Annotated in this window: 109 protein-coding genes and 1 pseudogene (2 of these 110 cut by a window edge); 63 read left to right on the top strand and 47 right to left on the bottom strand. The window is 56.0% G+C overall.

Translation table 11 applies throughout. The features are described from left to right. The 17 genes from KDX30_RS01060 to KDX30_RS01140 all read left to right on the top strand — a co-directional run. Positions 1-366, top strand: the 3' portion of a protein-coding gene (locus KDX30_RS01060; protein WP_231674715.1) for a hypothetical protein. Its footprint begins 303 nt before the window's first position; 366 of the gene's 669 nt are visible here — the last part of the coding sequence; its start codon lies beyond the left edge, outside the window; the stop codon is at positions 364-366. A gap of 14 nt (positions 367-380) precedes the next feature. Then, positions 381-1,076 carry a TIGR03759 family integrating conjugative element protein gene (locus KDX30_RS01065; protein ID WP_231674716.1) on the top strand — a complete coding sequence of 232 codons (696 nt, stop codon included), beginning with the start codon at positions 381-383 and terminating at the stop codon, positions 1,074-1,076. Then, on the top strand, positions 1,073-1,603 hold the full coding sequence (locus KDX30_RS01070) for a lysozyme family protein (RefSeq protein ID WP_231674717.1): 531 nt from the start codon (positions 1,073-1,075) through the stop codon (positions 1,601-1,603). Before KDX30_RS01065 ends, KDX30_RS01070 begins: the two co-directional genes overlap by 4 nt. Beyond that, the gene (locus tag KDX30_RS01075) at positions 1,600-2,106 is read left to right on the top strand and encodes an integrating conjugative element protein (protein WP_231674718.1); all 507 of its coding nucleotides are present in this window, start codon (positions 1,600-1,602) and stop codon (positions 2,104-2,106) included. The genes KDX30_RS01070 and KDX30_RS01075 overlap by 4 nt, the downstream gene beginning before the upstream one ends. A gap of 3 nt (positions 2,107-2,109) precedes the next feature. Continuing rightward, positions 2,110-4,266 carry a type IV conjugative transfer system coupling protein TraD gene (traD, locus tag KDX30_RS01080; protein WP_231674719.1) on the top strand — a complete coding sequence of 719 codons (2,157 nt, stop codon included), beginning with the start codon at positions 2,110-2,112 and terminating at the stop codon, positions 4,264-4,266. Between the two features lie 43 nt (positions 4,267-4,309). Next, on the top strand, positions 4,310-5,062 hold the full coding sequence (locus KDX30_RS01085) for a TIGR03747 family integrating conjugative element membrane protein (protein ID WP_231674720.1): 753 nt from the start codon (positions 4,310-4,312) through the stop codon (positions 5,060-5,062). Positions 5,063-5,380: 318 nt separating this feature from the next. Beyond that, the gene (locus KDX30_RS01090; protein WP_231674826.1) at positions 5,381-6,121 is read left to right on the top strand and encodes an FRG domain-containing protein; all 741 of its coding nucleotides are present in this window, start codon (positions 5,381-5,383) and stop codon (positions 6,119-6,121) included. 2 nt (positions 6,122-6,123) lie between these two features. Beyond that, a complete protein-coding gene (locus tag KDX30_RS01095) occupies positions 6,124-7,575 on the top strand; it encodes a GmrSD restriction endonuclease domain-containing protein (protein WP_231674721.1) in 1,452 nt (483 codons plus the stop codon). A 332-nt stretch (positions 7,576-7,907) separates the two neighbouring features. Then, positions 7,908-8,240 (top strand): integrative conjugative element protein, RAQPRD family, encoded by a 333-nt coding sequence (locus KDX30_RS01100; RefSeq protein WP_231674722.1) that lies wholly within the window; start codon positions 7,908-7,910, stop codon positions 8,238-8,240. Continuing rightward, complete coding sequence (locus tag KDX30_RS01105) at positions 8,237-8,476, top strand: TIGR03758 family integrating conjugative element protein (protein WP_231674723.1); 240 nt, start codon at positions 8,237-8,239, stop codon at positions 8,474-8,476. Before KDX30_RS01100 ends, KDX30_RS01105 begins: the two co-directional genes overlap by 4 nt. 35 nt (positions 8,477-8,511) lie before the next feature. Beyond that, positions 8,512-8,859, top strand: a complete 348-nt coding sequence (locus KDX30_RS01110; RefSeq protein ID WP_264760161.1) for a TIGR03745 family integrating conjugative element membrane protein — start codon at positions 8,512-8,514, stop codon at positions 8,857-8,859. 16 nt (positions 8,860-8,875) lie between these two features. Next, the gene (locus KDX30_RS01115) at positions 8,876-9,277 is read left to right on the top strand and encodes a TIGR03750 family conjugal transfer protein (protein WP_231674724.1); all 402 of its coding nucleotides are present in this window, start codon (positions 8,876-8,878) and stop codon (positions 9,275-9,277) included. Further along, the gene (locus tag KDX30_RS01120) at positions 9,274-9,960 is read left to right on the top strand and encodes a PFL_4703 family integrating conjugative element protein (RefSeq protein WP_231674725.1); all 687 of its coding nucleotides are present in this window, start codon (positions 9,274-9,276) and stop codon (positions 9,958-9,960) included. Before KDX30_RS01115 ends, KDX30_RS01120 begins: the two co-directional genes overlap by 4 nt. After that, positions 9,957-10,817, top strand: a complete 861-nt coding sequence (locus KDX30_RS01125; protein ID WP_264760162.1) for a TIGR03749 family integrating conjugative element protein — start codon at positions 9,957-9,959, stop codon at positions 10,815-10,817. The genes KDX30_RS01120 and KDX30_RS01125 overlap by 4 nt, the downstream gene beginning before the upstream one ends. After that, complete coding sequence (locus tag KDX30_RS01130; RefSeq protein WP_231674726.1) at positions 10,807-12,294, top strand: TIGR03752 family integrating conjugative element protein; 1,488 nt, start codon at positions 10,807-10,809, stop codon at positions 12,292-12,294. The genes KDX30_RS01125 and KDX30_RS01130 overlap by 11 nt, the downstream gene beginning before the upstream one ends. After that, positions 12,275-12,691: a TIGR03751 family conjugal transfer lipoprotein gene (locus KDX30_RS01135; protein WP_231674727.1), complete on the top strand. Its 417-nt coding sequence runs from the start codon at positions 12,275-12,277 to the stop codon at positions 12,689-12,691. Before KDX30_RS01130 ends, KDX30_RS01135 begins: the two co-directional genes overlap by 20 nt. Next, positions 12,691-15,474, top strand: coding sequence for a conjugative transfer ATPase (locus KDX30_RS01140; RefSeq protein ID WP_231674728.1), 2,784 nt, complete (start codon positions 12,691-12,693; stop codon positions 15,472-15,474). Before KDX30_RS01135 ends, KDX30_RS01140 begins: the two co-directional genes overlap by 1 nt. A gap of 233 nt (positions 15,475-15,707) precedes the next feature. Here the strand turns inward: KDX30_RS01140 and KDX30_RS01145 are convergent, their stop codons facing one another. Both KDX30_RS01145 and KDX30_RS01150 read right to left on the bottom strand, forming a co-directional pair. Then, a complete protein-coding gene (locus tag KDX30_RS01145) occupies positions 15,708-16,061 on the bottom strand; it encodes a hypothetical protein (protein ID WP_231674729.1) in 354 nt (117 codons plus the stop codon). Positions 16,062-16,268: 207 nt separating this feature from the next. Next, positions 16,269-16,754 carry a hypothetical protein gene (locus KDX30_RS01150; RefSeq protein WP_231674730.1) on the bottom strand — a complete coding sequence of 162 codons (486 nt, stop codon included), beginning with the start codon at positions 16,752-16,754 and terminating at the stop codon, positions 16,269-16,271. Between the two features lie 223 nt (positions 16,755-16,977). Between KDX30_RS01150 and KDX30_RS01155 the strand changes: the two genes are divergently transcribed. Genes KDX30_RS01155 through KDX30_RS01175 form a run of 5 tightly spaced genes read left to right on the top strand, consistent with a single transcriptional unit; the run spans position 16,978 to position 21,613 of the window. Further along, the gene (locus KDX30_RS01155; RefSeq protein WP_231674731.1) at positions 16,978-17,400 is read left to right on the top strand and encodes a TIGR03757 family integrating conjugative element protein; all 423 of its coding nucleotides are present in this window, start codon (positions 16,978-16,980) and stop codon (positions 17,398-17,400) included. Next, on the top strand, positions 17,397-18,338 hold the full coding sequence (locus KDX30_RS01160) for a TIGR03756 family integrating conjugative element protein (protein ID WP_231674732.1): 942 nt from the start codon (positions 17,397-17,399) through the stop codon (positions 18,336-18,338). The genes KDX30_RS01155 and KDX30_RS01160 overlap by 4 nt, the downstream gene beginning before the upstream one ends. 12 nt (positions 18,339-18,350) lie before the next feature. Then, positions 18,351-19,748, top strand: coding sequence for an integrating conjugative element protein (locus KDX30_RS01165; protein ID WP_231674733.1), 1,398 nt, complete (start codon positions 18,351-18,353; stop codon positions 19,746-19,748). Positions 19,749-19,757: 9 nt separating this feature from the next. After that, entirely contained in the window at positions 19,758-20,108 is a 351-nt protein-coding gene (locus tag KDX30_RS01170) for a hypothetical protein (protein ID WP_231674734.1), read from the top strand. Next, positions 20,105-21,613 (top strand): conjugal transfer protein TraG N-terminal domain-containing protein, encoded by a 1,509-nt coding sequence (locus tag KDX30_RS01175; protein WP_231674735.1) that lies wholly within the window; start codon positions 20,105-20,107, stop codon positions 21,611-21,613. Before KDX30_RS01170 ends, KDX30_RS01175 begins: the two co-directional genes overlap by 4 nt. A 35-nt stretch (positions 21,614-21,648) precedes the next feature. Here KDX30_RS01175 and KDX30_RS01180 read toward each other — a convergent pair whose 3' ends face one another. The 3 genes from KDX30_RS01180 to KDX30_RS01190 form a co-directional block, all read right to left on the bottom strand. Further along, complete coding sequence (locus KDX30_RS01180; RefSeq protein WP_231674736.1) at positions 21,649-22,014, bottom strand: DUF3742 family protein; 366 nt, start codon at positions 22,012-22,014, stop codon at positions 21,649-21,651. A gap of 188 nt (positions 22,015-22,202) precedes the next feature. Then, positions 22,203-22,958 carry a hypothetical protein gene (locus KDX30_RS01185; RefSeq protein WP_231674737.1) on the bottom strand — a complete coding sequence of 252 codons (756 nt, stop codon included), beginning with the start codon at positions 22,956-22,958 and terminating at the stop codon, positions 22,203-22,205. A 55-nt stretch (positions 22,959-23,013) separates the two neighbouring features. Further along, entirely contained in the window at positions 23,014-23,199 is a 186-nt protein-coding gene (locus tag KDX30_RS01190) for a hypothetical protein (protein ID WP_231674738.1), read from the bottom strand. Between the two features lie 427 nt (positions 23,200-23,626). Between KDX30_RS01190 and KDX30_RS01195 the strand changes: the two genes are divergently transcribed. The 3 genes from KDX30_RS01195 (at position 23,627) to KDX30_RS01205 (ending at position 26,999) form a co-directional block, all read left to right on the top strand. Further along, positions 23,627-23,866: an exodeoxyribonuclease VII small subunit gene (locus KDX30_RS01195; RefSeq protein ID WP_231674739.1), complete on the top strand. Its 240-nt coding sequence runs from the start codon at positions 23,627-23,629 to the stop codon at positions 23,864-23,866. 1 nt (position 23,867) lies between these two features. Then, positions 23,868-25,607, top strand: coding sequence for an exodeoxyribonuclease VII large subunit (gene xseA / locus KDX30_RS01200; protein WP_264760163.1), 1,740 nt, complete (start codon positions 23,868-23,870; stop codon positions 25,605-25,607). Positions 25,608-25,688: 81 nt separating this feature from the next. After that, positions 25,689-26,999, top strand: coding sequence for a hypothetical protein (locus KDX30_RS01205; protein ID WP_231674741.1), 1,311 nt, complete (start codon positions 25,689-25,691; stop codon positions 26,997-26,999). A gap of 84 nt (positions 27,000-27,083) precedes the next feature. On the opposite strand, the gene KDX30_RS01210 is transcribed toward KDX30_RS01205, so the two are convergent. After that, the gene (locus KDX30_RS01210) at positions 27,084-27,686 is read right to left on the bottom strand and encodes a hypothetical protein (protein WP_231674742.1); all 603 of its coding nucleotides are present in this window, start codon (positions 27,684-27,686) and stop codon (positions 27,084-27,086) included. A gap of 10 nt (positions 27,687-27,696) precedes the next feature. Further along, a complete protein-coding gene (locus tag KDX30_RS01215) occupies positions 27,697-28,320 on the bottom strand; it encodes a hypothetical protein (RefSeq protein ID WP_231674743.1) in 624 nt (207 codons plus the stop codon). 283 nt (positions 28,321-28,603) lie between these two features. Here KDX30_RS01215 and mobH point away from each other — a divergent pair, with 283 nt between their 5' ends. The 4 genes from mobH to KDX30_RS01235 all read left to right on the top strand — a co-directional run bounded on the left by mobH (position 28,604) and on the right by KDX30_RS01235 (position 33,033). Further along, complete coding sequence (gene mobH / locus KDX30_RS01220; RefSeq protein ID WP_231674744.1) at positions 28,604-30,424, top strand: MobH family relaxase; 1,821 nt, start codon at positions 28,604-28,606, stop codon at positions 30,422-30,424. An 11-nt stretch (positions 30,425-30,435) separates the two neighbouring features. Then, a complete protein-coding gene (locus KDX30_RS01225) occupies positions 30,436-31,368 on the top strand; it encodes a tyrosine-type recombinase/integrase (protein WP_231674745.1) in 933 nt (310 codons plus the stop codon). A 592-nt stretch (positions 31,369-31,960) separates the two neighbouring features. Next, on the top strand, positions 31,961-32,449 hold the full coding sequence (locus KDX30_RS01230) for an antitoxin Xre/MbcA/ParS toxin-binding domain-containing protein (protein ID WP_231674746.1): 489 nt from the start codon (positions 31,961-31,963) through the stop codon (positions 32,447-32,449). Between the two features lie 92 nt (positions 32,450-32,541). After that, positions 32,542-33,033, top strand: a complete 492-nt coding sequence (locus KDX30_RS01235) for a hypothetical protein (RefSeq protein ID WP_099268788.1) — start codon at positions 32,542-32,544, stop codon at positions 33,031-33,033. A 161-nt stretch (positions 33,034-33,194) separates the two neighbouring features. On the opposite strand, the gene KDX30_RS01240 is transcribed toward KDX30_RS01235, so the two are convergent. Then, positions 33,195-33,593 carry a hypothetical protein gene (locus KDX30_RS01240; RefSeq protein ID WP_231674747.1) on the bottom strand — a complete coding sequence of 133 codons (399 nt, stop codon included), beginning with the start codon at positions 33,591-33,593 and terminating at the stop codon, positions 33,195-33,197. A 42-nt stretch (positions 33,594-33,635) separates the two neighbouring features. Continuing rightward, entirely contained in the window at positions 33,636-34,067 is a 432-nt protein-coding gene (locus tag KDX30_RS01245) for a LexA family protein (RefSeq protein ID WP_231674748.1), read from the bottom strand. A gap of 357 nt (positions 34,068-34,424) precedes the next feature. Between KDX30_RS01245 and KDX30_RS01250 the strand changes: the two genes are divergently transcribed. Together KDX30_RS01250 and KDX30_RS01260 are read left to right on the top strand one after the other, a co-directional pair. Then, positions 34,425-35,003 (top strand): hypothetical protein, encoded by a 579-nt coding sequence (locus KDX30_RS01250; protein WP_231674749.1) that lies wholly within the window; start codon positions 34,425-34,427, stop codon positions 35,001-35,003. A gap of 723 nt (positions 35,004-35,726) precedes the next feature. After that, complete coding sequence (locus KDX30_RS01260) at positions 35,727-36,200, top strand: T6SS immunity protein Tdi1 domain-containing protein (RefSeq protein WP_231674751.1); 474 nt, start codon at positions 35,727-35,729, stop codon at positions 36,198-36,200. Between the two features lie 155 nt (positions 36,201-36,355). Here the strand turns inward: KDX30_RS01260 and KDX30_RS01265 are convergent, their stop codons facing one another. The 3 genes from KDX30_RS01265 to KDX30_RS01275 all read right to left on the bottom strand — a co-directional run bounded on the left by KDX30_RS01265 (position 36,356) and on the right by KDX30_RS01275 (position 40,464). Beyond that, positions 36,356-37,285 (bottom strand): DUF3829 domain-containing protein, encoded by a 930-nt coding sequence (locus KDX30_RS01265; protein WP_231674752.1) that lies wholly within the window; start codon positions 37,283-37,285, stop codon positions 36,356-36,358. A gap of 230 nt (positions 37,286-37,515) precedes the next feature. Continuing rightward, entirely contained in the window at positions 37,516-38,784 is a 1,269-nt protein-coding gene (locus tag KDX30_RS01270; protein WP_231674753.1) for a hypothetical protein, read from the bottom strand. Between the two features lie 687 nt (positions 38,785-39,471). Next, the gene (locus KDX30_RS01275) at positions 39,472-40,464 is read right to left on the bottom strand and encodes a hypothetical protein (protein WP_122396231.1); all 993 of its coding nucleotides are present in this window, start codon (positions 40,462-40,464) and stop codon (positions 39,472-39,474) included. 292 nt (positions 40,465-40,756) lie between these two features. On the opposite strand from KDX30_RS01275, the gene KDX30_RS01280 reads away from it, so the two are divergent. The 3 genes from KDX30_RS01280 to KDX30_RS01290 all read left to right on the top strand — a co-directional run bounded on the left by KDX30_RS01280 (position 40,757) and on the right by KDX30_RS01290 (position 44,634). Then, positions 40,757-42,649, top strand: a complete 1,893-nt coding sequence (locus tag KDX30_RS01280) for a WD40 repeat domain-containing protein (RefSeq protein ID WP_231674754.1) — start codon at positions 40,757-40,759, stop codon at positions 42,647-42,649. A gap of 209 nt (positions 42,650-42,858) precedes the next feature. Further along, positions 42,859-44,046: an MFS transporter gene (locus KDX30_RS01285; RefSeq protein WP_231674755.1), complete on the top strand. Its 1,188-nt coding sequence runs from the start codon at positions 42,859-42,861 to the stop codon at positions 44,044-44,046. Between the two features lie 33 nt (positions 44,047-44,079). Next, positions 44,080-44,634, top strand: a complete 555-nt coding sequence (locus tag KDX30_RS01290) for a nucleotidyltransferase family protein (protein ID WP_231674756.1) — start codon at positions 44,080-44,082, stop codon at positions 44,632-44,634. Between the two features lie 27 nt (positions 44,635-44,661). On the opposite strand, the gene KDX30_RS01295 is transcribed toward KDX30_RS01290, so the two are convergent. Then, positions 44,662-45,000: a nuclear transport factor 2 family protein gene (locus KDX30_RS01295; protein WP_231674757.1), complete on the bottom strand. Its 339-nt coding sequence runs from the start codon at positions 44,998-45,000 to the stop codon at positions 44,662-44,664. A gap of 363 nt (positions 45,001-45,363) precedes the next feature. Here KDX30_RS01295 and KDX30_RS01300 point away from each other — a divergent pair, with 363 nt between their 5' ends. Genes KDX30_RS01300 through KDX30_RS01310 form a run of 3 tightly spaced genes read left to right on the top strand, consistent with a single transcriptional unit; the run spans position 45,364 to position 50,513 of the window. Then, a complete protein-coding gene (locus KDX30_RS01300; RefSeq protein WP_231674758.1) occupies positions 45,364-47,640 on the top strand; it encodes an ATP-binding protein in 2,277 nt (758 codons plus the stop codon). Further along, positions 47,640-48,101: a response regulator gene (locus KDX30_RS01305; protein ID WP_027898985.1), complete on the top strand. Its 462-nt coding sequence runs from the start codon at positions 47,640-47,642 to the stop codon at positions 48,099-48,101. Before KDX30_RS01300 ends, KDX30_RS01305 begins: the two co-directional genes overlap by 1 nt. 30 nt (positions 48,102-48,131) lie before the next feature. Next, positions 48,132-50,513 (top strand): hybrid sensor histidine kinase/response regulator, encoded by a 2,382-nt coding sequence (locus tag KDX30_RS01310; protein WP_122703739.1) that lies wholly within the window; start codon positions 48,132-48,134, stop codon positions 50,511-50,513. Between the two features lie 20 nt (positions 50,514-50,533). Here the strand turns inward: KDX30_RS01310 and KDX30_RS01315 are convergent, their stop codons facing one another. Continuing rightward, the gene (locus KDX30_RS01315; RefSeq protein ID WP_231674759.1) at positions 50,534-50,851 is read right to left on the bottom strand and encodes a hypothetical protein; all 318 of its coding nucleotides are present in this window, start codon (positions 50,849-50,851) and stop codon (positions 50,534-50,536) included. A 604-nt stretch (positions 50,852-51,455) separates the two neighbouring features. Between KDX30_RS01315 and KDX30_RS01320 the strand changes: the two genes are divergently transcribed. Continuing rightward, complete coding sequence (locus KDX30_RS01320; protein WP_122703741.1) at positions 51,456-51,698, top strand: hypothetical protein; 243 nt, start codon at positions 51,456-51,458, stop codon at positions 51,696-51,698. After that, positions 51,695-54,439 (top strand): beta-glucosidase, encoded by a 2,745-nt coding sequence (locus KDX30_RS01325; protein ID WP_231674760.1) that lies wholly within the window; start codon positions 51,695-51,697, stop codon positions 54,437-54,439. The genes KDX30_RS01320 and KDX30_RS01325 overlap by 4 nt, the downstream gene beginning before the upstream one ends. A gap of 16 nt (positions 54,440-54,455) precedes the next feature. Here the strand turns inward: KDX30_RS01325 and KDX30_RS01330 are convergent, their stop codons facing one another. The 3 genes from KDX30_RS01330 to KDX30_RS01340 form a co-directional block, all read right to left on the bottom strand. Next, positions 54,456-55,106, bottom strand: a complete 651-nt coding sequence (locus KDX30_RS01330) for a TetR/AcrR family transcriptional regulator (protein ID WP_122396239.1) — start codon at positions 55,104-55,106, stop codon at positions 54,456-54,458. A 22-nt stretch (positions 55,107-55,128) separates the two neighbouring features. Then, complete coding sequence (locus KDX30_RS01335; protein WP_122396240.1) at positions 55,129-56,490, bottom strand: MATE family efflux transporter; 1,362 nt, start codon at positions 56,488-56,490, stop codon at positions 55,129-55,131. A 145-nt stretch (positions 56,491-56,635) separates the two neighbouring features. After that, positions 56,636-57,793, bottom strand: a complete 1,158-nt coding sequence (locus KDX30_RS01340; protein WP_027898978.1) for an MFS transporter — start codon at positions 57,791-57,793, stop codon at positions 56,636-56,638. Between the two features lie 584 nt (positions 57,794-58,377). On the opposite strand from KDX30_RS01340, the gene KDX30_RS01345 reads away from it, so the two are divergent. Further along, the gene (locus tag KDX30_RS01345) at positions 58,378-59,268 is read left to right on the top strand and encodes a DMT family transporter (protein WP_231674761.1); all 891 of its coding nucleotides are present in this window, start codon (positions 58,378-58,380) and stop codon (positions 59,266-59,268) included. Here the strand turns inward: KDX30_RS01345 and KDX30_RS01350 are convergent, their stop codons facing one another. Further along, positions 59,269-60,519: an acyl-CoA thioesterase/bile acid-CoA:amino acid N-acyltransferase family protein gene (locus tag KDX30_RS01350; RefSeq protein ID WP_231674762.1), complete on the bottom strand. Its 1,251-nt coding sequence runs from the start codon at positions 60,517-60,519 to the stop codon at positions 59,269-59,271. It abuts the gene before it with no gap. 289 nt (positions 60,520-60,808) lie between these two features. Between KDX30_RS01350 and KDX30_RS01355 the strand changes: the two genes are divergently transcribed. From KDX30_RS01355 to KDX30_RS01380, 6 genes are all read left to right on the top strand, one after another. After that, a complete protein-coding gene (locus tag KDX30_RS01355) occupies positions 60,809-61,447 on the top strand; it encodes a hypothetical protein (RefSeq protein WP_027898975.1) in 639 nt (212 codons plus the stop codon). Positions 61,448-61,620: 173 nt separating this feature from the next. Continuing rightward, positions 61,621-62,559 (top strand): fatty acid desaturase, encoded by a 939-nt coding sequence (locus tag KDX30_RS01360; RefSeq protein WP_122703845.1) that lies wholly within the window; start codon positions 61,621-61,623, stop codon positions 62,557-62,559. Between the two features lie 288 nt (positions 62,560-62,847). Then, positions 62,848-63,471: a helix-turn-helix transcriptional regulator gene (locus KDX30_RS01365; RefSeq protein ID WP_231674763.1), complete on the top strand. Its 624-nt coding sequence runs from the start codon at positions 62,848-62,850 to the stop codon at positions 63,469-63,471. 44 nt (positions 63,472-63,515) lie between these two features. Then, positions 63,516-63,905: a RidA family protein gene (locus tag KDX30_RS01370; RefSeq protein WP_099268768.1), complete on the top strand. Its 390-nt coding sequence runs from the start codon at positions 63,516-63,518 to the stop codon at positions 63,903-63,905. Positions 63,906-63,949: 44 nt separating this feature from the next. Further along, a complete protein-coding gene (locus KDX30_RS01375) occupies positions 63,950-64,909 on the top strand; it encodes a threo-3-hydroxy-L-aspartate ammonia-lyase (protein WP_231674829.1) in 960 nt (319 codons plus the stop codon). A gap of 358 nt (positions 64,910-65,267) precedes the next feature. Continuing rightward, positions 65,268-65,555 carry a hypothetical protein gene (locus KDX30_RS01380; protein WP_099268766.1) on the top strand — a complete coding sequence of 96 codons (288 nt, stop codon included), beginning with the start codon at positions 65,268-65,270 and terminating at the stop codon, positions 65,553-65,555. Between the two features lie 9 nt (positions 65,556-65,564). On the opposite strand, the gene KDX30_RS01385 is transcribed toward KDX30_RS01380, so the two are convergent. Continuing rightward, a complete protein-coding gene (locus KDX30_RS01385) occupies positions 65,565-66,329 on the bottom strand; it encodes an SDR family oxidoreductase (RefSeq protein WP_231674764.1) in 765 nt (254 codons plus the stop codon). Positions 66,330-66,629: 300 nt separating this feature from the next. On the opposite strand from KDX30_RS01385, the gene KDX30_RS01390 reads away from it, so the two are divergent. The 4 genes from KDX30_RS01390 (at position 66,630) to ppk2 (ending at position 69,473) form a co-directional block, all read left to right on the top strand. After that, complete coding sequence (locus tag KDX30_RS01390) at positions 66,630-66,971, top strand: FKBP-type peptidyl-prolyl cis-trans isomerase (RefSeq protein ID WP_231674765.1); 342 nt, start codon at positions 66,630-66,632, stop codon at positions 66,969-66,971. 524 nt (positions 66,972-67,495) lie between these two features. Continuing rightward, positions 67,496-67,723: a hypothetical protein gene (locus KDX30_RS01395; RefSeq protein ID WP_027900182.1), complete on the top strand. Its 228-nt coding sequence runs from the start codon at positions 67,496-67,498 to the stop codon at positions 67,721-67,723. Between the two features lie 52 nt (positions 67,724-67,775). Beyond that, positions 67,776-68,480, top strand: coding sequence for a YoaK family protein (locus KDX30_RS01400; RefSeq protein ID WP_231674766.1), 705 nt, complete (start codon positions 67,776-67,778; stop codon positions 68,478-68,480). A gap of 75 nt (positions 68,481-68,555) precedes the next feature. Beyond that, a complete protein-coding gene (gene ppk2 / locus KDX30_RS01405) occupies positions 68,556-69,473 on the top strand; it encodes a polyphosphate kinase 2 (RefSeq protein ID WP_027900184.1) in 918 nt (305 codons plus the stop codon). Positions 69,474-69,520: 47 nt separating this feature from the next. Here ppk2 and KDX30_RS01410 read toward each other — a convergent pair whose 3' ends face one another. After that, complete coding sequence (locus KDX30_RS01410) at positions 69,521-71,377, bottom strand: pyruvate kinase (protein ID WP_231674767.1); 1,857 nt, start codon at positions 71,375-71,377, stop codon at positions 69,521-69,523. Positions 71,378-71,596: 219 nt separating this feature from the next. Here KDX30_RS01410 and KDX30_RS01415 point away from each other — a divergent pair, with 219 nt between their 5' ends. The 4 genes from KDX30_RS01415 (at position 71,597) to KDX30_RS01430 (ending at position 76,763) form a co-directional block, all read left to right on the top strand. After that, positions 71,597-72,532 (top strand): AEC family transporter, encoded by a 936-nt coding sequence (locus tag KDX30_RS01415; protein ID WP_231674768.1) that lies wholly within the window; start codon positions 71,597-71,599, stop codon positions 72,530-72,532. A 65-nt stretch (positions 72,533-72,597) separates the two neighbouring features. Continuing rightward, a complete protein-coding gene (locus KDX30_RS01420; protein WP_231674769.1) occupies positions 72,598-73,554 on the top strand; it encodes a class I SAM-dependent methyltransferase in 957 nt (318 codons plus the stop codon). Between the two features lie 277 nt (positions 73,555-73,831). Next, on the top strand, positions 73,832-75,454 hold the full coding sequence (locus KDX30_RS01425) for a methyl-accepting chemotaxis protein (RefSeq protein WP_122395199.1): 1,623 nt from the start codon (positions 73,832-73,834) through the stop codon (positions 75,452-75,454). A gap of 76 nt (positions 75,455-75,530) precedes the next feature. Further along, positions 75,531-76,763: an HD-GYP domain-containing protein gene (locus tag KDX30_RS01430; RefSeq protein WP_231674770.1), complete on the top strand. Its 1,233-nt coding sequence runs from the start codon at positions 75,531-75,533 to the stop codon at positions 76,761-76,763. A 173-nt stretch (positions 76,764-76,936) separates the two neighbouring features. Here the strand turns inward: KDX30_RS01430 and KDX30_RS01435 are convergent, their stop codons facing one another. The 3 genes from KDX30_RS01435 to KDX30_RS01445 form a co-directional block, all read right to left on the bottom strand. Continuing rightward, positions 76,937-77,371: a nuclear transport factor 2 family protein gene (locus KDX30_RS01435; protein ID WP_049826922.1), complete on the bottom strand. Its 435-nt coding sequence runs from the start codon at positions 77,369-77,371 to the stop codon at positions 76,937-76,939. 297 nt (positions 77,372-77,668) lie between these two features. Beyond that, positions 77,669-79,321, bottom strand: a complete 1,653-nt coding sequence (gene mqo, locus KDX30_RS01440; RefSeq protein WP_027900191.1) for a malate dehydrogenase (quinone) — start codon at positions 79,319-79,321, stop codon at positions 77,669-77,671. Positions 79,322-79,746: 425 nt separating this feature from the next. After that, positions 79,747-80,451, bottom strand: coding sequence for a GNAT family N-acetyltransferase (locus KDX30_RS01445; protein ID WP_231674771.1), 705 nt, complete (start codon positions 80,449-80,451; stop codon positions 79,747-79,749). A 151-nt stretch (positions 80,452-80,602) separates the two neighbouring features. On the opposite strand from KDX30_RS01445, the gene yghX reads away from it, so the two are divergent. The 4 genes from yghX (at position 80,603) to KDX30_RS01465 (ending at position 84,590) form a co-directional block, all read left to right on the top strand. Then, on the top strand, positions 80,603-81,490 hold the full coding sequence (yghX, locus tag KDX30_RS01450; protein ID WP_231671828.1) for a YghX family hydrolase: 888 nt from the start codon (positions 80,603-80,605) through the stop codon (positions 81,488-81,490). Positions 81,491-81,791: 301 nt separating this feature from the next. Then, a complete protein-coding gene (gene epsC / locus KDX30_RS01455) occupies positions 81,792-82,568 on the top strand; it encodes a serine O-acetyltransferase EpsC (protein ID WP_231674772.1) in 777 nt (258 codons plus the stop codon). A gap of 2 nt (positions 82,569-82,570) precedes the next feature. Continuing rightward, positions 82,571-83,461: a VOC family protein gene (locus tag KDX30_RS01460; protein WP_231674773.1), complete on the top strand. Its 891-nt coding sequence runs from the start codon at positions 82,571-82,573 to the stop codon at positions 83,459-83,461. 466 nt (positions 83,462-83,927) lie between these two features. Next, positions 83,928-84,590 carry a polysaccharide lyase family 7 protein gene (locus tag KDX30_RS01465; protein WP_231671832.1) on the top strand — a complete coding sequence of 221 codons (663 nt, stop codon included), beginning with the start codon at positions 83,928-83,930 and terminating at the stop codon, positions 84,588-84,590. 68 nt (positions 84,591-84,658) lie between these two features. Here KDX30_RS01465 and KDX30_RS01470 read toward each other — a convergent pair whose 3' ends face one another. The 3 genes and pseudogenes from KDX30_RS01470 to KDX30_RS01480 form a co-directional block, all read right to left on the bottom strand. Continuing rightward, positions 84,659-85,246 (bottom strand): flavin reductase family protein, encoded by a 588-nt coding sequence (locus tag KDX30_RS01470; protein ID WP_231674774.1) that lies wholly within the window; start codon positions 85,244-85,246, stop codon positions 84,659-84,661. A gap of 23 nt (positions 85,247-85,269) precedes the next feature. Beyond that, a pseudogene (locus KDX30_RS01475) lies at positions 85,270-86,436 on the bottom strand (pyridoxal phosphate-dependent aminotransferase); the annotation flags it as partial. A 279-nt stretch (positions 86,437-86,715) separates the two neighbouring features. Then, complete coding sequence (locus tag KDX30_RS01480) at positions 86,716-87,114, bottom strand: nuclear transport factor 2 family protein (protein WP_231674775.1); 399 nt, start codon at positions 87,112-87,114, stop codon at positions 86,716-86,718. Positions 87,115-87,300: 186 nt separating this feature from the next. Between KDX30_RS01480 and KDX30_RS01485 the strand changes: the two genes are divergently transcribed. The 4 genes from KDX30_RS01485 to KDX30_RS01500 all read left to right on the top strand — a co-directional run bounded on the left by KDX30_RS01485 (position 87,301) and on the right by KDX30_RS01500 (position 93,115). Then, positions 87,301-88,488, top strand: a complete 1,188-nt coding sequence (locus tag KDX30_RS01485) for an ABC transporter substrate-binding protein (protein WP_122703793.1) — start codon at positions 87,301-87,303, stop codon at positions 88,486-88,488. A 9-nt stretch (positions 88,489-88,497) separates the two neighbouring features. After that, positions 88,498-89,367: a branched-chain amino acid ABC transporter permease gene (locus KDX30_RS01490; protein ID WP_231674776.1), complete on the top strand. Its 870-nt coding sequence runs from the start codon at positions 88,498-88,500 to the stop codon at positions 89,365-89,367. A gap of 62 nt (positions 89,368-89,429) precedes the next feature. After that, on the top strand, positions 89,430-91,889 hold the full coding sequence (locus tag KDX30_RS01495; RefSeq protein WP_406643667.1) for a branched-chain amino acid ABC transporter ATP-binding protein/permease: 2,460 nt from the start codon (positions 89,430-89,432) through the stop codon (positions 91,887-91,889). Beyond that, the gene (locus tag KDX30_RS01500) at positions 91,886-93,115 is read left to right on the top strand and encodes an amidohydrolase family protein (protein ID WP_231674778.1); all 1,230 of its coding nucleotides are present in this window, start codon (positions 91,886-91,888) and stop codon (positions 93,113-93,115) included. Before KDX30_RS01495 ends, KDX30_RS01500 begins: the two co-directional genes overlap by 4 nt. 357 nt (positions 93,116-93,472) lie before the next feature. On the opposite strand, the gene KDX30_RS01505 is transcribed toward KDX30_RS01500, so the two are convergent. Continuing rightward, complete coding sequence (locus KDX30_RS01505) at positions 93,473-94,165, bottom strand: GntR family transcriptional regulator (protein ID WP_122703801.1); 693 nt, start codon at positions 94,163-94,165, stop codon at positions 93,473-93,475. Between the two features lie 121 nt (positions 94,166-94,286). Beyond that, positions 94,287-95,858: a gamma-glutamyltransferase family protein gene (locus KDX30_RS01510; RefSeq protein ID WP_231674779.1), complete on the bottom strand. Its 1,572-nt coding sequence runs from the start codon at positions 95,856-95,858 to the stop codon at positions 94,287-94,289. On the opposite strand from KDX30_RS01510, the gene KDX30_RS01515 reads away from it, so the two are divergent. Then, a complete protein-coding gene (locus KDX30_RS01515) occupies positions 95,857-96,012 on the top strand; it encodes a hypothetical protein (RefSeq protein WP_164705996.1) in 156 nt (51 codons plus the stop codon). The genes KDX30_RS01510 and KDX30_RS01515 overlap by 2 nt on opposite strands. A gap of 57 nt (positions 96,013-96,069) precedes the next feature. Here the strand turns inward: KDX30_RS01515 and KDX30_RS01520 are convergent, their stop codons facing one another. From KDX30_RS01520 to KDX30_RS01610, 19 genes are all read right to left on the bottom strand, one after another. Then, on the bottom strand, positions 96,070-97,257 hold the full coding sequence (locus tag KDX30_RS01520) for an MFS transporter (protein ID WP_231674780.1): 1,188 nt from the start codon (positions 97,255-97,257) through the stop codon (positions 96,070-96,072). A 344-nt stretch (positions 97,258-97,601) separates the two neighbouring features. Then, positions 97,602-98,123 carry a DUF3833 domain-containing protein gene (locus KDX30_RS01525; RefSeq protein ID WP_027900971.1) on the bottom strand — a complete coding sequence of 174 codons (522 nt, stop codon included), beginning with the start codon at positions 98,121-98,123 and terminating at the stop codon, positions 97,602-97,604. 26 nt (positions 98,124-98,149) lie between these two features. Continuing rightward, positions 98,150-98,677 carry a chalcone isomerase family protein gene (locus tag KDX30_RS01530; protein WP_122808660.1) on the bottom strand — a complete coding sequence of 176 codons (528 nt, stop codon included), beginning with the start codon at positions 98,675-98,677 and terminating at the stop codon, positions 98,150-98,152. Between the two features lie 186 nt (positions 98,678-98,863). Beyond that, complete coding sequence (locus KDX30_RS01535; RefSeq protein ID WP_099268743.1) at positions 98,864-99,451, bottom strand: peroxidase-related enzyme; 588 nt, start codon at positions 99,449-99,451, stop codon at positions 98,864-98,866. Further along, positions 99,451-99,972 (bottom strand): CMD domain-containing protein, encoded by a 522-nt coding sequence (locus KDX30_RS01540; protein ID WP_406643659.1) that lies wholly within the window; start codon positions 99,970-99,972, stop codon positions 99,451-99,453. Before KDX30_RS01540 ends, KDX30_RS01535 begins: the two co-directional genes overlap by 1 nt. A gap of 67 nt (positions 99,973-100,039) precedes the next feature. Beyond that, positions 100,040-101,605, bottom strand: coding sequence for an ABC transporter substrate-binding protein (locus tag KDX30_RS01545; protein ID WP_099268741.1), 1,566 nt, complete (start codon positions 101,603-101,605; stop codon positions 100,040-100,042). A 55-nt stretch (positions 101,606-101,660) separates the two neighbouring features. Continuing rightward, entirely contained in the window at positions 101,661-102,674 is a 1,014-nt protein-coding gene (locus tag KDX30_RS01550) for an ABC transporter ATP-binding protein (RefSeq protein ID WP_027900966.1), read from the bottom strand. After that, positions 102,664-103,677 carry an ABC transporter ATP-binding protein gene (locus tag KDX30_RS01555; protein ID WP_231671854.1) on the bottom strand — a complete coding sequence of 338 codons (1,014 nt, stop codon included), beginning with the start codon at positions 103,675-103,677 and terminating at the stop codon, positions 102,664-102,666. The genes KDX30_RS01550 and KDX30_RS01555 overlap by 11 nt, the downstream gene beginning before the upstream one ends. Beyond that, positions 103,674-104,579 (bottom strand): ABC transporter permease, encoded by a 906-nt coding sequence (locus tag KDX30_RS01560; protein WP_122395179.1) that lies wholly within the window; start codon positions 104,577-104,579, stop codon positions 103,674-103,676. Before KDX30_RS01560 ends, KDX30_RS01555 begins: the two co-directional genes overlap by 4 nt. Next, positions 104,576-105,550, bottom strand: coding sequence for an ABC transporter permease (locus tag KDX30_RS01565; protein WP_027900963.1), 975 nt, complete (start codon positions 105,548-105,550; stop codon positions 104,576-104,578). The genes KDX30_RS01560 and KDX30_RS01565 overlap by 4 nt, the downstream gene beginning before the upstream one ends. Beyond that, positions 105,547-107,007 (bottom strand): SidA/IucD/PvdA family monooxygenase, encoded by a 1,461-nt coding sequence (locus KDX30_RS01570; protein WP_231674782.1) that lies wholly within the window; start codon positions 107,005-107,007, stop codon positions 105,547-105,549. Before KDX30_RS01570 ends, KDX30_RS01565 begins: the two co-directional genes overlap by 4 nt. Positions 107,008-107,346: 339 nt before the next feature. Next, positions 107,347-108,297, bottom strand: a complete 951-nt coding sequence (locus KDX30_RS01575) for a LysR family transcriptional regulator (RefSeq protein WP_099268737.1) — start codon at positions 108,295-108,297, stop codon at positions 107,347-107,349. A gap of 400 nt (positions 108,298-108,697) precedes the next feature. After that, positions 108,698-109,015 (bottom strand): hypothetical protein, encoded by a 318-nt coding sequence (locus KDX30_RS01580; RefSeq protein ID WP_231674783.1) that lies wholly within the window; start codon positions 109,013-109,015, stop codon positions 108,698-108,700. Positions 109,016-109,530: 515 nt separating this feature from the next. After that, positions 109,531-111,486, bottom strand: a complete 1,956-nt coding sequence (locus KDX30_RS01585) for a response regulator (protein ID WP_099268735.1) — start codon at positions 111,484-111,486, stop codon at positions 109,531-109,533. After that, positions 111,476-112,342, bottom strand: coding sequence for a sensor histidine kinase (locus KDX30_RS01590; protein ID WP_027900454.1), 867 nt, complete (start codon positions 112,340-112,342; stop codon positions 111,476-111,478). The genes KDX30_RS01585 and KDX30_RS01590 overlap by 11 nt, the downstream gene beginning before the upstream one ends. After that, the gene (locus tag KDX30_RS01595; RefSeq protein ID WP_231674784.1) at positions 112,335-113,351 is read right to left on the bottom strand and encodes an ATP-binding protein; all 1,017 of its coding nucleotides are present in this window, start codon (positions 113,349-113,351) and stop codon (positions 112,335-112,337) included. The genes KDX30_RS01590 and KDX30_RS01595 overlap by 8 nt, the downstream gene beginning before the upstream one ends. Continuing rightward, a complete protein-coding gene (locus tag KDX30_RS01600) occupies positions 113,342-113,746 on the bottom strand; it encodes an anti-sigma regulatory factor (protein ID WP_099268734.1) in 405 nt (134 codons plus the stop codon). Before KDX30_RS01600 ends, KDX30_RS01595 begins: the two co-directional genes overlap by 10 nt. Then, positions 113,743-114,105 (bottom strand): STAS domain-containing protein, encoded by a 363-nt coding sequence (locus tag KDX30_RS01605; RefSeq protein WP_027900457.1) that lies wholly within the window; start codon positions 114,103-114,105, stop codon positions 113,743-113,745. The genes KDX30_RS01600 and KDX30_RS01605 overlap by 4 nt, the downstream gene beginning before the upstream one ends. 4 nt (positions 114,106-114,109) lie before the next feature. Then, positions 114,110-114,734 carry the 3' portion of an STAS domain-containing protein gene (locus tag KDX30_RS01610; protein ID WP_231666017.1) on the bottom strand. 227 nt of this gene lie beyond the right edge of the window, so 625 of the gene's 852 nt are visible here — the last part of the coding sequence; its start codon lies beyond the right edge, outside the window; it ends in the stop codon at positions 114,110-114,112.

Below are 114,734 nucleotides of genomic sequence, written 5' to 3' on the forward strand. Positions count from 1 at the left end.
ACCGAGCTCATATCGCTCAGCTCCAACGTTGAGGTGATGCAGAAAGAGCTCGAAGAAGTAAAGCGCCTAGCGGCTCAACAGCCTATATCAGTAGCGAAACCAGCGGCACCAGCCCCCAAGAAAGTAAGGCTGAAAAAGCCTTTAACTCCCCCTTTCACCCTCATAGGCCTTGAACACCGGGGTGGTGAATCCTTCTTGGCGGTATCGCCCCTCCAGAATGCTCAACTGCAGGATATCCAACTGCTCCGGCCAAACGAATCGCATGATGGATGGTTGCTCAAAGCACTGACGCCGGGCAGCGCCAGTTTCACGCTACCGGATGGGCGAAATCATGATGTGAAGCTGACCCAGGGGGTGAGCCCATGAGGTTTCTAGCCCTTATGAATTTGCTATTTGCCTTCGTCACACCCGCTCATGCCGAGGATGCTCACTCCGGCATTTCTCTTTCGCAGAACACAGCTAACCAGTCGGACCAATCTGCTCAATCCAAAGCGACCCAATGGGGTTTGCAGGTCGATGAATGGGATCGATTCAAGCAGCTTATGAGGGGGCCTCTCGGCGTCTACTCGCCGAATCTGGATCCCTTGTCTGCCCTAGGCATCGAAGCGAAAACCGAAGAGGAACGTACACGTTACGCCGAGCTACAGGTGCAGATGGAGAGCACGAGAGTCATCAAGCTTCTCGCCTATCAAAATGCTTACGACCAAGCCTACAAGCGACTCTATCCGGACATCCTGCCGGTGGTTCTGGTGAAACAGGACCAGACCTCCAAACCTGTGAAGTCATCGAGCAGCGGGCGACTAGCGGTGTTCGTAGAGCTGAGCTGTCCAGCCTGTGAGGCTCAAGTAAAACGCCTGCAGCGCGACGCCCAGCGCTTCGATATCTATCTGCTGGGCAGTAAAGGCAACGACGATGCCTTACGGGCCTGGGCACTGAAAGCAGGCATTGAACCTGACAGAGTCCGTAGCCGACAGATCACCCTAAATCACGACGGCGGACGCTGGATCACCATTGGGGGCAGCGGTAAATTTCCGGCCGTACTGCGTCAAGACAATGGGCGATGGGTTCGGCAATGAAACGCCGCGCACAGTTGCTGCTTGTGCTCGGTCTGCTGACCCGGCCCGCCAGTGCGGAACTGCCACCACCGGCGTATCAGCTTGCTACTCATGGTACCGGCGTCCCCAGCGAAGTGCTTTATGCCATCGCACTGCAGGAGAGCGGTACGCGACTGCGCGGCAGGCTGGTGCCTTGGCCATGGACATTGAACGTGGCCAAGGTCGGCTACCGCTACTCCTCTCGCGAGTCCGCCTGTGCGGCGTTGATGACCGCCATAGCACAGGTCGGGGCCAAGAGCGTCGACGCGGGCCTTGGCCAGATCAATATCGGCTGGCAACGGCAGCGTTTCGCCCAGCCGTGCGACGTACTGGATCCCTACCTGAACCTCGCGTTAACCACGCAAGTCCTGCTCGAACAAAAAGCCCGCAACGGAACCTGGGTCGACGCCGCGGGGCGATACCACCGCCCCGCTGGCGGCGCACCTGCAGCCCGTTATCGCGAAAGCTTTGCCCGCCATCTAAAACGCGTCACCGGAGTGACTCCATGAAAAAAATCTTCCTGTTTGTGCTGGTCTTCCCCGCGCTTGCTCATGCTGAGCTAATTGTCGTCGAGGATCTCGGCGGAACGTCTGCGCTTCCGTACTACCGAGCGCTTAACCTGATTCCTGAAGACAAGCCCTCACAGTTGGCTTTCCTCGAGCCGGTACCGCTTAAGCAATATGGCGAGGCCGACATGTTGCCCGTTAAGTCGACACGGCTAAGCCCCGGTAAAGTCGAAACACGCGTACTGAATGCGCCGGGTTTACAGCCAATGTTCCTTATTGGTGACGACGAGCTCTCACGCGATTGGCTGGCGGCACGAGTAGATGCCCTGCGCGAACTCAACGCCGTAGGTTTGGTAGTCAACGTTGAAAAATATGAATCGCTGCAGGACCTGCGGCGTCTTGCCAATGGACTCGAACTCGCACCCGCCTCGGCAGATCAACTCGCCGAGATGCTGAACCTTGATCACTACCCTGCGCTGATTACTTCAACCGGTCTGGAGCAGTAGCGGGTGGCACAGGATCATGTGATCGAGGCGCTGCTGCGTCCAGCGGTCGAGCTGTACACCGTCGGCGTTTGCCTGATCGGTGCTTGCCTCTCGCTATTCGCACCTTGGGCGCTCGCGTTGTCACCTTTGTTCGGTCTTGCCGCAGCGCTGTTCTTTCTTTCGTTCGGTTGGATACGTTTGCGTCAGGCGCTGGTGGTCCTGCGCTACCGACGCAATATTCGTCGACTGCCGCGCTACGTCATGACCAGCAAAGAGGTGCCCGTCAGCAATCGGCGCCTGTTTATTGGCAAAGGCTTCAAATGGGAACAGCGCCACACCCAGCGACTGATGCAAACCTACCGCCCGGAGTTCAGGGCTTATGTGGAACCTCCGCATTTGTTTCAGCTTGCAAGGAGACTTGAGGAGCGCATGGAATACGCGCCCTTCCCACTCAGTCTGATTCCGAAAGCAACCGCTTGGGACAGCCCGCTAAATCCGGTGAAACCTCTACCGCCTGTTGGCGGTGCTCCGCGCATTCACGGCGTTGAACCTGATGAGGTAGAGGTTTCCTTGCCCTTGGGCGAGCGCGTCGGCCACAGCCTGATCCTCGGGACTACACGGGTGGGCAAGACGCGGCTGGCTGAGCTGTTCATCACTCAGGACATACGCCGCGTAAAGCAGGTCAACGGTGTCGATGAGTTTGAGCCGGTCATTGTCTTTGATCCCAAAGGCGACGCGGATCTGCTCAAGCGTATGTACGTCGAAGCCAAGCGTGCCGGCCGCGAAGGTGAGTTCTATATCTTCCATTTGGGTTGGCCAGACATCTCCTCCAGGTACAACGCCGTGGGCCGGTTCGGGCGTATATCCGAGGTAGCCAGCAGGATTTCCGGGCAGTTATCCGGCGAAGGCAACAGCGCCGCTTTTCGGGAATTCGCCTGGCGTTTCGTCAACATCATCGCCCGCGCACTGGTGGAACTTGGCATTCGTCCCGATTACATGAAGATCCAGATGCACGTGATCAACATTGACGCGTTGTTCATCGAGTACAGCGGTCACTACTTCGCACGGCATGACAGCAAAGCCTGGGAAGTCATTGTGCAGATCGAGGCGGGGCTGAACGACAAGAACATCCCCTTCAACATGAAGGGCCGGCAAAAACGGGTCATTGCGATTGATCAGTACTTGTCACAGACCCGCGTGGCCGACCCGGTGATGGACGGGCTGCGCTCCGCGGTCCGCTACGACAAGACCTACTTCGACAAGATCGTCGCGTCATTACTGCCGCTGCTGGAAAAGCTCACCACTGGACGCATGGCGGAGCTGATCTCGCCGGACTACACAGACCTCAACGACCCAAGACCGATCTTCGACTGGATGCAGATCATCCGTAAGCGCGCGGTGGTATACGTCGGCCTGGATGCTTTATCTGATCCAGAAGTCGCTGCCGCAGTCGGCAACTCGATGTTCTCCGACCTGGTCTCGGTCGCAGGTCATATCTACAAGTTCGGAATCGACGACGGTCTACCCGGGGCAAACTCCGAGCAGAAGATCCCGATCAACCTGCACGCCGACGAATTCAACGAGCTGATGGGCGATGAATTCATCCCAATGATCAACAAGGGCGGCGGCGCCGGCATTCAGGTGAGCGCCTATACCCAGACCGCCAGTGATATCGAAGCCAAGATTGGCAACAAGGCGAAGGCCGGCCAAGTGATCGGTAACTTCAACAACCTGTTCATGCTGCGCGTCCGGGAAACCGCCACAGCGGAGCTGCTGACCAAGCAACTGCCCAAGGTCGACGTGTACACCACCACGCTGGTCAGCGGCGCCACCGACAGCTCTGATCCCTCCGCAAAAACCGACTTCACTAGCAACACCCAGGACAGGGTCAGCTCCACCAGCGTGCCGCTGATAGAGCCTGCGCACATCGTCAGCCTGCCCAAAGGCCAGGCCTTCGCCCTGATCGAGGGAGGCAATCTATGGAAAGTGCGCATGCCCCTGCCCGCGCCAGATCCGGATGAAGTCATGCCCAAAGACCTGCAGACCCTCGCCGAGAACATGCGCAAAAGCTACATCGACGGCGGTGGCGAATGGTGGACCAGCAGCGGCACTCGTGGACTGCAGGAAGACCTACCCGCCGACCTGCTAGACAACCCCGTCGATCCCGAGCCGACGCCGTGAATCTGTGACGCCCTTTACCTGATCATCCAACCGAGCAACGCACATGGCCACAGCGTCCCAAAGCGCACAGACCCAGCAACAACAAGTACGTGAAAAGGGCCTGATCGCCCGGACACTGTCCCTGCCCTTCGCCTTCATCGGCATCATGCTCGGCTCGCTGCTGATCAGCATCTTCATGGAGTGGATCGGACTCTACTTCTACTGGCCCGAACAAGGCTGGCACCACGCACAAGGCATGCTCAACAGTGAGCTGCAGTGGCTGGCCGACGGATATTCTCGAAGCCTGCTGATCGACCAACCTGGGCTAACAGCAAAAGACCTGGTCAACACGGCGTACATCTGGACGTTCGAAAAGACTGGCTTCGTTGAGTGGATTAACCACTCCGCTGCGCAGTCGCGCCTCAATGGCGACCAAGGTGAAGGAATAACCCGGGCGCTGGGAGTGATGTACGTCTACGTCGAGGATTACGGATTGGCGGCGATGTACACCGTCCTCACTTTCCTGACACGACTGATCATCCTCGTGCTGACCACCCCGCTGTTCTTGATGGCGGCGTTTACAGGCGTCGTTGATGGTCTCGTGCGCAGGGATCTGCGGCGGTTTGGGGCTGGTCGGGAGTCAGGGTTCGTCTATCATCGAGCGAAGATGATGATCGTGCCGTTGGCAGTTGCGCCCTGGATCATTTACTTGGCGTTGCCGGTGAGCTTGAGTCCGGTTTTGGTGTTGCTGCCTTGTGCGGCTGCGTTGGGGGTTGTGGTGAGTGTTACGGTGGGGAGTTTTAAGAAGTATTTGTGACCGTGTGGCCTGCGTAAAAGGGGCAGCGATTCAAGACCCAATGTCCTGCAGCCAGAGTGTAGGCCACCACCGCGAGGCCTTTAGCTATGCAATTGACATCATAAAATGCGAGTATGGCTTCGGAAGCATAAAACTCTGATTTTTCGTGCAACCAACATGCGCCGAATGATAAAAATTTAGATCCGTTATCAGGATATCGCATAGGACAGACGGAACAGATCAAAAGCCTGCTGGGAGCATTTTGTGGCTAAAGTCAAAGAAAAGAAAATTGTCAAATTTTCCGAATACATTAGCTTCATAGAGACACTTCAAGAATCTATGACTAGCGCGCTTTGGTACCGAGGATCCAACAACGCGACTCACCACCTAGTTCCAGGGTTGTATCGACACAAAAAAAGAGTTGGCATGACCGACTTGAGTAAGCTAGAAGGTGAACTAATCACACGTTTCCAACAGCGGAGTATGCCATTTACCAACCGTTCATTTTCCGACCCTTGGGAGGTGATTTTTTATATGCAGCATTACAGGCTGCCCACTAGGCTACTCGACTGGACAGAAAATCCATTTATCGCTTTTTATTTTGCCATTGGAAACTCAGCGTATGGAATGGATGCCGCTGGCGAATTAACATTTACGACTGATGCTACAGTTTGGATTTTGGATCCAGTTCAGTGGAACAGGCACGCACTGGCACATCAGACATATGACCGCGGGATACTCCTGACTATTGACGAGGAAATGAAAGGCTACGTACCGTCATCAGCAATTTCAAAAATGAACAATCATCCTGTGGCACTATATGGCACACATAATAGCCCACGGATTGTAGCTCAAAGAGGAGTATTCACGGTGTTTGGGCAAAGCGCTTGCGGGATGGACGAATTGTATGCGAGTTCCAAATTCCCAAAGGACTCGTTAATTAAAATAGTGATACCAAAAGAGAATATAAAATCTTTAAGAAACGCTCTATTTTCTTACGGCTTCACCGAGTCTGTGGTTTATCCAGACTTAGATGGCCTTGCATTAGAGATCAAGCGTTTTTTTGAATTTGAGGTGTAGCTATGTCAGACGTAGATACCACATTTTTCATCCGTACTATGGATCCCAAACCCTTGACCTGGTGGCGAGCTAGGCAGAACAAAATTGACATGGAACCTCCTTATCAAAGACGAGGTCGCCTATGGTCCCAAACCGATAAAGCATACCTTATTGACTCCATTTTAAATGGGTTCGACATACCAAAACTTTATATGGCAGATTTTACCGTTGGCGAAAAATCCTCATTAAATAGAAGCAAGCTACCCTATGCTATCATCGACGGAAAGCAGAGACTTGAAGCTATATTTGATTTCTTCCAAAACAAAGTGGTACTAAATCCAGACTTTGTTTACCTACCAAATCCAAGTCTCAAACTCGGGGGTCTCTCATACAAAGATCTCTCGGCCAGTCACTACGAAGTAGCAGAAGCTTTTGAGGTATTTCCTCTTACAATCATGTCTGTGCATGCCTCGACAGAGGAGCCTATCAATGAGCTCTTTGTCCGTCTTAACAGAAATAAACCCTTAACTGGTGCTGAAATTCGGAATGCAATGTCTGGTCCGGCGCCCGCAATTATTCGAACTATAAGAGATCACGAGTTTTTTATAAACAACGTTGCATTTCCGTTTACAAGGGGTGCAGATCTTAACGCTGCCGCCAAGATACTTCAATTTGAATTCGAAGGCAAACCTGTAGACACGAAGAAAAAAATATTAGACACTTTTGTATCAAGTATAAAACTTGCCGAAAGGCGCGATCATCTTGAGCTTGCTGCGAGACGAGTTAACGAAAACTTGGGAGTCATGGCGGAGATATTTCTCCCTAGAGACAAACTTCTTTCAAGTGGCGGACTTCTACCTGTTTATTATTGGTTTTGCCGAAACCAATCCGAGGAGCACTATTACCTCGTGAGAGAGTTTTTAGTGCAATTCGAAGAAGAGCGTAAAAGTTACAGATCAGCGCTACCAGACAGCACAGACAAGGATTTTTCCACATTTGTAAAATTCGACAACTATAATCGCAGCACAAACGACTTAGTGAGCCACGTAGGGAGATATGAAATACTCCGCGACTTTTTTTACAACTGGCTATCTGAGCGTGGCGTTATAAACCAGAACGCTCAGGGATCTTCAGCGGCAAGCCAAACTGAAATATTAAAAAACATTCCGCCTTCGCTACAATTTGAAGTGGATTGCATTATAAATGAAATAAATGCTCACGGCACCACATTGATTACACATTACGGTAATAGCATAGCAAAATGGTGCATAAGCACAGGTTCACTAATCAGCAGAATTGAAGCAGGAAAAGAAGCATACTATGTAGTAGATAAAACCTCAAAAACCAAGTCTTACCTTGGAGTAATCAAAGAAAAAAATAGAAAGCCTTACTTAAAGACGTACGCCAACGGCAAATGGAATGAAGTAATAGACAAACTGACTACAACTACAATCCCGCTCAAAATATTAGGATGAATTAAATCGAGCAGACAAATGAGAGTCATACTCAATGACTCTCAAGCCAAAATTATAATTTAAGACCCAAAAGAATCTGTAAATGCCCCCAACAGACACCCCGCGCAAATAAAACTCACCACAAAAAACCACCAAACATAAATGTTAAGACCTATGAGCATCCATAACAATCAATAGCATGCGGAAAGGCCTTGTATATTACAACTCAAATTAACATATCGCTCAAGCAACAGTGATGCATAAAATACCAAAAACCAAATCTAGTTTTTTTACTGCACTTCTCTCCTTGGCTTGGGAAGCTTGTCCTATCCGCAATATTTAGGACAGCCCAGATGCGAGCCTCGATTTCCCAACACCTAGCTCCTTTCATGCTGGCTTTTCTCTTCAGCGTATCAAATACCCAAGCCGACTCCCAAATATCCGAACAAACCAACCTAAACCTCATCCTCCGCCAACTCGACACCATCGACCGCATCACCCGCTCCAGCGAGTCTCTCCCCGCGGAAGACGGCAGCCGCTACACATTCGACTACCCGCGTCTGTCCGCCGAGATCGAGCTGATCCGCCAAGGCATCAAAGCCTACCAATCCCCTGCACGCGCACAACCACGTCACCCGGCTGAGTTGACGGGCCATTACCTGCGCGAGGCAGAGCACAAGCCATGAGCATGACACCTGAGCAATCCAGTGCCTTTCAAGCCGGAGGTGGATTTACCGCGCAGGACACCATGACGTTGTTTGTCGGGTTCGCGCTGACGCTGATTCTGGTGTTTTCGGCCTGGGCGCTCGGCAGTGGGTATCGCGGCTGGAGCAAGGGGAAACTCAGCAACGAACAGTTCGGCACGTTGGCGCTGAAGATCACGCTGCTTTACGTGCTGCTCGGCTATCTGCTTTTGCACTGATTCAGATTCACAACCATGCCCAGGGAGGCAATCACATGCGCAATCACCTAACTCAAAAACTCATACATGCCTGGTTATGGGCAACCGCGTTCATGTCTTCATTTGTTCATGCGGCGCTCCCAGAGATGGAAGCGCCAAGTCGTGGTGAAGGGACGAACATCATCCAGACGATGCAGAACTATGCCTTCGACGGCGCCGCGCTAATCGGGCTGCTGATTTCAGCGGCTGCATTTTGCGGTGTTGCTTACCACGCATATGGCACGTTTGCTGAAGTGCAAAGTGGCAAGAAGACCTGGGGCCAGTTCGGGCTTACCTGCACTGTTGGTGCCCTGCTCTTGGTGCTCACCATCTGGCTGTTGACTAAAGCCGCCGGCATTCTCTAAGCGCGGGAGCATGGTCATGACTACTACGCCCGAGCAGTTACCAGACGGCACGCTGCGCTTCCTGCCGAACCGGCTTAATCGGCAACCGGTGATCGTGCTGGGAATGACGGCTGATGAGCTTTGGTTGTCAGTGGGTTTATCAGCACTTGTAGGCTTGGTGATTGGTGTTGCTCTGGCGATCGTGACTAAGAGCATCGCCATGACACCCACGACAATGGTCGCTGCAGTGGCTGCTGGAATCTTCTTTGGCGGGAAATTCCTGCGCAGACTCAAACGCGGCAAACCTCAAACCTGGCTTTACCGCGAGATGCGCTGGCAGATCAGTACTCGGTGGCCGGCCTTGAAAGCATGGGCAGGCGGTGCAGATCTGCTGACACGTAACGGTGTCTGGTCGACTCGCCGGAGCCAGCGCCGATGAGCCGCTTTAAAAACGAAGTCTCCCGACTGGAGGCTCACGTAATGACGCTGCGCATCGGTGTTGGCCTGTTCTTTGTGGTCGCGGTACTGATGGGGTTGGGTTGGTGGTCTGCACCTCGGGACATGACTGTTCATGTCCCGCCTGACCTACGCTCCGGGAGTACTCGCAAGTGGTGGGAGGTTCCTCCGGAGACGGTCTACACCTTCGGCTTTTACATCTTCCAGCAGTTGAACCGGTGGCCTACCAACGGTGAAGAGGACTATCCACGCAACCTGCGTCAGCTCGCGCCATTTTTAACGCCTGGCTGCAAGACCCAGCTCGAAGCCGAGTTTGAAGAGCGTCGCGCCGGGGGCGAGTTACGCAAACGGACCCGCGGCGTGTACGAGATCCCCGAGCGAGGTTACAGCGACAACCCGACGTTGCGAGTGAAGACGCTCGGCAACGATGCCTGGATGGTCAACCTCGACCTTACCGCAGACGAGTATTACGGCTCCGAGAAGGTCAAGCGTGCTCTGGTCAGGTATCCGCTGCACGTGATTCGAATGGACACCGATCCGGAGCGCAATCCTTTTGGCTTGTTGCTCAACTGCTACAGCGGCAAACCACAACGCCTCTCTTCTTCGGCCGTTACTCAATCACCTGACACAAGCCTGGATGTACCCGGGCAAGGAGTCGTGCAATGAAGCTCGCGCTTACATCATTGCTCTTACTGACGCTGACTGGAATGGCCACATCGGCCTTGGCCGTGGAAATCCTGAAGTGGCAGCGGTTGCCGCTGGCTGTTCCGCTTCACGTGGGTCAGGAGCGCATCATCTTCGTCGACCAGAACGTGCGCGTCGGTATTCCCCGATCGCTGAAGGACAAGCTACGGATTCAGAGCACCGGCGGAACATTGTATCTGCGAGCGAATGAGGTGATCGAGCCGACCCGCTTGCAACTGCAGAACGTCACCACCGGTGAGTTGATCCTGATCGATATCGCGGCAACTGATGTGACTGACTCTTCAGAACTGGAGCCCGTCAGGATCGTCAGGGCTGAGTCAGAAAACGCTGAGAAACCATCTTCGGATATTGCTGCAGAGCTCCCTGCCAAACCTCGACAAACACCGATTCCAGTCGTACTGACCCGTTACGCCGCGCAAAGCCTTTATTCGCCGCTACGCACTGTTGAGCGCTTGGAGGGAGTAAGCCAAGTGCGCGTCAACCGTGCGTTGAGCCTTGAAGGATTACTCCCAGTTCTTCCGGTCAGCGCCATCGCGTTGGGTGCCTGGCAACTTGAGGACTTCTGGGTTACAGCGGTGCAACTGCGTAATCAATCAACCGCAGATCTGCAGCTCGACCCTCGAGAACTCCAAGGCGATTTCGTAGCGGCGACGTTCCAGCATCGGCACCTGGGCAAACATGGCAAAGCAGAGGACACCACGGTGCTGTACCTGGTCACTCGTGGACATGGGTTGGCACAGTCAATCCTGCCCAACCAAAGCCGGATAGATGCATCCAGCAATCTCCCATACGCGAGGGAGACAGCGCATGAAAAGTAACGGATTGATCAAGTGGCTGGTGCTGCCGGCACTGCTCCTGCTGTTGTTCTTTATGGTCAGGTCCTGCTCCAGCGACAAATCTCCGAACGCCGAATCAAGCTCGACAGTTGGCCAGCTTTCACCAGAAGAATTGAAGCGTCTGGGCATCCATGGCGATACGCCAATGGACACGGTGGCCACGCTCGTTGGCCAGACCAAAGCCATGCGTGAAGAACTGCAAACCCTGCTCTCGGAGAACAAAACGCAGAAGGATGAAAACGACCGTCTTCGCTCACGCGAATCGGATGTCGATCAACGTATCCGCAGCGCATTGAATGGCGAGATCGAGCAACTACGCAGTGATCGCACTCAATTCGATCAGGAAAAACAGACCACGCGAAACCTGTTGAGCGACTTGAAAGAGCAATTCAATACGCGCGGCCTTGCCCCCAACAACAGCGACTTACCGGTGGGTCTGGGTTTGCAGCAAGGTGACGGCGACGGCTTCAGAGGTGGTGAGGACAATCTGATCTGGATTGATCCCCAGGACGGAACGGCACTTGATGCCCAAGGCAAGCCGATTGGGGCAGGCACTAGCAAACCCGCAGTTGGATTCAACTTCCCGAATGCATTTGCCGACCAGATCAACATGGGCCAGCGTGAGCTCAAAGCCAAGTCAGGTGCCGTTGGGCGGAACATCAAAACCGATGACGATAAGCCCCCGCCGCGTCCTGTCTACACGCTGCCCGAGAACTCCACATTGATGGGCTCTGTAGCCATGACTGCGCTGATCGGTCGAGTACCCGTGGATGGAACAGTCAACGACCCCTTCCCCTTCAAGATCCTGATCGGCCCGGACAACCTGACCGCAAACGGTATTGATCTGCCAGACGTTGCCGGTGCCGTCATCAGCGGCACGGCTGCTGGCGACTGGACCCTGTCCTGTGTGCGTGGGCAAATCACCAGCATGACCTTTGTTTTCAATGACGGTCGCGTGCGCACAGTGCCACAACCGCAGCCGTTGACCACGAAGCAAAACAACGGCGGCCAGTCCAGCGGGCAGATGGATAAAATCCAGGGAGGGATTGGCTGGATCAGTGACCCTAACGGCATCCCGTGTATTTCCGGTCTACGTCGCTCCAATGCCGAGCAATACATCGGCAGTAAAAGCCTGGTCACAGCAGCCGGCGCGGGCGTTGCGAAATTGCTTGAGGCCGACCAGGCCAACACCGGCACTGTGATCAGTAGCAACGGCACCACCGTGGGCACCATGGGCGGTGCAGGCAGCTCCGCGCTTAGCAGCATCCTCTCTGCAGGGGTCAAGGACATTGGTGACTGGGTTAACAAACTCTACGGCCAAGCGTTCGCTGCGATTTACGTACAGCCGGGCGCGCAAGTCGCGGTGCACCTCGATCGCCAGCTTGAAATTGACTATGAACCCGACGGCCGCAAGGTGAAATACCCCTCAGGAGGTGCGCATGCTTCTGCACTGGATTAAAGCTTTATCAGGGCTGCTTGCTCTGGCGCTGCTCTCAGGTTGTACGACCGACAAGGACAAACTCATGCCGCATGGTCCGCAGAACATGCTCGATCTCTGGAACCAGTCATCAGGGGTAAGCGGCGGCAGCTCAACTAGCCGACAGCTTATGGACGCCAGGCTTCAACTGCGCCGGCCTTTGAGTGATGGCGACACCACTCACACTAGCTACACGCGAACTGCACAGAACGAGATCTATAGCCAATTCAAGCGGCTGCCCAACCCTGATCTGGTGATGTACGTCTTCCCGCATTTAGCTGGAACTGACCCTGCGCCCATTCCCGGGTACAGCACCGTATTCCCGCTGTATCAGCGTGTTCAATACGCCATGCCCGGCGAGCGGACGGAGGACTATTAATGGGGTGCGATGAACAGCCTGAGGCCTGGGAACGACATGTCGCCAAACTCAAAGCACAGGGCATTCCTGAGCCAGGCAACAAAGCAGGTAAAGCCACCGCGGCTGACGAACAAAAACTTTACGAATCAGAGCCCAGCTTTGTCGATCTTTTACCGTGGGTCGAATACCTCCCAGAGTCCCAGTGCATGCTGTTGGATGACGGTGAGTCTGTGGCGGCATTCTTTGAGCTGACGCAGATTGGCACCGAGGGCCGCGAGCCTGACTGGCTTCGAGGCGTACGTGACGCACTTGAGAATGCGCTACAGGACAGCTTCGATGAACTGGAAGATCAGCCATGGGTTGTTCAGCTCTACGCTCAGGATGAAACCGACTGGGATCCGTACCTCAAACGGCTACGCAACTACGTCCAGCCGCGGGCACAAGGCTCGGCGTTCACTGATTACTACTTGGATATGTTCGAACAGCACCTGCTGGCGATTTCGAAGCCTGGGGGATTGTTCGACGACAACACCGTCACTCGCCTGCCATGGCGCGGCCAGAGTCGACGGGTTCGGCTGGTCGTCTATCGACGCAGCAAAGGACAGCCCGGCAGACGCGCGCAAACTGCAGAGCACGCCCTGAACACGATCTGCGATCGGCTACTCGGTGGCTTGGGCAACGTCGGCGTGAAATGCTTCCGCATGGACGGCGCTCAGATCCATGACTGGCTCCTGCGCTGGTTCAACCCTCATCCGCGAATGCTGGGACCCACCGCAGAGGATCGTAAGCGCTTCTACGAAGCGACGGCATACCCAGCCGCTATCGAACCTGGTGAGCTGGAGCTGGCCAGCGGCACGGACTTCGCTCAGCGCCTGTTCTTCGAGCAGCCCGTATCGGATGTTGAAAATGGCGTGTGGTGCTTCGACCAAATGCCCCACCGGGTGGTAACGCTGGATCGCCTGCGCTCGCCGCCCATGACCGGTCACTTGACCGGCGAAACCAACAAAGGCGGCGACGCCATCAATGCCCTCTTCGACCAGATGCCCGAGGACACGGTGCTTTGCATCACGTTGTTGATCACGCCACAGGACATGCTTGAAGCGCACCTTAACCTGCTGGCCAAGAAGTCGGTCGGCGACACCGTCGACTCGGAGCAAACCCGCCATGACGTACAGGAAGCACGCTCGCTGATCGGTAGTTCGCACAAGCTCTACCGCTCAAGCGTCGCGTTCTATCTGCGCGGCGAGGATCTCGCCCAGCTCGACAGCCGCACCCTGCAGTTGAACAACGTCATGCTCAATGCAGGCTTGCAACCGGTGCGAGACGAACATGAAGTAGCGCCGCTGAACAGCTACCTGCGTTGGTTGCCTTGCGTATTCAACCCGGGCATGAAAAACGCAGACTGGTACACGCAACTGATGTTCGCCCAGCACGTGGCTAACCTGGCCCCCGTGTGGGGACGCAGCCAAGGCACCGGCAACCCGGGCATCACATTCTTCAACCGGGGTGGCGGGCCCATCACTGTTGATCCGCTCAACCGCCTCGATCGGCAGATGAACGCCCATCTGTTCCTGTTTGGTCCGACCGGCGCAGGCAAGTCAGCCACGCTAAACAACATCCTCAATCAGGTGACAGCGGTATACCGCCCTCGCCTGTTCATCGCCGAAGCGGGTAATAGCTTTGGATTATTCGCTGACTTCGCGAAGCGCCTCGGACTGACCGTCAACCGCATCAAATTGGCTCCCGGCTCCGGCGTCAGCCTTGCGCCCTACGCCGATGCACATCGACTCATCAATACCCCCGCTCGCGTAAAAACCCTGGATGCCGACGAGCTCGACGAGCAGGAAACTGACGAAGAAGACGAACGCGACGTGCTCGGCGAACTGGAGATCACCGCACGCTTGATGATCACCGGCGGTGAAGACAAAGAAGAAGCACGCCTGACCCGCGCCGACCGCAGCCTGATTCGGCAATGCATCATCGATGCAGCCCGGGTCTGCGTCGAAGCAAAACGTACCGTATTGACTCAAGACGTCCGCGACGCCCTGCGCCGCGCAGGCCAAGACAACGCCCTCCCCGAAGCCCGTCGCGCACGCCTGCTGGAAATGGCCGACGCCATGGACATGTTTTGCCAAGGCGCCGACGGCGACCTGTTCAACAGCGACGGCAGCCCTTGGCCCGAGGTCGACATCACCATCGTCGACCTGGCGACCTACGCCCGCGAGGGCTACAACGCCCAGCTCTCGATCGCGTACATCTCGCTGATCAACACCGTCAATAACATCGCCGAACGCGACCAGATGCTCGGCAGACCGATCATCAATGTCACCGACGAAGGCCACATCATCACCAAAAACCCCCTGCTCTCGCCCTACGTAGTCAAGATCACCAAGATGTGGCGAAAGCTCGGCGCCTGGTTCTGGCTCGCGACCCAAAACATCGACGACCTGCCCAAAGCTGCCGAGCCAATGCTGAACATGATCGAATGGTGGATCTGCCTCAACATGCCCCCGGACGAAGTCGCCAAGATTTCGCGGTTTCGCGAGCTGAATGACGCGCAGAAAAAGCTGATGCTTTCGGCCAGGAAGGAGTCGGGGAAATTTACCGAGGGGGTGATTTTTTCGAAGTCGACAGAGGTGCTGTTTCGGGCTGTGCCGCCGAGTCTGTACCTGGCTATGGCGATGACTGAGCCGGAGGAGAAGGCTGAGCGGTTTAAGGTGATGGGTGAGCTGGGGGTTAGTGAGCTGGATGCGGCGATTGAGATTGCACGGCGGATTGATGGTAAGCGTGGGATTACTAGTTAATGAGACAATAAAAAAATCCCCCCCTTAGTTCGCAGTGGTAGATGATCCCTAGTGCGGCATCAGATCTTCCAGAGAAAACGTGTGATTATCACTCCCATTTCTACCACTGCATTTCCGCTGCTGCACCCTTTGATTTGGCGGACCTCTCAAACGATGCAGAAAGTGTCTTCTAAACTTCAACGAAAGTCCTTTTTAGATGCGGATGGTCCGACGGACAGATCATGGCAAAGCTTTTAAGTTCGTCGCTCGACTTCCCGCTTCAGTTGAGAGGTGCACTTCCTTAGTTCAGAACTCAAATTTAGATCAGAACCAACACCATCGACAAGAGTAATTGGTGCAGGAGCATCATCTTGGTTAGTGCCAACTGCGTTAACGTCAGCGACATGCACCCCGCTAGTCTCGTTCAAAAAAACTTTAGCCCGTTCCAAGGAGTCAGGCATGCGAGCTCTAATATCAACGCAAGTTTTGAGACTACTGATTGCTGACACCCCTCCAACAGCAAGGGCAGTACCGGTTGGCAAATAAAATACATAATAGGCTAACCCAAGCACCACGGCAGCCACGATTGAAAATATTGAGTTTTTCATCTAAAAATCTCTCACTGCAATGGGATTGCAACCCAGACCAGCTAAGAGCCGTGTCAAAAGGCAATATGAAATAACGTACAAAGGTCTGAAGAATGAAATTTACAAAGTAAAAACTAACCGCATCTTATACAAACGCCCCTGGCCACTCGGCTTAAATTACGAATTTTCAATATATTTTTCCGCAACCGAGTAGCGTAGAAACCATTTTCATATAGAAACCTTCCCCCTGATCACTTCATGCTTAAACTTGAGCAGCATGTATTCAATAACCAAGGCCATGACAACGAGCAGGGGAACCATTACTTCTTGAAGACTAATCGGCTGCACAAAATCAATACACCTTGAACCAAAAGACCAAGCAAGGAAAAGGCCCGACCAAAAATAAAGATTTCGCGAAACGAAGGTCCCTACTAGATTAAAGGCTTTTGCAAATTTATTTAGATTATGGCGCTGCATTGATTTCACCTTAACCAATACGGTCACTGCAAAACAAATCAAGAGCCCCCCAATGAAAACAGAGGAAAATCCGCGCGCCGAATATCGCCAGTTTATGATCAACTCCAACCAATTCGGAACCTCTGTTTCAGAGGTAACACCGTACATTTTCGTTACTACGTACAAAATAGCCATTAACACAGGCGTGACAAGAAAACACAAAGCACCTTGTCTAATATTGCGAAGCAAAAATTTCATTAAGACACCTACCGATCATTTTGGGCTATCTGCCATGCTGTATATATGAACAGCGTTCGCGAAATCTGTCAATCGGTTCAGCAGGACTTTTTCAGATGCGCGGACTCAGCGGCAGAACCATTCACCGCCCTCAAATCTATTGATGCCTAAATCAGTTTTCCAGCAGCGCCCTCCCTTCCCGACGTAGTTGACTGTTTCCCGATCACAAATCCGGACACAGCTCATGTCACTTCGACGCCAATACTCAGCGACCAAATGCCAGGCCCTTACCGCATGCCTCATGACCTTGCTGACCAGCACCGCAGCCAGTGGTGAAATCATCCTGATCACCACCAACGAATACCCACTCGCCGCAACCAAAAACATCCGCACAATCAACCTTGATCTGCCTGCAACGCTGAAAGCCGATCTATCTCGCGCCCTACCCGCAAACCCAGCCGAAGCCCAGGCAATAGCCACCCAACGCATCACTCCAGACCTCGCAGCCCAACTCACCCAAGCCCACCAAAACGTCACTGACGCCTGGAACATGGGCGTTACCAAAGTCCCAGCCGTGGTAGTCGATCGTAAATACGTTGTCTACGGCGAAACCAATGTCCATCGAGCACTCAATCGCATTGAGGAATACCGGAGGAAGGAGCCATGAGCCTTCTTGCCCTTCATCCAATAGCAAGGCGTGCCCTTCCCGCTCTGTTGCTGGTTACAACTCCCGCTTTTGCGCTGACGACCGCTGTGATCGTGCCGTCAGTAGCCTCGCCGACCTGCATGGACTACCGAGTAGTCGGTGTCTGCTACTGGCTGTACTGCACCACCTTCGGCTGCGAAGTAAAGACCTCTTCCAAGGTAGGCCACTACGTTCCGGACGCGGTTGTCTCCAGCTACAGCAACACCGGCCAAAACCCATGGTTAGAAGTCGCAACCATGAGCTCCCCCACGTCTGCTGCTCAGGGCGGCGGCAGCGGTACGACCAACAATGTGCACGAGAACAATCTCGCGACGTTCAAGAATGTTGATGTGATCGGCCATCCCGGGCTATTGGCTTTCAACAGTTTCGCTAGTGGTTCGGGTTACGCCTGCGCAGGCGCGGGCACTTCCTATGTGCCAAACATGATCAGCACGCTGGACACCATCGCTTGGCGTTACGGCGTTCCTGAGAGTGTGTTCCCGCAGGCGCTGACGCCTGGGGTGCGTGAGATTGGCAGTCGTACTGCAGCAAGCCTGTGGGGAAGCGTCTATCCGCGCAGTGGTTTTCTGCATCAGCCGGATGACTACAAAGCGGCAGCGGTTATGGCGCAGCGCGCCGGAGATGTGGTTACCCGTTCTGGGCAGGTCCATGTTTATCAGCCGCTGCTTGCTCAGGTGCAGCCAGGTTACTGGCCTGCGGGCGAATTGCGTGAGGGTGAGATCCGAACCGGAAAGTGGCAACAGCTTGCTCCGGTCGTGAGCCAAACCTGCGGGGTATTTCCCGATCAGTCGTCAGCGATGCAATCCCAGGATGGCGGTTATGCCTGGGCCTTATGGCGCCCCTACAGCTGCTGCAAACGAGAAGGTCAAACCTTCCTCGGCAGTACTGGAGCTTACTAAAAATCCAAGCTCATGAGGCCCGATATGGTTCGGTTTTCTTCTGCGTCTCTGACTGTAATCCGTTGCTTTGCACTAACGATTGCGCTCTTGGCGGCGAAAACAGTGCAAGCAGATCCGATTAATGCTGGGAGCTCAGGCAGCGTCATTGGTGACGACGTGTTGTACAGCGTTGGCGGAGGCAGCGCGGTGTCGATGGGACGCGCAGGCAGCATGCAAAGCATTGGTGTCGGGGTCGGCTGGAACACCAATTTGATGTGCGGAAACATGGACCTTTCCACGACGCTGCAGAACCAGTTGAGCGGTGCCACGGATGGTTTTCAGAACATCATGAGCAGCGTGATTCAGGGCGCAACCGGTGCGGTTGCTTCGTTGCCCGCGCTTATCATTCAGCGAGCAGATCCTGGGCTGTACAACCTGCTGACTAACGGGATCCTGCAAGCGCGCGTGGATTTCGATCGCTCCAAAGCCAGCTGCGCAGCGATGGCAGCGAAGATGGCTGACATCGCAGGTAATCAGACCGGCTGGAACACCCTCGCCCAAGGCCAGGCCATGAAGGAGGCCGTCGCCCAAAACGGCGATGCTGTGGCAGCAACCAAGACGGCTGAAGCCTCCAAAGGTAACAGCGGCGTGCCTTGGGTTGGCGGTACCAAGGCAGGAGGCAAGAATCAGCAACCTATCAAAGTCATTAGCGAGGTCACCAAAGCGGGATACAACCTGCTCAATGGCCGTAGCGCCACTGATAACTCGGCCATCAGTCCAAGCACTTGCAACAGCGGCATGACGTGCGGCACTTGGAAGTCTCCTGATGAGGCCGCGCAGTTTGCCAATCGTGTACTCGGCGAGGTGCAACAGCAAACATGTGAAGACTGCACCAAGTCCACCACCACCGCAGGCGTCGGACTTACTCCGCTGATCCAGGAGGAATACGACGTCAAGCTGCAGGCCCTGCAAGAGCTGATCACCGGCAGCAAAGAGACCACGCCGGAAAACCTTGCCGCTGCGAGCAGCAACTCTTTGCCCATCTCCCGGGGTGTTGTCACAGCGCTGCGTGATGAACCGGATCAAGAGCTGCTGGCTCAACGTCTGGCATCTGAGATCGCCGTGTCCAGCGTACTGGAAAAAGCCTTGCTGCTGCAGCGCACCCTCCTCGCTGGCAACAAGGAGCCCAACGTCTCCGCAAATGACGTGGCCACCGGCGCGATCAATAGCGAAAGCCAGAATCTCAAGCTCGAAATCGACAACCTCAAGACCGAGTTGGAGCTGCGGAGAACCCTGGCCAGCAACTCGCCAATGGCAATCATCGCTCGCCATAAAGAGCGCAAAGAGAACTCGCGCTCGATCTACCAAGGCGACACAGAGATGAACCGCCTGGATGACGCCCAACAACCTACCAGTCAGGACAACCTGTAGGAGCACGACATGGATTTCAAAAACAACCGCGTATTCAAATTCAAGTACTGGCGCGTGATCGGCCTGCTGATGGTGCTCATAACCGTCGCCACACTCATCAACCTCTACGGCATTTACATTCTGGGTAGTTTGGAAAATTGGCGAGCCTGGCGTGCTGAGTCTTACGAATACCTATTGGCGTGGCGACTCGCTGTATATGCCCTGCTCATCTGGGCATGGTTAGCGGTACGTCCACGTGTACTAAATCCGGCACCTCAAATGAAGCGCCGAATCCGGCGCGCCGAATTCGCGGCCGCGATGACCTGCATCCTCTTCGAGATCGCCCGCGCGAACGCCCACGGACTGTGGGGTGACGCATGACGCTTTATACCAACGACTATCTGGAGTACTACCTGACACTGGTGGGCTGGCTGGTCGGTAACGGGATTTGGGAAGTGCTGATGGACTCCGGGGTCTACGCCCTGGCGTTTGCAGCGATCATCGTTCAGGAGTGGATCAAGGCGCGTGGAGAGGGTGCTGACGAAGGCAACAAAGGCGCGCTGTCGGTGATACGCATCGAGAACCGAGTGTGGGTCGCCACCGTCGTGATTATGTTCGCTGGCCTGCCACTCATTAACGTCGACCTAGCCACTCTAAAGTTCGACGAAAGCCGATCACAGCAATGCCAATACCAGGTTGCGCAACCTCAGGAAACTCGCTGGGGCAAGTCCTTCACTACGCTGAACGACCAGAGCGCAAAGATCCCGGCATGGTGGTTCTTCGTGCATGCGATTTCCAAAGCGATTACCAACGCGGCTGTCGCATCTATTCCCTGTGGGTCAGATCTACGCCAGATGCGCATGGAGATCAGCACAACCCGAATCCACGACCCTCTGCTCGCTCAAGAGGTCGCCGACTTCACCAACGACTGCTACGGCTACTCCCGGGCCAAGCTGTTCATGAAGCGTCCGAAGCTCGATGACAAGCTCATGAACGACGTGAACTGGATCGGTTCAAACTACTTCAGCTATCAGCCAGGCTATTACGACAATTACTACTCGCGATCGCCGAGGCAGGAGTGGCCATGGGACCCGGTCCGGGATGCTGCCATGCCGAAGGTCAAAAACGGCGGAGGTTTCCCGATGTGCAATCAGTGGTGGAGCGATGCAGACAAAGGTCTCAGAGACCGCTTGCTGAGCCAGGTGAACCCTACCCTGACGGAGCGATTCATCAGTTGGGCGAGCTTCATGTCACCTCAGGAGGTCAGTGACGCGCTCATTCGTGAGATCGCCTCGCCCAGGGCACAGCGTATGACCCAAGGGCAGGTCTACTCCGATTACGGCGGCCAGATTGGCGGTTCAATGTTCAACGATGCAAGTCGAGTGACAGGCGCAGTGGGGCTGGGTGTTGGCTCGATGGCGTACTTCCCCGCGATGGACGTGGTCCGCCAGGCATTACCGATGGTAATGGCGTTTCTGAAGATGACATTGATCATCTGTATACCGCTGGTGATCACGTTTGGGACCTTTGATTTCAAGTCGACCATGACCCTGTCCATCGTCCAGTTCTCGATGATCTTCGTGGACTTCTGGTTCCAGCTAGCGCGCTGGCTGGATACGACGATTCTGGATGCGATGTACGGCGGAGGTTCGCCGCATGGGACGCTGAACCCGCTGCTGGGGATGAACAATACGCAGGCGGATATGTTGCTGAATTATGTGATGGCGGCGATGTTTATCGTGCTGCCAATGCTCTGGATGACAGCACTTGGATATGCAGGAATTAGCACAGGCAAGGCGATTGACGGCCTCGTTGGCGGCACAAAAGGAAGTCAAGCAGCTGGAGGAGAAGGCGCGAATATCGTCACATCTAAACTGAAAAAATAACCCCCTAAAGGTAAGTGGCTCATGAGCCACTTACCTCAGTCATCCTCATCATTACCTGAATCAACTCTGTATCCGTTGATGTAGTACCCGAAACCGGAGTGGCCATAATCCCAGCCTTCCTCAGGAGCAGTCCCTTCTGGAACCAAACCCAATTCAGCCATCCCCCGAAAAACCCACAGTCCAAAAAAAACTGCGGCAATCCAGAACGATACATACAGAGCTAGCGCAATCAGACCAAGCTTCAAAATACGAAGAGCCCAGCGGCACAGCTCGGGATGCATGCCCCAGCTGACACACCGAATAATCAGACGCCTCTCGATTGCCGAATACCCACGCAGCCCCACTCCGAATAGCTGACCTGCACGGAACGCAATACTGGGTTTATCAGTTGACCTGTCCATTGGCGCTATCCTCTCGTAATGCCACGGGTTTCCATGGCGAGAGCAAACCAAACTCAGCTGCAGCTTGAAAAGCATCCCTTTCTGAAAAATGCGTGGGATTTTTCTGAAAGCTTGCAAAGCGGAGGATAGTCTCCTGCGGTTACGAGATCTGGCGAGCACGAAATTTCTAAGACTTGCTGCACCAGCCTTCAATCCCTCCAATCGACATTGGCACGGGTGGTTTTCTCAAAAGCTGCACGTATGTCCTGATTGTAAAGAGTTAACGAAACGACGTTCTCTTGCTTCAAGAACAAAGAGTTATTAAGGATACCCTCAGACTCATACTCGGTCGTGTATCTGACCTCAAGCGTATCCTTGTCCCGATACCCGCTCAGCGTGGGGACGAGCTCGAAGTCCTTATCAAAACCTGTTACCTCTGTGGAATCACCCATGGATTTGATATATCCGACATAAACCTTACGATCATTCATGGTGATCATGACAGGCGAGCGTTTTGCGAAGGCCAACACAAGCGTGTTCAGCAGGGGGCTATGCTTTACAGACTCACGCAGTAGGAACCCTTGGATAACTGTGTGATCCCAGCTTCCGAGTAGCGCCTTCACGGCCAGAAAAACTAGATGCGCTCCTGGAGCGGGGATTACGATGGTGACAACTGCGACGTAAGTCAGAAACGCCCAGACCTGAGCTGACTGCAGAACGGGTACCAACTGAAGAGTTGTAAGACTGTCCGCAACGGGGCCAAGAATGTCGTACGAAGCACCCCAGATACAAAAACTGGAACCATTTAGGCCAAAGCAGGAGCCTAACAACCGAAACCCATAGACAGCCGCCCCAACGAGCATCATTGCAGTCACGAAGCAATAGAGGCCGTACCGTGCAGCCTGCAAATAAAGAAGCTGTCCTTCGTAGCGGTGGAGCCTTGAGTAGATGAGATGGTTGCTCAAACACACTTGGAATCCGCTAACCAAAAGAGGTAGCAAGAGTAGCAAAGCCACAGAGCTAGCTTCGCTGGACTAGCTTTTTGGCTTGTAGTCGCGAGGTGCGAACCTTTTCTTCAAGATCGGAAAAATCCATCGAAATCCGGCCATCCTTCACGACCAGAGTATTGATCTGCTTTAGGGCATCAAGGAACTCCTTGTCCTTAGCCTTTTCCGCCGCGCTTTTGCCGATCAGGTCAAAAAACATTGAAGATCCTTGTTGGTGAACCGGTAAGAAGAATATAGCACATTGACCGCTGCAGAATTTTACCCTAAGGGCCAGAATCCCCCAGAGTATTGATGTCCCATTGTACAAGCAATGCGTTGGTATCGGTGGCGAAGCATCCCGTCAGATTATCCCTCCGGACATGTAGGCTCCTTCGAACGCTTACAAATATGTCTTAAACCACAATAACCCTGCTATGAAACTGTAACTCATTGATTACAAATATTATTCCTCCCGAGCATGGTCATGATCCAGTGGCAGACATCCCGCGAGCCTGAGCTCGCGGTCTCCCCCTTAAAGCGCGGACACCTGGGATTGCCTACAAAGGCCTTTTGACATCGACCCCTCATCGCCACAGTCTGTGCAACCTGTCAGCAACAATTTGACTCATTAGCCAATAAGGAACGACATGCAGGATCGAACTACATATGAAGCCAATGCTGCTTTTATCCGGGACACAGTCAGCAGACTGGAAGCAGGCGAAGTTACTATCGATGAGCTTGAAAGCCTTACGGCCGAGATGGCTAAGGCGATGAAATTCTGTCAAGAACGCCTGACCCGCACACGCCAGAGCGTGGCAGATACGATGAAGCAGCAGACGCCACCATCACCGCAGTCCGCACCCGAATCAGCGGACGACCGTCGCTGATATGTCCGGGTCAGACAAGGATGTTCACTTATCGCTCCAAAGTTACCTCCTGCAAGTGCAAAGCGTGGTCAAGCAGCATTTCGCGCAGCCGACCTGGGTGATTGCCGAGCTTAGCGACTTTCAAGTGCGGGCAAATGGTTACTGCTACCTGTCCCTCATTGAATCATCTGCCGGGAAGGAAGTTGCAAAATGCTCTGCATCAATGGTCCCGGGCGTAGCCAACGTACAGCTCAAGGCTTTTCGATCAATCACCGGCTCTGATCCATCTGCCGGAATGAAGCTACTGCTCAACGTAGCGGCCAGCGTTCATCCTCAGTACGGCTTCCAGCTTCAGATCCAAATGGTGGATGGCACCTACACCGCTGGAGATATGAAAGCCAAGGTCGAAAAAATAATTGAGCGTCTGAAATCTGAGGGGTACTACGACCTACAGAAACAACTGCCGGCTCCTGACGGCTACTGGCGGGTTGCTGTGGTATCTCCCGAACAGGCGGCCGGATTGGGAGACTTTCGCCGTGATGCTGACCGACTGGAAAGCCACGAGCTCGTTCAGTTCGTTTACTACGACGCGGTCTTTCAAGGTGAGCGAGCCGCCAAGACGATTAAAGATGCATTGCGACAGGTGTTTGCTGATCACGAAACCCAACCATACGACGTTGTGTGCTTGATTCGAGGCGGCGGTGCAAAGGCTGATTTAGGGTGGCTAAATGACCATAAGCTAGCTATCTGGATCTGCAAGATCCCGATCCCTGTTTACACAGGCATCGGGCATGAGCGCGATGAAACTCTCCTGGATCTGGTGGCGCACACACGGTTCGATACACCTTCAAAAGTGGTGGGGGCAATCATGCGTCGACTGCAGAGTGATGCGGAAGCATTGCAGGGTGTGATTTACCGCGGCACGGCAGAAGTAGAGCGGCTAGTTAGCACCGCAGAGGCAGGCCTCCAGAACCTCAACTCAAATTATCGTCAAGTTGTTAGTCAGCTGTTGTCCGAGAGCACCCAAAACTTCATCAGGGACTCTGGTTACTTTCACGCAGGTGTTCAACAGCTGCTACATGATCAGCAACTGATGCTCCAGCAGACGACGTCTAGAACCGAAAGGATGCTGACAGAATATCTGGCTGAAAACGCAGCAGAACTCTCGGACCTGTATCAGCGCTGTAAGTTAGCTGTAGGGATCGCCGAAAGAACGGAGTCTGAGCGACTGCAGCAGTTTTGGAACAGCGCAGACGGCTTGATCCGCTGGCTCGTTCAACAAGAAATCAATGCCTACAAGCAACAACACGCTGCATATCATCGGCTGATACCCTCATTGATGGACAGTGAGGAGACCAGACTCGGAAGTGCTAAAGAGCAAATACTGCAGTGCTCAATGCAGATTGTGGAATATCACCTCAGAGTTCTGCAGCTTAACGGTCAGAAAGCGTCAGCCTTGGCCGATGCACTTCTGACCACCGAGCGGTCAACACTCAGCATCCTCAGGCAGCGCTACGCCAGTGTAGTTCTATCGGTGCTTCAAGCAGAAGAACACAAGCTGGATAACCTCTCCTCGTTGTTTGCCGCCCTCGATCCGCGCTCGATCATGGCTAAAGGTTTTGCGATGGTGAAAACCAAAGGCGGCAGAACGCACCGCGGTGCTACCACAATTGCGGCAGGGATGGACTTGATCATACAGTTTCATGACGGCGAGGTGCTCGCAGTGGCAGGAGAAACGAAAATCCGACATTCTAGTGAGTAAAGGTGCAAAGAGACCCCACCGGCGAGCAATCCATCACTCCCTGCTGCTCTCGCAATCACTATGCTTTTGAAGGCTTCATTGATGCTTACTTTCGCTATTCCATTTTTTGAGCCATATCAACAATTTATCTACGGCGCCGCTTACAGCCTTCATCAGATACTGGAAGGACTAGGCATCACGTCATCTACCTTCGTGGGTGATGGGTCAGATGGGCAGATAGCAGGAACCTACTGGTCATCAGATAAGGGGGTTATACCGGTTAGTAAGCTACTGGCTTTACTGGCGCCTTTGCTGATTACGATCGTAGGAGCAGCGGCCTATACACTAGGCTATCGCAAAGGCTTACTGATTTTCAGCGCCTTCTTGATTCTGCCGGGAGTTTTAAATTGCATAAGTCTATTTCCTACCATTCAATACCTCCCAGTTAGCTATACCATTAATGGGACCGGATTGCTTGGCAGCGAAATAGGTATGATCCCTCTCTTGCTAATGAGCTTAGCGTCGGGATGGGCGACAGTAATTCTCGTTTACGATAACTTAGTACTAACCGACAGATTTGGACAGATTTACGACCACTTTTGGCTCCCAACTGCGCTGTTCGCCGCTGTTTTTTTTGTCGCTGATAACGGAGCCAACGGGAATCATGCCAATCTGGCAAACGTCACCCGGGACATACAGCAATCAAATCACTATCTGCTCCAGCAGACCAGGCGCTATCAAGATTACTGCACGAATAACGGACTGAATGATACGAAATCATGTGAGTGGAGTAACTATGTGCAGTGGTATCTTACCAACACATCTAGAAATGACATCTCATATTTTATGGATTTCACACCCAACACTTCAGATGGTTATTATGCAGCACCATCGACAACCATATCTATCAGTGATACTTATGAGATTAGAAGTGAAATCGCCAAATATAACAATATACAATGCCCTATCAAATACTACTCGAAACACCTAACTAGTTCCGCCCAACCCTCAAATACCTGCGAAACAGTTCCAACTCAATATTCCGCGGCCCACCCAGATTTCCCTCTCAGCAAAGTGGCTAACGACCTGTGCAGTCGAACCGTTGCGCTTGCCAGTGAATGCATAATCCCGCACCTGATTTCCAGCAAGCCGTACATCGAAGAACTATTGAACTTGGAATCGAGGCATAACAGATCAAAAAACTATCGATGGTTTTATTTCCTCGCTATAGCATTTTTCGTAGGCGGCAAAATCGCCCTCTCGAGTGCAAAGCTATCGACATTAGACGATCGCCACCCCTCAGATCGTCGGATTATTTATGCCGCTGGCAAGCATTGGCTCTTTAGAAGTGTCGCGCGGATACGGCATTACTGGAGCGTTGCATACTTGAGGGTTCGAGCCCGGATTCGATAGCCACTCTCATAACAGCTAGCTAAGCATTTAAGCCAGATAAGAGGGTGATGTATACAGAAGCTGCATACTGAGGCGTTTTCGAGATCATCTGCGTACTCCCACACAATGGAGAAACATCTCGACAATCTTGGCCTTCAGCAACTCGGATGGTTCAACACTCCTCCATTTTGCATCCAAATGCTGCTGCACTTGCGTAATTCGAGTATTCGTCGCTTGCTCGTGATCACAACGTGCAGCCCTAATGATCGCTACAATTCCGCCGAAACGCTCGACCCTTCGAGAAGCAAAAGATGCCCCACTGCCGATCGCTGCGCTCTCATCCGTTACGCAAGTGCTTGAAAAAAATCCGGCCTTCCAATCCACCTGCCAGCATTTTTCAGTCGTGAGGATCAGCAGCGACTGGGTAGCTGGAGTGCTCGTGGTCGTGGATAGGACCAAAGACTTAAGGCTGGCAATGGTGCGTGGCGCAGCAAAGAGGAAATCCTTCCAGCTATCAACCAATGGGCCATGCCCTGCTGTTCCTACAGCAATGATTGGACTGGATTCATAGATTACAGGAGTGTCCGGGGTGAAAATTTTAGTATCCAGGGACTCGTCATCGTAAACCCTTAAGATCATATTCCCGGTCAAACGTGTATCGCCGGACATAACCTTTCTCTTTTTTCCATCCCATACGACGGTAGTCAATATACTGCTCCTATGTCATCTCTGCGCCAAGAGTACCAGACTTGAAATTAATAAAGAAAACCAAAGAGAGCCCAACAGCCAATCCAGCCAGATCAGCAATTATTTGGGGCCATTCAATAAAACCTCTGGGAGGCCCTGCATATACGCTCACGTAGGGCTGAATCCATAGCTCCCACACACCCGACAGACAGACGCAACCAAAGACTGCGGCTGCACTTGGAGACAAATGCTTAACCCTTCGCAGGCAAGGTTCAAGAACTGCTGCTCCAGCGACGACCACAATGAGCGCCAAGATCAATGAGTATTGATAGCCTTCAAATTTATCAAAGTGCTGTAACGTCGTTGTTGTCGACAAAGCCACCATCAAACCTAACGCAACCTTCGGAAGGCTCAACACCTGACATAGGCAGTGACGACTTTCAATGGCAAAGGTCACCCCCAGTACTATTCCAGAGAAACCTATAAAATGCCCCAACTCCTGAACGCCATATTCACCTGCAACAACTATATTGAGCTGTGAAACTCCAGTGGCGGAGATAACTAAAAAGCCAGTCAACAACAATATAATTCGACGCTCAGACTGAGGAAGCTTTCTGAAAATTAGACCTAACAGTGCCTTCGATTTTTTTTGCATTAGCAGCCTTCTTATTTCTGAAAATTCGCAGCAGGATATCGGCAGTTTTCTAAGGGCGCACGTCAGATCCACTGTACGAAATCCAGCTCGGATGCTGGGTATTGCATTACCGGCAAAACCAGTTTCCCCATTGATCCCCTCCCACCCAAAAGGCCATAACCCCACCAGCCAAAAGGAATGGCAAAGCAAGGGAATGGAAGCCAAGGGTAAGAGCCCTACCCGCAAAGGGCTGGGTTTGAGGTGAAGAGCAAAAGGCTCTTCCGAGGCTGTCGCCGAGGGTGGAATGGATTGGTTACTCAAATGGAGAAAAGCAAAAGGCTCGCCTGCTCCGGAGGCTGCTGCAGATCCGGCGATCGGCTGCCTTCGTGCCGAGTCGGCCAAGGACTTGATGGCCACTCCTCGCCGAACGAAGCTCATCGAGCATATCTGGCAACGCACCTCCCTCTCCCGCCAGCAATTTGATCGTTTGTACCTTGAGCCACTGCATCGCTTTGCCGAGCTGGTACAGCATCTCCCTGCGTCCAGGAATCACCACCATGCGTATCACGGAGGGATGCTCGATCACGGGCTGGAGATTGTCGCCTACGCATTGAAGATGCGGCAGTCGTATCTGCTTCCACTCGGTACTAATCCTGAGACTCAGGCCGCGCAGACTGAAGCGTGGACTGCAGGCATTGCCTATGCCGCCCTGCTTCACGACATCGGCAAGATTGCCGTAGACGTTGAAGTCGATCTTGCGTCGGGCAAGCGCTGGCACCCGTGGCAGGGTTCGATCAAAGGCGATTACCGTTTTCGCTTCGTCGAAGGCAGGGATTACAAGTTGCATGCTGCAGCAGCCGGGTTGATTTATAACCAGGTGCTCAGCGCAAGGATCATGGACTGGCTCAGTGGTTTTCCAGAGCTGTGGTCTGCGCTTGTTTATGTGCTTGCTGGTCAATACGAGCACGCGGGTATTTTGGGTGAGCTGGTCATCCAGGCAGATCGAGCATCAGTTGCTCAAGAGTTGGGTGGCAACCCTATCCGTGCCGTAGATGCGCCGAAGCAGTCGCTGCAGCGTCAACTGGTCGATGGTCTGCGGCATCTGGTGACCGATCAGCTCAGGCTGAACCAGCCCGAAGCCTCAGATGGATGGCTGACGCAGAATGGTCTGTGGTTGGTGAGCAAGACTGTTGCCGACAAGCTCAGGGCCTATTTACTGGCTCAGGGTATTGAGGGCATTCCCAGTTCGAACTCTACGTTTTTCAACATCCTTCAGGACCACGGGATCATCCAGCCGAATGCCGAAGGCAAGGCGATCTGGAAAGCCGATGTCGACAGCGGTCACTGGCAGATGACGCTGACCTTTCTGAAGCTGTCGCCGGCACTGATCTGGTCTGGGGATGAGCGCCCCGCAGCCTTCGTGGGCACCGTTACTGAGCACGCACCGGCTACTGACAAGAATAATGAAGAGCCTGTCATTACTGACCAGCCGGCATTGGTTGATTCCCAAACAATAACGTTGAACCTATCTCCGGCTCCTCTTGCAGTACCTGATCCCGGCGACGGTGTGGACGACCTTCTTACGCTTTTAGGTATGCAGGAAACTTCCGAGCAGACTGTAAGAACACTTCCAGAAGAAGAAAATATAATTCACCACGTGCCTACAACAACATCCGAACATGACGTACGAATCGTCTCTCTCGACACTAACCCACTACACATTTCGAATAATAGGAATAAACTCGGCGACGAATTCATTAGATGGGTTAGACAAGGAGTCGTCGAACACAGAATCATCATCAACGATGCGAAAGCAAAAATACACTCAGTAGCTGATACAGCTTTCATAGTGACGCCAGAAACATTCCAGCGTTATGCTCAAGAACACCCAGAGCTTATGCAACTCGCCAAGGCAGAGTCGCTTAGCGACTGGCGATTAGTGCAGCGCGCCTTTGAAAAACTGGGCATACATAAAAAGCGCGACGACGGTTTGAACATATGGACATGCGAGGTTAAAGGCCCCAGAAAGACCCGCAGTGTCAAAGGCTACCTGCTACAGGACTACTCGGTGATATTCGCCGAAAAGCCCTACAACAATCCTTACTTAACGATCATCAATTCATAAAGAAGATAAAAATGTATTCGATATCTGATCTTTTAACAGCCTACCTTGACGATAAAGACCTTAAGCCCAGCAGCAAACAATCCTATGGCGTAGCTTGCCGGGCTCTGATCCGTTACATCGGCGATTGCATCGTGGAGGAGATCGACAGGAAGACCATCAACAAGTGGCGTGACCAGGTGCTGCGGGTCACGATAAAAGAGGTCAGCTGGAACACCTACATCCGCCACCTGCGCAGCCTGTACCAGTTTGCGATCGATTTTGGCCTTATCGGTCTGACCAAGAATCCCTTCGACAATTGCAGTGTGAAATGCCCGAAACGTCCCAAAAAAACCGTTGATTCAGAAGTCATTGATCGTGGTCAGAGATACCTAGCTAGCGCGGTGCGCGAAGAGACTACCCCATTTCATCGAAGCTACTTTTATCCAGCCTGGTTCTGGTCAACCGTTTTCGAAACCCTGCTTTACACGGGCATACGCGCGGGCGAACTGTTAAGCATAAAAAGAGAAGATATCGATCTCCGAAAAGGTATTGTCCTGATATCAGCGGACACGTCAAAGGGGTTTAGTGAGCGACGGATACCCCTACATGAATCGCTGCTGCCATCACTATGGCAACTAGTACACGAAGCCACGCAGAAGAAAGTTGCGAAAGACGAGCAGCTGTTTAACATTAATAAATTCTCAGTAAGACACCGTCGACTAACAATGAACATGAATCAACTCGAAGCTTTTTATAAACGAATGTCTGATCGATTAAACGTAAAGGTGAGTCCTCACAGGTTCCGGCACACTCTCGCATCTAGCCTAATGAAAGAGCCTGACAGGGACATTCACACCGTTAAAGATTTGATGGGTCACAAAAATCTTTCAACAACCTTGGGATACATTGAAGTTGGGATGGATCAGATGCGTAGCCTGGTGAACGGATTCAGATGCCCCTGCTGAACGATTCAATCGACGCACATTTGACATCACTGAAATAAAGCTCTACTTTTCGGCTTGTGACGGCGACTACGTCTCACAACTGAAAAAGATGCAGAAGTGGTATTGACTTCAGACGCTGATGTTCCGATTACCAGCGGTTGACCAGGACACGATCTGGACTTGAGACAAATCTCGAATTTCCCATGGGATGACTGTTAATCACTGGGTCCCTGGTTCGAGTCCAGGTCGTGGAGCCATATAGATACAAGCGATTGGGCGGTTTTTGTAGGGCTTTGTGAATTCGATGATTTAGTCATTGAGAAGCAGAACTCTGGAAAAACCGCCCTTTTTCTTGCCTGCTGAACTTTGAAGCGCAGCCTTTATAGCTCGTTGCGCAGTCTAAGTGCTGCCTCTAGAGTCAAGCATGATGAAAATTCCCTCCTCCGTTCAGCCCAAGGGCGGCCTTCGCGAGACTGCAGCAATCACAGATTTCTGATCATTGCCCAGTGCCCTCTCCCCCTATATCGACATCTATCTTCGCATTCCTGTTTTTGTCGCCTGACGGCATTCAACGTCGAACTGGCTCGGTAGCTCGCAATAACGGAACGACAGCATGATTCCAGTGGAATCATCCATTTCCCCACGCCAGACATCTTGCCCTATCATCACAGCCAAATTGCCGAATAGTGGAGACAGGCATGATCACCCATCCGGACTTTCAGGTACTGGAGCTCATGGCGGGCATTCCCGGGCAACCGATGGAATTGCTCATTCGCAGCGGCGTATCGCTGGAAGCAATCGACAATCTGTCGCAACACGGTGTCAACGCAGTGAGCGTCGGCATCATCAACGCACCTTACGCCATCGCCGAAACAAGGGCGAACGACTCTCCCCCGAGGAAGGCGATCGCCTGTATCGCGTGAGCAAACTGGTGGTACTTGCCGAGCAAGTGTTCGGCGACAAGGACAAGGCAACCCACTGGCTGAACAAAGCTCAAAAGGCATTCGGAGGCCTGACCGCACTGGAGGCGGCCGGCACAACACCTGGTTATGTCGCTACTGAAGAAACACTGGACCGCATTAACCACGGACTTTTTGCATGACCGAACGTGCTCTATAGCGCATATCGAATTACAAAAAACTTGAGCGGAGTTGGCGGCACCAAAGTATCGAGCCGCTGGCGAGAGATGTTTTGATGAATAAATTCTTTTTAATGAGTTGTGCCGCCCTGCTCGCTGGCTGCGTTGGTCACTACCCGCAACCGGCGCTGACAGCACCTCACGCCACCCTTGATGCCAAGTGGGGCAACAACAACCTTATGTCCGGTGGCTTCCAGGCATACTGGGCTTATCACGACGGCCATTGCCAGGACACAAAAAATACCGGTGTGTTGGGCCGTGTTTCACAGTCAGAGAGCGAAAAGAATCAATTTTTGGTAGAGCCTGACAGGCGTATCTACCTCAACGCTCTCAGTAGCGGTACCAAGCAGCGCGAAGCTACCGACCCGTCGCTTATTCAAAGGAGTTGCATGAACATCAGTAGCTTCATCCCTGAAGCTGGAGCGACCTATCAGATTACCCACTCGGCGCCCAAGTCTGGATGCTATTTGGAAGTGGTAGACATCAAGACCGGAAAGGCGCCTGCTTCTCTCGTCATAGAGCCTGTTACCAAGGAGTGCGGGCTGTAAGGAATCGAGTTAGTAACCGGCCTCACATCCTTCGTCGGGTAAGGCAACTCAAACAGCGCGGCCACGCCCAAGAATGCCCAATAGTGAACTGCAGTGGCTGGCCGATGGATATTCGCCTAAGCAAAAAAGGTAGGTCGTACACCAAGTGATTTGAAGGCAGCCTATTTGAGGCTCACTGCAAAATAGCGATTTATTAGCAGAACATCTTCTTCCGTCCATCCAAGGTCAGGATTGGTCGCGGCTCGATGCAGGCGATCCTCAAAGTTCCGGCGAACCGTACTGGCTCGCAGAGACGCGGGCTTTACTTCCATAAAATATAACGCAGCAGAACGGATAGTTGATGTCAGTGAGTCACAGAGGCTGATCAACAGAACCGCATCGGCGCTGCCTTCTAACGCCTCAACAATCGAATCGCCTAGTCGTCCCAGGCCCGAGACAACATACAAATCCTGACGATCCCCAGCCACGATTATTTGAGTTACATCAATAGAATCAGGCCAGTGAGAGAGCACGCGGTCGAGCAATACGTCAAATTTCAGATCAGACTCTGCTTCACTCATTTTCTAATCCTTCCGTGAGCATTCGATCAGCGAAACACAGACTCACAATTTGCCATGAACGCGCACGCTGTGCTTCACCACCCCCCAGATCACCAGGTCGTCGCATTCCATCACGTGCCGTGGTGGATATTTGCTGTTTTCCGAGGTGAGCATGCATGTGTTCTCACGCATGTGCAGCCGTTTGCAGACGGGTTCAGCATTGAGGGCTGCGATGACGATGTCGCCATGTTCCGCGTAAAGGCTGCGATCTACGATCAGAAGATCCCCGGAGAAAATCCCCACCCCCTGCATGCTGTCCTCCTCAATTTTCACCATGTACAGATCGGGTGTTGGGATGTCGAACAATTCATCCAGCGAGATGTGCTTTTCGATGTGATCGGCAGCCAGCGGCGGCAAGCCTGCAGATGCCTGAAAAGAATAAAGCGGGAGCTTTTCGCCCCCGGCTGATATCGGACCAAGGATAGTAATGCTCATGAGACTGACCCTGCGAAGAATGACTGTACATGCATACAGTTAACGATCTTGGCGACGTGCAGTCAATCTAATGTGCAGGAAATTGCGACGAGTGACACCATGAGTGGAGGCTACTCGGTCTGCGACTCCCTGGATCATTACCTCAGGAAGCCTGCACCACAGCAGGTTATGATCAGTGAATGCGATCTCCGGGTGATTGCGCCCAACCACGCCCCAACCACAACCACAACCAGGCTCCACATCATCTGACCGGTGGACTCAGCGTAGAAAAGGTTAGATGAGAGCAATGAAAGAAACAGACTCGCCAATACCTGGCTAATTTTCATTAGCGCGCCGTGACGTTAAGGATACCTACACATGCAATATATGTTTTCCGAAGTTCTCAATGACCTGATTGACTACTTCCTGCTGAGTGACTTGCAACTGCTCAAACGTTTCAAGAAAGAGCATCAACTTCCCGATGACCTGGCTAGCGAGTTTGTTTCCAATGAAAGCGGCGACGCGGCCGTTCTTGAAGGTGTCCTCATCCCGCTCATCGGAGTGGAAAACCATCCGTACACTATTGTCTTCACGTTAGCAGGTACCGAACCAGAAATGCCACGGTACGAAGACCGCATCCAGCATCGGCGCGGCGGTTATTCGTTGCGTGTGGAGCACGGCCGCATCCATCTGTATACGTGGCGCATTCTGCAGGCGTTCACGGAGGACAACCTCCATGAGTTGCTCGAGCGTTATCAGCAACCCAACAGACCGACGATTGAAGTCGAGAATGGCTGGTATGAAGTCGAGATACTGGCGGGCGAAATCCTGCGCGATGGATACTTCGAGCCAGCCTTCGAGTTTGTGCTGACCAAGACCGAGCTGCCGGTAGATGCCAGTAAGGTGGATGTCAACTATCGCTTTGAGGTGGAATGGCGTCAGGGCACGGCTGAATAATTGTCTTAAACTGCCGGAGCACCGCACATGGCTGTACTACCAGGAGTGACAGGTCGGTATGCACCCGCTTGATGATTTGTATGGGGACTGCAAATCCGCCTATCTATCAGGCGGGCATACCGATCACCAATAAACAGCAACCACAACCGCAAGCAATACAACAGTCATTGCGGCTTCTTTCCTGGAACAGCTCACATAAATCAAAAACTGAGTGAATAAGGCAATTGCCACCGCTAGAAATCTTATAGGCCCCCTGTCATTCGAATTATCCTCTATAACGTAATCGGGCCCCATCCAGTCATACTCTGACCCTTGCATAAACGTATAGGTGAGTAGGCAAAAGACAAAAATTCCATACAGAAAAACTCGTATCAACACCCTGACTGCCTTCATGCACACCTCATCAGCCTACTGAAAGAACTCCACCCTCTCATCATTGGGTAGGGGCCGCGACCGTATTCAACACGTCACCACACATTGATTCCACTGCCCTACACACTATGGTAACTTCGTCTGGCATATACTTGGTATAGGCGGTCAGCATATTAAGGACTGTCTTTTATCATTGAACGGTTCCGGCTCCGACTGGAACGGTGTGAAAGTCATCACGCGAGACATGAGATCTGAAGTAATCCGCTAAATCGAGTGTGGCTCTCAATAGTGACGACCACAAAAATTCACAGGCGCGTTCTTGAGATGATCCGCCCGACTTGAGGTTTCCACTTGGGACTTTTCTCTAAAATATTCGGAAAGCCATCCGGACCAGTTCTCTACACACTCTTTTCGGCTCGCCCCTCAAGCGATCTGGGTGCATGGGCACCCAGCTTCCCGGACCACACTGAGGTTGTCGGTTACTCAAGCCTCGGTCATTTCTTCCTTCGCAGCCCGGACGACCAGGACTATATCGTCCTGCACCCTTTCAAGCGCGCAGCAAAGTCGTATGGAAGTTTTGAGTCAGTCGAAGAGTTTGAAACCGAGATACTGAAAGAACCGGGGTTCGATCTGCACGTCCTGAGGTCGGATCACGTCGCCGAATTATTTCAGCATCTGGGCCCTCTAGCTGAAGATCAGGTCTACATCCCGAAGCCCTACCCGTTTCTCGGCGGCACCGAAGCGCTGGAGACCTACGAAAAAGGTGATGCCTGGGTCTTTATGCAGGTTGTTGCTCATATGCATGGCCTCGACGGCAGCGCCTGAAATGCATAAGTTGGATGAACTGCGCTGAAGAGACTCTTCAGCGCAGTTCTATTATGAGAATACCGAAGCTGAGCTGAGGGCACCCCGCCCAGCCCATTATTCAGAAGCGCCACTCCAAAAATCAAAGCGCGCCCTCCTGCTGCCGTGGACTGGAACTATCGCAGATTGTTTGCCGCCCCCACTGCTGCGTTGTAGGAGTCCATCATCGCTTTGATAGAAGAGTCATGTTTAAGCTCTTTATATTGCCGCATGAAACCGATGGAGTTGGTCAACGCACTTTGCACAATGCTCATACTGCTCTTGGTCACAGGATCCTTGTAGTCGATCAGCGACTTGCGCAATTCTTCCAGTGAAGCCTCAAGATTCGGCACGATGGTGTCGGCCTTCGCCACGTCCTTCTGGCTCATAGCATTTACCATATCGGTCCCGAGCATCAGGCTGTTGAGCGTGTAGTAAGCCGGCATGTTGCCTTCTTTGCGAAGAGCTTCAGCCTCTTCTGCCTGGGCTCGCCGTTGATGACTCGACAGCGCTTGATCCATCTGTCCCAGGCTTTCCATGGCGTCCTCGAACGCTGCGCGAGTTGCCGGGTCCTGGGCTCTCCCCTTTGCCAGCTTATCCTCTCGATAGGCGCCACCGTTAAAGTAAGGCGCGATCTCGTTGATGCGTGAAACGACAACAGGCAATGTTTTCAGTAAAGCGTCAGCGGCCGCGTCCGCATCTTCCGATCCTGTGGCAGAAAGATCACGGCCCTGCTTCAGGTCATTGATGGCATCAGTGTAATAGCTGCCGGCCGACGGAGCATGGAACATATCAGTCGGCTTGGCGCGATCAAGTTTCATCTCACCGTATAACCTGATAGTTCCAAGCAGTCCAAAGGTGTCGTCCAGCAAGCGGTTATAAGCTTTCACATACAGGTTGAATTTTTGCTGTTCTACAGCTTGAGCCGATTCCACCTGAGTGGTTGCAGGAGTCTGAGAGTTGCCGGTCGAGTTGGAATTATCACAGCCTGGGAGAGCCAGTATTGCGCCAAGCAGAACACACACAGCAGCAAGTTTATTGAAACGATCAAAAGCCGAGAGAGGCATAACGGGGGTCGTCCTTGAAGTCAGAGAGTTACAGATCTGGCAGTCAGACTGGAATATATCGGCAAGGTTCCACCGGAGAATGACAAAAAGCCATCATCGCTTTAAATGTGATCGTCACAGCCTGCATTAGGCCGATGATTACATTCGTGAATGTTGGAATGAAGCTATTTGCAGCGCGTTGATACAGCTGCAGAAAATATATTTTTCACCCCTGTCAATGGGTAATCAGTTCACTGCTGAGTACGTTGCTCTAATTCCAGCAACTTAAGGAGTTCTTTGTCATCCAGATGAAAGGCGAGTTCTTTAGGAAGCGGGCGCTCGAAGTCCCTGAGCCCACTCAGTTCGTAGAAGAGATTGTGCTCGTAGAATGCGTTAATTGCTGCGAGCTCCGGAACCAAATCCAGCATCGGCGCTGCATACGTATAGCCCGGTCGTACCCGTCCAATGTACTCAAGTCTCTCGCTGCACTCCGCACATCCCTCATTGATGCCTTTTTCCCATAACCGATAGGCATCCAGACGACGGCCTTCCATCCAGGCTAGCTTGCCCAGACTCATGTAGGCCGGGGCAAAACCTTGTTCTACCGCACACTCAAGCATTTGTTTGCCGATTGGATGAAGTTCTTTCGCCTGCGGGACAATATTCCCCCCGACTGACGCCATCGCCTGCGGGCTGCCGCGATCAACGGCGTCAGAAAGCAGCTTGTACATCGCGTCGTAGTCCCGGCCATACAGGGAGGCTCCATAGGCAGAGACTACAATTGGTACACCCTGTTGAACAAATTCGTTGATTGTATCTGACGCTGCGGCAGCTTTTTCGGGGCTGGCCGGATAACGAAGCGTCCAGACACTGTCGAGATATTTGGCTTTCCAACTCCCCTCTTTTATGGCGACAGCGAGCAAATCCTCACGCTTTTTTTTATGCTCTTTGTCCCTCCAGAAGTTTTCAGTTTGATCCCCTTCCGAGGCGTACTCCACGAATTGCTTGAAAGCCTGCGCAGCCGCGGGGGATTCCTTCGGCAAAAAATCCGTCTCACTGCGGCAAACAAAATTCTTATCTTTAAACTCCGCCATTAACTGTTTATTAACTGACAACTGGTCTGAACTGCCATACGAGGCAGGAAGGTGGTTAAAGTCTTCTAATTTTTTGTCACAGCCTGAAAGGATCGCCACCATAACCAGCGTAAAAACCGATAAAGATTTCATATTTTCCCTGATGACTTTCTGATTATCGTGAAGGGTATTCTTTAGCGACGTGATCCCTGGATCAGAAACATCAATATCAATCCCCGTCGCACGACGCTGTGTTTCTTGACTGCTAATCGCCCGAGCCGGAGTGAAACCGGTCAGCCGAATAAATAATTCGGATACCTCAGTGCAAGAAACCCGGCTACCGTTAGCCCTGCTTGAATCAGCAGCGTCACCGAGAGCCCTTTCGGCCCTCGGCGGACAAACCAGTAAGTAGCGTTCATCGCCATTGAAATCAGGTTGGTGAGCCACATGACGGCGAACGATAAGAGAGACGACGGGACGAAGGCAGAGCTAGGCAATTGCAGTACATAGAGTGCGAATATCGTACCCAGAATCACAGTAGTGATCGAGAGGCAGCTCATCCAGCGGGTAACACGTAAAGCTTCATCGGGCATCATACTGGTGGACTTCCTTTCAGCACTTTGCCCGAATGGGTGAGCTATCGCTGCTGGCAATGGCTTGCTTGAGTAGGTGATAGATCCTTATTGGATCCAAAAAACGCAATCTTACTGAATTCGCCTGAAAAGCCAAGCGCCAATGTTTTTTGGCGCCAGCCACTCTCAGCCTGGTTGACCTCGCCCGGAAGCTTTAACCGATGTTCCTTCCCGCCAGTCCCGACAATTGATTGTTTTAAAACACCCTGCTGCCATCAAGGCACAGCCCGGTATCCATAACAGACTGTGTGAAAACTACTGCGCTCGGCAATACGGCGTTAAAAACAGCCAAAAAATGCTCATTTAGAACACCTAGACTCCGCTTTTTCGGCTGTTTTTGCCTTGTCTTGCCGTCGCTCGCTACGTTTTCACACAGTCTGATAAGCCGGGATTTCCAGTGCCCAAACCTACTGCGAATAGCGCAATGCCTGTCGCGAACATTATGCGTTTTCCATAACCGATCCGAACTTGATAGAGCCTTCGACGGCCATGCTCCCCTGAATCAAGGAACCACAATCTCGTCATAAAACCACACACCCACTTCGCCATTCGGGCGCACATCCAGAACCTTCCCATCAGCGCTCTGCATAACCGAATGATCAGACTCGATGGGCGTACCCGTGCGCCGATCCAGGGCCTGCGCCTCAGGTGGCGGGCTGAAGAGCAGGTAGCCTTGAAAACTGCTGACTTGAGCGCCGACAGGATAGTGAACAGGGCCGAAATCGACTGCACTGTTCAATTCACCGCTCCACTTGAGCACATCACCGTCAGGCTTGTTCAGGCGCATGCTCAGCCATCTCAGTTCCAGTCCCAGCAGGCGCGTCGGCGTGTCCGTCCCCAGCTCCCAGCTATCGCCCGAGGTGGAAGACACCGTCAACGATCCCGGCCAGACAATGCCTCCCTGCTTGCTGCCTGGCGCCAGCGTGCAGCGGTTCAAACGCCATTCGGAGAACTTGAAATGGGCGCCGGATGGAAAGCGGAACTCGACCTTGCCCGGCTCACACCTCCAGCCTTGCAAGTCGGTAGCCGCCAATATTTCCACCGTCGCCGAACCATGGTCCTGCCACAGCTCGAGCCAACGCACAGGTATGCCCATGATGTTACCGGGCGTGCGTTCGAAGTCGGCGTGCTTGAGGCTCTGCATGCCGTAAGGCCGGGGAGTACCGCTCAGGTCGTTAAAGGGTTTGACGTCTTCCAGCTGGACCTGCGTGCCGGCCGGCAGCACCAGATCGCCCAGCACCTCTTCACGCTCCAGGCGCGGGTTATGTGCGCGCCAGTCAAGCCATTGGGTAACCCCGATATTGACGTAGGGCACGCTGGCGGCCGCCAGCACTACGAACGTCAAGCCGAACAGCCAGGGCCGCGCCAGCATGGAGCGTCTGTAACGAGGGATAAGAAAAGCCAGCAGGCCGGCTATTAGCAGCCAGAGAAAAACCTGGGAAAAGATGAAGATCATGGAACCGATCATCATGGCCAGGGGATTAATCGGGATCATGGACGTCCTTGTAAACTGATTTCAAATCGCGAAGGATAATCCAGACTGCGGCACTTTCCCACGTGCCGACAAACTAAGTCCTGGCCAATCAAGGAAGTCACTCCGCATGATGCCTGACAGCGCTTGCCGTATTGACTGTCGATTTTTCTGCTCACGAACCCGAATACGTTTTTAACTGAATAGCAGTGTCCGAAGCTGGCAACAACGCCGGAATACCAGGGAAGTACAACACATGAAATGCGCAGGATTCTGGAAGTATGCGTTATGGGCTGCGGCGATCGGTTATAGCGGTATGAACAATGCCGCAGCGTTACCCCAGGGCTGGCAAATCCAGCCAAGCGCTGCCGAGGACGTCGACAAAGGGCTTCCATCGGCGTTGCAATCGTCGGAGCTGGCGAAAGATGGGCGCAGGCTTGCTGAGGTGCACATCGTCGTTGCCCTGCCCTTCAACCAGGTACTGCCGCAAGTCATCTCTGCGTTGCGACCCCTGGGGCGCCTGGACGAGCGGTCCGGTGTGGAGCCGTTGTCCAAACTGGGGGATGAATGGGGCAATGTGCTGTTGACGCGCCGTCCTGATCTTGTAAGGGAACTGGTCCGACAGTTCGATCTACCCAAGCTGCAACAAGACGTACGCGACGGCGCTCTGGCTGAATCAGAGATACCCGAGCGTATTGCCCTTATTGAACGGACTATACGCTTTCAATCAGACAGCAAGCGCATGGCCCCGCTGACCGAACAGTATAAATCCTGGATCGGCAGCGCTGAGCATAAGTATGGAGCAACAGGCCGCAGCAGCGGTCGTGTCATTGCCCGCGTGATGCAGCTTGACCCTGTTTTGGGTCGCCCCGCAACAGTGGTCTATTTGACGCGAAACGATGAGTATCCGAACCCCGACGCCGGGTTCTTCGGTCGGATGCGGGAGCTGGCCGAGCTCGACATTTTTCACCCCTCCGCGCCCAAAACCCTGTATCGCAGCATCGTGCCAGATGAGGTGTTCAGCCCGGTATTCGATGCGTTGAGCAAGCTGCCCAACGCTAACGTGGAACTGGGTGCAAGCCCGGACCAATGGCGCGCGCCCTCCAGGCCAATTTCTTTTGTAACCGAGCCGAGGCTCACCCCACCGGACAGCAAAGCGAAGGTACTCGAGGCGAAAGCGGTCATGTCCATTAAGTCCCCGGATAACTTCATCGTCCTGGGCGATGGCAGCGTACTGATCATCCGCAGCTACCCGCGCGCATTAATGCGCTGGTCGCCTGACGCCACCGGTGAGCTGCGGGAACTATGGACCTCGACGGAGGAAAAGTCGCACCAGTGGCAGCTGTCGCGCGATGCGACTGGGCAATCGGGGTATCTGACGACGGGCGGGCTCATTTTGCGCTTTGACGCTAAGACCGGTTCTCTGTTCAAGCACCCCATGGCCTTCGAAAAAACGACCAAACCGGACGACTACATAAAGTATTTCCACGATGGAAACGGCGTGCCGTTACCCTATGACCACAGCCTTAGCGGGGGGCGCGACACGCTCAATGTCTGGCAAGCCAACGCGCAACCCGCTGGCGACGGTACGCCCTGGAATTACACGTTGCGCTTTGCCTCCCCGCGCCAGGACATGATGAAAGGTTCCCTGCGCGGCAATAGCCTGATCAAGCCTGTAAGCTGGGACGGCTTCATGCCCAACACATGGGTCGAAGACGTTTACGGCCTTGCCGAACTCGATGGAAAAACCGGCAAGGTGTTGCGCGTGGTGAAGTTGCCGCGCCGATTGGGCGATGTGGACCGCAACGATGACACTGGCATGGCACCCTGGGACCCTGCGTCTTTTGGTTCCGTCAAAGGTGGATGGATCGCGGTCGGCTTTGTATTGGATGAAGGGAAGCAGGTCAATCCCGGTATGCACGTTGTCGACATTGCCAGTGGCAAGGTGCGCTATTCACTGACCTTGCCCGGACGGGACTCGCTCAAAACTGCGGTGGGTTCGCCCAACGGCCGCCTGCTGGCCCTCGGCAGCGGTGGCAAAAACTCTGCAGTGCTATGGAACCTGGAAAACGGTCGCTCAATCACACTGGGAACTGAAGCCTCAGGATGCAATGAGTTTGAGCAACTGCAATGGAGCCCATCCGGGGAGCGCCTGTGGGGACGTTGTAATAACGGCCTGGTCGCCTGGGATGTGCCTTCGAGCTGGTGAGTTGGCCTGCCGACGGCGGCAGATATTTTCTGCGACGGATTTGTTGTAACTACACGCATGGCTGGGAAAAACAGCCATGCGTAAAGTGTGGCAGCGGCAATGCCGAGATCAGCTGAACTCTACCGTCAATAAGCGCTCTAGACCCTCTCGCTGATATTTACCTGGAATCAGCGATGCAACTCCTGTCACCTTTTGAGATTTGAACACGCATGTCTATTCAGCAACCATCCGGGCACGTTTTGCCCGCGCGCTCCGCAGCCAAAATGGAAGCCGCCATGGCTGTTGGCGCCTTTGCTATCGGTACTGGCGAGTTCGCGATCATGGGGCTGATGCCCGATATCGCCAACAACCTGCAATTGAGCGAACCGCAAGTGGGCCACGCCATCAGTGCCTATGCGCTAGGGGTGATGGTTGGAGCGCCGTTGCTGGCGATTCTGGGCGCCAAACTGCTCCGCAAACATCTGCTGTTATTGCTGATGGCGCTGTACGCTCTGGGCAACCTGGCGACTGCGTTTACTCCGACATTTGGCAGCCTGATTGCCTTTCGTTTTATCAGCGGCCTGCCCCATGGCGCCTATTTCGGCATTGCTGCGGTGGTGGCTTCGAGCATGGTGCCCTCCAATAAACGTGCGGGCGCGGTAGCAAGGGTAATGATGGGCCTGACCCTGGCGATGTTGCTGGGTAACCCGATCGCTACTTTTCTCGGTCAATTCTTCGGCTGGCGATCTGCGTTCGCCCTGGTAGGAGCTATCGCGCTCTGCACGATTGGGTTGGTCTGGCGCTTCGTGCCTGATCGCCGCGATGAACCGCGCAGCGATCCTCGCAAGGAACTCCTCGCGTTCAAGAAACCGCAGGTTTGGATGGCCCTTGCGATTGGGGCCATTGGTTTTTCCGGAATGTTCTGCGTGTTCAGCTATCTGGCACCGACGATGCTGGAGGTGACCCGGGTTACGCCGCAGTGGATTCCCTTTGGTCTGGCAGCATTCGGGGTCGGCGGCATCATTGGCAATATCGTCGGCGGCAAACTGTTCGACCGCATGCAATTTCGCGCCGTGGGTGTGCTGCTGGTCTGGTCGATGGCAGTGCTGCTGTTTTTCCCATTCGCAGCGGGCTCGTTGTGGGGCGTCATGCTGGGTATCGCCCTTGTCGGAACGATGGTCGCACTGGCGGCACCACTGCAGATCCGCTTGATGGACATTGCCCACGAGGCACCCAGCCTGGCGGCAGCGTCCAACCATGCCGCGTTCAACCTGGCCAATGCGCTGGGCCCATGGTTTGGCGGGATGGCTATCACCGCCGGGCTAGGCTGGACGAGCACCGGGTATATCGGTGCCGCCACGGCCCTGGCCGGTCTGGGTGTCTACCTGATTGCGCGCCGTATGAACGGTGGCGATTGAGCGACATCGTTGTAATTGAGCGTAAGGAATACCATGACACTGACCGCAAACCGCCTGATCGACATCGCGATGTCTAACCCGCTGAACGCTGAAATAGTCACCCGGCTGCCGTCTCTGGGCCTCAGCCAATGCATGCTCACCGCGGGATGCATTTTTCAGGCGGTATGGAATCAACAATCAGGTCAGCCATCTGCGTGGGGCGTGAATGATTACGACGTGTTTTACTTTGATGAAGACCTGTCTTGGGAGGCAGAAAACGAAGTCATCAAGGCAGCAGCGCAACTGTTTCAGGATCTGGGTGTAAACGTCGAGCTCAGGAATCAGGCGCGCGTGCATCTCTGGTTCAGTGAGCGATTTGGCTATCCTTATTCACAACTCCACTCAGCCAGACAGGGGATTGACCGATTTCTTGTTGCTGCGACGTGTCTTGGTCTGGATATCGAAACGCATGAAGTCTATGCCCCGCATGGCCTTGCCGAACTGGAGCAAGGCATTCTGCGAATCAACCCGAATTACGCTCATCCCCAAATGTTTTTGAAAAAAGCGGCCAGCTATCAATGCCGTTGGCCTTGGCTGCGGATTGTTTAGCAACAGGTCAGCACTGGCGTAACGGCGCTATTCAATCTTCGTGCCCTGGTGAAAGGTCATCTGCCAGATGTCCCGATGCTTACGCCAGATCGAGCTACGCAAAGAGTTCACTGTGCTTTGGCACACATAAGTGATGAGTACGACATCAGCCGCCAATGCCCGCACCTGAACGTCACTCATGGACCGCGAAACAAAGGCCTCGGACTTTAAACCCGTAATCACATCGTCCTTGGTCCACACCCTGCCACTCGCACTAAACTCCATGAAGTCATCCGCGATCAAGGCCAGTACGGTTGCCTCGTCAGCACGCACGTCCTGTTGGAGCAAACGGTGCTCCAGATCTTCTATGTGAGCATGAATATTCATCGTCGCCTTCCCTGAGTGATGGCCGGGCTTCAGAAGAATATTATTGCCTGAATAACAACCGCTCATGGTCATTTAGTCATAGAGTTGTGCCACCTGGAGGGAACGTAAAAAAGCGACCAGCCTGTAAAAAAAAATGCTATAGCAGCTATTCGAAAAGGGGTATTCAGACGAATGGATGTAAAAACTGGGGTATTAACAAAAAAAACGCCTCTAACCGTTTACCAAAGCGCTAATCACAGCAATGAAGTCGTCATAATTTGATACTGTGTCATCGGATTTTTCGGGACGAATGCTATTCGGCCTTCTTCAGCTCATCACCTGAGCCTGTGCCTACCGTCTCAAAGGCCTTCAAAGGGGAAAGTTTTGACCGCGATCGACACTCATGCATCTCTGCAGGCTGCAATTGATAACTGCGCGCGCGAACCCATTCGCACGCCGGGTAGCATTCAGCCTCAAGGGTTCCTCATCGTTATTGATGAACCCGGGATGACGATCGTTCAGATCAGCGAAAACATTGCCCAGTGGCTGAATCTCGATCATGACGTGTTGCTGGGCAGTCACCTCGACTCCCTGGTCAAAGATGGGTCGGCATTCATTGGGCAGTTGGGTGAGCTGGACGAAGATGAGGCGCAGCCTTATCACGTGGGTGACGTCACCTTCCTCAAGGGTGATCGTGCCGGTCAACACGTTGCCATGATGTTGCACCGTCACGAAGGCGCGCTGATTGCCGAGTTCGAACCGGCCGGCGACACCGTAACGGCGCATGGCAAGTTGTATCCACTGGTGCGTGCGTTCATCAGCCAGATGCGTGAAGAAGAAAGCGTCGACGAGCTGTGTGAACGCTCGGTCCGTTTTATCAAGCGCATCACCGGCTTCGGACGTGTTAACTCATACCGATTCGATGAGGCTGGTAACGGTGTGGTGAATGCCGAGCTGGCTGACGCGGACATGCCCAGCTATCTGGGCCTGTGTTTCCCGGCGTCGGATATTCCGGCTCAGGCACGTGAACTGTATTGCCTCAACCGCATCCGGATTATTGCCGACTCGAACTACACCCCGTCAGCGATCATCCCCGGCACCAACCCGAAGACACAGCGCCCTCTCGACCTGAGTTACGCGACATTGCGCAGCGTCTCCCCGGTCCACTTGCAGTACATGCGCAATATGGGCACCGGCGCCTCCATGTCCATCTCGATTGTGGTCGATGGTAAATTGTGGGGCCTGATTTCCTGCCACAACCCCACGCCGCACCCTGTCAGTTTCCAGACACGCTCAGCCTGCGAGCTGCTTGGCCGGGTCTTGTCGTTGCAAGTGGAAACCAAAGAGGCCCACCTGCGTAGCCATCGCATGCTGAGCCTGCGCAAGGACATCGTTCACATGCTGGCGGCAATGGCCGACCAAGACAGCGTGTTCAAGGGCCTGCAATCCCTGTCAGACACATTCATCAGGTTCGTGGGTGCCTGCGGCGCAGCCGTGGTTTCCGAGGAAGAGTGCCACTTGTTCGGTCAGACGCCTGCAGAGCGCCATGTTCAGGCACTTGCCGAGTGGCTGGCCGAACGTGGTGGGCCCAATGTCTTTCATACCAACAACGTCAGCCTCGATATCGCACCAATCCCGGGCCTGGCCAAGTCAGTGAGTGGTGTGCTGGCAGTGTCGATTTCCGAGCTGCATTCGAACTACCTGATCTGGTTCAAACCAGAACAGGCGCGAGTTGTTCACTGGGCAGGAAAACCCGAGAAAGCCGTCGATAAAAACGGCGCACTGAGCCCCCGCCTGAGCTTTGAGCTGTGGAAGCAGAATGTCGAAGGATATTCGTCTCCCTGGGAAGACGCCGAGCTGGAAGGAGTGGCGGAACTGCGTCTTGCCGTTCTTGGCATCGTGTTACGCAAAGCCGAAGAAATGGCGCAACTGGCCATGGAGCTCAAGCGCAGCAATAAAGAACTAGAAGCATTTTCCTACAGCGTTTCCCACGACTTGCGGGCGCCTCTTCGGCATATCGCAGGCTATGCCGAACTACTCAAGGACATGGAAGAGGTCAACCTCTCCCACCGCGGCCAGCGCTTCCTCGACACCATCGGCGAATCAGCCAAGTTTGCCGGTACGCTGGTGGACAATCTGCTGAGTTTCTCGCAGATGGGCCGCTCCGCCATGCGCCAGTCAGAGGTCAACCTGACGGCCATGGTCGAATCGATCCAGCGAGAAATGCAGCCCGATTACGAAGGCCGGACCATCGAGTGGCGGGTGGGCAATTTGCCGATCATCATTGCCGACCCGGCCTTTTTACACCTGGCGATGCGCAACCTGCTCGCCAACGCAATCAAATACACCCGCAATGAAACCATTGCTGTCATTGAAATAACTGCGGTTCAGGAGTCTCAAGGTGTTGTCGTCAGCGTTCGTGATAACGGCGTGGGCTTCGATATGCAATACGCCGACAAATTGTTTGGGGTCTTCCAGCGCTTGCACCGGATGGAAGAGTTCGAAGGCACCGGAATTGGCCTGGCCAATGTCCGACGAATCATCGAGCGCCATGGCGGCACCGTTCACGCGCAAGGCGTTCTGGGCGAAGGAGCAACGTTCTCTTTCACCCTTCCTTACAAAACACCTGAACCCAGTCGTCTGAGTACGAAGGAAAAATAATGCTCAAGCCAATTCTGCTGGTTGAAGACAACCCCAACGATCTGGAACTGACCCTGGTTGCGCTCGAACGCAGCCAACTGGCCAACGAAGTGATCGTTCTGCGCGACGGCGCGGAAGCCCTTGACTACCTGTTCCGCCGCAATGCTTACGCCGATCGCGTGGACGGTAATCCGGCGGTCCTGCTTCTGGACCTGAAACTGCCCAAGGTCGACGGGTTGCAGGTACTGGACGCCATTCGCCATTCCGATGATTTGCGCAGCATTCCGGTAGTCATGCTCACCTCCTCCCGCGAGGAAATGGACCTTTCACGCGCCTATGAACTGGGTGTCAACGCATACGTGGTCAAGCCTGTCGAATTCAAGGAGTTCGTCAGTGCCATCTCCGATCTGGGTATTTTCTGGGCCGTTCTGAACGAACCACCACCAGGTTCTGTCAGAGCTCAGCGTCGTACCAGTTCCTGACCCTAAATTGATTAAGCGCAGTCAGACTTAATGCCACTGAACGAATTAAAGATCCTCCTCATCGAAGACAGTCCGCAGGATGCGGAATTGACCCTTTTGTCCCTGGAGGCCAGTGGTATCAAAGTTGACTCGACCCTGGTGCACAATCACCAGGGTGCCTCCCAGGCGCTGGGCCAGGAGGTATTTGATGTGGTGCTGTGTGACTTCCTGCTGCCGGGTTCTTCCGGCGCAGAAGTCCTGAAAATTGCCCAGCAACTAGCGCCAGAAACCCCCTTCATTTTTCTCTCAGGCATTTTCGGCGAGCAACAGGCCGTGGAAATGATGCGCCTGGGTGCGGTCGATTACGTCCTTAAGCAAAACTTCAAGATGCTGCCCAAGGCCGTCAGGCGAGCGGTATCGGAAGTACGCGAGAGGACTCAGCGCCGTGCAGCGGAAACCGCCCTTCAGGACGTTGAAGTGCGGGCCAGACTCGCCATCGAAGCAGCAATGATGGGCGTCTGGGAAATTCAGCCATCCACCGGCCGTATGCTTTGGGATGAGCGCTGTAACGCCTTGTATGAAATCCTGCCCAACACCGTGGTCAACCTGCCTTTTCTTCTGGAGCGCTGCCATCCGGATGATCGCGCGCTCCTGGACTCAAAGATCAGTGCGGCCATCGCCAGGGAATCCGACTACCAGATCGAATATCGCGCGCTGATGCCGGGTGGCCGATCACGCTGGCTGTTCTCCAGTGGCCGCTCCGTGTTCGAAGACGGCCAATGTGTGCGCATCACTGGCGTCATGCAAGACATCACCGAGCGCAAGCAGGCGACCCGGGAGCTCGTTGAACTGAACGAGGTGCTGGGCGCCCGTATTGAGCAGCGTACCCGTGAGCGGGATCGAATCTGGGAGTTGTCCAGAGAGCTGCTGGCCGTGTTGCAACTGGACATGACCCCGATATCGTTCAACCCGGCCTGGGAAGCGACATTAGGCTGGTCCCATGAACAAATCAGCCAGATGCGCTTGTGGGAGTTGATCCATCCGGAAGACTTCGACACCACTCTCCACGAGCTGGAAAGCATCGCTCAGGGCAATGTATCGACACGTTTCGTCAACCGGATGAAGCATAAATCAGGTGATTACCGCTGGCTGTCCTGGACCATCGTGCCCGAGGACGGCTTGATGTATGCCGCCGTTCGCGACATCACTGAGGAGCGTGCGGTCATTGATGAGCTGGCTGCAGCCAACCAGCGCCTGCGTTCGCAGATCAGTGAGCGGGAACGCATCGAAGCCGACCTGCAACAAATGCAGCGTCTAGAAGTGGTGGGCCAATTGACCGCCGGTGTGGCGCATGACTTCAACAACCTGCTGACCGTGATTCTGACCAGTACCACTTTCGCGATCAGGGATATCGAACGCGGCACACTGGACAAGACCGTCAAGCGCTTGCAGAACGTCAAGGATGCTGGCGAGCGCGGTGCCAGACTCACTGCCCAATTGCTGTCGTTCTCTCGACGCCAACGCTTGCAACCCACAGCGATCAATCTCAACGACACTATTCGCGGCATGGGCACCCTTCTCGGTCGCGCACTGGGCGGCAGCATCTGGATCGAGACCGATCTGGCCAGTGATCTGTGGTACGCCATGGGCGATCCGACCCAGACCGAGATGATTATTCTCAATCTCGCGATCAATGCGCGAGACGCCATGTCCATGGGTGGGTCGCTGTGCTTTTCCACGTTCAACGCGGAAATCACTCAACCTGCGGTCCGTCCCGAGGACCCGGAGCCCGGCAAATATGTGGTGCTGGCCATCCGTGACTCGGGCAGTGGCATGAGCCCCGAAACCTTGCTGCGCGCGTTCGAGCCGTTCTACACCACTAAAGATGTCGGCAAGGGTTCAGGTCTGGGCCTGGCTCAGGTGTTTGGTTTCGCCAAGCAGTCAGGCGGCGGCGTGATGATTGAAAGTGAACTGGGCGTCGGCACCCGAGTTCTGGTCTATCTGCCCAGCGTGGATAAACCTGCTGTCCTGCCGGAAGAAAAGAATCCGAATCAGGCTCCGGCGCGGGTGGGTGGTTCACACACGATTTTGCTGGTAGATGATGACCCTGAGGTTCGGGCCGTGACTGTACAGATGCTCGAGTCCATGGAGTACAAGGTCAAACAGGCCAAGGACGGTGCGATGGCGCTGTCGATGCTGGACCCGAGCGTTGATCTGGTGCTGACTGATTTCGCAATGCCGGGCATGACCGGTGGCGAGCTGGCCAGCCTGATCCATAAAAAGTATCCCACCCTGCCCGTGCTGTTTGTCACCGGCTACGCCGATACCGACGTGTTGGGCCTCACTGGCTCCGCGGTGGTACAAAAGCCGTTTAACGAGATCGAGCTGAGAAACAAACTGCACGACGTCTTGAGCAGCGCAGGCCGTCGCTGACACTCCTTTGTTGACCTCTCCTAAATCAGCAGGGCTGCGCCAATCTCGGTCAGCCCACTGATGATGTGCTGGGTGTACGGAAACGCCGGATCTTCATCCAGCACCCGCTCCGACACCAGCAGCCCCTCCTTTACCAATACATCCACAGCCACTACGCACTCCGTGATCGTTGGAACGCGTGCCTGGGAGCGAATCAGTCGGGTGTAAATCTGGCCGAACGTAAGCTTTCTGGAGCCTGCAAGATTGAGCGCCCGGACGGCAGTCAATACCGCGAGGTCAACCCTGTATCGGTCATCGACGGTTATCAGTCGGGGAGAATCAGCAAGGGGGGACGGCATAAGCGAAGGCATCTGAAGAATAAGTCGAAGAGAAGATGCTCTTCTGCCACAAACAAAAATCATAATAATGCGCAGACTTTTACATCGCATGCGCACGATCACATACCCGCGTGGCAAACCGAGACTTTAGATACTAATTATCGCCACTGGACAAACAACTCTTTAATTCACATAGAGCGCCTGAAAACAGCGATAACCTGTTTATTAAACAGAAGAAACTCACCAGTAAAAACACCAACTTTCCACAGTGAGCAAAGCTTACCAGATCACTAAACCTAACTGCAATTAGGTTTACTAAATAGCAATTTTTAACTGATAAATCAGTTTTTAACCGCTATTTAAATCAATAAAACCCATATTTTTTAGCATTTTTCACCAATAAATCACGTTAAAACCGTTATTAACAGCTTGCAAAAGCGCGGGAAAACAAGAAAAAAAGCGGTTAAGGCCAAGTGCCATCATTTAATAAAAACATTTAGACAAATATTCTATTCGTCAGTGAACTTTTAATCCTGGCGCTGGACTTAACGTTCGGCTGATGGCCGCAACCGCGTTTATTTATTTCCCCGACCCCTTAATCGAGATTTAGTCGATGACCAGACCCATGCTGTCTGTTTTCAGCGCAGTGCTACTCTGCGCCCATAGTTTGTCTGCCCTGGCGGCCGACTCCAGCTCTGCAACCAACACTGCAACTTCCACGGAACAGATTCGCGTGCAGGTCGAGGCCAAGCGCGACCAACTGACTGGCGTTGCCAATGTCAGCACAGCAACGGCAAAAGGCCCTTCTGCCGTGCTCGACGCACCGGTGGTCACCGATGACGCTCCAGCGCAGGCGCAACGTCCATGACCCCTTCCAACTATCAGTCGATTGCCTACGCAAAAAGGACGCCCGCCTTGTCAGCCTTCAAACACACCCTCGGCCTGAGCCTGCTGACCTTCGGCATTCTGCAAGCCAACATGGCACTCGCAGCGGTGACGCCAGCCACCGGCAACGAGGTTGAAGCCCGTGTCAGCTCGATCCTCGACAACATGAACCAGTCCGAGAAGATCAACTTCACTCGCGTCAACGACGGACACATGATTCCGCCGCTGCTCAAGTGGGGCATCAAGGGCACCACGGCGTATGACTCGTCCATGGGCGTGCACGTCAACAACGCCACTTTTGGTGCGCAGTACCCGTCACAGTCTGCCCTCGCGGCGACCTGGAGCATCAACCGCGCCAAAGAGTTCGGCCTGGCCATCGCCTACGAAACCCGCATCTCGGGCGGCCAGCAAATGCTGTCACCGGGCGTCAACCTGTACCGCACGCCCTACAACGGTCGTTCTGCCGAGTACATGAGCGGTGAAGATCCATTCCTCGGTGCGGTTCTGGCTCCTGCAGTGGTCAACGCCATTCAGGCGCAAGGCATCCAGGCCAGCGGCAAGCACTACCTGGCCAACGAACAGGAAGCCAATCGTCAGGCGGTCAACGTCATCGCTGACGAACGCACCCTGCGCGAGCTGTATCTGCCAGGCTTCGAGTCGATGGTGAAAAACTCGAACGTCGCCTCGATCATGTGCGGCTTTAACAAAATCAACGGTGACTACGCCTGCGAAAACCACCACCTGATCACTGAAGTGCTCAAGGGCGAATGGGGTTATCAGGGCACTGTAATCAGTGACTTCAACGCCATTCACGATGCGTTCAAGGGAGCCTGGGCAGGGACCGATATCGACATGCCGTCGGGTCTGCAATTTACCGAAGCCAACCTGCTGCCGTATCTCTGGAGCGGTCAGCTGACCCAGAACGTCATCGATGACAAGGTCAAGCGCAACCTGCGCGCCATCGTCAGCTACGACTTCCAGGAAAACCTCAACACTGCGAAGACGCTGGACCATCCGGAGTACGGCGCACGCGCAGCATTGAACACCGCTCGCGAATCCATCGTGCTGTTGCGCAACGAAAACACCACGGAAGGCAAACCGCTGCTGCCACTGGCCAAGACTGCCAAAATCGCAGTGATCGGCGACTGGGCACACGAAGCACCGGCATCGCCATTCGGCACGGCCAACTCGCCGCCCAACAGCTACGTCACCGAGCTAAGCGGCTTGCAGCAACTGGCGTCGAGCAGCTCGAATGTCACTTATCTGTCCGAGCTGAGCCTTAACCCGAAATCCGCAGCCTGGTATCAGCCTGCCACGGGTAGCAACGGTGTGAACAACTCTGGCGTGAAAGCCGAGTACTTTTCCAACACCAGCTTTTCGGGCAGCCCGAGCGTGACCCGCGTCGAGCCGGGTGTGAACCTCAACTGGACCACCGGCACCAACGAAACCAACGCAGGCACCACCGCTGTATCCGGTTTCAGCCCTTCAGCGGGTGCGTTCTCGGCTCGTTTTACGGCGAACATCAAGCCGACGGTTTCCGGCGCTCACGTGTTCAAAGTGCGTGCAGACGGTCCTTACAAACTGTGGGTCAACGACGAGCTGGTGTTGCAGAGCGACGGCGTGCCGTACTCCGCCGACGTCGTGAACGCCATGACCACCTCTGGCAAAACTGCCGCGCTGGTGGCAGGCAAGTCCTACTCCGTGAAACTCGAATACCAGCGCGTACAGGGCAACTTCATCCCGGCACTGGGCGGTGTTACTGGCGTACAGATGAGCTGGGCTTCCCTGCGTCCGCCCAAGGATCTGTCGAAATACGACGCGGTAGTCGTCGCCACTGGCTCCAACTACGAGCATGAAGGCGAAGGTTCCGACCACGGTTTCGAACTGCCCGACCAACAGGCTGAGCTGATCAGCTTTGTGACCCGCGCCAACCCCAACACCATCGTGGTGATGCACGGCGGCGGAGTTGCAGACATGCAGCCTTGGGCAAGCAAAGTCGGCGCTACCCTGCAAGCCTGGTTCCCGGGTCAGCAAGGCGGTCAGGCACTGGCCGAGATCCTGTATGGCAAGGTCAACCCATCGGGCAAACTGCCGATCACCATCGACAAAAAAATCGAAGATAACCCGAGCTATGCGTCCTACCCGGACCCGGCTGCTTACCGTGGCAACAATGCCCTGACCGAGATGACCTACAGCGAAGGCCTGTACATGGGCTATCGCGGTTATGACAAGAAACACGCAAAACCGCTCTACCCGTTTGGCTACGGTCTGTCGTACACCACGTTCGGTTATAGCGATCTGAAACTGTCGACCAACGTGCTGAGTCCTGGCGCTACCATCGACGTGAAGTTCACGCTGACCAACACCGGCGACAAGGCTGGCTTCGAAGTGGCGCAGCTGTATGTGCAACCGGTGAAACCTGCGGTTGATCGTCCGGAGAAAGAACTCAAAGGCTTCACCAAGGTGTACCTGCAACCGGGCGAGAGCAAGACCGTCAGCATCCCGATTGACTCGCGCTCCCTGGCCTACTACGTCGACAAGACCGCGAGCTGGGATGTGGATGCAGGCAAGTTCAAGATTCTCGTGGGTTCCGACTCAGAGAACCTGACCCTGAACCGCACTTTGACCACGCTGTTCCCGGAACACCTGACCACCCGCGACAGCAACCCACTGCCATTGCCGCTGCGCAAGGCCGTGCAGGTTAACGCCGCACAGGCCTACTAAGCGTCAGCATTCAGGCTCAGGGATGAGCCTGAATGTCCTTCCCCAAGCGCCGCAAATAGATGTCGAACACCGCCATCACGTCCACCTCTTCAGGGCTTCTCAGCCACTGAATCTGCAAGCCATCCATGACCGAGAAAATTTCCTGGGCCATGGCCTTGATGTCAATGTCCGCGCGAATTTCCCCAGCCTCTATCAACGCCGTCAAATGACCGCGAGCATGATCATGGGTGAGATGAAAGCGTTCCTTGTGCCAGGCAAATGCCGGGTGTGCGTCAGACAGGCTTTCGGTATTCATCACCATTGACGCCTGACATTCGGCAGCGTCCTCGATACTGAACCCCATGCTCAACCTCAAGAACTTGAGAAAGCCGGTCAGTGTCAGCTCGGTCGTGAGATCGCGAAACCTCGAAGTCACCCGCTGATCTCGGCGCTCCAGCAGTGCAGCCAGCAACGCCTCTTTATTCGGGAAGTGATGCAGCAGACCTACGGTGGTAATACCGGCAAGCGCCGCGACGTCGCGCATCGAAGCACTGGTATAGCCGTCCCGGGCGAAAATAACCGTGGCCGCGTCCAGCAACGCAGTTCTGCGCATTTCCCCTTTGGGCGCTCTGCGACGCTTTGGCGAAAGCTCTTCGCCTGATTCATTCCCTGATTCGTCAACTGACATAAAAATCCGATAACAACTGCATTCAAATTTTCCCGACGCTCGCTGGCTGGGCCCGACGTATAAAGAATCGCCTGGCGGTGATGGACGCGACCCAGGTCGACGTCAATGCGATCAACGCGTTACCGGTAAACGTACCCGGCATCAACCCGCTGCTTCCGAACAGGTGCGTGCCCGCGAATATGAACGGCACTGTACCGATCGTTGACCGAAGCCAGGCAAACACAGCGACCAGCCATGGCCGCTGCATCGTCACGAACACCGCAATCGAGACGAAATCCAGGCCAATGAGCACCCACAAGCCACCGCCAAACTGGCAGAACGCAAGAAACAGCACTCGGCCTTCACCTTCCAGGTCGTAGAAGTCCGCAACAGGCCCGCTTGCCAACAGCAACAATCCCCAGACAACCAGGCCATAGACAATGACCAGTTTGCGGGTAAAGGCAATTGCCGAATGGGTCCGCTGATCCAGATGAGCGCCGATATTCTGTCCCAGCACCGGTGCCAATGCACTCGGCAAGGCAAAAAAAGCGCAGTAGGAAAACTGCAAGACCCGATCAAGGACCGCCATTGCCGCCAGGGCCGAGGTACCGAAAGTAGCCACGCTCGAGACAAGATACGCCACCCCCACCGGGGTCGCCAAATTGCCCACCATGGCAGGCAAGGCAACCCTGAACGTGCGCCTGACATGCATGCGCAGCAGTTTGAGCTTGATGGACATCGTCAGCCCGACATGGCGACGTACCCAATACAGCCCCAGGCAGGCAGACATTAACGCAGACAAGGCATAGGAAAGGCCTGCGCCTTCCAGCCCCAGACCAAAGACGAAAATCAGCAATGGATCAGCAATAGCCAGTGTGGCAGCACCCGACAGCACCACCCACAGCGCCCGACGACTATCCCCGGCCGTGCGCAGGATTTGCGCCGTCATCTGCATCAACGACTGCAGCACACTGAACGGCAACGTCAGCCAGATAAACACCCGTGCTGCTTCATAAGTCGCAGCATCCGCACCTAACAGATGAGTCACCGGAACGATCAACGCCAGTTGCAAGGCAGCTGATAGACCGCACACGACAAGCACCATCAACATAAGGCTGGCGGTGAAGCGCGAGACAGCCTTGGTCGCACGATGCCCGATACGCTCGGACAACACCGTCGCCGCCGCGATAATCAAACCGTTGGCCAAAGCACTGTTGAGAAAGATCAATACCTTGGCGATGCCGACCGCAGCCAGCAGCAAGGGCTGGTGCAGCATGGAGACATAGACCAGCGTCAGGATGTCTACCAGAAACACTGCGAACAGGCTCAGGGCGCCGGTGCTGGTCATCACCAGGATATGGCGCGCTATAAGCCCTTCAGTAAACTTCGCGCGGGCTACCGCCATCACATTCCCCAAACAGGCAATACTTCGCCAGCAGCAGTGGCGAAGCTCATTCAGGCGGCGATTCTAGCGGTGCGCAGGTTCGGTTGCTATCGCCGTTGCGCGATATCTACTGAGGGCCGACCAAGGGTGTGGAGGCCTTTGCGATTTACTCCGGCAGCGGCTGTGAAACCGGCCGCCCCATCAACAGAACAGCGAGCAGAATGGAAAGCCCGACAAAGCCTGCGGCGGCGTAGCCAAGACTCTGCAGGCCGAACGAATCAATCATTCGGCCGCCCACTATCGCGCCCAGGCCGATGCCCAGATTGGCACCCGAAATGTTCAGTGACGCGCCAAAAGCCGTCGCGCCCTCAGCGGCTTTCATGACCCGCACATGGCTGACCAGAAACAACGCCGCCTGAGTAATCCCCCAGGTCGCCAAAGCCATCGCCAGAAAAACCGGAGAATGAATGCTCGGGATCAAAGCGACCATGCCCGCCACCATGAACGCGCAGAACACAATCGAGGCCATCAGCGGATGCTTGTCCACCGCTCGCCCGCCCAATGAGTTGCCGATCAGGCCCACGGCGCCAAACGCCATGAGGCACCAACCCACTACGGTGCCGTTGAAACCGGCCAGCCGTTCGAGGATGTCGGCCAGGTAGGTGTAAGCCGTGAACATCCCGGAGAACACCAATACGGACAGCAACACGTGGCCTTGCAGGACCGGGCTGCGCAGAACTTTCATTTGCTCGCGCAACGAAACGTCCTGCCGGTTGACGTGAATGGTCGGCAGGTACACAAACAGCAGCAACGCTTTGGCCAGTGCCAGCACCGCGAGCATGCCGAACGCCATACGCCAGCCCACGGCATCGGCGACCAGCGTGCCCACCGGGATGCCAAACACCGTGGCGCAGACGATACCAAAGGTGATTTTCGCCATGGCCCGCCCTGCATGCTCAGGTCCAACCAGATCGACCGCAGTCTCGCTGGCCAACGCCCAGAACACTGGCAACCCGAGTGCAGGTATAAGTCGTGCGATCCCCATTACAGCGATATTGGGGCTTAGCGCTGCAAGGGTATTGGCAAGTGCAAACAACACCATCACTGTGACGAAGAGCTTCTTGCGTTCAAAGCGCGCGAAATACGCCGTCAGAAATGGACCGAAACAGGCCACCGTAAAGGCGAACAACGTCACCAGCAACCCGGCTTGCGGGATGCTCACCTCAAGGTCCCGGGCGATCCCCGGCAGCAAGCCAACAATGACAAATTCGGTCGTCAGCACAGTAAAGCCTGCGGCCGACAGCAGCAGAATGGGTAACAGCATTCGAACTCCAATAGCGAAGCGCCAGACGGATGAACACCGATCTGGTTTTTAAAAGGTATGGTCAAGCTGATATGACTTGGCGCTGATCGCTCGTCGACCGGGCAATCAAAGCGGGAAGGAATTGTTATAGGCAAACAGCGGCCGACATTATGTCGATGCACCTTGATGAGGTCTACTGCAATAAGCGTCGTGTATCCATCGCTGCATGCCTGCCTGCAGCTTCAGCACCCTGAAATTGTACTGCCGCCTGGGGCGGCATGGTTTGCCCGATCAGCGCGGTTCGTTGCACGATCCTGCGAAGCTGGACTGAATAGTAAATTGCGTTTCCTGTTGGAGCGAGGCTTGCCCGCGAAGAGGATAACGCGGAGTAACTGAGCTACCTCATCGCCTGATTCGCGGGCAAGCCTCGCTCCAACAGAGATTACGACCTGCCAGAGGAGCTCAAAGAGCACCTTCGTGATCTGTTCAAAATAAAAACAGCCACAGGACAAAGTGTACTGCCCACTCTGTCGCTCTCTGTAGCGCTGGGAGATTTCGCCTCTATGGCTAAATACCGGCCCACACTCTCTGACGATGAACCGTTTATGACTTCCCGCGATAACACCGGCATGGCCCTCGGTTTGCTCGGCGTTATAATTTTCAGCCTGACCCTGCCCATGACCCGCATTGTGGTCGAGGAAATTCACCCGCTGCTCAACGGCCTCGGTCGTGCACTTGTCGCGGCGATTCCGGCGGCAGCACTGTTGCTCTGGCGCCGGGAACGCTGGCCAAGCCGGCAACAATTCAAAGGCCTGTGCTTCGTCATCCTCGGAGTGATCGTCGGCTTCCCGGTGCTTTCATCGTGGGCCATGCAAACCCTGCCCTCTTCCCATGGCGCGTTGGTTAACGGCCTGCAACCGCTGATCGTCGCCATGTACGCGGCGTGGCTGCACCATGAGCGGCCTTCCAAAGCATTCTGGGCATGCGCTGCACTGGGCAGTGCGCTGGTGCTGACTTACGCGATGATTCAAGGCGCTGGCAGTATCAGCAGTGGCGATCTGCTAATGCTGGCGGCCATCGCACTGGGCGGTCTGGGTTATGCCGAAGGTGGACGTCTGGCCAGGGAAATGGGCGGATGGCAAGTCATCTGCTGGGCATTGGTGCTGGCCTTCCCTTTGCTGCTGGGGCCGGTGCTTTACCTGGCATCACAGCATCAAGGAGCAATCAGCGCCCCGACGTTATGGGCGTTCGGCTACGTCACGCTGTTCTCGCAATTCATCGGCTTCTTCGCCTGGTATGCCGGGCTGGCCATGGGCGGCATTGCACGCGTCGGGCAAGTTCAGTTGCTGCAGATTTTCTTTACCATCGCCTTTTCTGCGCTGTGGTTTGGTGAGCACATTGACCCGTTGACCTGGGTATTTGCTGCAGGAGTCGTAGGCACGGTGGTACTCGGGCGCCGGACCACGGTCAAGGCGCCACAACCCATCAAGATCTGATCAAGCCCCCTCTGCAGCACGAGCGTTGACCGCATCGTCGAGAAACGCCTTCACCGCCAGCCACGATTGTTCATTGGCTTCAGCGTTGGCCGCAGGCGTGCCGTCAACGCTGTAGGTGGACGGTATGTTCGGCAACAGAATCGTATGGCCAGCGTGTTCAAAACTCAGGTGTTGCACGGGCCATGGATGTCCCGCCTCTTTCAGCCGCGAGTACGCCATTCTGGAAAAAAGCGCTGAAGGCCAGGCCGCATCATCCCCCGCAGACAGCAACAGGACGGGCCCACGAATTTTCTCTACCTCGATGGCGACCCGGCGCACGGCATCGTGATCCAGCAGCGCTGTGCTGATGGATTCGGCATTACGCAAACCGGCATCCCTGGCCGCCCATGAAGCGGTTTTATTGTTGTTCCAGAGGTGCACCAGTGGCTGTCCCCGATAGAGCCATGCCGGTCCGTCCCGGCCTACTGCCGGATCAGCCGCCGCTTGCCCACCATGCACCAGGGCGCTTGGCACATAACCGATGACCGCCGACACCGCCTCAGGAAACATACTGCCCAGCAGCAACACCAACTCACCGCCCCGAGACTGCCCGCTCAGCGCAACGAAATCATGGGCAGGCCGAACCTCACGTCGCACCCAGGCCAAGCCCGCGACGAAGTACTCCAAGGGCGTATTTGAAATGTAAGGCGATAAGCCCGGTGCCTTGAAATAGCCCAGCGCCAACGCGGCGTAACCTCGCGAGGCATAAAGCGCGGCTCGGGGTTCGTTGATCCCGCCCCCTGAACCGTTGAGCACAATCACAGCGGGATGCGGCCCGACGCCAGGCGGCGTGAACAGGGTTCCGACCAGACCGTCCTCGCGAACCTCACGGCGAGTTACGCCTCCAGATGCGAGTCGCTGAATCAAGGTGACGGATTGCTCACTCCCCTCAAGGGATACTTGAGTCACCAAGGGTTGCAGCACGTCGTCTGGAAAAACATCAGCAGCACTAGACGCTTCTGGTCGCTGACTCCAGAGCAGGCCTGACGCAGAGACGCCTTCATAGCTGCCGGATACAGGCGCGTCGCGTTCCAGATCAACCTGCCCGGATGCATCGGCGATATACGTCGCAGAGCTGACCCAATACTGCCCGTTGCCACGCAAGGTGCGCGTGGAAAGCTCAACCTTTTGCGAGGGCTCCAGACCTTTTATGGAGATGCGTCGAGGCTCGTCCAGCAAACCGTCTGCGGGTGTCACGGAGAGTGTTGTCATGTATTTCGCCTTATCACGCGCTGCGTGCTACCGGACCTTCAAATTCGTCGTGTGCGCACAATGTGAACAAGACAATGAAAAAAGCCAAATTCCTCTGCGGCATAACCTTAGGTCTTTTGCCGTTTTATCTATTGGCTGGAGTGATTTCGTATAGGTCGAGGCATTCTACAAAATCAACAGATGCCATTAGATACCCGGAAACTTCCGCCCCGTTCACAGGTCTTGATTGGGTTCAGATTAATGACGTATTTCATTGGCTGAAACTTCCCCCCGTAATCAAGGACGCAACATGAAAGACAGGAAGATTTTATCGCTGGCCGTTTTGCTCACCGTGCTCGCGGGCTGCTCCGACCCGAAAAAGGCCAGTGAAGAAAATTTCGAAAAAGCTGCACAAGCTTACCTCGACACTCTGTATCCGAGATGTCTGGTGGCCGCTAACTTTCCTACCGAGAGTCAGGAGTTCGACTACAGCGGTACAGACAAGGTCTTGCATACCTTGGCTCAAGTGGGGGTAGTTAAAGAAACTGAGCTATCTCGTAAAGAGATCCCGAAGAGCTTTGCTCAACCTGCTCGCACCGATATCCGCTATGCCTTCGACCTTACCGATGAAGGTCGAAAGTTCTACAAGAATGACGCCCGGAAACTTATGAACGGGACCACTGTTGGCGCCCTGTGTGTTGGCAAAGCCAAAATCGTCAGCGTCGACCAGTTCAGTGAGCCTGGCGACATGATGGGCCAGAAGGTTTCACGCGTGACGTACAGCTACAAGACCAGCGACTTGCCGAAATGGGCGTACGAAGAGTCCGTGCAAGCTGCCATCCGGGACTTGCCTGCAATAGTCGCCGCTGAAAAAACGCCGATCAAAGAAACCCGCGGCATGATCCTGACCAATAACGGCTGGGTACATGAGCGGTTATTCGGCAAGTAACTGAATGATCAGGTAACTGAAGAATGGGGGCCTGGGTTGCCCCCATTTTTGCACCCACGCTTAGTCCAATAGATTATATAAACACTGCTAAATGTGATTATTCACGCATAACCGGAATTGCTAAGGTGCAGCTTCAGGCCACTTGCCTTAATGCCTATCTGCCGGTGATGCGCATGCCCAACTACCTCGACGCCACGCACCAACAGCGCATCGCCCAACTGCGCAAAACCTGGACCGCCCGCACCGACTGGCCAACCTGGTTATTGCTGATCGGGACTTACGCGGCCTGGTTCAGCCTGATCCAATACTCGGCACTACTGGGCCGCGGATTGACCTTGATGTTGCTGGTGCCGGTCATCTCGTTCTGGATGTCGGTGCAGCACGAATTACTCCACGGCCATCCGACCCGCTGGCGGTCAGTGAACAAGCTACTAGGCTACGCGCCGCTCGCGATCTGGTATCCCTACACGCTGTATCGCGACAGCCATCTGCTGCATCACCGCGACGAAGAGCTGACCCTGCCACATCATGATCCCGAGAGCCGCTACCTGAGCGAACAGCATTGGCAGCGAAATAGCATCGTGTCGCGCAGCCTGCACTGGTTGAACAAAACTCTTTATGGCCGATTGCTGGTCGGCCCGGCGATTGCGCTGGTTGGCCTGCTGTCAGTAGAACTGCGAAGGCTACGGCAAGGCGTGTTGCAAGCCTGGCTGATGTGGCTGACTCACGGTGCCTGCGTGGTGGCAGTGTTGTGGTTTGTTCAGGTACAAGGCGGAATCGGCATCTTCGAATACCTGCTGGCCAGCGTACTGGCTCTGGCGTTATCCATGGTCCGCTCGTTCTATGAGCACCGCCCTGCCGCATCGCCGCAACATCGCTCGGTCATCAATGAAGCGGGCTGGCCGTGGCGCTGGTTGTTTCTGAACCTGAACCTGCATCTGATTCATCACGATCTTCCGGGCTTGCCCTGGTATTACCTGCCCCGGGTTTACGCAGAGCGTCGTGAAGACTGGCTGCAGCGCAGTGGCCAGTTTCTGGTGGACGGGTACGGCGCATTGTTCAGGCAACATGGCGTAAGGCCGATTGATAGTCCGCAGCATCCCTGGCGTTGAGCTCATAGCGGGATACATGCAAATTTCCTGTAGAGATGGCCCGGAGTTTTTGACACAGCGCTGTTTGCGGCAAACAAGTCTGTTGGAGCGAGGCTTGCCCGCGAAGAGCGATAATGCGGTTCGTCTGGCCTACCGAGTCGTCTGGTTCGCGGGCAAGCCTCGCTCCTACACATCCGTGTTATCAGTAACACTTCGGCCGCTCCTGCACAGGTCATAGCACCAGTGACCTTTACTAAACGTCAATTACTGGATATTTTGTCTTAAACATTTATCCAGATACCCATCCACATGTCCGACTCTTCTGCAGAAACCCGCAACCTGCTCGAACAACTCAAACACGTTGCTCAAGGCCTGGGCGAGACCTTCGGGCCGTTTTGCGAAGTGGTGGTGCATGACCTTCAATCTCCCGATCACGCCATTTACGCCATCCACAACAGTCTGTCAGGTCGCTCTGTTGGTGACCCGGCTACCGAGCTGGGCCTCGCGCGAATCGCCGACCCGGCCTATCCGCAAGTCATCGCCAATTACGCCAACCGGTTCCCCGATGGACGTCAGGCCAAAAGCACCTCGATCGGTATCCGCAACGTCGATGGGCAATACGTCGCGGCGCTGTGCATGAACGTTGATCTGACTCTTTTCCAGGGCGTGCAAACGGCCATGGCTCAATTCACCCGAGTGGATTGCGCGGTGGATGAGTCACTGGAAGTGGATAGCGCACACAGTATTCGCAAACGGATTGATGAGTTCGCGGGTCGCTCGGCAAGCACGCCCCGCTCGCTCAAGGCCGATGAACGCCGCATCTTGCTTCGAGAGCTGAAAGCATCGGGCGCACTGGAAGTGCGCAAATCCATGGACGTGGTCGCGCAACACCTGGGGGTCTCCCGGGCTGCCGCTTACAGCTACCTGAAGTAGGCCCACTGCCGCTTCTGAAATTTGAATTTCAACGAGAGAACCCCATGCCCGACCCCATTCTCTGCAAGAACAGCACAACCATCAGTCCACCTGCCGGGCACTACTCGCACCTGTCCATCGCCAATGGCTTCGTGATGATCAGCGGCCAGTTACCCATCACTGCCGACGGTGCACATCTGGCCAATGCTTCGTTTGAAGATCAGACCCGACAAGTGCTGCTCAATCTGGACAGCTGTCTTCAGACTGCTGGCATCAGCAGAGAGCAGTTGGTGCAGGTGCGGGTGTATGTCACTGACATTGGGCAGTGGCCGCTATTCAATCAACTCTACAGCCAATGGCTGGGGGATCACCGTCCCGCAAGAGCCGTCGCGGGCGTCGCACAATTGCACTACGGCTGCGCCGTGGAAGTTGAAGCCATGGCCGTAGCGGCCTGATATTTTCAGTTGAGAAGGTGACTATCATCGTGAACACGAACACTCTGACACTCCCCACCTATCAAGACGTGGAAGCCGCTGCCCAGCGTCTTGTAGGCCAAGCCAATCGCACGCCGGTAATCACCTCGCGCACCGTCGACAGCCTGTTCGACGCCCAGATATTTTTCAAATGCGAGAACCTGCAGCGGGTCGGTGCATTCAAGTTTCGCGGTGCCTTCAACGCCCTGGCGAAATTTGACGAGCAGCAGCGTAAACATGGCGTGGTGGCATTCTCTTCAGGGAATCACGCGCAGGGTATCGCCCTCGCCGCCCGTCTCCTGGGCATCCCCGCTACCATCGTCATGCCTCACGACGCGCCACCTGCGAAGATTGCGGCGACACGCGAATATGGCGCAAACGTGGTGATCTACAACCGTCAGACCGAAGATCGCGAAGCCATCGGCCGCGAACATTCCGAGCGCCTGGGCATGACCCTGATTCCTCCCTACGACCACCCCGACGTGATAGCCGGACAAGGTACGGCCGCCAAAGAACTGTTCGAAGAAGTCGGACCGCTGGATACGTTACTGGTCTGCCTGGGCGGCGGTGGATTGCTTGCGGGTTCAGCACTTTCAACCCGTGCCCTGTCGCCCGCTTGCAAGCTGTATGGCGTCGAACCTGAAGCGGGCAACGATGGGCAGCGCTCCTTTCGCTCGGGCGAAATCGTCCGTATCGCTGTTCCGCACACCATCGCTGATGGCGCACAAACCCAGTACCTGGGTAACCACACCTTCCCGATCATTCGCCGTGACGTGGACGACATTCTCACCGTGTCTGACGCGCAACTCATCGACGCCATGCGCTTCTATGCCGAACGAACGAAGATGGTCGTCGAACCAACGGGCTGCCTGAGCTTCGCCGCCGCACTGCAGATCAAGGACCAGCTCAAAGGACAGAAAGTCGGGATCCTGATCAGTGGCGGCAACGTGGATTTGCAACGTTACGCGCAGCTGCTGGCTAAATAGTTCGTAATCGATGCAGGACAGCCATTTGCCTTTCAATGCGCGACTGCGCGACAAAATGCCACATCAGAAATTCAACCAGTTGTCTGACAACCGCCGAACGGTCCTAGATGGAGAAAACCAATTGTTCTAAAATGTTGCAATACCGGCAAGCGGACGCGGAATCGAACCTCAACGACATCAACAGTCGTCGACTTGGAAGCCCGGCGACTTGACCAGATTTATAAAAAGAAAAGCCCGTCATAGACGGGCTTTTTTCGTTTTCGGCATTTGTGGCCGAGCGCGCCCTGAGCGCAAACGACGATTTCGGGTCAGCCCACTGGGCGCCCTACTGCACACTTTTAAACTTGAGGCTAATCCCATGCTGCGACTCGTCATCATCTACCTGCTCCAATGGTTCAAACGCCTGGCGTCCAATGCCGTATCACGTAACGGTAACGACACCTACACCGAGAACTTCTCGTCCCGTGAAGAGAGTGACGGCGGCCGCTGGACGTTCGTGACCATTTTCATCGTGTTCACCCTGAGCCTTTATTCGCTGGCTGGCCTGGGCTACTACGCCAAGGTCCACGTCTGGGACGGTTTCACCGAAGCCGAAAAAAACAACATCGCCCAGGCCATGGTCGTTGCCAGCCAGAACATGAACTAAACCTTTGATCTAGCCGCGACCAACGAACGGCATGTTAGTGGCCATAACGGTCATGTTCAGCACGTTGGTCGACAGCGGCAGGCTCGCCATATAGCGCACCGCATTGGCGACCTCTTTGACATCCATCATCGGCTCTACCGCGGTCTGCCCATTGGCTTGCCGCACCCCGGTGGTCATGCGTGCCGCGAGCTCGGTCAAAGCATTGCCGATATCGATCTGACCGCAGGCAATGTTGAACTCACGCCCGTCCAGGGCAAACGTCTTGGTCAACCCAAGCACGGCATGCTTGCTCGCGGTGTAAGGTGAACTGAACGGCCGCGGCGTGTGGGCGGAAATCGACCCGTTATTGATGATCCGTCCACCCTGCGGTACCTGCCTGCGCATCAGCCCAAACGCGGCGCGACCGCAGAGAAATACTCCAGTCACGTTGGTGTTGATCACGTTCAGCCACTTCTCGACGTCCAGTTCGTCCACCGGAACGGCCGGGGCGCCAACGCCGGCGTTATTGAACAAAACATCCAGACGACCATAAGCGTCTTCAATCTTCGCAAACAGCGCATCGACACTCGCCGGATCGCGGACATCAGTGGACACTGCAATGGCCTCGCCACCCGCCTCGCCAATAACCGCCGCCAACTCATCCAGAGGCTCCTGACGACGTCCCGCCAGCACCAGGCGGTAGCCATCCTCCAGCAAGCCCAACGCAACAGCACGACCAATGCCACTGCCTGCGCCCGTGACAAGTGCGACTTTTGAAGCGGTGTTAGTGGTCATTCTGTTGCTCCTTTCTGATTCGGGAAAGTACGGAATAGCACAGGAGATTACCCGGCCTTGCCAACTCCGCGCTATCGAGTTGCAACCAAAGTCGACTGTAGGAGCGCGCTTGCCCGCGATGCTCTTGCCACGAATGAAAAATCTGTCGACTCTAAAATCGAATCGCGGGCAAGCGCGCTCCTACAGTCAACCGTGCTTTAGAGGGGTGGCATTCAAAGTCGATCGACTCATCAAACCCCTTGCGCCACCGACGCTTTCCTGAGAAAAAGCCGCCTTTGTCGCCTTATTAGAGAAAGCACCATGAGCAACGAATTGCTGATCACAGACATCCGCACCGGTGACGGCAAGGAAGTCGTCAAAGGCGCGCTGATCACCACCCAATACACCGGCAAACTGGAAGACGGCACCGTATTCGACTCATCCCATGAACGCGGCAAGCCTTTCCAGTGCGTGATCGGTACCGGGCGCGTGATCAAGGGCTGGGATCAGGGCCTTATGGGCATGAAAGTCGGCGGCATCCGCGCCCTGTTTGTGCCTGCACATCTGGCCTACGGCGACCGGCAGATGGGCGCGCATATCAAGCCGGGGGCTGATTTGCATTTTGAGATCGAATTGATGGAAGTTTTGACTCGGGATGATTGATCAAGACGCAGGACCTGTGGGAGCCGAGCTTGCTCGCGATAAGGCTGGATACGATCCGAAGTGAATTGCGTCCAGCCTTATCGCGAGCATGCTCAGCTCCCACAATCTGGTTTCATTTCACATGGGCATATGCGCATTGCACAGTTTGAATGCTGAAACCTGACGAGGCCGGCATCTCCCGGGCGAAAGCCAGCCCTGCAGATAGGTGGAGTACTTCGTGCGTCAGCATCCAGGCAACCATGCCTTATGCGTTCCGCCCTCTCTCATCAAACAACATGCAAATTACTGGATTGAAATGCATTTTCTGCAGGAGCTGCCGAAGGCTGCGAAGTATTTCTCCTGATACACCGCTATCGCAGCCTTCGGCAGCTCCTACAGGTCGTTGGTTTGCCGCGAGACAGCGCGGTGTCATGCACACTGGGGCCACTTCTACAACGCTCATCATCAGGTCTGATTGCTTGTTCCCCCAGAAAAAGCGATGCTCCACCGCATAGAAATCGCGGTACTTATAAGAAGGAAACATCATGGCCCTCAACAAGCCGACCCAGGAACTCAAGCGTCACCTCAAGGGAACTGCCGAGAACCTTGAAAGCACTGCCAATGAAATACTCAAGCTCGCCGAACAAATGACTGATGTCGACGTCACGGCCATTCTGCAATTGGTCAACCGGCTGTATGGAGATGCCGATCAGCTCAAAGCCTACGCCGACGAGATCAAGGCCAAACGGATCGTTCGCGCCAAGGCTCTTTAATCAAGCGTTGCAATGTTCGCGTCTGAATCAGTGATCAATGCAAGGACCTGCGATGCTGCCTTCCACCGCCAATGCCAGCGCTAGTTTGAAGCATCTGCACATGCAGAAATTGCGCGGGCGTGTGGGTATGGGGTTGGCGGCAAGCCTTTCGGTTCTGGCAGGCATGACCGATGCCATCGGGTTCATGGCGACGGGCGACTTCGTTTCCTTCATGAGCGGCAATACCACCCGTCTGGCGGTGGCGATCAGCGATGGTGACCTGAACACCACCTCTCGCCTGCTGTTGGCAATCATCACCTTCGTAATCGGCAATGCGCTGGGGGTGATCGTTGCCCGGGTAAGTGGCCGACGCGCCCTGCCCTTGTTATTAAGTATCGGTATGCTGCTGTGCGCTGCCGCAGCCTGGCCAATGGCTTCGCAGATTATTACCGTCGTGGCGGCGATTCTGGCCATGGGCATGCTCAATGCCGCCGTTGAACAGGTCAACGGCCTGCCGGTGGGGCTGACATATGTGACGGGAGCACTTTCCCGATTCGGGCGCGGTCTGGGACGCTGGATGCTTGGCGAGCGCCGTGATGGCTGGCGCATACAGTTGGTCCCTTGGGCCGGCATGTTCATAGGGGCAATTATCGGCGCACTGCTGGAAAACCGGCTGGGACCCAATGCGCTGTTGATCAGCGGCGCATTTGCCGCAGTGCTGGGGATATTGACCCTGTTTATCCCCTATCGCTGGCAGCGTCGCTACATACCACGCTGAGCCTTCAAACCGTCACCTTTTCGTCATATGGGCTGATTACTATCTGAGGACTTTTCCTACAGATGAGTGCCCGACATGTCTCCTGAGCACGAAAATATCGCGCGGCGTATTCATCGCGAGCTGCTTGATCATAATGATGAAGAGCTGGAGCTCGAGCTGGCAGAAGACGAGTACAGCCTCGACAAACTGTTTGAAAACGATATCAGCGACAGCGATGAAAAACAGGCCCGCCGCCTTTATTTCAGCGAACTGTTTCGCCTTCAGGGCGAGCTCGTCAAACTGCAAAGCTGGGTGGTGAAAACCGGGCACAAAGTCGTGATCCTTTTCGAGGGTCGCGATGCAGCCGGTAAAGGCGGCGTGATCAAGCGCATCACCCAACGCCTCAACCCGCGGGTCTGTCGTGTCGCTGCACTGCCTGCGCCCAACGACCGTGAACGCACTCAATGGTATTTCCAGCGCTACGTTTCACACCTGCCCGCGGCCGGTGAGATCGTCCTGTTCGACCGCAGTTGGTATAACCGCGCGGGCGTGGAAAAGGTCATGGGCTTTTGCGACGACGATCAGTACGAGGAGTTTTTCCGTACCGTGCCCGAGTTCGAGCGCATGCTCGCCCGCTCTGGCATTCAGTTAATCAAATACTGGTTTTCGATCTCCGATCAGGAACAGCACTTGCGCTTTCTCAGCCGCATCCATGATCCGCTCAAGCAATGGAAGCTCAGCCCCATGGATCTGGAATCCCGTCGTCGCTGGGAGGACTACACCAAGGCCAAGGAAATCATGCTGGAGCGTACTCACATCGCCGAAGCGCCGTGGTGGGTGGTGCAGGCAGATGACAAGAAGACCGCGCGCCTGAACTGCATCCACCACTTGCTGGGCCAGATGCCCTACGAAGAAGTCGAGCAACCGGCGATTGAACTGCCAGAGCGTCAGCGCCGTGAGGATTACAGCCGCGTGCCGACGCCGAGTGACCTGATCATCCCGCAAATTTATTAACACAGCCCGACGAGCGCCTGGAACCAGAGTCCGGGCGCTCGGTTGGCTCAGGCGTTCAACTCAGCGACACTCAGCTTGCGCAACAGGTCGCGTTTTTTGCTCCGATGGCCCTGCATACGCACCAACAAGTCGTCCAGCGTCCCCATGGCCTCCAGGATATGCGGACCTTTGTTGAGCATCACACATTCAGCTCGCACCCCCATCGCTGCGTCGGTAATTTCGGCACGGGTTGCAGCGCCGGTTTTGGCGAGCGTATCCAGCACTTGAGTCGCCCAGATCACAGGGACATGGGCTGCCTCGCAAATACACAGGATCTCTTCCTGCAGCTCCGCGGTTCGTTCGAAACCGTTTTCTACCGCCAGATCTCCCCGGGCAATCATCACTCCCAGTCGCGGATTCTGCATGCCCGCCAGCAGTAACGCCGCCAGGCTCTCGAATCCGCGTCGTGTCTCGATTTTCAACACGACGCCAAGATGCTCGGCGTTGAGGTGCTTCAAATGCGCCAGAAGTGATTTGACGTCCTCAGGACTGTTAACGAACGACAACTCCACCACGTCCGCATGCTGGGCGGCGAACGCAAGTGCCTCCAGGTCCTCGGGCGACAACGCGTCAAGTTGCAGCTCGCTGTCGGGCAGATTGATGCCCTTGTCGCTTTTCAGTTTGGCTCCGCCCGGCGCATGGGTAATACGGACGGTAACGACGTCGGCCTGCACTGACTGGATACGCCCACCGATTTTGCCATCGTCAAACCATACCGGTTCGTTGGCGCGCAGATCCTTGAACACCTCAGGCAACGTGCAGCCGATACGCGCGGGGGTCAGGACCTTGCCACTGCTGTCGCGGACTGCGGGATGACCATGACTGGCGTCAGCGCTCAGCAGTAAAGCATCGCCCTCGTTGAGGACAATGCTTTGTTCCCGAGGCGGCACGCCGGTAATGCGTTCTGATTTCGGGCGACCCCGATGCTTTTTCAAGTGCAGCTCTATGCCGGGAATCATGTAGGCCGTCTTACGCAACTCCGCCCGACAGCCTTGTCCGGTGACTTCAACGATCGACAGTGAACGACTTGAATCTCTTGCGTCCCTGAACGCAAGCTCATCACCGACCTGCAACTGCTTTAACCATTTTCCCGGCATCTGCAAACAATAGTCATCGTCTGAAAAGGCCTCCGGCTCTTCGGCAAGCCAGACTTGAGCGGCGGTCACGATGCGTCCGAAATCATCGCGTTGCGGGCGGATTTTCAACACTGCCGGGCCCGGCTGTATCTGCCCCGTGCGCAACTTCGGCCCCGCAAGGTCCATCATCACCTGGCAGGTTCTGCCGACCTTGGCAGCGGCGCTGCGACCATGCTCAATCATTTTCAGCCAGGTCGCCGGGTCATCGTGAGCGCAGTTGATGCGTTGACAATCCATGCCTGCCTGCACCAGTTCACGGACCATGGAAGGATTGCTCGCGGCCTCTTGAGGCATGGTCACCATGATGCGTACGCCGCGCTCTGGCGCTGGGCCGCCAAACAATTGGTTAGCATGCTGGATAAGAAGTTCTTCCCCTGCCCGGTTCACCAAACTGCCGGAGCTTTCTTCAAGCTCAGCGCCGGGCAGCAAGCGCTTCAGGACATCAATGACCCTGTCTACCGATGCGAGCGCATTGGCTTCACAGCGTCCCAGGGAAGAAAGGCCAAGCCCGGACAACTGCTGTTGCAGAGGACGAATATCATGGCGGCGCAACGCGAGGTAGCCCAGTAAGTTGCGAGCACTGTCCAGATAATCGGGGTGCACTTGCATGCTTTCGATGGGCGTCCGGGCAGCGGCCTCCATCTTGACTCGCAAAAAAGACAGACGCTTTAGCGCAGCTCGTATTTGCTGCTCATCCAATACGTTGAAGTCGGTTTCTATGATTGTCATGGCGGGCACTCGCTTCGAATGGAGACCATTGCGGTCCGTCAGACAAGCACCTGGACCAGCGCAATGTGCGGACTTAAAGGCTAAAGCCCGATTGTGACGATCTGCTTACTGCGGACAGCGAGCAGATGGACGGCCCGGGCACGCAGGAAAATAGATTGGACGCTAACGATTTTCGTGCTTAACCTTGCCCGCCTGTTTGCGCGCAACGGACGGGCCTGAATGTTTGCTGTTCTCAATATATTGCTACCGATTTTCGCCCTGATCCTGCTGGGGTTCATCTGCCGACGCACGAACCGCCTTGGTCCGAACGCTGCGTCGGAAATCAACCGGATGGTGGTCTGGCTGTGTTTACCGGCGTTGCTCTTCAGCGTTACGGCAACATCGACCTGGGAGCAGATCTGGCATCCGGGCTTCGTCATCGGCTTTACGTTGAGCACCTTGTCGGTATTCGTCATTACCCTCCTGCTGCGCTGGAAGAAAGGCACCCATCTGGCCGATGCGAGCATCGACGCACTCGGCGGGTCTTACGCCAATGCGGGCTATATCGGTATCCCGCTGTGCGTGATGGTGCTCGGCCAGGAAGGGCTGCAACCGGCGCTGGTCGGTGCACTTCTGGTGGTCTGCGTGTTATTTGGCCTGGCGCTGGTCTGTGTGGAAGTCGGGCTGCAAACCGAGCGCAAGCCGCACCGCATTGCCTTGAAAGTGTTTCTGGCGCTGGCGAAAAACCCTCTAGTGGTGTCTCCGATCCTCGGCGCGTTATGGGCCAGCAGCGGCGCGCCCTTGCCCGGCGCACTGGAAAAGCTGCTCAGCCTCCTGGCTGCGGCGACCAGCCCCTGCGCACTGGTCGCGCTTGGTTTGTTCCTCGCCGAAAAACAGCAAGGCACACGTGAAGGAACGTCGCTGCTGGTCCTGATCAAGCTCATCGGCCACCCGCTGCTGACCTGGGTGCTGGTGTTTCATGTATTCGATGTGCCGCTGCTATGGGCCAATGCCGCCCTGCTGCTCAGCGCACTGCCCACCGGCACCGGCCCATTCATGCTGGCTGAGTACTACAAGCGCGAAGCGTCACTGGTATCGAGCACGATTCTGGTGTCGACTCTCGGTTCGCTCGTGACGCTGTCGATCTGCCTGTACGTGATCAGTCATCCGGGGTGACGTCGCTGCGCGTCCGGCGTCGATAACGTTTAACATGTCGCGCCCTTTCGCCACTGATTGCCGTCATGACCCCAGAAGCACTCGCTATCCTGAACCAGCACCTGCTGGATGCCCTGCAAACCGCGCCCGATGAGACCCGCCGTCTGTTTCATGGCCGAGGCCGCGTCTGGCCGGGACTTGAGCAGGTGACGGTCGACTGGATGCAAGGCGTGGTGCTAGTCTCACTGTTCCGCGAGCCCGCAAAGACCGAGCTTGAAGCGCTGACCCGTCTGCTGCTGGAACTGACCCGCACCCCGCAATGGATGAACAGCCAGGCACATACCTTATTGCTGCAACACCGCTACTTGCCGGAAAGCACCACCGAGTGGCTGCTGGGTGAGCGGGTGGAAGAATGGCAGATCACTGAAAGCGGCCTGCACTTCAAAGTGGATCTGGGCAGGAAGCAGAACTGCGGCCTGTTTCTGGACATGCGTTACGGGCGCGACTGGGTGCGTGCCAACGCGCAGGGCAAACGGATACTGAATCTGTTTGCCTACACCTGTGGCTTTTCCGTCGCGGCCATCGCAGGCGGTGCCGAACAAGTGGTCAATCTCGACATGTCCCGGGCCGCACTCACCCGCGGGCGTGAGAACCACCGCCTCAATCAACACGACTTGCGCAAAGTCAGCTTTCTGGATCACGAACTGTTCAAGTCATGGGGCAAGGTGAAAAAATCCGGGCCTTATAACCTGGTTATTATTGACCCGCCCTCCTTCCAGCGCGGCAGCTTCCTGCTCGACAAGGATTACCAGAAAGTACTGCGACGCATGCCCGAACTGCTGGTGCCGGGCGGTCAGGTGCTGGCCTGCATGAATGAACCAAGCCTGGGCTCCAGTTTCCTGATCGACCACACCGCCGTTGAAGCGCCAAACCTGCGTTTCGAACAACGTCTAAACAATCCACCGGAGTTCCCTGACGCTGAGGTCGAAGGTGGATTGAAGGCGCTGCTCTTTAAGGACATGTCTGAAACTGCAGAGATATAATATAACTCTTTATTAATTAGTTAGCTTTACAACGTTAAGCGCAGCAAAAAGGACTCAGCCGATGTTTAATGGCGTCAAATAACCACTTGTTTACGCCCTTAAAGTTTCAGTTTTAAACGCCGATGGACTTGAATAACCAGACCTGTGTAAACAACAAAACTTTTCTACACAGGTGATGGTTTTTTCACACATTGGCGCCTACAGTGATATCAAGTCGCCAGCAGATAGATCAGTTGAATCTCAGCTATCGCAGCGTGGCGATTCGAGGTATCTCGGTATGAAAACAAGAAATATAAAACTGACCACCAGAGCCCTGTTCAGCTTCGGCATCATTTGTCTTCTCTTGATCGGCCTTGGCGCCGCCTCGCTGTTCAAGATGGATGACATTCACGACTCCGCCTCCGACCTTCAGAAAAACTGGCTGCCCAGCGTCAGACAGGCTGGTCGGATCGAGACTGCGATGCTCCTGTATCGTCTGGACGCCAGACGATTTGTCATGGACGACGCACGCCTGGGCGAAGCGTCGATCAAGAAAATCAATCAACTCAAAGCCAACTTGAGCAAAGCCACACAGGACTATGCGCCTATGGTCGGCGACGCCGCCGAGCGAGAACTGTTCAATAAGGTCTCGGCCAACGTCAGTGCCTATCAGGGCAAAATCGACGAATTGATGGAGTTAAGTAAAACTCGCACTTATCAGGAAATGGCGGTATTCATCCAGGACACCTCCAAGCCTCAGGCTGTGGCGCTGCAAAGCGCTATTGAAGAGCTGATTGGCGTTAACGAAAAAGGGGCGGAGCAATCCGGATCGATCGCGGATGAAAGTTTTATCAGCGGCCGTTATATCTCAATGATATTCATTGTTATCGCCGTCATCGTTACTGTAGTTGTAGCCGTGGCCTTTACCCGAAGTATTACCCAGCCTATTCAAACCCTGCTGATCACCACCCGGAAAATTGCCGACGGCGATTTACGCACTACGGTTGAAATCAGCGGCGCGGATGAGATGACCGAGTTGCAGACCGCTACTGCGACCATGCTGGCGAATCTCAAAGGGACGATTCAGCATATCTCCGACTCCTCGGGACAACTCGCCTCAGCGGCGGAAGAAATGAGCTCGATCACCAAAGAGTCCAATGCCGGTATCCAACGGCAAAGCATGGAAACCGAGCAGGCGGCCACCGCAGTCAACCAGATGACTGCCGCCGTCGAGGAAGTCGCCCGCAACGCGGTCGCTGCCTCTCAGTCAACCCAGGCATCAGAACGCTCGGCACAGACAGGGCAGGAGCGCGTCAGCCAGACCATCGCCTCGCTGGAAAAACTCAGTACTACAGTCGAACGTACCGGCCTTGAAGTCGAAGGCCTGGCGAACCAGGCACAGCACATCGCCAAAGTACTGGACGTGATTGGCTCCATCGCCGAACAAACCAACCTGCTGGCCTTGAACGCCGCTATCGAAGCCGCCCGGGCGGGCGAGCAAGGCCGCGGGTTTGCCGTGGTGGCGGATGAAGTCCGCGCACTGGCCCACAGAACGCAAACGTCTACCCGGGAAATCGAGCAGATGATCCAGGGCATTCAAAAAGACTCGACCCTGGCAGTGCAGTCCATGAAACAAAGCACGCTTGAAGCCGGCTCGACCTTGCAGATCGCCCATGAAGCCGGTGTCGCAATCAAAGAGATTACCGCAGCAATTTCCCACATCAACGAGAGGAATATGCTGATTGCCACCGCGTCAGAACAGCAGGCGCAAGTCGCCCGTTCGGTTGACCAGAACCTGATGAGTATTCGCGACCTTTCCTCACAAAGCTCATCCGCAGCCAGTCAGACCTCACTGGCCAGCAATGAGCTGTCGCAACTGGCCGTAGGCCTTAATCGTCTGGTAGCGAGGTTTTCGGTATAGCAACTGCGGGAAAAGCGCGATCAGTTCCGAATGCCTGATTGCGAACTTCAGCCATAACAAAAAGCGAGTCATTATCGTGCTGAAACATATCTCTGTGGCCGAGCTACGCCTCGGCATGTACGTACACGAATTCTGTGGCTCAGGGATAGAGCAGTCATTCTGGAAAAACGGATTCATGCTTTCGAATGAGCATGATCTGCAACGCATCCTCGACGCAAAAGTCGCAGAGCTCTGGATCGATGACAGCCGCGGTGTCAGCCCTGTACCCGCCGCGCCTGTTCAATCAGATCCAGCACTGCCGACCTGCCTGCAAAACATCGCCAACAAACCTGTTCCCCATCGTGTTGCACTGAATCAGGAAATTTCCCGATCCCTCAAGCTGTGTGCTCATTCCAGAGCGGCTGTCGAGAAGATGTTCAGTGATTTACGCATGGGTCAGGTCATTGAAATGGAGAAGGTCAGCGAACTGGTCGAGGAAATCTCCGACTCGCTGTCCCGGCATCCCGATGCCTTGATCAGCCTTGCTCGACTGAAGACCTGTGATGAATACACCTACATGCATTCGGTCGCAGTCTGCGCACTGATGGTCGCCCTCGCCCGCCAGCTTGGACTTCCGCCTGCTTTGGTTCACGAAGCGGGTGTCGCAGGCCTGATGCATGATGTCGGTAAGGTCGTGATCCCGCTGACCATCCTCAACAAGCCGGGCGCGCTTAGCGATGAGGAGTTCGCAACCATGCGCAGCCACTCGCAGTCGGGAGCCGATATGCTGAGGCAAAGCCACCATTTCAGCCCCAGGGTCATGGACGTTTGCCTGCATCACCATGAAAAAATCGACGGCACCGGCTATCCACACAGGCTGGCGGGAAGCCAGATCAGCCTGTTTGCACGGATGGGCGCGGTGTGTGACGTGTATGACGCGGTAACTTCGGACCGCCCCTATAAAGAAGCCTGGGGCCCGGCTGAAGCCATCCACCGCATGGCCCAGTGGCAGGGACATTTTGACGAAAAGGTCTTTCAGGCCTTCGTCAAATGCGTAGGCATTTACCCGGTCGGCGCACTGGTCCGCATGGAAAGCGGACGGATTGGTGTAGTGATCGAACAGCATGAAAAATCGTTGCTCACGCCCAAGGTCCGGGTGTTTTTCTGCGCCAACAGCAATCAGCACATCGCGCACACCACCCTCAACCTCGCCGCACTTGTGGGCCAGGATCGCATCGTGGGTCGTGAGTCAGCGAAGGAATGGGGATTCAGTAACCTGGATGAGCTGTGGGCTGAGTCCAGTGTGGGGAGCAAGTCGAATTGTGGCTAGCACGCAAACGTTATAGAAGTTGCCGCAGGCTACGAAGCCAATTGCCCTGTTGGAGCGAGGCTTGCCCGCGAAGCGTTCGATGAGGTCTGTCAGGCAGATCGCGTCATCGTTCTTCGCGGGCAAGCCTCGCTCCAACGGACAGTGCAGTCATGAGAGCGGTGCTTACCCTCACATCAGAACTTGAACGCCTGACGCCCGATCAGCAGCCACTTGCCGTCCTGCTTCTGCCAGATCTGGAAGTTTTCGATCTCAGTCGGGACAACCTTGCCGCTGTTCACTGCCTCGGCGGAAAAGTGGTTGCGAACCAGCGCGGTATCACCCGACAAAGTGATCTGCTGCTTCTGCATTTCAAGCCTGTTGAACGCGCTTTTGCCCGTTTCGATATCTGCGATAAAGGCTTTCTTGTCCTGAATGTTGCCGCTGGAATGCCCATAAGTGAGGTTGTCGGCAGTCAGTGCCTGCAGTTGCGCAATATCCTTGTGCCACATTGCTTGAGTCAATTTGTCGACAGCCTTTTCAACATCGGCTTGATCCGAGGCATGAGCCGTAGCCGTGTAACCGCCGAACAGGCAGAGAAACGCAACGAGCAGCTTGAAACGCTTGTTCATGTCTATTCCTTGTTATTGTTTATTGGTAATGGAGGAAAACGCGTAAAAGACCGAGTTGCCTTATACGACGTCTTACAACATAGCTTATTTATCAAAACAGGCAAACGAGATTTTCAAGCCAGCGGTATTAACTCCTTAAACCTATAAATAATAGTGGCTTTAGCACTCGCCTATAAATATTCACCGACCTGAAACGCAGAAACCCGGCGCTGCGTTTAAGCAGGGCCGGGTTTCTTGTACGGGTTTCAAGTGGTCATTACTGACCACATGAGCCCCGTGCGTCTGACGATAAGCGTGTTACAGAGCCATATCCGAAGCAGGATTGCTTGGCTGTGGCTTCGCAGGCTTGGCCGGTGCAGCGCTGGCAGCCGGGTAAGCTGCAGGGTCGATTACCGGTGGCTTGGTCAGTTGCAGGACTTCAGCGGTGTAATCCCACGACTGCTGAACGCGCTCAGGTGAACCGTTGAGCTTGGTGCCATAGCTCGGAACGATCTGACGCATCTTGGCTTGCCACTCTGGAGTAGCAACCTTGTCCTTGAAGGCTTTTTCCAGCACGTCGATCATGATCGGCGGTGCAGTCGAGGCACCCGGGGAGGCGCCCAGCAGGCCAGCGATAGAACGGTCCTGAGAGAAAACAACCTCAGTACCCAGCTTCAACACACCGCCTTTCTCGGCATCGCGCTTGATGATCTGAACGCGCTGACCGGCTTGCCACAAGCGCCAGTCTTCTTTCTTGGCGTGCGGGAAGTACTCTTTCAGCGCGTTGAAGCGGTCGTCATCCGACATCATCAATTGGCCTGCGAGGTACTCGATCAGCGGATACTGCTCGACGCCAACCTTGGTCATCGGCCACACGTTATGGGTCGTGGTGGTCGACAGCAGGTCAAGGTACGAACCTTCCTTCAGGAACTTGGTGGAGAAGGTAGCGAACGGGCCAAACAGAATCATGCGCTTGCCGTCCAGAACACGGGTGTCCAGGTGCGGTACGGACATGGGTGGCGCGCCAGTCGACGCGATACCGTAGGCCTTGGCCATGTGCTGCATGGCCAGATCCTGGTTTTCAGTTACCAGGAACGAGCCGCCAACCGGGAAGCCGCCGTATTCGCGAGCCTCGGGGATGTCAGCGATTTGCAGCAGCTTCAACGCACCGCCGCCAGCGCCGACAAACACGAATTTCGCGTCGGTGCCGTGGGTAGTACCGTCTTTCAGGTTTTTGTACTCGACGTGCCAGCTGCCGTCCTTGTTGCGAGTGATTTCGTTGACTTCGCTCGACAACTTCAGGTCGAAGACAGGCTTGGTCTGCAGGTTGGCAACGTATTGGCGAGTGACTTCGCCCCAGTTCGCATCGGTACCCAGTGGCGTCCAGGTAGCAGCGATTTTCTGGTTTGGATCACGCCCTTCCATCATCAGTGGAACCCACTGCTTGATCTGAGCCTGATCTTCGCTGTACTGCATGCCAGCGAACAACGGGCTGGTTTTCAGCGCTTCGTAGCGGGCCTTCAGGAACTTGACGTTATCGTCGCCCCACATGAAGCTCATGTGTGGAGTCGAGTTGATGAACGAATGCGGGTTTTTCAGGACGCCATTCTTGACCTGCCACGCCATGAACTGGCGGGTGACCTGAAACGCTTCGTTGATTTCGATTGCCTTGGCAATCTCGATCTTGCCGTCTTTGCCGTACGGGGTGTAGTTGGACTCGGCCAGGGCAGAGTGACCGGTACCGGCGTTGTTCCAGCCGTTGGAGCTTTCTTCGGCAACTTTGTCGAGACGCTCGACCATTTCCATGGTCCAGGTCGGCTCAAGCTCGTTCAGCCACGTGCCAAGGGTAGCGCTCATGATGCCGCCACCGATCAGCAACACATCGACTTTCTTGGTTTCTTCTGCATGCAAAGGCGTCAGTCCCATCGACAGCGCCAGGCCCAGGAGGGCTGTGTTCACTTTTTTTAACATACTGTGATTTTTCCAGGATAGAACGTCATCCCTCCGTCAATCTACGCATCTGATGACCGGTTCCACGAATGCTTGCAGGCATATCGTGAACAGCGGCAATCGGCAGGACCGACGGCTGGACATTCAAGGCTGATGCACTGCTATCAACCTCACTCTCTTGTCTCTCCTGAGCTGACTTCTTGTTTGCCATTGTTTTCAGCTGCTGAGTGACATTGAATCTCTTGGTACATCGTCAGAACAAAACGGCTCCGACAACCTCGTTACAACCAGCACCCAGGTCTTTCACGGAACAACATCTGCTACTTGCTTAACAAAAAGTCATGCGTGGTAAAGCATCTATGTACACGTGTATCGGGAACCGCAAACGGTAATTGTAATCGGATACAGGTTGCGGAGCGAACTTTTACCGATATTAGCGTGTGCGCTTAGTCGATAGTCTCGTTCGACGCGGGCCTCTGGCGCGCATCAACCAGTGCTTTGGCTTGCCGGGTTAATTGATCCAGATGCCGATCACGCTGCTTCTCGGCTTCTATCATCGGCCGCTTTCCGTGCTGCTGAAGTAAATAAGCATGAATTTGCCGAATCTCCAGCGAATTGTAGATCGGCGCTACATCCAGTACTGCCACCAGACCGTCAATGCCGTGATCCCGCGTATTCATCAATACCTGCGGACCGCGAGCGGCCAACACCTGAAAACCCATTGCTTCGAAACGCGGAACCGCGGCGGCGCGACAGGCCAGTTCGGCATGTGGGTAGCGTTCGGTCATCTGCGCCAGCATTGCGCGCGCCACGCCATTGCGACGTTTGCTGGCCTGCACGGCCATAAACGCTACCGCGCAGGCTTCGGGATCGTCCTTGACCGGCAAATACAGCAAGAAGCCGATCACCGTGTCCGGTTCGTCAGCATCCAGCGCGACAATCAATTCAACGGGAATCCCTTTGGATCCATCCATGGCCTCGATGTAGAGATGAACTTCGAAACCGACGCCATATTGATAAAGGCTGTAGAGCGGATTACTGGGCGCAATATTGACCATGCTGATATCGGTGACGTAATCGACCACCATCTGCATGATCTGGCTTTTGATCAACTCGGGGGGCGGGCTTTCGAAGCGGGTGACGGTGAACATCGAGATGGTGACTCCAGATTTTAAGGCATCCCCGGACCGGCATGCTCGGTACGAAGGGGCGCCATCATACCCCAGACATACAGCGAGGCCCATTTGCCTCGATGGCAAAGACTGCTTTAATCAGCCAACTCACCGAAGAAGGAGCGAACAGATGGAACGTCTCACCGCGAAAGATTTTTCCCCTGAACTGCTTGAGCTGTACGACTACTACGCCCACGGCAAGATCAACAGGCGCGAATTTCTTGACCGCGCGGCAGCTTTCACTGTCTTTGGCCTGACCGCCAGTGCCGTCCTTGCTTCGCTGAGCCCCAACTACGCGATGGCACAGCAAGTGGAGTTCACTGACCCGGATATCGTCGCCGAGTACGTCAACTATCCTTCGCCCAAGGGCCACGGTCAGGTGCGCGGCTATCTGGTACGTCCGGCAAAAGTCACCGGCAAGTTGCCCGCCGTGGTTGTGGCGCATGAGAATCGCGGGCTTAACCCTTATATCGAAGACGTTGCCCGCCGAGTGGCAAAAGCCGGCTTCATTGCCCTCGCCCCCGACGGTCTGACGTCAGTCGGTGGCTATCCCGGCAACGACGACAAAGGCCGCGAACTGCAACAGACCGTCGACCCGGAAAAGCTAATGAACGACTTCTTCGCCGCCATCGAGTGGATGATGAAGCACGACGCAACGACCGGAAAAGTCGGCATCACCGGCTTCTGCTATGGCGGTGGAGTTGCCAACGCAGCAGCGGTTGCCTATCCCGAACTGGCCGCCGCCGTGCCGTTTTACGGACGTCAGGCCAAAGCCGAAGATGTGCCAAGAATCAAGGCACCGCTGTTGATCCACTATGGCGAACTGGACACCCGCATCAACGAAGGGGCAGCCGCCTACGAACAGGCATTGAAGGCCGCAGGCAAAACCTATCAGGCATATGTCTATCCCGGTGCCAACCACGGCTTTCACAACGACTCCACTCCGCGCTACGACGAAGCGGCGGCGAAGCTCGCATGGGACAGGACCCTGGAGTGGTTCAACAAGTATCTGGTCTGATGCCCGGCAGAAATCTCACCACTCAAACGGCTGGACCTGGCAGTTCATCCTGTAGGACTGGCTTTAGCCGGGAGAGCGTCAACACAGTCGCATGATTTGCTTCGGCAAACAGACCGCTCTCCCGGCTAAAGCCGGCCGTACGTGGTTAAACAGCGCAATAGCAAGCTTGCGGACAATTAGCAGCACCGCAAGCAACCGCCCTCCTGCGTTGCGAAAAAAGCAACAAAGCTGCCTTCCTGCAAGGATTGATAGCGCCCCCTTTGCCTGCCCATACTCGACCCACCCCAAAAAGGAGAAGGTCATGGATTCCCTTTGGCAGCGTCTGCAAGAACAGGCTCATCAGCTCGCAGAGCGTAACCCCGTAATGAGTCATTACGTGCAGTTCGGAATTCTGTCGCAGCCCTCCTTCCCCACCGCCCTGGCAGCAAACCTGGCCCGGCAACTCAAGGGGCAGGCTGGGAGCACCGATCTGACTGGCTGGTTTACGGACATCCTCCGCGCTAACCCTGACATCGCCTCCAGCGCCGCGGCTGACATCAACCACCTGGTGATCGTCAACCCGGCTTGTCCCGATCACCTCACCGCTTTCCTTACATTCCGCGGTATTCAGGCCGTTCAGGCTTACCGCATTGGCCACGCCTTGTGGAACGATGGCGATATTCAGAGCGCAGTGCTGTTGCAGAACTGGGCAGCCAACACCTGGAGCATCGATATCCACCCGGCAGCGCGACTGGGCAAAGCACTGTTTGTTGATCACGGGATTGGTCTGGTGATTGGCGAAACCGCCGTCGTAGAAGATGAAGTCAGCCTTTGGCACGGCGTGACGCTGGGCAGCACTCTGGCTGAAGTCGGTGACCGTCATCCGAAGATTCGCCGCGGCGCATTGATCTGCGCAGGCGCCAGCGTACTGGGCAACATCGAAGTTGGTGCCAAAGCCATCGTGGCGGCCAACGCAGTGGTGCTCAAACCCGTACCGGCGAGCGCTGTCGTTGCAGGCACTCCGGCAAAAATTGTCGGTAGCGCACCGCAGTCGCTGGCCACCCTGACCTCGAAAACACTTACTCAACGGGAGCAATGACCATGGCCGCAGCCGCCCAATCCACTCAAGGTATTGACCACCCGCTGGTAACCGTACGCGACCATCCGCAGACACTGGCTCTGTATCGAAAAATGGGCTTTGAATCCTCGCCGATCAGTTATCACCCGTGGGGCACGGTCACGACGCTGGTGATGTTCCCGAGCAATTTCATCGAAATCATCGCAGTGGATGATGCCTCGAAGTTTGGCACTAACTCGGTCGATGGCTTCTGTTTCGGCCGTCAGTTGGGCACATTTCTTGATCGCGGCGAAGAAGGCATCTCGCTGGTGGCATTGCACAGCAAAGACGCAGACGCGGACTATGCACGCCTGACAAACGCTGGGCTGGCCAGTCAGGGCCGTATCGATTTCCGGCGCAAAATGACCCTGCCCGATGGCAGTCCGGACGAAGCCGTCGTGTCGTTGGGGCTGTTCATTGATGAGGAGCACCCGGATGCTTCCAACTTCATTTGCCATCAGCACCGCCCGGAATTGATCTGGGTGCCAGGATGGCAAAACCACCCAAACGGCGCTGACGGCATCCTCGCGGTGACTTACCTGGCGGACCCTGCCCAGCTCGAACCCCGGTGGAAAGCGTTGTACGGCGATGCAGTTCGCTACCACGGCGATGTGCTTGAAGCTGATACTGGCTGCGGGTTGCTACGCGCCATGTCCCTGACCACCGCGCAAACCGAGTTTGCCGGAGTCAACTTGCCTGAGGCGGCCAGTCAACGCCCCCATGCAATAGCGCTGCGCATCAACACTAAAAACCTGGATGCGGCGCGAGCCATTATCGAAAGCAACAAAGTGCCGCATCTAGCGGGTTCACAGCGCCTGCTGATCGAGCCGCAAGCAGCCGGGAATGTGATTCTGGAGCTGGTGCAGACCCGCTGAGAGTCCTTTGCCCCACATGCCTGTCTGCATGGATGTAATTCTGTGGGAGTCGCCCCGGTGTCCCTGACACCACGCTGTCGCGCAGCAAACACGGACCCTGTAGGAGTGACCGGGGTGGCGATCCACATTGCTCGCGATTCGGCCTGTCAGTCGATGAATTTATTGCCTGTACTGGAGCTATCGCGAGCAAGCTCACTCCTACAATAAAAAGCATTCCAAATCAGATAGTTATATTTTGTTTGATAGGAGCTGGGCTTGCCCGCGATAAAGGCGACTCGGTCCACCTTTAACACCGCTTTCCTGAATAAATTCGGCTCCATGAATTACATGGGGCCTACGGGACATTTGCCGTCTGTCGCCTGCCCACTCGCCGGCAGCCAGACGGCTCTCAACCAAATGCCCGGCTTGCCGTTAAAGCACTCAGCGTCCCGGGACTGGTCGGGCGCATCCCCCGTGCGAGAGCCCCATGATCGACCTCAGTGTCTGGAACCTTACCCTGCCCATTGAAACGCCAGCCGTCACCGTGGCGACTGCACGTGTCAGCAGCCTCAACAGTCCTTACTTCAAAGTCAGCAGCAACGGCATTGTGATGTGGGCACCGGTGACCGGCTCCCACTCTGGCACCAGTGACTACCCTCGCACGGAGTTACGCGAAACCCTCTCCAATGGCAACGCCATGAACTGGTTGTATAACAGCGGCACCAACACCATGATCGGTGCGCTGATGGTCAATCAGGTACCGTCGACGGGCAAAATTGTGGTGGCGCAAATCCACGCCAAAAATGCGCCGACGCCTTTGCTGAAGATGGTGTACCGCTATACCGCCAAAGGCGGCTTCATAGACCTCGAATATCGCGTGAAGCCAGCCGACGCTAAAAGCCCGGTGATGTACAGCACCCCCATGGCCCTGAACAAGCCCTTCACCTATTCGATTCAGATGGCGCCCACTGGCAAACTCACCGTGATGATCAATAACGTGGCGGCGCTGACAACTCTCAACTCTGCCTGGTATGGCTATGCCTTTTACTTCAAGGCCGGGGTGTACACCCTGGACAACGTCGGCTACCCCACTGAAGGCGGGAAGGTCACCTACACCAGTCTTTCCACCAGCCACGTCGTGAAGAAGTAACAACCGGCAGTCGCCGTGGACCGTTGTACATCACGCCATTCGTTTTTCAGAATGGCGTGACGCCCGCATCACTTTTCGTCGCCAGCCTCTACATCCAGCGCTTCACCAATCGCATAAAAGTGTCCACCCGCGATGTAGTGCAAGCTGCGCCACGCAGGGTCGGCCGTCTCAAAGTTCCAGTGCCCGTCCTTGAACACTCGCGTATCAGCCCAGGCACCAATGACTTCGCCGATGAACAGATCATAGGTCGACTGATTGTGCGGCTCGGGTATCAGGCGACACGCCAGCCAGGCGGAGCAACCGGCCACGAACGGCAGATCATGATCGGGGATGCGGAACAACTCCACGCCTGAACGCTGCAGTTTGTCCGCTTCGTTGAACAGACTGCGCGTGCCCACCTCGTGGGTGAGTTGCAGCTGCGCTGCGGTTGGCACCTGAATCACGAACACTCCACTTTGCTCAACCAGCTCACGGGTCTTGGCAATTTTGTCGAGCACCACAGTGAGTTTGGCCGGCATGAAATCCAGCGCGCAGGCCCAGGCAGCGGCCATGACATTGTCGACCCCTTCGTGCCGGGCCGAAACCAGAACTGTCGGACCGTGGTTGAGCAAGCGATAGGCCTTGGCCGGGTCCACCGGGGCAATAAATTGGTTCACAAAAATACCTCTCGAGACGTGGCGAGCGTGCTGACGAACGACTTGATTCGCACACATGCTCGCGCCAGTTGCTCATCGCTTACGGTAAATGAAAGCCGCACAAAACCCTGGGCAGGCTCACCGAAGGCTGCTGCGTCGAGCACCGACACACCCGCTTCCCGAAACAGTCGCCAGGCGAAGTCCAGCGAGCTCAATCCGGTGCCGCGTACGTCGAGCAGGACGAACATCCCTGCATCCGGGCTGCGCACTTCGATGCCCGGGCAATCACTCAATCCAGACACCACGAGATCGCGTCTGCGTTGATAGATATCGAGCATGCCCAACGTCACTTCATCATGAGCAAGCACCGCCGCCATCGCACCCGCCATGACGAAGCCGGGCAATCCGTAAAGCATGCTCAACGACAGGTTTTCTGCGTGCCTGACCAACTGCGCATCGGCAATGATCCAGCCGACTCGCCAACCGGTCATGGCGTGGGATTTGGACAAACTGCCGACGATCACGCAACGCTCGGCCATGCCCGGCAAGCTGGCCAGACTGACGTGCTCCCGTTGGTAGCAAAGGCTTTCGTAAACCTCATCGACGACCACCCACAGATCATGGGCGATGGCCAGTTCGGCAATCCCTTGCAGCTCCTTGGCACTGAGCACTACGCCAGTCGGGTTGTTCGGGTTGGAGAGGAAAATGGCCCGGGTGCGCGGGGTAATGGCGGCGCTGATACGGGCAATGTCAGGACGAAAACCGGCATCGGCGTCGCAACTTACGCGCACCAGCGTCGCGCCGCTTGCCCTGAGCGTAGCCTCATAAGTCACATACATCGGGTCCAGAGCCAGGACCTCATCACCGGCTTGCAACAGGCAAAGGGCGCTCGCGAACAAAGCATTCTGCGCACCGGCCAGGGTGATCACATTGGCGGCCTCTACCGGCCGTCCCAGACGCTTGGCGTAACGCTCGGCGATAGCTTCCCTTAGCGCAGGCCTTCCGGGAATTTCGGTGTAATGGGTATCCCCTGCTCTCAGTGCGCCGACCGCCGCTTCAGTGATGAAATCCGGGGTAGCGAAATCGGGATCGCCAATGCTGAGGATAATGACATCTTCCCCTTGGCAATGAGCCTGCCAGGCGGCGAAGTGAATGTCCCAGGCGGCAGCGCCATGCCCGGCTATCCGTTCAACAAACGGGGAAAAACGCATACCACGGCCTCTCGAATACGAGTAAAACGCCACGATACCGCGCCGTTCTTCTGAAAGGCCAGTGTGGTTGGAAGCAGGATCCTTATGGAAAACTCTATGTTCACCTGCAAACATAATTCCCGTGGGAGCGAATTCATTCGCGAAGAGGCAGGTACATCCGCAGGAGTTGCGTGCTTAGAAATGCCGTCTTCCCGAATGAATTCGGTCCCACAGGATTTTGGTCTACAGGTAAAACATCCCCAACAGAAACGCATTTCAACTGCGGATTGATCCAGCCGATCAAGCCTTGGCAATCTCCGGCGCCAGCAACCACTCGGCGCTGTCATTCCAGACGTCCATATGAGTGATCTTGCCGTCACGCACTTCAAAGCGGTCCAGATAACGATTGCCGGAAAAGCTGCTGCCATTCGGCCATTCGCCGTAGAGCGTGCCGTTGGAATACACCACAGTGTGATCACCGCGATCCATCCAGTCGAAATTGCCCAAGGCCTTCTTGACCCACGCATAGCGCGAGCCGTTGAACGCGGTAATAGCCTGCGGAGTGGGCATGACACGCCCGCCGGTGAAGGTAATCTTTACGTCAGCACTCATGAAGGTTGCGGCCCGAACCGGATCCGGGGCCATGGATGCCTCAAGGAAATTGCTAACAATCTGTACGTCTCTGTTTTTTTCCGACATCACTGAATCTCCTGACTCACGGGTTAAGTAAATAGCCTGAACGCCTCTACATGGTGCAGCTCGCCTTAATTTGGCGCGTAAATACTGGGCATTTCAAATAAAAACCGACGTTATGAAGGCCGCTATGACTGGCATCCTACTTGCTAGCAATAAATATGCAACTGCTAGCAATCAGGAGAACACACTATGGCCATCCGGCTTCCAAACCTGCAACGTCTGCTGTTTCCCGTGGCTGCGGCAGTCACGCTCAATATGGCTATGTTCGGTGGCGCGCAAGCCGCTGAGCCGCCGATCAAGGTTGGCCTGGTGGCTGCCCTGTCCGGGCAGTCAGCCAAATCCGGCGAAGCCCTGACCCGCGGCCTGACCATGGCGATCAATGAAGTAAACGCCAAAGGCGGCGTTTTGGGTCGTCAACTGGAGCTGGTACGCCGCGACGACGAAAGCAACCCGTCCAAAGGCATGCTGGCGGCACGTGAGCTGGTCCAGCGGGAAAAAGTCACCGTATTGTTTGGTGGTCTCGATACGCCGGTGTCTCTTGCAATCGTGCCACTGGCCAACCAGATGAAGGTGCCGTTCATGGGCATCTGGGCAGCCGGTACGAAGATCACCGAAAACGGCGCTGCTGATAACTACGTGTTCCGGGTTTCGGCAGTCGACGAGCTGGTAGACGAAGCGCTGGTGAAATACGGCGTCGATAACGGCATGAAAAAGCCCGGCATGATCCTCATCAACAATCCGTGGGGCGAGTCCAACGAGGCCGGCTTCAAGCGCGCCTTGGAAAAACGCGGCATGGCCAACGCCGGTGTTGAGCGCATTCAGGACAGCGATCTGGACGTAGTACCGCAACTGACCCGCCTGAAAAACGCCGGTGCCGACACCTTGCTGATGGTCGGTAACGTTGGCCCATCGGCGCAAGTGGTCAAATCGCTGGATCGCATGGGCTGGGACGTGCCGGTGGTTTCCCACTGGGGTCCGGCCGGTGGTCGTTTCGGAGAACTGGCTGGCCCGAATGCCTCCCGCGTGCATTTCATCCAGACCTACGTGTTCACCGAGCACAACAGCCCTAAAGGCGATGCTTTGCTCGCAGCGCTGAAAACCGCTTACCCACAAATCAAAACCCTGGCCGACGTGACGCCTGCGGTGGGCATCGCCAACGCCTATGACGCGCTGCATCTGGCTGCGCTGGCCATCGAAAAAGCAGGCAACACCGATGGCAAAGCCGTGCGCGATGGCTTTTACGCCATTAGCGAATACGACGGCCTGATCAAGCACTACAAGCAGCCGTTCACTGTGCAGAAACACGACGCACTGGGTCCGGACGACTATCTGTTCACGCACTTCGTCAACGACCAGATCGTACCGTTGAAGCCTTAAGGAGTCGCCATGTTCACCGCCGCCATTGTCACCGGCCTCGGCCTGGGCAGCATGTACGCGCTACTGGCGTTAGGTTTTCACCTGACCTACGTCGTCTCGCGCACCGTCAATTTTGCCCAGGGCAGCGCCATGATGGTCGGCGCGGTGCTGGGTTACACCTTCTGCATCACCTGGGACTGGTCGTTGTGGCTGGCCCTGCCACTGACGCTGATTCTCTGTGCGCTGTATGGCCTGGTGATCGAGCGCTGGCTGGTGCGGCCGTTCCACAGCCGTGGCTCACAGGCCTGGCTGATGGCAACGGTGGCAGGCGGCATTCTGGTGGACAACCTGGCGCTGTTTACCTTTGGCAAAGAGCCTCGTCAGTTTGAGAGCAGTCTGGTCAACCTCAACGTCGAACTGTTCGGCAGCAGCGTCGGTGCGTTGCAGCTCCTGATTCCTCTGGCGGGGGCAGCAATTGCCCTTGCTCTCTATCTGGTACGGCGCTACACCCGACTCGGCAAGGTACTGGAAGCGTGCGTGCAAAACCCGCGCGCAGCGATGTTGATGGGCATCAATGTCAATCGGGTGGTGGCGATCGCGTTTGCTGTTTCCACCGTATTCGCCGCGGTAGCAGGTTTGTTGATTGCGCCGCTGTTCAGCGTCAACGCCGAGATGGGCATGCTGTTCGGACTGAAAGCTTTTGCGGTGGCGATTCTGGGCGGCATCGGCAGCGCCGGAGGTGTGTTTGCAGCCGGTCTGCTGTTCGGTCTGGCTGAAGCCTTGATCACCCTGTATTTCGGCTCCGCCTTCACCCAGATATTCACGTTCGCGCTGGTCATTGTTGCCCTGGCGATTCGTCCCAACGGACTGTTCGGCAGCAAGGCTCTGGTGAAAGTATGAGAGATATCAAAACCCTCGCAGCTCCGGTTTTCACCGGGCTACTCGCAGTCGTGTGTGGCGTCATGGCGTTCACACTGGACAGCTATTCCCTGCTGGTCTTTACCCTCTGCGCTCTGGCGGCCGTAGTGGGTGTCGGCCTGAATATTCTGATTGGCCTGAGCGGGCAAATTTCATTCGGCCACATCGCGTTCTATGCCATTGGCGCGTACGTGTCGGCATTGCTGACCATGGCCGGTTGGCCGCTATGGCTGGCGTTGCCGCTGGCGGGCATCGTGGCTGGCTTGATTGGCGCCCTGTTGGCGATCCCGGCACTGCGGGTCAGTGGTCCCTATCTGGCGATGATCACCATTGCCTTTGCGTTCGTGGTGCATCACAGCCTGATCGAATGGCGTGACGTGACCGGTGGTTCGAATGGTCTGATGGGTATTCCGCTGCCGGAATTTGCCGGTCTCGATCCAGCGATACTGCTCGCGCTGTTGGCTGGGGCGTTGATGATCGGCGCATTGCTGTTCTATCAGCGCCTGAGTCACAGCACCTGGGGCAAGGCCATGCGCGCCGTGAAGGCGTCTGAAATTGCCGCGCGCTCGCTGGGTTTCAATCCGGTTCTGAGCAAAACCCTGGCCTTCGCCGTGTCCGCCGCGTTGACCGGTTTGGCAGGTGGCCTGCTTGCGCCCCTGCTGATGTTCATCAACCCGGAATCCTTTCCGTTTTCCCAATCGATCCTGTTCGTCCTGGCGGTGATCGTCGGTGGCAGCGGTATGCTGTTCGGCCCATTGATTGGTGCTTTGCTGATCGTGCTGGTGCCGGAACTACTGTCGGACTTCGCCGAATACCGCCTGCTGATTTTCTCGGTGCTGTTGCTGCTGGTGCTGTGGGTCGCGCCGAACGGCTTGCTGGGTGCCCTCGCCCGTCGCTGGATCAAGCCGACCCGGTTGTTACCGCCCACCACGATCAACACCCAACGCATTGCCGCGCATCTGCAAAGCCGCGGTCCGTCAACCGGTTTGCGGGTGACCGATATCGGCATTCGCTTCGGCGGTGTACAGGCGGCGCAACACGTCAGCCTGCATGCGCCTGCCGGAAGCATCACAAGCATCATTGGCCCCAATGGCGCGGGCAAAACCACCGTGCTGAACATGATCAGCGGGTTCTATGCCCCGGACAGCGGGCAGATCGAACTGCAACAACCACTGGCCGGTTTACCTGCCTGGAAAAGCGCCCGAGCCGGTATCGCCCGCACCTATCAGACCACCCTGCTGTTCGGCGAGATGTCGGTGCTGGATAACCTCTTGGTGGCGATGCAGAAAGGTCGCCTCGGCCTGCCCTTCAGCCTGTCGACCGCCGAGCAACGCAGCCTCGCGCTGGACCTGCTGGCGCTGGTGGGTTATCGCGGCGAAGTGAACATTGCTGCCGAGGACTTGCCCCACGTCGACCGTCGCCTGGTAGAAATCGCCCGGGCGCTGGCGACCGCGCCTGCGGTGCTGTTGCTGGATGAACCGGCTGCGGGTCTGAGCCGCCGCGACACCGACGATCTGGCCGTGCTGCTGCGCAAGCTAGCGGATTTTGGCCTGACGGTGATTCTCGTCGAGCACGACATGTCGCTGGTGATGTCAGTGTCCGAGCTCTTATTGGTGCTGGATGCCGGCAAGCCCATCGCATCCGGGCCTCCTGCTGAAATTCGTCAGAACCAGCAGGTGATCGCCGCGTATCTGGGCGGCACCGATTATCAGGCAACACCACGGGATCATGCCTGGGATGGCAGTCGCGATGCGCGGCTGTACGTCAAGGATCTGGTCATCGACTACGGCGCTGCGGCAGTGGTCAACAAAGTCAATTTACTGGTCAACCCCGGCGAGCTTGTGGCGATTCTGGGTGCCAACGGTGCGGGCAAATCCAGCATCCTGCAATGTCTGGCGGGCCTGCATCGGGCGACCGAGGGCAGCATTTTGCTGGACAACGAAAGCATCGAACAGGCCAGCGCCAGCAGCATCGCTGGCAAAGGTCTGGCCTTGGTGCCGGAAGGTCGTCAGGTGTTCCCGTACCTGAGCGTGCGCGACAACCTGTTGCTAGGCGGTTACTCCCGACGAGAAGCGTTTGATGCCGAAGCTGAAATCGAAGCGATCCTCAAACGCTTCCCGCGTTTGCGCGACCGTATCGATAACCCGGCGGGCATGCTGTCCGGTGGCGAACAACAGATGGTCGCCGTGGGACGCGGGCTGATGGCCAAACCGAAAATCCTGCTGCTGGACGAGCCGTCTCTGGGCTTGTCACCGGCCATGATCGGCGAGCTGTACGACGCACTCGCCGCCCTGCGCGATGAAGGCGTCACTATCCTGCTGGTGGATCAAATGGCCAACCTCGCGCTGCAGGTTGCTGACCGCGCTTACGTGCTTGAAACCGGCTGCATCATAAAATCCGCCAGCGCCGCCGAGTTGCGTGACGACAAGGAGCTGGCTGCAGCCTATCTGGGTGAAAGCGCTGATAGCGCCAGTGCCAATAGCGTTCGAGGAGTGAGTGTATGACCGCACTGAAGATCATCAATGTGCGGCTGGGTGAAGCCGACACTGATACCGTGCTCTATGTGGAGAATGGCCATTACGTTGAGGCATTCAGCCCATCAATCATCGACTGGGAGACACTCGATTTACAGGGTCGCCTGCTGATGCCAGGCCTGATCGAAACCCATATCCATCTGGATAAAGCCTGCATCATGCAGCGCTGTCATTTGCATGAAGGCACCCTTGCCGAGGCAGTGGCGCAAACCCGTGCCGCCAAGGCGGAATTCACTGAAGAAGACGTGTACCAACGCGGTGCGCAGGTGCTGGATAAGGCGATCCTGCAAGGCACCACTCACATGCGCACCCACGTGGAGCTTGATCCGCAAATAGGCCTGACCGGCTTCAATGCCATTCGCCGCTTGCAGGCTGACTACGCCTGGGCGATCAGCCTGGAAATCTGTGTGTTCCCCCAAGAAGGCCTGCTGAATAATCCGGGCACGGAAGCATTGTTGTGCGAGGCGCTGGAGAAAGGCGCGACGGTGCTCGGCGGCTGCCCGTACATGGACAGCGACCCGGACGGGCAGATCCAGCGTCTGTTCGAACTGGCAGTCAAATACGACTGCGATCTTGACCTGCACCTGGATTTCGATCTGAATCCGGAAGGCATGACGGTCATGGAAGTCGCGCGCTGCACGCAACTGCATGGCTGGGCAGGACGCGTGACCATCGGCCATGTGACCAAGCTGTCGACACTCCCCAAAGAGCAAATGACCGTGCTGGGCCTGCACCTGGCCAAGGTCGGCGTGCAAGTAACCTGTCTGCCGTCCACCGATCTGTTTCTGATGGGCCGTGAGTCGTTTCACAACAAACCTCGCGGGCTCGCGCCGCTGGAGCATCTGCACGCCTGCGGCGTTACGTGCTCGGTGTCCACCAACAACATTGGCAATCCGTTTACGCCCTATGGCGACGCCTCGCTGATCCGTCAGGCCAACCTGTTCGCCAACGTCAGCCAGATGGGCACCGTGCCGCAATTGCTGCAATGCCTGGCGTGGGTGTCCAGCGAATCAGCACGCATGCTGCGTTTGACCGATTACGGTTTGCTACCCGGATGCCGAGCCGACTTCATCGTCTTCGACGCGCCTTCACCTGCGGCAGTGATTGCCGAGATCAGCGCGCCGTTGATGGGCTTCAAGGGTGGGCGACGGACGTTTAGCCGGCCGGTTGGGGTGTTGCTGAAGCCGGATAATTAGGCATGCTGTACGCATAACCCTGTGGGAGATGCCCCGGTGTCCATGACACCACGCTGTCGCGCAGCAAACACGGGACCTGTAGGAGTGAGCTTGCTCGCGATTCGATCTGTTGGTCGATGAATATATTGCCTGTGCTGAAGCTATCGCGAGCAATGTGGATCGCCACCCCGGTCACTCCTACAGAAAATGCATTCCAAATCATGTAGTTATTTCTTGTTTGATAGGAGCAGAGCTTGCTCGCGACAAGGCTGGACGAGGTTCACTTTAGATCGCGTTCAGTCTTATCGCGAGCAAGCTCTGGTCCCACAGGTTCTGCGCCACGCAGGATCTTTTCGCGATGACGTTGGACTGATCTTCTCAATCACTCAACGCCTGCCGCAGGTTAAATTCCTCCGGCGCGCTTTCCTCCAGAGCAAGCTGCCCTTCCAGCTCGTCCAGGTGTTCAAGCATGACCGCCACGGCGCGCTCGTTATCGCCGTTTTCCAGCGCGGTGATGATTTCCTGATGCTCGTCCGACGCGCAGGACGGCACGTCATTACGCTGATAAAGCGCCACGATCAGTGAGCTGCGCACCATAAGGTTGGCGAGGATGTCACTCAGCACGGTGTTGCCGCTGATCTCGCCGAGCATCAAGTGAAACTCGCTCAACTCCCGCACGATAGCCCGACGGTCCGTATCGTTGGTGGCCTTGCGTTCATTGTTCATGTGCGTCGCAATCCGCTGACGCTGCTTGCGCATGATTGCTGGAGTGATGCCCTCCACAATCGCACGTTCAATGGCGCGACGCGCACTGAAAATATCCCGGGCTTCCTTGGCAGTAGGCTGGGCAACCATGGCGCCACGGTTGGCCTCGATGGTCACCACCTTCTGCATCGCCAGACGCTGCAGCGCCACCTGCACATGGTTGCGGTTGGCTTGCAGGGTCTCGACGATTTGCGCTTCGATCAGTCGCGTGCCGGGTGGCAGACGATGTTGGGCGATAGCCTTGAACAACGCATCGACGATACGTTGCACCTCAAGCTGTTTGGCAGTGACAGTGCTCAGGCCCATCCTTTCCTCTATTTTCAAAACGCTTGGCGCCATCGCAGCGGTCTGCCAGTGGCGGGCAATCGGCGGCATTATCCGCCAGCCGCACGACACCGGCAAACCCCGTGTGCAACGGGTCGGGCGATCAGTTGGGCTGCCCCAGCGCGAGGCCTTCGCCACGCGGATCATGCATGGCGCTGCGACGTCCCGTTTCATCAATCGCGATGATCCCGGCGTGACCGGTCATGGGGCTGCGTGCCGGGATGATTTCCACTTCATGACCCAACGCGCCAAGCCCCTCGACCGTCGCGGCACTCATGTCGCCTTCCAGCTTCAGATTGTCAGTGCTGTCGAAGAAGCTGCGCCCCAACAGGAAGCGCGGCGTCTCCAGCGCCAGATCAATCGGTTGCTGATAGTCGACCAATTGCGTGGCCAGAACCATTTGCGTCTGCGGCTGACCGTCGCCGCCTTGGGTGCCGAAGAACCAGCGGCGACCGTCATCGGCCAGATAGCAGGACGGGTTCAACGTGTGCGCCGGACGCTTGCCCGGTGCCCAGCCGTTGACATGGTTGGCATCAGCGTTGAAACCGGCAGCGCGGTTCTGCCACAGCACGCCGGTATCACCGAGGATGCAGCCCGAACCGAAATCGTGAAACAGGCTCTGGATCAGGCATGCGGTTCGCCCCTGAGCGTCGGTGGCAGCCATCCAGATGGTATCGGCAGGTCGACCCGGTTCATTCCAGGGTGCGGCACGCTGATCGTCGATGGCGTCTGCGTAGGCCTTGATTTGCGCATCCTCAAGGCTTGCAGCGAAATCCCACGCGGTGCTCAACGGATCGCACAGCTGTGCATTACGCCGCAGCAACCCCTGCTTAATGGCTTCCACCAGATAGTGGTAATACTGCGCGCTGCCGTTGTCCACGTGCGCCAATGGCTTGTGTTGCAGTGCGGCCATCGCCTGCAAGGTGTAGAGCCCCTGACACGGCGGCGCCACGTTATAGAGTCGACCCTGACGATAACGCACCGAAATCGGCGCAACTTCAGGCGCCCGGGTGGCCGCCAGATCCGCCGCCGTCAGGCCACAACCGAGCCGGTCAAACGCCGCACCGAATGCCTCGGCCAACTCCCCTCGATAGAAGTCCTCGACGCCATGCCTGGCCAGATGACGCAGGGTATTGGCCAGTTCCGGCTGGCGCAGGGTGTCGCCCTCGCCCATCCAGCGGCCATCGGTCTTGCACAGGCGATGCAGGTCCGGTAGCTGCTCGATAAGGGGTTGACGCAAGGTCTGCCAGAACAATTGTGACTGTGAAACAAGCGTGCCTTGATCCGCCATCGTGGCAGCGTCTCCGAGCAAGTCACCCCAACCCAGCGTCGACCCCCATTCATGGCGACTGATGTTCGCTGCGGTCTGCCAACTGGCCAGGGCGCCCGCAGTGCTCGCTACCGAGGACGGGCCGCGCACAGTGATCTTCCCGCCCTGAGGCATATGTTGACCGGCCCGACCGATCCCCACGATGGTGCGCACCTTGCTGTCGTGGATCATCCATAGCGCATCGCCGCCCAGCCCGGTCATGTGCGGAAACACCGCTGCAAGCATCGCGCTGGCGGCCAGCATCGCATCGATGGCCGTGCCCCCGGCATCGAGAATGCGCAGCCCGGCGGCGCTGGCTTCGGCGTGAGGCGTACAGATGACGGCGCGAGTTGAGGTGGCGATCATGATCAAAGGCTCTCTTTTTTTGCTAGCTATCAATAGTTTTATTGTTAGCAAAGCAAGAAATGTGCCTTGGTCATTGATGGTATTTGCCGGGCTAGTGGAGAACCTTGTGGGAGCAGAGCTTGCTCGCGATAAGGTTGAACGCGGTTTACGTTAGATTGCGTCCAGCCTCATCGCGAGCAAGCTCTGCTCCCACAAAGAATCATAACCAAGGCTAAATAACCGCAGCCTGCGCCCTTCTCATGCTCCACATCGCAACCACAGCGATCAACGCAACAATAGCGCTGAATAACTCACCCACATGACGCAGACCAAACACCGGCACGCTGACCCCGACGGCGATCACCGGCAATGACATGGACAGGTACAGCACCACAAACAGCGCTGACGCGACCGCCGCTTTCTGATGCGCAGGACTGGCGGCAGTCACCGCGCCCATACCGGCGCGGAACACCATGCCTTGGCCGATACCTGCGGTGATGCCGGCGACGATCAGCAACAGCATCTGCTCGGTCGCGATACTCAGGCCCAGGGTCAGCATGCCAAGGATCAGCGCAACGCAACCCAGGGTCATGTGCTGGCGGGACGGCAACCATTGCAACAGCGCCTGACCGACTACCGATGCCGCGAAGAACGAGCCGACCACAGCACCGATCACGATGCCGCTGGATTGCTCCATGACCTGACGCATGATCGACGGCACCATGCTGGTGAACAGCCCGGCAACGCTAAAGCCTGCCAGCCCGGCGATGGCTGCCGGAATGAACAGGCCGCGCACTTCGGCGGGAATCGAAGGCCGCATGACCCGCAAGCGTGGCACCTCCGGACGCTTGACCGTTTCCCGGGCAACCATAACGCCCACCAGGGCAATCGCCAGAAACCCCAGGTGCAGCCAGAACACCAGTTGCAGTGGATGCGGTAAATGCTGAGACGTCAGACCCGCCAGCAAAGGCCCCAGCCCGAGACCAAACATGTTGGCAGCCGTCGCCACCAGCGTGGAGCGCCTGCTCCAGGACTTCGGGGCCAGTTCGATGACAGCCACCGTGGCGGTGCCGGTCATGATCCCGGCGGAAAATCCGGAAAACAGTCGGCCCAGCAACAGGCCACCAATGGAATCGCAATACAGGAAAATCACCGCACTGATCGCCCCCATGACCAAACCGGCGCACAGCATCGGACGACGCCCGACCTGATCAGACCAACTGCCCACCGCCAGCAATGCGGCGATGACTCCGGCGGCATAGATCGAGAAAATCAGCGTCACCCAGGTTTCACCAAAGCCCATCTGCTGCTGGTAATAGATATACAGCGGGGTTGGCAATGTCGTGCCAACCATGACGATCAGCAATGCGCAGGCCACCAGAATGAAATCTCTGCTGGAAGATGAAACAGGCTTGGTCATGCAGGTCGTCCGGTGAGGAATATCGTGGTCATGCGTCCGGTATCAAAAACCGGGGCAGCCATAGTACAGAGGGGTGGACAGGATATGCAGCGAAGGTTTCAAGAAATTTCATATCGGTAGCTTGGCCTGCAAACACGATTCCCGTGCAGACTGTGTGAAAACTACTGCGCTACGTCTACACAGTCTGCGTGGGAGCGAATTCATTCGCGAAGGGGCCGTTACAGACAATAGATATTCAGTGTCTGACAATCAGTCTTCCCGAATGAATTCGGTCCCACAGGGGAAGTGGCGCCTAAAAAATTGCAGGCCAATACAAAGTCAGGCAGTTGCTTTCCCTCTCGCCATTATTCCTTACGAAAGAAAAACGTCACCTGCCCCAACTCCACACCCAGCTTGCTCATGTACGAGCGATTGGCCAGGGTCTTTTCGTCCAGCAGGTACATCCAGTCATCGAAGTGCACTTTGTACGTGGTGCCGTCTACCGGAAGATTCAGCACGTAACGCCAGTGAAAGGCATTGCCGGACACCTCACCGAAAGCCTTGCCGTCGACATCCCCTGCTGTGCCCGTCCAGCGGCCTGGCCCATCGGGAAGAAGCGTCCATACACGGGTTTCTTTTTTACCGTCGCTGTAGGTGAAGTCTTCGTGCAGGATCAACGCGTCGCCTTCGCTGCGACCATTGATCACCACATCCATGCGTTTGGTGACTTCCCCGGAACGCTTCTGGAAGATGCCCTGAGCCACTACGCGGCCGTTGAAATACTCTCGCAGATCCAGCTTCGGGGTTTCCTGACTGTACTGCTTCACGTCCACGCCGCTGCAGGCAGTCAAACCGATACATGCAGCGATGATCATGGCCTTCAACATAGTCCAGCTCCCAGCAGAGAAATGAGTTATTTACGTGCCCCACCCATCAGTTGCTCACGCAGCTCGGGGTTGCGGGTTTTCGGGCTTAGCCAGATATCAAAGAATGCTTTTGCAAACTGCGGATCCTGTACAACATGCTGCAGCTTGTCACCGACGTAAAACCGCGCTTCGCGGCCAGGGAAATACACCCCGGTGATTTTCATGCCCTCTTCAACATCGACAAACGCCTGGGCCATTTGCTCACGCCAAGCGACCAACTGCTTCTCGGGGATCGGCTTCGGTGAGGTACGCTTGATCTCGACAATGCTGGCCTCAACCAGATCATCCCGGGAAATCGTCCGGTGATAAGTCAGCTCCAGTGCAAACGGCTGATCAGCCTTCAGAGGCTTGCCAGCACTCAGCAATCGCGCAGTGTAGACACGGAAGCCGAACACGCGCAGATCGCCCCCGCCGATGACCTGTGCATTGGGCAACGCCTCCTGCCAGGACGCGCTCGCCACTTGGCTGACCACCTGACTGAACAGCAGAAAAACCACTAACCAAAGTCGTGCCATACAATGCCTCTCGTCTGGATCTTCAGGGCAAGACCAAAAAAGGGTCAGCAACCCGGTGCAAGGTCAAAGACCACAACAACACCGGGAAGCTGACCCTTCAGACTTAAAAGCTATACGACGAATATCACTTTGTACAATTTTTAGTGAAGTTTTTATTCAAACGCCTGATTGCTGAGCGCGCCCTGTTCACGCCTCCTTGTAAACCGGCTCGCCCAGATTGAGCATCAAACGATTGGCCCAGGCGAAAATCGAAATCGCGTGGATCAGGTCCAGAATCTGCGCATCATCCAGACCTTGCGCACGCAGCGGCTGGATGTGTTCAGCACCCAGCGCAGCCGGATCAAGGGTCAGGTCGATGGAAAAACGCACGATGGCCTTTTCCCGCTCTGTCGTCCCGGCCGTTTCAGGATCCGTGAATATCTCGGCAATCACGTCGTTGCGCTTGGCCAGTTGCTCAAAGCGCTGGGCATGCACGGAGGCGCAGTACACGCACTGATTGATACGGGAAACCACGGTGCTCGCCAGTTCACGCTCGGCGCGCGACAAACCACCGGGGGCGTACATGATGGCGTTGAAAGCCAGAGAACGCTGGCGCAGCACTTCGGGCTGATGCGCCAGGGTCAGGTAATAATCGGAGACCTTGGCCTGCGGATGACTCTCCTCCAGCACAGCCACTTGCTCGGGTGTTGCGCTGTCCAGCTTGATGGTCGGCAGCCAGGCTTTCCAGCCCAGTACTTCGCTTGTGAAACCGTTGATACGGATAGGCTCACTCATCACGCAACTCCTGCGGCTGACAACGCGGCAAGGCCTGCCGCCAGGCGAATCTGGTAAGACAGGTAGGCAATCAACTGTGCGAGCACCACGATTTCTGCGGTGGACAATCCGGCTTGCTGCAGCACATGCAACGCCTGCTGATCACCTTCCACCGGGCGCTCGATCAGGGTGCGGGTGAAACCAAGAATGGCCTTCAAGCGAGGGTCCGTCAGGCGCTCAAGGGCCGCAAAATCTAATGCGCCGATCAGCAATGGATCGACGCTCAACGCCCGCAACTGCTCCTTGTAGTAATCAGCCAACAACGGGCTGGGCGTCAGACGGCTGGCGAAATAGGCCACCAGCAGGCGCTCATTCAGGGACAGATTATTCTCAAGATGCGGGTCAAAAAACTGCGCGTGGCTGCCCTGAGTAGCGGCCAGCACTTTGTCACGGGCATGACGAACCTGATGCAGATGCGTGCCGGGCGTCAGGCCCAGCAAATCATCCAGCACATCCGGCGATTGAGCGGTGGAATTCATCACAAATCCTCTGATTGCATCGGGCTGATGCCTGTCGCCCGCAAGGCGTCAGGCTCAGGGTTTCAAGACTTCAAGGCAGTTTGGTAACCATACTGGCGGCGGTACGGTCGCTGACCAGAGGCTCAACTTTCAGGTCTTTACGCGCAGCCCAGATGTTCTGGTAGTGGAACAGCGGGATGATGCCGACATCGTCAGTCACGACCTTCGCAGACTCTTCCAGAATGGTCCGGCGCTTGGCTTCGTCGAACTCGGCGGTGGCTTTGGTCAATGCCTGATCCACCAACGGGTTGCTGTAGTGGCCCCAGTTGGAAGCGCCCAGGCCCTTGGTGCTGTCGACGGTGGTCAGGATGTTGGTCAGCGCATAAGCCGCTTCGCCAGTGCCGTTACCCCAGCCAATCACACTGATTGCCAGTTCGTTCTTGTTGGCCTTACCGGCGTAAACCGCCCAGGGCAGCACTTCCAGCTGCACCTTGACGCCGATCCGCGACCAGAACTGCGCCACGGCCTGCATGGTTTCCGGGGCTTGCGGGTAACGGTCGCCCGGTACATGCACGGTCAACTGGAAGCCGTCCGGGAAGCCAGCTTCCTTGAGCAGCTCCTTGGCCTGTTTCGGGTCGTACGGGATGTTTTTCAGGTCTGCGTTATAGCCAAAGGTATTGGCTGGCATCCACTGGTTGGCCTCGGTCACTGTGCCTTGCATGATGCGCTCGACAATTGCCTGACGATTGATCGCCAGCGACAACGCCTTGCGCACCTTCACGTCACGCAGCGGGTTCTGCTCCAGAGGTTTGCCCGCGTTGTCACGGATAAACTCGTTCGGGCCTTCGCGGAAGCTCGGTTGAACAATCAGCGCACGCAGACCGGAGTAAGCGTAAACCTTCACATTCGGGCTTTGGCGCAGGCGCGCCACGTCAGTTGGCGAAACCTTGTCGATCACGTCCACATCACCCGCCAGCAAGGCTGCGGTGCGGCTCGCGGCATTGGCGATGTAACGATAATCAACGCTGTCCCACAGCGGCTTCTCGCCCCAGTACTCGTTGTTGCGCTCGAAAATCGTGCGGTCGCCCGGCACGAAGGACACGAAACGATAAGGCCCGGTGCCAACCATCGCTTTGCCGGAGTTGTAATCGGCGCTCGCAGCACCCGCCCCGACGTGGCGACTGACGATGTAGATCGAATCGACGTCCGGCAGCAGGTTGGCGTTAGGTGAACGGGTCTTGATGATGAGGGTGTGAGCATCCTTGGCCTGGATTGACTCGACAGTCCGCATGGCGCCCGCATAGGACGCGACGGAGCCGGGAACGGCGCGGGCACGCTCGAAGGAGAACACGAAATCATCGGCGGTCAGCGGTTTGCCGTCCTGCCATTTGACGTCGTCGCGCAGGCTGAACTCCCAGGTCTTGTCGTCCAGCACCTTCCAGCTTTTGGCCAGGCCCGGCAGGGTCTTGTCATCGTGACGATTGACCAGCGATTCGAAGGCATGCAGCGCTACCGAACGATCCCCGGCGTAGTTGTTCAGTTGCGGATCGAGAGACGAGACCGGGTCGGCGTAACCGATACGCAAGGCTTCAGCCGAGGCACTGCCGCCAGCCAGAATCAGGGCCGAGGCCAACAGTGAACGAACAAGAGGTTTCATGTGTTGTTTCCTTGTACGCAATGGCAATAAGAAAGACGGACGATCAAGCGTCCGTTCAGGCTGTTTCGTTGAGGTGGCAAGCGCTCAGGTGGTTCGGCGAAACCTCCCTGAGCGGTGGAACTTCCACGCGACAGCGCGCCATGGCGTGCGGGCAACGAGGATGGAAATGACACCCGGCAGGCGGGTTCAGCGGGCTGGGGATTTCCCCTTTGATCGCGTCATAACGGGCACTGCGAATATCGAAACGCGGGATCTGCGCCAGCAAGGCCTGGGTGTAAGGATGATTGGCACGACTAAACAGATCGTCGACATCGGCGCTCTCCACGACCCGGCCCAGGTACATGACCACCACGCGATCGCACAGATGCTCGACCACGCCAAGGTCATGGCTGATGAACAGATAGGTCAGACCCAGCTCGTCGCGCAGGTCCATGAACAGGTTGAGAATCTGCGCCTGAATCGACACGTCCAGTGCCGCCACTGATTCATCACAGACCAGCAGTTCAGGCTGCACCGCCAACGCACGAGCAATACCGATTCGCTGCCGCTGGCCGCCACTGAACTGATGCGGATAGCGCTGACGCAACTGCGGGCTGAGCCCGGCACGTTGCAGTTGGGCACTGACGTAATCGTCGAATCCGGCCTTGTCGGTCAGGCCGTGCAGCAACGCGCCCTCCCCGACGATCCGGTCCACGCGAAGGCGCGGGTTGAGGCTGGCGGACGGGTCCTGAAAGATCATCTGAATTTTCAGCCGTGCCGCCTGACGCTCTTCGCTGGTGAAGTCTTCAATGGACTTACCGTCGATGGAAGCTGTACCGGAAGACACCGGCAGCAAGCCCGCGACCATTCGGCCAAGGGTCGACTTGCCACAGCCCGACTCGCCCACCAAGCCGACCACTTCGCCACGCACAATGCGCAGATCAACCCTGTCGACAGCGTGAGTCACCGAGGTCGGCCGAGTCAGTTGCAGGCGCTGCATGAGATGTTGCAGTCCGGTGTCCGGACTGGCTTTGCCGAAAGTCTTGCTGACATCGCGCAGCTCGATGATTGGCGTCGATTCATTGCTCATCGGCGGCTCCCGGATGAAAACAGCGGACCAGTCGGCCCGGCTCTATCGCTTGACTGGGCGGATCCTGCTCGCACACCGAAGTGGCTCGATTGCAACGCGCAGCGAAGGCACAGCCCGCGGGCATCGACAGCAGATCCGGCGCCATGCCCGGAATCTGCCGCAGGCGCTGACCGCGCTTGTTACGGCTCGGCAAGCTGTCGATCAGACCTTGGGTATAGGGGTGTTGTGGACGATCCAGTACTGCAGCCACCGTGCCTTGCTCAACGATGCGCCCGGCGTACATCACCGCAATATCGTCGGCCAGACCGGCGACGACCGACAGGTCGTGAGTAATCCAGATCAGGGAAGTGCCCTGCTGGCGAACCAGTTTCTGCACTTCACTGAGGATCTGCGCCTGAATGGTCACGTCCAGCGCTGTGGTGGGTTCATCGGCAATGATCAGATCCGGCGAATGCAGCAGCGCAATGGCAATCGCCACCCGCTGACGCATGCCGCCAGACAACTGATGCGGATAGGCGCGCAGACGCTCATCAGGACTGGCGATGCCCAGCAGCGCCAAGGTGCGGCTGGCATGCTCCCGAGCCTCGGCACGGCTCAGCGGCTGATGGGCTTGCACCGCCTCGATCATTTGCGTGTCGACTCGCAGCACCGGATTGAGGGTCATCATCGGGTCCTGAAAGATCATCGCGATGCGATTGCCTTGCAGGTGACGCAATTCTTTAGCCGACAAACGCGTCAGGTCCCGGCCTTGAAACAGCACTTCACCGCCGCTGATCCGCCCGGGCTCGTCCACCAGACCGAGAATCGAGAAACCGGTCACCGACTTGCCGGAACCCGACTCGCCTACAAGACCCAGAATCCGCCCGGGCTGAATGGTCAGAGACACATCACGCACTGCAGGCAGCACCCCGGCGCGGGTATAGAACGACGTACACAGGCCGCGCACATCCAAAGTCGGCTGTACGTTTGCCAAAGGCTCGGCAGAGATGTTTGGCAGGCTCATCGTTGCAACCTCGGGTTCAACACATCACGCAAACGGTCACCCACCAGATTGATGGCGACAATGGTTATCAGCAGCGCCAGCCCCGGATAGAAACTGATCCAGTACTCGTCGCTGAGCATGTACTGAAAGCCGTTGGCGATCAGCAGGCCCAGCGAAGGTTCGGTGATCGGCACGCCCAATCCCAGGAACGACAAGGTCGCTTCCAGGGTGATCGCCCGGGCGATCTGCAACGCGCCGATAACGATCAACGGTGGCAGGCAGTTGGGCAGAATGTGCCCGACCACGATGCGCCACGAACCGATACCCTGCCCCCGCGCCGCATCGACGTACTCGCGGCGGCTCTCGGTCAGTGCCTGACCACGGGCGGTACGGGCGTAGTAGGCCCACTCGAGTACCACCAGCGTGAGCATCACATTGCCGACGCCTTTGCCCAGCCAGGCGAGAATCATCAGCGCCATGAGGATCACCGGGAACGACAACAGCAAATCCACCAGACGCATCAACAACGCATCGACCCAACCACCTGCATATGCCGACAACAAGCCAAGCATGGTGCCGAGTACCGCTGCAATCAGCGCGGAACCGATGCCGACCCACAGACTGATACGCAAGCCGTAAATAATCGCCGAGAGCAAATCGCGTCCCTGGCCGTCAGTGCCCAGCCAATAGGTATAACCGGCGTCGACGTTTTCCGTGCCCGGCGGCAGGCGCGCATCCAGCACGTTGAGCTGCATCAGGTCGTAGGGGTTCTGATAAACAATCCAGGGTGCCAGCGCCGCCACACCGACAATGAAAACCAACACCAGCAAACCGAGCATGGCCGTCGGCGAGGTCTTGAATTCCGACATGCCGCGCCGCCATGGAGACTGCGCCTTGAAGGTTGCTACAGGAACCTGACTCATCGTTTGGCCTCCACACGCACACGCGGGTCGAGGAAGTAATACAACGCATCGACAATCAGATTGAGCACCACAAAAATCACCACAACCACCATCAGATAAGCCACCACCACCGGGCGGTCGAGCATATTGATACTGTCCAGAATCAACTTGCCTGCGCCGGGCCAGGCAAAGATGCTTTCGGTCACCACGGCATACGCGATGGTCGACCCGAGCTCCATGGCCAGCACCGTGACCAGCGGGATCATGGTGTTGCGCATCACATGCATGCACATCACCCGCACCGGCGACAGGCCTTTGGCCCGGGCAAACTTCACGTACTCCTGCGGCAGCACTTCACGCACGCCAGCACGGGTCAGGCGCAGCACCAGCGAGATCTTGAACAACGCCAGATTGAGTGCAGGCAAAATCAGGTGCTGCAAGCCGTCCAGGGTCAGGAAGGACCACTGGATACCGAACAGCTCGCGAGTCTCGCCGCGGCCACTGGCAGGCAGCCAGCCGAGCTTGATGGAGAACAGCATGATCATCATCAGCGCCACCCAGAATGCGGGCAGCGAAAAACCGACGATGCTGGAGGCCATCAACATGCGCGACAACGGGTGATCGGGATAGCTGCCCGCGAACATGCCCAGTGGCACGCCAAGCACAACGGCAAGAAACATCGCGCTGAAGGCCAGTTCAAATGTCGCGGGCAGGCGCTGCACGATCAGGCGCATGGCGTCTTCGTGGTAAACAAAACTCTGGCCGAGATTGCCTTGCACCGCCCCCTTGAGGAACAGCAGATATTGCTGCCACAACGGCTTGTCCAGGCCTAGATGGGCGATGGCCGCGAGTCGTTCGGCCTGATTGAGGTCTTCGCCGACCAGAATATCCATCGGGTTACCAATGGCGTTCAGACCAATGAAAACCACCAGGGTCATCAGCAGTACCACCAGCAGCGACTGGCTCAGGCGACGCAGCAGCCAGCCGATCATCCGCGTAACTCTTGAGCCGTAGGCTCGCTGGCAACCCATTCATCACCGAGCAGCTCAGGTTCGGCGTAATTCTGCATGGCTGTAAAATGCAGCTCGATGTCTTCGTTGAACAACTGCCCTGCCAGGCCTTGAGCGAGACGCTTGGCGCCTTCGCTGATGGCCGGAATATCACCCGACACCGCGCCATAGCTCAGGGCTGCCGGGTAGTTGAAGCAATGAATCAGACCTATGCCCGGGCAAACGCCGGGGGTCTTTTCCTGAAATTCGAAGCACAAGCCCAGATCCGGCAGGTCCTCCAGCTCGTTATCCGGCTCGCCCCCTGGCGGTGTGAAGCTGTCGCTCCAGGCGCGGACATGCTGGGCGAAGCTGGCGAACTCGGGGCGCAACTGGAAGTTGGTGCGAAAGCCAGTCGCAAATACCAGAAAGTCCACCTCGATCCGCGCCTTCGGCGTATCCAGCCACAGTCCACCAGCAGGGTTCTGCTGAACGGCAACCACCGGGCTGTTCAACAGAAAGCGTGAGTTGGGTGAGCGGGAAACCCGCTGGGTGCTGCCACGTGGCGGCGGGACTTGCTGGGTGTTCAGGTATTTGCGGATCCGCCATTTCCAGGCATCCGGCAACCGCCAGTAACCATGGGTCATACCCGGATTGCCAGCACCTTTACCTTTGTTGACCCGTGGAAGTTCGGCCCGGCGAATCAGCAGATCGACCCGTTTCGCACCAGCTTCCAGCGCTGTAGCCGCGCTGTCCATGGCCGACGCACCACCACCGATCACGGCAACCCGCTTGCCGACAAACCATTCATCCTGCAATCCATCAGACGAATGCGCCCAGAAATGTCGTGGTAAATCGTTGGCAAAATCAGGCACCCAAGGACCGCCCAGACCGTCGCGACCGGTGGCCAACACTACGTGGCGCGCGACAATGGTCTGAAGCTGCCCGGCATGCTGGATATCCAGCTCAACCAAACCATCAGCCCGAGGCTGCACACGGCTCACGCGATGCTCGTTGCGCACGTCCAGTTTGAGTGCCTTGCGATACCAGCGCAGGTATTCAGCCCATTGCAGGCGCGGGATCTTGTCCAGCGTATTCCACGCCTCCAGACCGAATTGCGCCTCGTACCAGGCTCTGAACGTCAGCGCAGGCAGGCCCAATGCGGGGCCGGTCAGTTGCTTGGGTGAACGCAGGGTTTCCATGCGTGCAGTGGTCGCCCACGGGCCTTCGAAACCGGCTGGCGACTGATCGTAAATGCGCGCGATCACGCCCATGTTGCGCAGCTCTGCGGCCAGCGCGAGACCAGCCATGCCGCCACCGATAATGGCCACATCCAGCACCGCCTGCCCGTCATTAACCCGTGGTTTTACCCAGGGCGCAGCAGGCAGATCCAGCCATTGCAAATCCTGCTGCAAGCGAGCTTCCAGCGCGGCAAGACCACTGGCGGTGTTCAAATCGGACATTTTCAATACTCGGCATTCGAGAAAAGGTGGTCACTTGCTATACAAGAAGCATTCCACACTCATACATTTTCGAATTCATGAGGCTTATGAATTCGGATAACGAATAGTAGAAGCCGTGGAATATTCCTTCAACGATGATTATTGAATATTGATATTCCATAAGGGTATTAGAGCAATCAGAACCCTGTGGGAGCCGGGCTTGCCCGCGATAAGGTTCAGGTAATCTGCCTGGCAGACCGCGGTGTCTGTATCGCGGGCAAGCCCAGCTCCCACATAGAAGCAGCATTCCAGATCAGGATGGAGTGAGGCAGGCGCACCGCCCCCACTCAGAACCTGCGGCTAACCCGCATAAATGCTCTGCAGCAAAGCGTCGTGCTCGCTCGGGTCATGCATGATCATTGATGGCAACAATGCCTGGGCGGATCTGGCGAGTTCTTCGACCAGCGCCACCGACACATCGGATAACGGGCTGGCGAAGGCAGAAATCAGACCGAAGAAGAACGGGATGTTGCACTCGATAGGTCGCACTACAACGCCATTGATCGGGACGCCCAATGCCGTGAACGGGTCAACCAGTGCGATTCCCAGGCCGACGCGTGCCATCTGCATGGCAACCAGCGAGGTGTTGGTGTCGAGCATATGCGGCGCCTTGCCACCGGCATCCTGAAACGCCTTGTCGATGCGGCGACGGAAACGGAACGGGTTGGACATGGTGATCAATGGATGTGCGGCCAGAACCTCCATGGACAGAACATCGTAACGAGCCAGTTCCGAGTCTGCGGGCAGCACGGCCACGCACGGCGACTCGCCGATCCAGTGGATGTCCAGACCACGATGTTCCAGCGGCAGGCTTACGGCTCCCAGGTCCATGGTCTTGGAAAGCACGGCCTGAACAACGTTTTCCGGAGACATGCTGTGCAGTTGAATGTGCTGTGGTTGCAGCGACTGTGGCAGCCGGGACAAGGCCAGCGGCAGCAAACCTGCCGCCAGCGCCGGGATGGCCACGAGCTTGATCTGGCGATTCTCGTCCTGAGCGATGTGTAAGGCGCGCTGGCGAATGTTGCGGATGCCGAGCAAGGCACTTTCAACCTCGGCGTACATCATGAAGGCTTTCTGGGTGGGCGTGACCTTCGGACCGCTACGCTCGAACAACGCAAAGCCGAGCTCTTGCTCCAGCTCCTGAATCACCCGGGTGACCGAGGGTTGTGAACGACCGAGCATTTTACCCGCTGCCGTGACACTGCCAGCCGACATAACCGCCGCGAACGCTTCCAGTTGCCGCAAATCCATAAACACGCCTTGTCATGAACGATGAAGATCAGATAATGCCCGGCGCTCATCCGCAACCGGAAACGGCCAAGCCTAACCTATCGAACAGAACAAGCCTACTTGGGGGCTCTAGAGCAAGATGTCGTCGGCCGGGTCAGTGATATCGAATGGTCGCCCTGGCTTTTATATAGTCGAAAATAAAAAGCCCTCTGAATACTTTCAGAGGGCGCGTGAGAACAACATACAGACCAGCACTTTTTATCAGTACTTTTAAAAAAACACTTATTACTAATGGTCCCGACGCGCCCTGTGGGAGCGAATTCATTCGCGAAGAGGCCGGAGCATTCATTACCTGTTTTTTGTCTGTTAAGCACTCTTCGCGAATGAATTCGCTCCCACAAAGAACTGCACCGACATCACATTAATACGAACGCTCAGCAATCCGCGCTTCAGGCTGACTCCACACATCCTGCAGCGTCCGCAGCACATCGCTCATGAACTGCTTGTCTGCGGCGGCCTTTTTGCCGACCCAGCCATGACCGCGGCGGTACATCGAGAGACGAGCGCGCAAGTTTGGGCGGCTGGCAATGAACTGCTCTTCCGGCACACCCGAGGCAAGAGGTTCAATACGCACTTCACCTTCTTCGCACACCCAAAGGATATGGTTATCGAGTGTGTCCTTGCGCGCAGCAAACAGCTCGGAAAGTTCCTGGACAGTGGGTTGGTTATTCAAGTTCATGTGTAACTCCTTGACCGCTTGTCATCAGATTAATTAGTGAGCTCGAACACATCATCAAATCGGCCAATTAATTCGTATCACTGCTGATGAACGAAACATGACACATCGTTCACTCGCCCGCAGAACCGGCCCCTGACTAGATGCATGTAGCCTTGATGAAAAGCTGCTACGCGGCAGGACAAACAACAGGAAGAAGTAGCGAAACATCGGAAACCAGCGGCAATCTGAACTGCAGTCAGCCACAAGCCTCATGAGGACGTATCGCCAGCATCAACTCGCCCTGAGACGACCATGCCAGGTCAGCTTCATCAATCTGCCTTGTGGGCAGCACACATCCGGGAACATCACGACGGCTCGTCGTGCATGTCAAGAACACCCTTTCCAACTCTCCCGATCAGGGAGACAGCTGCATAATGCAAGTCGAAAAGGCATGCGTCAATGATTATGTAGTGAATATTTTAGAGCACTACATATTTCTGATTCTGACCGGCCGGTCACGGCAACGCGGCGGCCGATCAGGTTTCGCGGGGAGTTGCCTCCAGCATGGCGTTGACTTTCTCAAGCAACGCGCCCAGCTGGAACGGCTTGATGATCATGTCCATGCCCTCGCCCAGAAAGCTCTGCCGGTCCACCGCGTTTTCGGCGTAACCGGTCATGAACAATACCGGCAAGTGAGGACGCCAGAGACGGGCCCGGTCCGCCAGCTCACGCCCATTCATGTGAGGCAAACCGACGTCGCTGAGCAACAGGTCAATCGACGTGTCGTTTTCAAGTAACGACAATGCCGTAGCGACGTCCCCTACCTGAGTGCAGCGGTAGCCGGTATCGATCAGCAGCTCGTTGACGAACATCCGCACTGATGCCGTGTCTTCCACGATCAGAATGTGCTGCCCCGCCCCCTCTCGCGGAGCAACAGGCGGCGCCTCCTCGACCGGCACGGACTCAATTCCGGCTGGCAGCATCAAGGTGACTTCTGTGCCGTGGCCCACTACGCTGCGAATGACTACGTCGCCTTGCGACTGCCGCGCGAAGCCGTAGATGGTCGATAGACCTAGCCCGGTGCCCTTGCCAATGGGTTTGGTGGTGAAGAACGGATCAAACACCTTATCAATGACACTGTGCTCGATGCCGATGCCGTCATCCTTTACCGACAGCGCCAGGTAGGCGCCATCCGCCAGCCTGGCATCGCCTTTGGAATGCGCAGCGAAGGTGGTGACCCGGATCGTTCCGCCGTTCGGCAGCGCATCCCTGGCGTTGATCACCAGATTGAGCAACGCACTTTCCAGCTGACTGCTATCCACCAGTGCAATGGCCGACTGCGAGGTGAGGTCCAGCGTCAACGCGATGCGCTTACCGATGGTGCGGCGCATCAGGTCTTCCAGCGAGCGGATATGTTTGTTGATGTCGATTGGCCGAGCGTCCAGCGGTTGCTGACGAGCGAATGCCAGCAATCGGTGGGTGAGCGCCGCCGCACTGGAGGCCGAAGCGAGTGCCGCCTCTGCGTAGCGCATGATTTTCTCGGGACGATTTTCCTGGGTCCGCCTCTTGATCAACTCGATACCGGTAATGATCCCGGTCAGCAAGTTGTTGAAGTCATGGGCAATACCGCCGGTCAACTTCCCGATTGCATCCATTTTCTGCGCTTGCAGCAACTGAGCTTCAGTTCGGGCGCGCTCGGCCACTTCGTGGGCAAGCTTGGTATTGACGCTGTCGAGTTGCTTGAGATGTGACTGCTCCCGCTGCCGGTGCTCGGTCACATCTTCAACGAACACGAGACTCAGCCCGGGTGTGCGGTAAGGTGAAATCTGCCACTCGGTCTCGCGTAATTCACCCCTTACCAACATGCGCAACGTGCCTTGCCAGCGCTCACCCGCCAGCAACCCCGCGCGCAGCTCCTGAATAACTTCATCCTGATCGCCAGCCAGAGAGCCCAGCATGGTTTCATCGGCCAGGCTTTGATGGGTCAGCAGCGTAAACGCGTGGTTGCACTCGTAGACCTTGAGCTGAGCGTCCATGACCGCAATGGGCGCGGAAATGTTGACGAAAATCTCCCTGAAGCGCGCCTCACTTTCACGCAATGCGTATTCGGTGTCTCGTACCCGGAGCAATGTCCGCAAGGTCGCCAGCAATACATCCGGATCTACCGGGTGCACCAGATAGGCATCAGCGCCCGCCTCAAGGCCGGTGACAATGTCGGTGGTATGAATCGACGCCGCCGAGACATGCACCACAGGCAGCAACGCGGTGCGTGGCTCGGCACGCAACAGACGAACGATGTCGAAGCCACTCATGTCCGGCAGGTTCACATCCAGAATCAGCGCATCCGGGAGTTGTGCTGCGATCTGCTCAAGCCCCTCGGTGCCCGTACCTGCTTCGCTGACGATAAAGTCGTGGCGCTCCATGCGTCGCCGCAACGCATAGCGTGTCGCTGCGTTGTCATCAACGATGAGCAGCCGGAGTTCACGCTTCATCAACAGGCCCTGCGGCGATGGCCAGTGGAATGATTACGAAAAATGTCGAGCCCAGTCCGGGTTCACTCTCCAGCCCGACTCGCCCGCCCAGTAGCTCGGCGAAGCGTTTGCACAGTGACAGGCCAAGCCCGGTCCCGCGCAATCGCTTTTGCAGAGGGGAGTCGATCTGCGAAAAGTCTTCGAACAAGGCGCCGTGCATTTCCTGAGGAATGCCTACACCGGTATCGGAGACCGCAAAGCGGATTTCGTTATCGCTTTCCAGACGTGCAGATACTCGAACCTCACCGCGTTGGGTGAATTTAAGGGAGTTGGAAATGAAATTGCGCAGGATCTGCGCGAGCTTCTTGTCGTCGGTGTACAGACGCGGCAAGCCTGACGGCTCCTCAAAAATGAGGTCCACGGACGACGCGTTGACGATCGGCCGGAACATGCCGCGCAGTGCCGAGAACAAGTCGAACATGTCGAACCAGGCAGGGGAAATGCTGATCCTTCCGGCTTCAATCTTGGCCAGATCGAGCAGGTCATCGACCATGTCGCTCAGCTCACGGGCTGCACCACTGACAAAGCCGACCTGCTTGTGCTGTTCTTCGCTCAACGGACCGTCGATTTCGTCCTTTAGCAGGCTGGTGATGCTCAGAATGGAGCCCAGCGGCGTGCGGAATTCGTGGCTCATGTAAGACAGGAAGCGACTCTTCAAATCAGACGCCTCACGCAGTTCATCGGCCTGGTTGTCGAGTTCGGCATACAGCGCCAGTACGCCCTGATTGGTTTCGTCCAGCTCGGCACGCAGCGCGTCCACTTCATCGCGCAACTTTTGCAACTCGATGGACTGATCAGCAACGATCGGTTCAGGCATTGAAAGCCTCCAGGGTAATGACCAACACGGTGACGTCATCTCGGCCGCGGCAAAAATCGCGGTGCAGGACGGCAGCGATAACCGCCGGATGACGATAAATCAGACCCGGATAATCACGCAGGTTCCAACGAGATTGCAGGCCATCGCTGTACATCACCAGCAACTGGCCGGTCACTTGCGAATGCTCGAATGCCTGAGCCTTTCTGAACTGAAGGCCGACAATGCCAGGATGCGATACCAGTCCCCGAACTTTGTCTTCACCAATCAGCGTGGCGCCGATATTGCCAATCCCGACAAAGCGCAACGTATCCAGGCCAGCATCAAAGTTGGCCACCGCTACGGCACCGCCACGCGTTCCCTTCATGGAATGGTGCATGTCCTCGAGCACACGCTCGGCAGAATCAAAAGGCCGCTGCTGGAATTCGACCTCACCGGCACGCGCGGCGACTTCAGCATCCTCACCATGACCCAGCCCGTCGATGATCAACGCACTAATCCGCGGCCCCTCCACTGCCAGTGACCAGACATCGCCACAGGCGGGATCATCATGCAGTGAATGCTGACTGATACCGACACGCAGGTCCCGGGTCTTGTTTTTACGGGGGTAGAAACGGGCCATGACCACCGCACCGCGAGCATCCGCGTGGGCATCAAAGACATCCGCCTGGCGCTCGATAGAGCCAAGGCCAATGCCTTGGGTTCCTCGGGTTGAGAAGCCATCGGGCATGCAATCAGTCAGGTCGAAACCTTCACCACGATCCACGGCAATGATTTCGATGCCGGACAACCCCGGCGAATCGAAAACCCGCAGGTGCAATTCGCCGCGAACCGCGTGTTTGAGAATGTTGCTGGTCAACTCAGTAGCGACCAGCGCGACACGTCCGGCGTCCACTTCATCGAACGCGAGACTCTCCGCCAACTGCTGAGCGGTGCGTCTTGCGTGGCCTACCTGGCTGCTGTCCTCAATCAACAAAACCTGCGTCAGGGTACTGCGCAGGATCACGTCCATCGGGTAATCGTTATGCGGGTTCCGGCACCGGGAGCAGTGTCCAGTTCGAACTCTTCCACCAGACGCTTGGCGCCGGTCAGGCCAAGGCCCATGCCATTACCGGAAGTCCAGCCATCGGTCATCGCCAGCTTGAGGTCAGGAATGCCCGGACCTTCATCGCGGAAGGTGATCCGCAAACCTGTGCGCATATCCTCTTCGAGGATTTGCCAGTCCATATCTCCGCCACCACCATAGACCATGGTGTTACGTGCCAGCTCGCTGACAGCGGTGACCATTTTGGTCAGATCAATCAGGCGCATGCCGCACTCCTGGGCCAGCTTGCGCGCGGTCTGGCGCGCAAGTACGACGTCCTGTTCGATCAGCACGGGTTGCGAACCGCTGCTGCGTACGGTCATTGCGCTTGCACTCGCTCATGCAGCAGTTTCATGCCGCGCTCAACGTTCAACGCAGTGCTGACGCCCGGCAAGGTCATGCCCAGCTCAACCAGCGTAATCGCCACTGCGGGCTGCATGCCGACCAGTACGGTCTCGGCATCCATGATCCGCGACAAGCCGGAAATAGTGCCGATCATGCGACCCACGAACGAATCGACGATGTCCAGCGCCGAGATGTCGATCAGGACACCCCGCGCAGAAGTTTTGCTGATCCGCTCGGACAGATCGTCCTGCAGGGTCAGCGCAAGCTGATCGTGCATGTCGACCTGGATCGTGACGAGCAGATAGGCGCCCATCTGCAGAATAGGAATACGTTCCATGAACTTATACCGCCTTGGTGACGGTCAGCCCCAGACGCTTCAGCGACAGAGCCAGCGCGTCGGCGAGATTGGCTTTGGTGACGACGCCTTGCAGATCGAGGCCCAGATGGACAATGGTCTGAGCAATTTGCGGACGTACACCGCTGATGATGCAATCAGCACCCATCAAGCGAATGGCGGTGACCGTTTTCAGCAAGTGCTGCGCAACCAGTGTGTCCACGGTTGGCACGCCGGTGATGTCAATGATGGCGATTTCCGAACCCGTGTCGACGATGCGCTGCAACAGCGACTCCATCACCACCTGGGTACGCTGGGAGTCAAGGGTGCCGATCATCGGCAAGGCAAGCACGCCGTCCCACAGTTTGACCACCGGAGTCGACAGCTCCAGCAACTCTTCCTGCTGACGCTTGATTACGTTTTCACGGGATTTCTGGAACGTGCGGATGGTGTGCATGGCCAACGCATCCAGCAACTCGGACAGCTCCAGCAACTGCTCCGCGTACAGCGTCGGATCAGCCTGATACACGCGCTGGATCAAGGTAAACAACGGGCCTTTGAGCGCAAAGACAAAACTTGCAGTTTGCTGCGAATCCTGGCCCACCGAAGCACGGCTCTGGGAAAGCTTTTCG

The organism is Pseudomonas quasicaspiana, from assembly GCF_021147825.1.
GTDB classification, from domain to species: Bacteria; Pseudomonadota; Gammaproteobacteria; order Pseudomonadales; family Pseudomonadaceae; genus Aquipseudomonas; species Aquipseudomonas quasicaspiana.

What these genes read in the sequence shown, in the direction of transcription:
- KDX30_RS01345 (WP_231674761.1), top strand. Translation starts at nt 58,378, where the DNA reads ATGACTTCCCGCGATAACACCGGCATGGCCCTCGGTTTGCTCGGCGTT.
- KDX30_RS01125 (WP_264760162.1), top strand. Translation starts at nt 9,957, where the DNA reads ATGAAGCTCGCGCTTACATCATTGCTCTTACTGACGCTGACTGGAATG.
- KDX30_RS01325 (WP_231674760.1), top strand. Translation starts at nt 51,695, where the DNA reads ATGACCCCTTCCAACTATCAGTCGATTGCCTACGCAAAAAGGACGCCC.
- KDX30_RS01305 (WP_027898985.1), top strand. Translation starts at nt 47,640, where the DNA reads ATGCTCAAGCCAATTCTGCTGGTTGAAGACAACCCCAACGATCTGGAA.
- KDX30_RS01495 (WP_406643667.1), top strand. Translation starts at nt 89,430, where the DNA reads ATGGCGTTCACACTGGACAGCTATTCCCTGCTGGTCTTTACCCTCTGC.
- KDX30_RS01515 (WP_164705996.1), top strand. Translation starts at nt 95,857, where the DNA reads ATGATCAAAGGCTCTCTTTTTTTGCTAGCTATCAATAGTTTTATTGTT.
- KDX30_RS01195 (WP_231674739.1), top strand. Translation starts at nt 23,627, where the DNA reads ATGCAGGATCGAACTACATATGAAGCCAATGCTGCTTTTATCCGGGAC.
- KDX30_RS01115 (WP_231674724.1), top strand. Translation starts at nt 8,876, where the DNA reads ATGACTACTACGCCCGAGCAGTTACCAGACGGCACGCTGCGCTTCCTG.
- KDX30_RS01245 (WP_231674748.1), bottom strand. Translation starts at nt 34,067, where the DNA reads ATGAGCATTACTATCCTTGGTCCGATATCAGCCGGGGGCGAAAAGCTC.
- KDX30_RS01400 (WP_231674766.1), top strand. Translation starts at nt 67,776, where the DNA reads ATGCTGCCTTCCACCGCCAATGCCAGCGCTAGTTTGAAGCATCTGCAC.
- KDX30_RS01605 (WP_027900457.1), bottom strand. Translation starts at nt 114,105, where the DNA reads ATGGAACGTATTCCTATTCTGCAGATGGGCGCCTATCTGCTCGTCACG.
- KDX30_RS01175 (WP_231674735.1), top strand. Translation starts at nt 20,105, where the DNA reads ATGACGCTTTATACCAACGACTATCTGGAGTACTACCTGACACTGGTG.
- KDX30_RS01095 (WP_231674721.1), top strand. Translation starts at nt 6,124, where the DNA reads ATGTCAGACGTAGATACCACATTTTTCATCCGTACTATGGATCCCAAA.
- KDX30_RS01230 (WP_231674746.1), top strand. Translation starts at nt 31,961, where the DNA reads ATGATTCCAGTGGAATCATCCATTTCCCCACGCCAGACATCTTGCCCT.
- KDX30_RS01485 (WP_122703793.1), top strand. Translation starts at nt 87,301, where the DNA reads ATGGCCATCCGGCTTCCAAACCTGCAACGTCTGCTGTTTCCCGTGGCT.
- KDX30_RS01355 (WP_027898975.1), top strand. Translation starts at nt 60,809, where the DNA reads ATGAAAGACAGGAAGATTTTATCGCTGGCCGTTTTGCTCACCGTGCTC.
- KDX30_RS01555 (WP_231671854.1), bottom strand. Translation starts at nt 103,677, where the DNA reads ATGAGCCTGCCAAACATCTCTGCCGAGCCTTTGGCAAACGTACAGCCG.
- KDX30_RS01435 (WP_049826922.1), bottom strand. Translation starts at nt 77,371, where the DNA reads ATGAACAAGCGTTTCAAGCTGCTCGTTGCGTTTCTCTGCCTGTTCGGC.
- KDX30_RS01585 (WP_099268735.1), bottom strand. Translation starts at nt 111,486, where the DNA reads ATGAAGCGTGAACTCCGGCTGCTCATCGTTGATGACAACGCAGCGACA.
- KDX30_RS01490 (WP_231674776.1), top strand. Translation starts at nt 88,498, where the DNA reads ATGTTCACCGCCGCCATTGTCACCGGCCTCGGCCTGGGCAGCATGTAC.
- KDX30_RS01240 (WP_231674747.1), bottom strand. Translation starts at nt 33,593, where the DNA reads ATGAGTGAAGCAGAGTCTGATCTGAAATTTGACGTATTGCTCGACCGC.
- yghX (WP_231671828.1), top strand. Translation starts at nt 80,603, where the DNA reads ATGGAACGTCTCACCGCGAAAGATTTTTCCCCTGAACTGCTTGAGCTG.
- KDX30_RS01180 (WP_231674736.1), bottom strand. Translation starts at nt 22,014, where the DNA reads ATGGACAGGTCAACTGATAAACCCAGTATTGCGTTCCGTGCAGGTCAG.
- KDX30_RS01530 (WP_122808660.1), bottom strand. Translation starts at nt 98,677, where the DNA reads ATGGCACGACTTTGGTTAGTGGTTTTTCTGCTGTTCAGTCAGGTGGTC.
- KDX30_RS01460 (WP_231674773.1), top strand. Translation starts at nt 82,571, where the DNA reads ATGGCCGCAGCCGCCCAATCCACTCAAGGTATTGACCACCCGCTGGTA.
- KDX30_RS01310 (WP_122703739.1), top strand. Translation starts at nt 48,132, where the DNA reads ATGCCACTGAACGAATTAAAGATCCTCCTCATCGAAGACAGTCCGCAG.
- KDX30_RS01190 (WP_231674738.1), bottom strand. Translation starts at nt 23,199, where the DNA reads ATGTTTTTTGACCTGATCGGCAAAAGCGCGGCGGAAAAGGCTAAGGAC.
- KDX30_RS01525 (WP_027900971.1), bottom strand. Translation starts at nt 98,123, where the DNA reads ATGTTGAAGGCCATGATCATCGCTGCATGTATCGGTTTGACTGCCTGC.
- KDX30_RS01315 (WP_231674759.1), bottom strand. Translation starts at nt 50,851, where the DNA reads ATGCCGTCCCCCCTTGCTGATTCTCCCCGACTGATAACCGTCGATGAC.
- KDX30_RS01560 (WP_122395179.1), bottom strand. Translation starts at nt 104,579, where the DNA reads ATGAGTCAGGTTCCTGTAGCAACCTTCAAGGCGCAGTCTCCATGGCGG.
- KDX30_RS01285 (WP_231674755.1), top strand. Translation starts at nt 42,859, where the DNA reads ATGTCTATTCAGCAACCATCCGGGCACGTTTTGCCCGCGCGCTCCGCA.
- KDX30_RS01350 (WP_231674762.1), bottom strand. Translation starts at nt 60,519, where the DNA reads ATGACAACACTCTCCGTGACACCCGCAGACGGTTTGCTGGACGAGCCT.
- KDX30_RS01580 (WP_231674783.1), bottom strand. Translation starts at nt 109,015, where the DNA reads ATGAACTTGAATAACCAACCCACTGTCCAGGAACTTTCCGAGCTGTTT.
- KDX30_RS01215 (WP_231674743.1), bottom strand. Translation starts at nt 28,320, where the DNA reads ATGCAAAAAAAATCGAAGGCACTGTTAGGTCTAATTTTCAGAAAGCTT.
- KDX30_RS01335 (WP_122396240.1), bottom strand. Translation starts at nt 56,490, where the DNA reads ATGGCGGTAGCCCGCGCGAAGTTTACTGAAGGGCTTATAGCGCGCCAT.
- KDX30_RS01395 (WP_027900182.1), top strand. Translation starts at nt 67,496, where the DNA reads ATGGCCCTCAACAAGCCGACCCAGGAACTCAAGCGTCACCTCAAGGGA.
- KDX30_RS01385 (WP_231674764.1), bottom strand. Translation starts at nt 66,329, where the DNA reads ATGACCACTAACACCGCTTCAAAAGTCGCACTTGTCACGGGCGCAGGC.
- KDX30_RS01070 (WP_231674717.1), top strand. Translation starts at nt 1,073, where the DNA reads ATGAAACGCCGCGCACAGTTGCTGCTTGTGCTCGGTCTGCTGACCCGG.
- KDX30_RS01225 (WP_231674745.1), top strand. Translation starts at nt 30,436, where the DNA reads ATGTATTCGATATCTGATCTTTTAACAGCCTACCTTGACGATAAAGAC.
- KDX30_RS01370 (WP_099268768.1), top strand. Translation starts at nt 63,516, where the DNA reads ATGCCCGACCCCATTCTCTGCAAGAACAGCACAACCATCAGTCCACCT.
- KDX30_RS01360 (WP_122703845.1), top strand. Translation starts at nt 61,621, where the DNA reads ATGCCCAACTACCTCGACGCCACGCACCAACAGCGCATCGCCCAACTG.
- KDX30_RS01425 (WP_122395199.1), top strand. Translation starts at nt 73,832, where the DNA reads ATGAAAACAAGAAATATAAAACTGACCACCAGAGCCCTGTTCAGCTTC.
- KDX30_RS01140 (WP_231674728.1), top strand. Translation starts at nt 12,691, where the DNA reads ATGGGGTGCGATGAACAGCCTGAGGCCTGGGAACGACATGTCGCCAAA.
- KDX30_RS01465 (WP_231671832.1), top strand. Translation starts at nt 83,928, where the DNA reads ATGATCGACCTCAGTGTCTGGAACCTTACCCTGCCCATTGAAACGCCA.
- KDX30_RS01205 (WP_231674741.1), top strand. Translation starts at nt 25,689, where the DNA reads ATGCTTACTTTCGCTATTCCATTTTTTGAGCCATATCAACAATTTATC.
- KDX30_RS01505 (WP_122703801.1), bottom strand. Translation starts at nt 94,165, where the DNA reads ATGGGCCTGAGCACTGTCACTGCCAAACAGCTTGAGGTGCAACGTATC.
- mobH (WP_231674744.1), top strand. Translation starts at nt 28,604, where the DNA reads ATGGATTGGTTACTCAAATGGAGAAAAGCAAAAGGCTCGCCTGCTCCG.
- KDX30_RS01600 (WP_099268734.1), bottom strand. Translation starts at nt 113,746, where the DNA reads ATGACCGTACGCAGCAGCGGTTCGCAACCCGTGCTGATCGAACAGGAC.
- KDX30_RS01120 (WP_231674725.1), top strand. Translation starts at nt 9,274, where the DNA reads ATGAGCCGCTTTAAAAACGAAGTCTCCCGACTGGAGGCTCACGTAATG.
- KDX30_RS01545 (WP_099268741.1), bottom strand. Translation starts at nt 101,605, where the DNA reads ATGAAACCTCTTGTTCGTTCACTGTTGGCCTCGGCCCTGATTCTGGCT.
- KDX30_RS01075 (WP_231674718.1), top strand. Translation starts at nt 1,600, where the DNA reads ATGAAAAAAATCTTCCTGTTTGTGCTGGTCTTCCCCGCGCTTGCTCAT.
- KDX30_RS01290 (WP_231674756.1), top strand. Translation starts at nt 44,080, where the DNA reads ATGACACTGACCGCAAACCGCCTGATCGACATCGCGATGTCTAACCCG.
- KDX30_RS01110 (WP_264760161.1), top strand. Translation starts at nt 8,512, where the DNA reads ATGCGCAATCACCTAACTCAAAAACTCATACATGCCTGGTTATGGGCA.
- xseA (WP_264760163.1), top strand. Translation starts at nt 23,868, where the DNA reads ATGTCCGGGTCAGACAAGGATGTTCACTTATCGCTCCAAAGTTACCTC.
- KDX30_RS01340 (WP_027898978.1), bottom strand. Translation starts at nt 57,793, where the DNA reads ATGCTGTTACCCATTCTGCTGCTGTCGGCCGCAGGCTTTACTGTGCTG.
- KDX30_RS01365 (WP_231674763.1), top strand. Translation starts at nt 62,848, where the DNA reads ATGTCCGACTCTTCTGCAGAAACCCGCAACCTGCTCGAACAACTCAAA.
- KDX30_RS01135 (WP_231674727.1), top strand. Translation starts at nt 12,275, where the DNA reads ATGCTTCTGCACTGGATTAAAGCTTTATCAGGGCTGCTTGCTCTGGCG.
- KDX30_RS01145 (WP_231674729.1), bottom strand. Translation starts at nt 16,061, where the DNA reads ATGAAAAACTCAATATTTTCAATCGTGGCTGCCGTGGTGCTTGGGTTA.
- KDX30_RS01250 (WP_231674749.1), top strand. Translation starts at nt 34,425, where the DNA reads ATGCAATATATGTTTTCCGAAGTTCTCAATGACCTGATTGACTACTTC.
- KDX30_RS01170 (WP_231674734.1), top strand. Translation starts at nt 19,758, where the DNA reads ATGGATTTCAAAAACAACCGCGTATTCAAATTCAAGTACTGGCGCGTG.
- KDX30_RS01160 (WP_231674732.1), top strand. Translation starts at nt 17,397, where the DNA reads ATGAGCCTTCTTGCCCTTCATCCAATAGCAAGGCGTGCCCTTCCCGCT.
- ppk2 (WP_027900184.1), top strand. Translation starts at nt 68,556, where the DNA reads ATGTCTCCTGAGCACGAAAATATCGCGCGGCGTATTCATCGCGAGCTG.
- KDX30_RS01275 (WP_122396231.1), bottom strand. Translation starts at nt 40,464, where the DNA reads ATGATCCCGATTAATCCCCTGGCCATGATGATCGGTTCCATGATCTTC.
- KDX30_RS01445 (WP_231674771.1), bottom strand. Translation starts at nt 80,451, where the DNA reads ATGTTCACCGTCACCCGCTTCGAAAGCCCGCCCCCCGAGTTGATCAAA.
- KDX30_RS01330 (WP_122396239.1), bottom strand. Translation starts at nt 55,106, where the DNA reads ATGTCAGTTGACGAATCAGGGAATGAATCAGGCGAAGAGCTTTCGCCA.
- KDX30_RS01595 (WP_231674784.1), bottom strand. Translation starts at nt 113,351, where the DNA reads ATGGACGTGATCCTGCGCAGTACCCTGACGCAGGTTTTGTTGATTGAG.
- KDX30_RS01165 (WP_231674733.1), top strand. Translation starts at nt 18,351, where the DNA reads ATGAGGCCCGATATGGTTCGGTTTTCTTCTGCGTCTCTGACTGTAATC.
- KDX30_RS01265 (WP_231674752.1), bottom strand. Translation starts at nt 37,285, where the DNA reads ATGCCTCTCTCGGCTTTTGATCGTTTCAATAAACTTGCTGCTGTGTGT.
- KDX30_RS01105 (WP_231674723.1), top strand. Translation starts at nt 8,237, where the DNA reads ATGAGCATGACACCTGAGCAATCCAGTGCCTTTCAAGCCGGAGGTGGA.
- KDX30_RS01510 (WP_231674779.1), bottom strand. Translation starts at nt 95,858, where the DNA reads ATGATCGCCACCTCAACTCGCGCCGTCATCTGTACGCCTCACGCCGAA.
- KDX30_RS01155 (WP_231674731.1), top strand. Translation starts at nt 16,978, where the DNA reads ATGTCACTTCGACGCCAATACTCAGCGACCAAATGCCAGGCCCTTACC.
- epsC (WP_231674772.1), top strand. Translation starts at nt 81,792, where the DNA reads ATGGATTCCCTTTGGCAGCGTCTGCAAGAACAGGCTCATCAGCTCGCA.
- KDX30_RS01280 (WP_231674754.1), top strand. Translation starts at nt 40,757, where the DNA reads ATGAACAATGCCGCAGCGTTACCCCAGGGCTGGCAAATCCAGCCAAGC.
- KDX30_RS01480 (WP_231674775.1), bottom strand. Translation starts at nt 87,114, where the DNA reads ATGTCGGAAAAAAACAGAGACGTACAGATTGTTAGCAATTTCCTTGAG.
- KDX30_RS01535 (WP_099268743.1), bottom strand. Translation starts at nt 99,451, where the DNA reads ATGAGTGAGCCTATCCGTATCAACGGTTTCACAAGCGAAGTACTGGGC.
- KDX30_RS01295 (WP_231674757.1), bottom strand. Translation starts at nt 45,000, where the DNA reads ATGAATATTCATGCTCACATAGAAGATCTGGAGCACCGTTTGCTCCAA.
- KDX30_RS01550 (WP_027900966.1), bottom strand. Translation starts at nt 102,674, where the DNA reads ATGAGCAATGAATCGACGCCAATCATCGAGCTGCGCGATGTCAGCAAG.
- KDX30_RS01590 (WP_027900454.1), bottom strand. Translation starts at nt 112,342, where the DNA reads ATGCCTGAACCGATCGTTGCTGATCAGTCCATCGAGTTGCAAAAGTTG.
- KDX30_RS01130 (WP_231674726.1), top strand. Translation starts at nt 10,807, where the DNA reads ATGAAAAGTAACGGATTGATCAAGTGGCTGGTGCTGCCGGCACTGCTC.
- KDX30_RS01090 (WP_231674826.1), top strand. Translation starts at nt 5,381, where the DNA reads ATGACTAGCGCGCTTTGGTACCGAGGATCCAACAACGCGACTCACCAC.
- KDX30_RS01150 (WP_231674730.1), bottom strand. Translation starts at nt 16,754, where the DNA reads ATGAAATTTTTGCTTCGCAATATTAGACAAGGTGCTTTGTGTTTTCTT.
- KDX30_RS01235 (WP_099268788.1), top strand. Translation starts at nt 32,542, where the DNA reads ATGAATAAATTCTTTTTAATGAGTTGTGCCGCCCTGCTCGCTGGCTGC.
- KDX30_RS01415 (WP_231674768.1), top strand. Translation starts at nt 71,597, where the DNA reads ATGTTTGCTGTTCTCAATATATTGCTACCGATTTTCGCCCTGATCCTG.
- KDX30_RS01570 (WP_231674782.1), bottom strand. Translation starts at nt 107,007, where the DNA reads ATGTCCGATTTGAACACCGCCAGTGGTCTTGCCGCGCTGGAAGCTCGC.
- KDX30_RS01065 (WP_231674716.1), top strand. Translation starts at nt 381, where the DNA reads ATGAATTTGCTATTTGCCTTCGTCACACCCGCTCATGCCGAGGATGCT.
- KDX30_RS01320 (WP_122703741.1), top strand. Translation starts at nt 51,456, where the DNA reads ATGCTGTCTGTTTTCAGCGCAGTGCTACTCTGCGCCCATAGTTTGTCT.
- KDX30_RS01500 (WP_231674778.1), top strand. Translation starts at nt 91,886, where the DNA reads ATGACCGCACTGAAGATCATCAATGTGCGGCTGGGTGAAGCCGACACT.
- KDX30_RS01085 (WP_231674720.1), top strand. Translation starts at nt 4,310, where the DNA reads ATGGCCACAGCGTCCCAAAGCGCACAGACCCAGCAACAACAAGTACGT.
- KDX30_RS01380 (WP_099268766.1), top strand. Translation starts at nt 65,268, where the DNA reads ATGCTGCGACTCGTCATCATCTACCTGCTCCAATGGTTCAAACGCCTG.
- KDX30_RS01520 (WP_231674780.1), bottom strand. Translation starts at nt 97,257, where the DNA reads ATGACCAAGCCTGTTTCATCTTCCAGCAGAGATTTCATTCTGGTGGCC.
- KDX30_RS01575 (WP_099268737.1), bottom strand. Translation starts at nt 108,297, where the DNA reads ATGGATTTGCGGCAACTGGAAGCGTTCGCGGCGGTTATGTCGGCTGGC.
- KDX30_RS01100 (WP_231674722.1), top strand. Translation starts at nt 7,908, where the DNA reads ATGCGAGCCTCGATTTCCCAACACCTAGCTCCTTTCATGCTGGCTTTT.
- KDX30_RS01410 (WP_231674767.1), bottom strand. Translation starts at nt 71,377, where the DNA reads ATGACAATCATAGAAACCGACTTCAACGTATTGGATGAGCAGCAAATA.
- KDX30_RS01565 (WP_027900963.1), bottom strand. Translation starts at nt 105,550, where the DNA reads ATGATCGGCTGGCTGCTGCGTCGCCTGAGCCAGTCGCTGCTGGTGGTA.
- KDX30_RS01390 (WP_231674765.1), top strand. Translation starts at nt 66,630, where the DNA reads ATGAGCAACGAATTGCTGATCACAGACATCCGCACCGGTGACGGCAAG.
- mqo (WP_027900191.1), bottom strand. Translation starts at nt 79,321, where the DNA reads ATGTTAAAAAAAGTGAACACAGCCCTCCTGGGCCTGGCGCTGTCGATG.
- KDX30_RS01420 (WP_231674769.1), top strand. Translation starts at nt 72,598, where the DNA reads ATGACCCCAGAAGCACTCGCTATCCTGAACCAGCACCTGCTGGATGCC.